Annotated in this window: 93 protein-coding genes, 2 tRNA genes and 16 pseudogenes; 21 read left to right on the forward strand and 90 right to left on the reverse strand. The window is 64.3% G+C overall.

Features of this window, described 5'->3' with window-relative positions; all coding sequences use genetic code 11:
• Positions 1–171: 171 nt before the first annotated feature.
• From OMK73_RS25425 to OMK73_RS25515, 18 genes and pseudogenes are all read right to left on the reverse strand, one after another.
• Positions 172–1155, reverse strand: coding sequence for a TniB family NTP-binding protein (locus OMK73_RS25425; RefSeq protein ID WP_267604476.1), 984 nt, complete (start codon positions 1153–1155; stop codon positions 172–174).
• A 12-nt stretch (positions 1156–1167) separates the two neighbouring features.
• Entirely contained in the window at positions 1168–3165 is a 1998-nt protein-coding gene (locus OMK73_RS25430; RefSeq protein WP_267604477.1) for a Mu transposase C-terminal domain-containing protein, read from the reverse strand.
• A complete protein-coding gene (locus tag OMK73_RS25435; protein ID WP_267604478.1) occupies positions 3162–3674 on the reverse strand; it encodes a hypothetical protein in 513 nt (170 codons plus the stop codon). The genes OMK73_RS25430 and OMK73_RS25435 overlap by 4 nt, the downstream gene beginning before the upstream one ends.
• A 981-nt stretch (positions 3675–4655) precedes the next feature.
• Positions 4656–4997 carry a hypothetical protein gene (locus OMK73_RS25440; protein ID WP_267604479.1) on the reverse strand — a complete coding sequence of 114 codons (342 nt, stop codon included), beginning with the start codon at positions 4995–4997 and terminating at the stop codon, positions 4656–4658.
• Positions 4998–5906: 909 nt separating this feature from the next.
• Positions 5907–6131, reverse strand: coding sequence for a hypothetical protein (locus tag OMK73_RS25445; RefSeq protein ID WP_267604480.1), 225 nt, complete (start codon positions 6129–6131; stop codon positions 5907–5909).
• Positions 6125–7744 (reverse strand): patatin-like phospholipase family protein, encoded by a 1620-nt coding sequence (locus OMK73_RS25450; protein WP_267604481.1) that lies wholly within the window; start codon positions 7742–7744, stop codon positions 6125–6127. The genes OMK73_RS25445 and OMK73_RS25450 overlap by 7 nt, the downstream gene beginning before the upstream one ends.
• Positions 7745–7990: 246 nt before the next feature.
• Positions 7991–8833, reverse strand: a complete 843-nt coding sequence (locus OMK73_RS25455) for a S1 family peptidase (protein WP_267604482.1) — start codon at positions 8831–8833, stop codon at positions 7991–7993.
• Positions 8834–8835: 2 nt separating this feature from the next.
• Positions 8836–9972, reverse strand: a complete 1137-nt coding sequence (locus OMK73_RS25460) for a hypothetical protein (RefSeq protein ID WP_267604483.1) — start codon at positions 9970–9972, stop codon at positions 8836–8838.
• Between the two features lie 2 nt (positions 9973–9974).
• Entirely contained in the window at positions 9975–10595 is a 621-nt protein-coding gene (locus OMK73_RS25465) for a hypothetical protein (protein ID WP_267604484.1), read from the reverse strand.
• A gap of 117 nt (positions 10596–10712) precedes the next feature.
• Complete coding sequence (locus OMK73_RS25470) at positions 10713–11039, reverse strand: DUF6471 domain-containing protein (protein WP_267604485.1); 327 nt, start codon at positions 11037–11039, stop codon at positions 10713–10715.
• The gene (locus OMK73_RS25475; RefSeq protein ID WP_267604486.1) at positions 11036–11224 is read right to left on the reverse strand and encodes a DUF6471 domain-containing protein; all 189 of its coding nucleotides are present in this window, start codon (positions 11222–11224) and stop codon (positions 11036–11038) included. The genes OMK73_RS25470 and OMK73_RS25475 overlap by 4 nt, the downstream gene beginning before the upstream one ends.
• A gap of 467 nt (positions 11225–11691) precedes the next feature.
• Complete coding sequence (locus tag OMK73_RS25480; RefSeq protein WP_150986839.1) at positions 11692–12894, reverse strand: ribonucleotide-diphosphate reductase subunit beta; 1203 nt, start codon at positions 12892–12894, stop codon at positions 11692–11694.
• A gap of 99 nt (positions 12895–12993) precedes the next feature.
• Entirely contained in the window at positions 12994–15936 is a 2943-nt protein-coding gene (locus OMK73_RS25485) for a ribonucleoside-diphosphate reductase subunit alpha (protein ID WP_267604487.1), read from the reverse strand.
• A 500-nt stretch (positions 15937–16436) separates the two neighbouring features.
• Positions 16437–17065, reverse strand: a pseudogene (gene ampD, locus OMK73_RS25490) (1,6-anhydro-N-acetylmuramyl-L-alanine amidase AmpD).
• Positions 17058–18738 (reverse strand): annotated as a pseudogene (locus tag OMK73_RS25500) (sigma-54-dependent transcriptional regulator). The pseudogenes ampD and OMK73_RS25500 overlap by 8 nt, the downstream one beginning before the upstream one ends.
• 84 nt (positions 18739–18822) lie before the next feature.
• Positions 18823–20889 carry a sensor histidine kinase gene (locus OMK73_RS25505; protein WP_267604488.1) on the reverse strand — a complete coding sequence of 689 codons (2067 nt, stop codon included), beginning with the start codon at positions 20887–20889 and terminating at the stop codon, positions 18823–18825.
• On the reverse strand, positions 20886–21167 hold the full coding sequence (locus tag OMK73_RS25510; protein ID WP_267604489.1) for a PP0621 family protein: 282 nt from the start codon (positions 21165–21167) through the stop codon (positions 20886–20888). Before OMK73_RS25510 ends, OMK73_RS25505 begins: the two co-directional genes overlap by 4 nt.
• Positions 21168–21174: 7 nt before the next feature.
• Positions 21175–22106, reverse strand: a pseudogene (locus tag OMK73_RS25515) (cytochrome C assembly family protein).
• Between the two features lie 103 nt (positions 22107–22209).
• Between OMK73_RS25515 and ffh the strand changes: the two are divergent.
• Positions 22210–23604: a signal recognition particle protein gene (gene ffh, locus OMK73_RS25520; RefSeq protein WP_267604490.1), complete on the forward strand. Its 1395-nt coding sequence runs from the start codon at positions 22210–22212 to the stop codon at positions 23602–23604.
• Positions 23605–23681: 77 nt separating this feature from the next.
• Positions 23682–24224, forward strand: coding sequence for a hypoxanthine-guanine phosphoribosyltransferase (locus tag OMK73_RS25525; RefSeq protein ID WP_267604491.1), 543 nt, complete (start codon positions 23682–23684; stop codon positions 24222–24224).
• 35 nt (positions 24225–24259) lie between these two features.
• Here OMK73_RS25525 and OMK73_RS25530 read toward each other — a convergent pair whose 3' ends face one another.
• The 6 genes and pseudogenes from OMK73_RS25530 to OMK73_RS25555 form a co-directional block, all read right to left on the reverse strand.
• Positions 24260–24880, reverse strand: a complete 621-nt coding sequence (locus tag OMK73_RS25530) for a LysE family translocator (protein ID WP_267604492.1) — start codon at positions 24878–24880, stop codon at positions 24260–24262.
• Between the two features lie 115 nt (positions 24881–24995).
• Positions 24996–25724, reverse strand: a complete 729-nt coding sequence (locus OMK73_RS25535; protein WP_267604493.1) for a LysE family translocator — start codon at positions 25722–25724, stop codon at positions 24996–24998.
• A gap of 100 nt (positions 25725–25824) precedes the next feature.
• Complete coding sequence (locus tag OMK73_RS25540) at positions 25825–26694, reverse strand: helix-turn-helix domain-containing protein (protein WP_267604494.1); 870 nt, start codon at positions 26692–26694, stop codon at positions 25825–25827.
• The gene (locus OMK73_RS25545) at positions 26694–27665 is read right to left on the reverse strand and encodes a 2OG-Fe(II) oxygenase (protein ID WP_267604495.1); all 972 of its coding nucleotides are present in this window, start codon (positions 27663–27665) and stop codon (positions 26694–26696) included. Before OMK73_RS25545 ends, OMK73_RS25540 begins: the two co-directional genes overlap by 1 nt.
• Entirely contained in the window at positions 27662–28351 is a 690-nt protein-coding gene (locus tag OMK73_RS25550) for a lytic transglycosylase domain-containing protein (protein WP_267606510.1), read from the reverse strand. The genes OMK73_RS25545 and OMK73_RS25550 overlap by 4 nt, the downstream gene beginning before the upstream one ends.
• Positions 28352–28431: 80 nt before the next feature.
• Positions 28432–30152, reverse strand: a pseudogene (locus OMK73_RS25555) (proline--tRNA ligase).
• Positions 30153–30338: 186 nt separating this feature from the next.
• On the opposite strand from OMK73_RS25555, the gene OMK73_RS25560 reads away from it, so the two are divergent.
• Positions 30339–31001 carry an RNA pyrophosphohydrolase gene (locus OMK73_RS25560; protein ID WP_043349734.1) on the forward strand — a complete coding sequence of 221 codons (663 nt, stop codon included), beginning with the start codon at positions 30339–30341 and terminating at the stop codon, positions 30999–31001.
• Positions 30994–31623 carry a CNP1-like family protein gene (locus tag OMK73_RS25565; protein WP_267604496.1) on the forward strand — a complete coding sequence of 210 codons (630 nt, stop codon included), beginning with the start codon at positions 30994–30996 and terminating at the stop codon, positions 31621–31623. Before OMK73_RS25560 ends, OMK73_RS25565 begins: the two co-directional genes overlap by 8 nt.
• A 98-nt stretch (positions 31624–31721) precedes the next feature.
• Here the strand turns inward: OMK73_RS25565 and proB are convergent, their stop codons facing one another.
• Complete coding sequence (proB, locus tag OMK73_RS25570; protein WP_267604497.1) at positions 31722–32840, reverse strand: glutamate 5-kinase; 1119 nt, start codon at positions 32838–32840, stop codon at positions 31722–31724.
• A gap of 44 nt (positions 32841–32884) precedes the next feature.
• Complete coding sequence (gene obgE, locus OMK73_RS25575; RefSeq protein WP_267604498.1) at positions 32885–33985, reverse strand: GTPase ObgE; 1101 nt, start codon at positions 33983–33985, stop codon at positions 32885–32887.
• Between obgE and OMK73_RS25580 the strand changes: the two genes are divergently transcribed.
• Positions 33975–34133 (forward strand): hypothetical protein, encoded by a 159-nt coding sequence (locus OMK73_RS25580; protein WP_267604499.1) that lies wholly within the window; start codon positions 33975–33977, stop codon positions 34131–34133. The two genes, obgE and OMK73_RS25580, sit on opposite strands and share 11 nt — an antisense overlap.
• On the opposite strand, the gene rpmA is transcribed toward OMK73_RS25580, so the two are convergent.
• Both rpmA and rplU read right to left on the reverse strand, forming a co-directional pair.
• The gene (gene rpmA / locus OMK73_RS25585) at positions 34134–34394 is read right to left on the reverse strand and encodes a 50S ribosomal protein L27 (RefSeq protein ID WP_006162509.1); all 261 of its coding nucleotides are present in this window, start codon (positions 34392–34394) and stop codon (positions 34134–34136) included.
• 70 nt (positions 34395–34464) lie between these two features.
• On the reverse strand, positions 34465–34776 hold the full coding sequence (rplU, locus tag OMK73_RS25590; protein WP_006162510.1) for a 50S ribosomal protein L21: 312 nt from the start codon (positions 34774–34776) through the stop codon (positions 34465–34467).
• A gap of 572 nt (positions 34777–35348) precedes the next feature.
• Between rplU and ispB the strand changes: the two genes are divergently transcribed.
• From ispB to OMK73_RS25630, 8 genes and pseudogenes are all read left to right on the forward strand, one after another.
• Positions 35349–36278 (forward strand): octaprenyl diphosphate synthase, encoded by a 930-nt coding sequence (ispB, locus tag OMK73_RS25595; RefSeq protein ID WP_267606511.1) that lies wholly within the window; start codon positions 35349–35351, stop codon positions 36276–36278.
• A gap of 126 nt (positions 36279–36404) precedes the next feature.
• Positions 36405–36481 (forward strand) — tRNA-Pro (locus OMK73_RS25600).
• 243 nt (positions 36482–36724) lie between these two features.
• Positions 36725–38478 (forward strand): annotated as a pseudogene (pilB, locus tag OMK73_RS25605) (type IV-A pilus assembly ATPase PilB).
• 30 nt (positions 38479–38508) lie between these two features.
• Entirely contained in the window at positions 38509–39774 is a 1266-nt protein-coding gene (locus tag OMK73_RS25610; RefSeq protein WP_267604500.1) for a type II secretion system F family protein, read from the forward strand.
• Positions 39775–39879: 105 nt separating this feature from the next.
• Positions 39880–40698, forward strand: a complete 819-nt coding sequence (locus OMK73_RS25615) for a prepilin peptidase (RefSeq protein ID WP_267606512.1) — start codon at positions 39880–39882, stop codon at positions 40696–40698.
• A 59-nt stretch (positions 40699–40757) separates the two neighbouring features.
• Positions 40758–41369, forward strand: a complete 612-nt coding sequence (gene coaE, locus OMK73_RS25620; protein ID WP_267604501.1) for a dephospho-CoA kinase — start codon at positions 40758–40760, stop codon at positions 41367–41369.
• 284 nt (positions 41370–41653) lie between these two features.
• The gene (gene zapD, locus OMK73_RS25625) at positions 41654–42412 is read left to right on the forward strand and encodes a cell division protein ZapD (protein WP_267604502.1); all 759 of its coding nucleotides are present in this window, start codon (positions 41654–41656) and stop codon (positions 42410–42412) included.
• 4 nt (positions 42413–42416) lie between these two features.
• On the forward strand, positions 42417–42602 hold the full coding sequence (locus OMK73_RS25630) for a DNA gyrase inhibitor YacG (RefSeq protein ID WP_267604503.1): 186 nt from the start codon (positions 42417–42419) through the stop codon (positions 42600–42602).
• 30 nt (positions 42603–42632) lie between these two features.
• Here the strand turns inward: OMK73_RS25630 and OMK73_RS25635 are convergent, their stop codons facing one another.
• The 5 genes and pseudogenes from OMK73_RS25635 to OMK73_RS25655 all read right to left on the reverse strand — a co-directional run bounded on the left by OMK73_RS25635 (position 42633) and on the right by OMK73_RS25655 (position 49432).
• The gene (locus tag OMK73_RS25635; protein WP_267604504.1) at positions 42633–43073 is read right to left on the reverse strand and encodes an NUDIX domain-containing protein; all 441 of its coding nucleotides are present in this window, start codon (positions 43071–43073) and stop codon (positions 42633–42635) included.
• Entirely contained in the window at positions 43070–43972 is a 903-nt protein-coding gene (locus tag OMK73_RS25640) for an ATP-binding protein (RefSeq protein WP_267604505.1), read from the reverse strand. The genes OMK73_RS25635 and OMK73_RS25640 overlap by 4 nt, the downstream gene beginning before the upstream one ends.
• A 92-nt stretch (positions 43973–44064) precedes the next feature.
• Positions 44065–45293, reverse strand: a pseudogene (gene argJ, locus OMK73_RS25645) (bifunctional glutamate N-acetyltransferase/amino-acid acetyltransferase ArgJ).
• 149 nt (positions 45294–45442) lie between these two features.
• Entirely contained in the window at positions 45443–48226 is a 2784-nt protein-coding gene (gene secA / locus OMK73_RS25650; RefSeq protein ID WP_267604506.1) for a preprotein translocase subunit SecA, read from the reverse strand.
• Between the two features lie 270 nt (positions 48227–48496).
• Positions 48497–49432: a M23 family metallopeptidase gene (locus OMK73_RS25655; protein ID WP_267604507.1), complete on the reverse strand. Its 936-nt coding sequence runs from the start codon at positions 49430–49432 to the stop codon at positions 48497–48499.
• A 96-nt stretch (positions 49433–49528) separates the two neighbouring features.
• Here OMK73_RS25655 and OMK73_RS25660 point away from each other — a divergent pair, with 96 nt between their 5' ends.
• Positions 49529–50041, forward strand: a complete 513-nt coding sequence (locus tag OMK73_RS25660; RefSeq protein WP_267604508.1) for a DciA family protein — start codon at positions 49529–49531, stop codon at positions 50039–50041.
• A 100-nt stretch (positions 50042–50141) separates the two neighbouring features.
• Here OMK73_RS25660 and lpxC read toward each other — a convergent pair whose 3' ends face one another.
• From lpxC to coq7, 18 genes and pseudogenes are all read right to left on the reverse strand, one after another.
• Positions 50142–51059 (reverse strand): UDP-3-O-acyl-N-acetylglucosamine deacetylase, encoded by a 918-nt coding sequence (gene lpxC, locus OMK73_RS25665; RefSeq protein WP_267604509.1) that lies wholly within the window; start codon positions 51057–51059, stop codon positions 50142–50144.
• 174 nt (positions 51060–51233) lie between these two features.
• The gene (locus OMK73_RS25670; protein WP_006162526.1) at positions 51234–51740 is read right to left on the reverse strand and encodes a peroxiredoxin; all 507 of its coding nucleotides are present in this window, start codon (positions 51738–51740) and stop codon (positions 51234–51236) included.
• 501 nt (positions 51741–52241) lie between these two features.
• Positions 52242–53441: a cell division protein FtsZ gene (ftsZ, locus tag OMK73_RS25675; RefSeq protein WP_267604510.1), complete on the reverse strand. Its 1200-nt coding sequence runs from the start codon at positions 53439–53441 to the stop codon at positions 52242–52244.
• A 164-nt stretch (positions 53442–53605) separates the two neighbouring features.
• Positions 53606–54837, reverse strand: a pseudogene (gene ftsA, locus OMK73_RS25680) (cell division protein FtsA).
• A pseudogene (locus OMK73_RS25685) lies at positions 54834–55753 on the reverse strand (cell division protein FtsQ/DivIB). The pseudogenes ftsA and OMK73_RS25685 overlap by 4 nt, the downstream one beginning before the upstream one ends.
• Before the next feature lie 57 nt (positions 55754–55810).
• On the reverse strand, positions 55811–56794 hold the full coding sequence (locus OMK73_RS25690) for a D-alanine--D-alanine ligase (protein ID WP_267604511.1): 984 nt from the start codon (positions 56792–56794) through the stop codon (positions 55811–55813).
• Entirely contained in the window at positions 56791–58230 is a 1440-nt protein-coding gene (murC, locus tag OMK73_RS25695) for a UDP-N-acetylmuramate--L-alanine ligase (RefSeq protein WP_267604512.1), read from the reverse strand. Before murC ends, OMK73_RS25690 begins: the two co-directional genes overlap by 4 nt.
• 12 nt (positions 58231–58242) lie before the next feature.
• On the reverse strand, positions 58243–59313 hold the full coding sequence (murG, locus tag OMK73_RS25700) for an undecaprenyldiphospho-muramoylpentapeptide beta-N-acetylglucosaminyltransferase (RefSeq protein ID WP_267604513.1): 1071 nt from the start codon (positions 59311–59313) through the stop codon (positions 58243–58245).
• On the reverse strand, positions 59310–60551 hold the full coding sequence (gene ftsW, locus OMK73_RS25705) for a putative lipid II flippase FtsW (RefSeq protein WP_267604514.1): 1242 nt from the start codon (positions 60549–60551) through the stop codon (positions 59310–59312). Before ftsW ends, murG begins: the two co-directional genes overlap by 4 nt.
• Positions 60548–62074, reverse strand: coding sequence for a UDP-N-acetylmuramoyl-L-alanine--D-glutamate ligase (gene murD, locus OMK73_RS25710; protein ID WP_267604515.1), 1527 nt, complete (start codon positions 62072–62074; stop codon positions 60548–60550). Before murD ends, ftsW begins: the two co-directional genes overlap by 4 nt.
• 47 nt (positions 62075–62121) lie before the next feature.
• Positions 62122–63291 (reverse strand): phospho-N-acetylmuramoyl-pentapeptide-transferase, encoded by a 1170-nt coding sequence (gene mraY / locus OMK73_RS25715; RefSeq protein WP_017227540.1) that lies wholly within the window; start codon positions 63289–63291, stop codon positions 62122–62124.
• Between the two features lie 76 nt (positions 63292–63367).
• Positions 63368–64783 carry a UDP-N-acetylmuramoyl-tripeptide--D-alanyl-D-alanine ligase gene (locus OMK73_RS25720; RefSeq protein WP_267604516.1) on the reverse strand — a complete coding sequence of 472 codons (1416 nt, stop codon included), beginning with the start codon at positions 64781–64783 and terminating at the stop codon, positions 63368–63370.
• Positions 64780–66327 (reverse strand): UDP-N-acetylmuramoyl-L-alanyl-D-glutamate--2,6-diaminopimelate ligase, encoded by a 1548-nt coding sequence (locus OMK73_RS25725; protein WP_267604517.1) that lies wholly within the window; start codon positions 66325–66327, stop codon positions 64780–64782. The genes OMK73_RS25720 and OMK73_RS25725 overlap by 4 nt, the downstream gene beginning before the upstream one ends.
• On the reverse strand, positions 66324–68123 hold the full coding sequence (locus tag OMK73_RS25730; protein WP_267604518.1) for a peptidoglycan D,D-transpeptidase FtsI family protein: 1800 nt from the start codon (positions 68121–68123) through the stop codon (positions 66324–66326). The genes OMK73_RS25725 and OMK73_RS25730 overlap by 4 nt, the downstream gene beginning before the upstream one ends.
• Positions 68120–68443 (reverse strand): cell division protein FtsL, encoded by a 324-nt coding sequence (gene ftsL / locus OMK73_RS25735; protein WP_267604519.1) that lies wholly within the window; start codon positions 68441–68443, stop codon positions 68120–68122. Before ftsL ends, OMK73_RS25730 begins: the two co-directional genes overlap by 4 nt.
• Positions 68440–69452, reverse strand: a pseudogene (gene rsmH / locus OMK73_RS25740) (16S rRNA (cytosine(1402)-N(4))-methyltransferase RsmH). The gene ftsL and the pseudogene rsmH overlap by 4 nt, the downstream one beginning before the upstream one ends.
• Positions 69453–69459: 7 nt before the next feature.
• The gene (gene mraZ / locus OMK73_RS25745; RefSeq protein ID WP_267604520.1) at positions 69460–69888 is read right to left on the reverse strand and encodes a division/cell wall cluster transcriptional repressor MraZ; all 429 of its coding nucleotides are present in this window, start codon (positions 69886–69888) and stop codon (positions 69460–69462) included.
• A 467-nt stretch (positions 69889–70355) separates the two neighbouring features.
• On the reverse strand, positions 70356–70979 hold the full coding sequence (coq7, locus tag OMK73_RS25750) for a 2-polyprenyl-3-methyl-6-methoxy-1,4-benzoquinone monooxygenase (RefSeq protein WP_267604521.1): 624 nt from the start codon (positions 70977–70979) through the stop codon (positions 70356–70358).
• Between the two features lie 330 nt (positions 70980–71309).
• On the opposite strand from coq7, the gene OMK73_RS25755 reads away from it, so the two are divergent.
• From OMK73_RS25755 to OMK73_RS25770, 4 genes are all read left to right on the forward strand, one after another.
• Complete coding sequence (locus tag OMK73_RS25755) at positions 71310–72425, forward strand: porin (protein ID WP_267604522.1); 1116 nt, start codon at positions 71310–71312, stop codon at positions 72423–72425.
• Positions 72426–72617: 192 nt separating this feature from the next.
• Positions 72618–73634, forward strand: coding sequence for a Bug family tripartite tricarboxylate transporter substrate binding protein (locus OMK73_RS25760; RefSeq protein ID WP_267604523.1), 1017 nt, complete (start codon positions 72618–72620; stop codon positions 73632–73634).
• A 68-nt stretch (positions 73635–73702) separates the two neighbouring features.
• Positions 73703–74221, forward strand: a complete 519-nt coding sequence (locus OMK73_RS25765) for a MarR family winged helix-turn-helix transcriptional regulator (protein ID WP_267604524.1) — start codon at positions 73703–73705, stop codon at positions 74219–74221.
• A 35-nt stretch (positions 74222–74256) separates the two neighbouring features.
• On the forward strand, positions 74257–74685 hold the full coding sequence (locus tag OMK73_RS25770) for a hypothetical protein (RefSeq protein WP_267604525.1): 429 nt from the start codon (positions 74257–74259) through the stop codon (positions 74683–74685).
• A 98-nt stretch (positions 74686–74783) separates the two neighbouring features.
• Here the strand turns inward: OMK73_RS25770 and OMK73_RS25775 are convergent.
• The 9 genes and pseudogenes from OMK73_RS25775 to petA all read right to left on the reverse strand — a co-directional run.
• Positions 74784–75442 (reverse strand): annotated as a pseudogene (locus OMK73_RS25775) (group II intron maturase-specific domain-containing protein); the annotation flags it as partial.
• Positions 75417–77114: a recombinase family protein gene (locus OMK73_RS25780; RefSeq protein ID WP_267604526.1), complete on the reverse strand. Its 1698-nt coding sequence runs from the start codon at positions 77112–77114 to the stop codon at positions 75417–75419. The gene OMK73_RS25780 and the pseudogene OMK73_RS25775, both read right to left, overlap by 26 nt.
• A gap of 321 nt (positions 77115–77435) precedes the next feature.
• A pseudogene (locus OMK73_RS25785) lies at positions 77436–78160 on the reverse strand (reverse transcriptase domain-containing protein); the annotation flags it as partial.
• 442 nt (positions 78161–78602) lie between these two features.
• Positions 78603–78678 (reverse strand) — tRNA-Thr (locus tag OMK73_RS25790).
• 61 nt (positions 78679–78739) lie between these two features.
• Positions 78740–79237, reverse strand: coding sequence for a ClpXP protease specificity-enhancing factor (locus OMK73_RS25795; RefSeq protein WP_150985693.1), 498 nt, complete (start codon positions 79235–79237; stop codon positions 78740–78742).
• Between the two features lie 63 nt (positions 79238–79300).
• Positions 79301–79912, reverse strand: a complete 612-nt coding sequence (locus OMK73_RS25800) for a glutathione S-transferase N-terminal domain-containing protein (RefSeq protein ID WP_006159674.1) — start codon at positions 79910–79912, stop codon at positions 79301–79303.
• 258 nt (positions 79913–80170) lie between these two features.
• Positions 80171–80912: pseudogene (locus tag OMK73_RS25805) on the reverse strand (cytochrome c1).
• A 37-nt stretch (positions 80913–80949) separates the two neighbouring features.
• Positions 80950–82353, reverse strand: coding sequence for a cytochrome b (locus OMK73_RS25810; protein ID WP_267604527.1), 1404 nt, complete (start codon positions 82351–82353; stop codon positions 80950–80952).
• A gap of 2 nt (positions 82354–82355) precedes the next feature.
• The gene (petA, locus tag OMK73_RS25815; protein WP_267604528.1) at positions 82356–82973 is read right to left on the reverse strand and encodes a ubiquinol-cytochrome c reductase iron-sulfur subunit; all 618 of its coding nucleotides are present in this window, start codon (positions 82971–82973) and stop codon (positions 82356–82358) included.
• 212 nt (positions 82974–83185) lie between these two features.
• On the opposite strand from petA, the gene mscL reads away from it, so the two are divergent.
• Positions 83186–83617 (forward strand): large conductance mechanosensitive channel protein MscL, encoded by a 432-nt coding sequence (mscL, locus tag OMK73_RS25820; RefSeq protein WP_267606513.1) that lies wholly within the window; start codon positions 83186–83188, stop codon positions 83615–83617.
• 57 nt (positions 83618–83674) lie between these two features.
• Here the strand turns inward: mscL and OMK73_RS25825 are convergent, their stop codons facing one another.
• Positions 83675–84421, reverse strand: coding sequence for a Nif3-like dinuclear metal center hexameric protein (locus OMK73_RS25825; RefSeq protein WP_267604529.1), 747 nt, complete (start codon positions 84419–84421; stop codon positions 83675–83677).
• Positions 84422–84440: 19 nt separating this feature from the next.
• Here OMK73_RS25825 and OMK73_RS25830 point away from each other — a divergent pair, with 19 nt between their 5' ends.
• Positions 84441–85634, forward strand: coding sequence for a Do family serine endopeptidase (locus tag OMK73_RS25830; protein WP_267604530.1), 1194 nt, complete (start codon positions 84441–84443; stop codon positions 85632–85634).
• Between the two features lie 528 nt (positions 85635–86162).
• Here OMK73_RS25830 and OMK73_RS25835 read toward each other — a convergent pair.
• From OMK73_RS25835 to OMK73_RS25965, 27 genes and pseudogenes are all read right to left on the reverse strand, one after another.
• The gene (locus OMK73_RS25835; RefSeq protein WP_267604531.1) at positions 86163–87254 is read right to left on the reverse strand and encodes a porin; all 1092 of its coding nucleotides are present in this window, start codon (positions 87252–87254) and stop codon (positions 86163–86165) included.
• Positions 87255–87499: 245 nt separating this feature from the next.
• Positions 87500–88297 (reverse strand): twin-arginine translocase subunit TatC, encoded by a 798-nt coding sequence (tatC, locus tag OMK73_RS25840; protein ID WP_267604532.1) that lies wholly within the window; start codon positions 88295–88297, stop codon positions 87500–87502.
• A gap of 130 nt (positions 88298–88427) precedes the next feature.
• A pseudogene (gene tatB, locus OMK73_RS25845) lies at positions 88428–88936 on the reverse strand (Sec-independent protein translocase protein TatB).
• A 151-nt stretch (positions 88937–89087) separates the two neighbouring features.
• The gene (gene tatA / locus OMK73_RS25850; RefSeq protein ID WP_267604533.1) at positions 89088–89324 is read right to left on the reverse strand and encodes a Sec-independent protein translocase subunit TatA; all 237 of its coding nucleotides are present in this window, start codon (positions 89322–89324) and stop codon (positions 89088–89090) included.
• Positions 89325–89488: 164 nt separating this feature from the next.
• Positions 89489–89845, reverse strand: a complete 357-nt coding sequence (locus tag OMK73_RS25855) for a histidine triad nucleotide-binding protein (RefSeq protein WP_267604534.1) — start codon at positions 89843–89845, stop codon at positions 89489–89491.
• A gap of 82 nt (positions 89846–89927) precedes the next feature.
• Positions 89928–90301 (reverse strand): annotated as a pseudogene (locus tag OMK73_RS25860) (DUF4870 family protein).
• 70 nt (positions 90302–90371) lie between these two features.
• A complete protein-coding gene (locus OMK73_RS25865) occupies positions 90372–90752 on the reverse strand; it encodes a phosphoribosyl-ATP diphosphatase (RefSeq protein ID WP_253931149.1) in 381 nt (126 codons plus the stop codon).
• A complete protein-coding gene (hisI, locus tag OMK73_RS25870) occupies positions 90749–91156 on the reverse strand; it encodes a phosphoribosyl-AMP cyclohydrolase (protein ID WP_006159660.1) in 408 nt (135 codons plus the stop codon). Before hisI ends, OMK73_RS25865 begins: the two co-directional genes overlap by 4 nt.
• 15 nt (positions 91157–91171) lie before the next feature.
• Positions 91172–91942, reverse strand: coding sequence for an imidazole glycerol phosphate synthase subunit HisF (hisF, locus tag OMK73_RS25875; protein WP_267604535.1), 771 nt, complete (start codon positions 91940–91942; stop codon positions 91172–91174).
• A gap of 78 nt (positions 91943–92020) precedes the next feature.
• Positions 92021–92767 carry a 1-(5-phosphoribosyl)-5-[(5-phosphoribosylamino)methylideneamino]imidazole-4-carboxamide isomerase gene (gene hisA, locus OMK73_RS25880; RefSeq protein WP_267604536.1) on the reverse strand — a complete coding sequence of 249 codons (747 nt, stop codon included), beginning with the start codon at positions 92765–92767 and terminating at the stop codon, positions 92021–92023.
• An 89-nt stretch (positions 92768–92856) separates the two neighbouring features.
• A complete protein-coding gene (gene hisH, locus OMK73_RS25885) occupies positions 92857–93510 on the reverse strand; it encodes an imidazole glycerol phosphate synthase subunit HisH (protein ID WP_267604537.1) in 654 nt (217 codons plus the stop codon).
• Entirely contained in the window at positions 93507–94130 is a 624-nt protein-coding gene (locus OMK73_RS25890) for a YchE family NAAT transporter (RefSeq protein WP_267604538.1), read from the reverse strand. Before OMK73_RS25890 ends, hisH begins: the two co-directional genes overlap by 4 nt.
• 122 nt (positions 94131–94252) lie before the next feature.
• Positions 94253–94846, reverse strand: a complete 594-nt coding sequence (hisB, locus tag OMK73_RS25895; protein WP_006159655.1) for an imidazoleglycerol-phosphate dehydratase HisB — start codon at positions 94844–94846, stop codon at positions 94253–94255.
• A gap of 4 nt (positions 94847–94850) precedes the next feature.
• A complete protein-coding gene (hisC, locus tag OMK73_RS25900) occupies positions 94851–95951 on the reverse strand; it encodes a histidinol-phosphate transaminase (protein ID WP_267604539.1) in 1101 nt (366 codons plus the stop codon).
• 96 nt (positions 95952–96047) lie between these two features.
• Positions 96048–97385 carry a histidinol dehydrogenase gene (gene hisD / locus OMK73_RS25905; protein ID WP_267604540.1) on the reverse strand — a complete coding sequence of 446 codons (1338 nt, stop codon included), beginning with the start codon at positions 97383–97385 and terminating at the stop codon, positions 96048–96050.
• Positions 97386–97418: 33 nt separating this feature from the next.
• Positions 97419–98081, reverse strand: a complete 663-nt coding sequence (hisG, locus tag OMK73_RS25910; RefSeq protein ID WP_150985708.1) for an ATP phosphoribosyltransferase — start codon at positions 98079–98081, stop codon at positions 97419–97421.
• Positions 98082–98107: 26 nt separating this feature from the next.
• Positions 98108–99358: a UDP-N-acetylglucosamine 1-carboxyvinyltransferase gene (gene murA, locus OMK73_RS25915; protein WP_267604541.1), complete on the reverse strand. Its 1251-nt coding sequence runs from the start codon at positions 99356–99358 to the stop codon at positions 98108–98110.
• Between the two features lie 203 nt (positions 99359–99561).
• A complete protein-coding gene (locus OMK73_RS25920; RefSeq protein ID WP_267604542.1) occupies positions 99562–99819 on the reverse strand; it encodes a BolA family protein in 258 nt (85 codons plus the stop codon).
• An 89-nt stretch (positions 99820–99908) separates the two neighbouring features.
• Positions 99909–100678 (reverse strand): annotated as a pseudogene (locus OMK73_RS25925) (ABC transporter permease).
• A 56-nt stretch (positions 100679–100734) separates the two neighbouring features.
• Positions 100735–101688, reverse strand: coding sequence for an ABC transporter ATP-binding protein (locus OMK73_RS25930; RefSeq protein WP_267604544.1), 954 nt, complete (start codon positions 101686–101688; stop codon positions 100735–100737).
• Between the two features lie 247 nt (positions 101689–101935).
• Positions 101936–102253, reverse strand: a complete 318-nt coding sequence (locus OMK73_RS25935; protein ID WP_267604545.1) for an STAS domain-containing protein — start codon at positions 102251–102253, stop codon at positions 101936–101938.
• A gap of 123 nt (positions 102254–102376) precedes the next feature.
• Complete coding sequence (locus OMK73_RS25940; RefSeq protein ID WP_267604546.1) at positions 102377–103000, reverse strand: MlaC/ttg2D family ABC transporter substrate-binding protein; 624 nt, start codon at positions 102998–103000, stop codon at positions 102377–102379.
• Positions 103001–103203: 203 nt separating this feature from the next.
• Positions 103204–104117: pseudogene (locus OMK73_RS25945) on the reverse strand (VacJ family lipoprotein).
• On the reverse strand, positions 104035–104568 hold the full coding sequence (gene mlaD / locus OMK73_RS25950) for an outer membrane lipid asymmetry maintenance protein MlaD (RefSeq protein ID WP_267604547.1): 534 nt from the start codon (positions 104566–104568) through the stop codon (positions 104035–104037). Before mlaD ends, OMK73_RS25945 begins: the two are co-directional and overlap by 83 nt.
• A gap of 49 nt (positions 104569–104617) precedes the next feature.
• On the reverse strand, positions 104618–105394 hold the full coding sequence (gene mlaE, locus OMK73_RS25955; RefSeq protein WP_267604548.1) for a lipid asymmetry maintenance ABC transporter permease subunit MlaE: 777 nt from the start codon (positions 105392–105394) through the stop codon (positions 104618–104620).
• A complete protein-coding gene (locus OMK73_RS25960) occupies positions 105391–106212 on the reverse strand; it encodes an ABC transporter ATP-binding protein (RefSeq protein ID WP_267604549.1) in 822 nt (273 codons plus the stop codon). The genes mlaE and OMK73_RS25960 overlap by 4 nt, the downstream gene beginning before the upstream one ends.
• Before the next feature lie 152 nt (positions 106213–106364).
• The gene (locus OMK73_RS25965; RefSeq protein ID WP_420715573.1) at positions 106365–107405 is read right to left on the reverse strand and encodes a Bug family tripartite tricarboxylate transporter substrate binding protein; all 1041 of its coding nucleotides are present in this window, start codon (positions 107403–107405) and stop codon (positions 106365–106367) included.
• A gap of 287 nt (positions 107406–107692) precedes the next feature.
• Between OMK73_RS25965 and OMK73_RS25970 the strand changes: the two genes are divergently transcribed.
• Positions 107693–108229, forward strand: a complete 537-nt coding sequence (locus OMK73_RS25970; protein ID WP_267604551.1) for a GNAT family N-acetyltransferase — start codon at positions 107693–107695, stop codon at positions 108227–108229.
• Positions 108230–108317: 88 nt separating this feature from the next.
• Here OMK73_RS25970 and OMK73_RS25975 read toward each other — a convergent pair whose 3' ends face one another.
• Positions 108318–109781 carry a glutamate synthase subunit beta gene (locus OMK73_RS25975; protein WP_183034187.1) on the reverse strand — a complete coding sequence of 488 codons (1464 nt, stop codon included), beginning with the start codon at positions 109779–109781 and terminating at the stop codon, positions 108318–108320.
• A gap of 133 nt (positions 109782–109914) precedes the next feature.
• Positions 109915–114696 (reverse strand): glutamate synthase-related protein, encoded by a 4782-nt coding sequence (locus OMK73_RS25980; protein WP_420715574.1) that lies wholly within the window; start codon positions 114694–114696, stop codon positions 109915–109917.
• Between the last annotated feature and the right edge of the window lie 120 nt (positions 114697–114816).

A 114816-nucleotide genomic window follows, 5' to 3' on the forward strand; every position in this document is an offset into this window, starting at 1 on the left:
GGCCGCGTGTACGCCGCTGCAATCCAACCCTCGCCATACGGGCCCTCACATTGACCGTCGACCAGCGCTGTTACACTTGGGAACCCGTTTGCCTCGGCAACTCGAATCAAGTACCCCGCCGGGGACTCGTCGGGGAAGGGAATCGGTCGAACAGGAAGCTTGCGTGCCATGTCAGCCCCTGATCGATTGAGCCAGGGTTCGCCCGTTCATACGGAATGGGTTTTGTCTTGTCACAGACTGGGCGCTGAACATGCCGGTATCCCAGGCACTGGCGAGATCTTGTTCCGTCACCACATCTCGACCTGCCAGAAGGCAATTACGGGAAGCCACCTTCAATAGGGTCGAAGTGAAGTCAATATTCCCGCGAGTCGTCGCAAAGACCTGCAACGCTAGCCCATAGTTCCCGAAGTTCGGCATAGCTTTGAGGCTGGTCCGGGCGACGATTTGTGTGGCGAGCATCTTGAGAAAACTCTGGAGATCTCCCGTTTCTTCGGCCGTTCCTGGATCCAGTGCAGGCAACAGGAATTTGCTCTTGTATCTCCGCGACATCTGCGGGTCGTGATCGAAGAGTGTGCGGCACTCCGGCGTTCCTACCAGGCAAATGACGGGCCCTTCAGCATTGAAGAGCTCTTTAAGCCAATTACTAATCTTCTGCCCAGCCAGTGCATCCTTGCGCTGAATCAGCGAGAGGTTGTGAAGCTCATCGATGAAGACGATGATTGTTTTGCAACGCTTCAGTAGCGTGTTGATGCGCTTGGACTTGGATCTCGGGGTACCTGCGGAAGGATTCAGGTCGTTGAGCATCGTGAGCATCTCTTCGGTCAACCCACCTAGCTTTCCCTCCGGCGGTAAGCTCATGTAAAACGCTGGAGTTGTGTCGATCTCGCAGTCGTTTTCGACAACGGTCTGGGCTGGCAAGCTCTTCATGAGCGTTTTTGCGATCGTGGTCTTACCCATTCCACCCGCTCCTAGCAACATGCAACACTCAGGCGACCTCGCCGCAATGGATGCCTTAATGCAGGCTTTAATGCCCGTGACGGCGCCCGCGAGGGCCGGATGATGGACAACAATACGGTCCAGTTCCGCTGTTTCCTTGTAAGCTCTGCGCTCTTCTTCGGATTCGAACAGGGCTGTGGCGTGGTCAAACGGAAGCATTTCTGCAGCTCCTTAGTCGAGAATGGTTACATTCAGATCGTTAGCGACATTGCGCTTACTTGCGTCGCCGTCTGTCGATTGGGGCGATTGGTCCGTCAGAATCTCTCCCGTTTCGGGGTCGATCCACTCCGACGTCGATGGCTTTCCAGCCAGATCGTTGATGCGCGAGGACAGCACGATGGAAGAAGCGGCCATGGCAGCCTCGGCCTCTTCGGCACGCTTATCTAGTTGTTTCTTCCCTTCACGAAGACGCTTCATCTGCTTCATCGCGAATTCAGAGTCCTTCTGGATTCGCTTCATCAGCGCATGCAAAGCATAGAGAGGGGCACTTTCTCCCAATTCACGTCGATCTCGTTCGGAGAGTCCACTCAAAATCTTCTTCGCTTCTTGATGCGCCCATTTCGTCAGGCCTTCGGTGTATTCCGGCGTTGTTGATTCGGCCACAATGTGGGATCCCTTCTGGGTCGGATGCTCGACATACACTCGGCTGAGGTCGAGTTCGTCAATCAACACCACTACCTTCCCTTTGTACGTGTGCTCGATCGTCCGGAGCGCATGACTGAAGTAGATGAGTCCGTCATACCGAATCCGTCCCCTGTTGATCGTGCACCGGATCGGCGTTCGCGCAATGACGGCGACTTCGTCTTCAGTCATTGCTAGGACCTTGCATTTCCCTTCGCCGGTTTCCTCCCTCCACATCATGATCGGCGCTCTTCCGGTGCTCGAATGAACCGTCATGTGATAAACCTCTTCGATCCATGTCTCGACGTATGAGCGGACCTGGTCGATGGTGAGGCATGCCCGCTTTTCCGATGGGTACCGCCCACGCTCTGTTGGATTCGAGAACGTCGTGCCTGGCATCGAATGGATGAGCTTTGTCGTGAACGTACGAAAAAACGATTCCACATGAGGCTTGTGGTTGGGCTCGCGAATGGCCGCAGGCTCGATGATCACGCCTGCCTTAAGCAGGAGCCGGATCACGGGCGTGTTCTTGAACTCCACACCGTTGTCGGGTATGAGATGCACAGGAATGCCACCAGGTAGCCCCCTCATCGGGCGCGAGAACATGTCCTTAACCGCAGCCAAGGTTGTCGTAGCGGAAGGAGGGTTCATGCTCAGATGCCATCCCACAATGCAGCGGGTACGTACATCGATTCCGAGGACGAGCGTCGGCCTACCCATCACTTCTCCGGTGTCCTGATCGACGACCAACAGATCTAGCTTGTGAGAATCGATCTGGACGCAGAACATCGGAAGATGGCTGGTGTTAGCGCGTCCCCCAGCCCGGGCTGCTCGCTCCGCTTCAATGGGACCCTGTTTGATGCGAGTGAGCAGATACGGATCAATCTTGTTTACGCGGCGTCGAAGCGTTCGAGTGCATGGCGTCCTCTTGGCATAGATGTTGTGTTCCAGGAGGTAGCCGTGGACATGTGCCAGAACGCTCTGTGTCGACCGCTTCTCTGTCCTCATGAAGTCGCTCAGGCCGTCTTGAATCGCGGACTCGACCCCTGCGCCGAATCGCAGCGTCCAATTGCCCTGGCGAGGCGGACGGTTGAGAAAGTACTCCTCCCCAAAGTCGCGGAGAGCCTTTATCCAGCGAGCAACGGAGCTGATCCCTGGTACCGTCTCATCGCCCAATTTTTTGGCATATGAGACAACCCACTCCCGCAGGCCAGCCTTGGCCGTTGGCTTGGATAACTCTGCAACCGCACCTTGCGCATATCGCAGTTGACGGAGTCGCTGCTTCAGGCCATCTGTGGATAGCGTAAGATAAGGAGATTGCGCGATCGCTTGCGACTCACTCGTAATGACAATGCGTCCCTCCTTGATCTGCTCGAGAAGCTGTACTACGGGCATGCGAAAGCTGCGACCGCCGGCGACTGCGTTGTATCGCAGGTCGTTGTATGCCACGTGCGCGATTTCGAACTCACTTCCGTTGTAAGTGAATCGCATCCCTGCGACAGGATTGAATACCGGCTCGCTTTCAGAGCCATTGGTAAGATTGGTCATTTCCACACCTCGCTGTTCATGTTGAAGGGCTTCTGCCAATCGATACGCAATTGGCCAGTAAAGAGGAGATGCTTGCCAACGTCACCTAGCGCTTCGATCAGTGCTTGGTAGGTGCACGGAAGCAGTGCCGGTAGAGCCGCTGTCGCGTGGTCAATCTCGAACTTTCCAGGGAGCCGCGTATAGCTCTGGTGAAGTACCTTGAGGTTCTGGAGTTCGCGATCAGTTGGCAGGTCGGCACGGCCCACGATGGCGTAGTCGATGCCGATGCGGTACAAGAAGCCGCGGACCCAATCGGTTTTTTCGCGGTAGTCTTTATCGAGGAACGCTGTGTCCTGCTTCGTCTCTCGCACCAGAAGCCGCCCTTGATCATCCAGGATCAGGAAATCCGGCCAATGGCTTCGCTTACCAGGCACGGCAATCTCGATTGCCTGTGTTCGATAGGCGATGACGTTGGGCTGCCGCTCAAGACAAAGCGCATAGGCCTGCTCAAGGCGGCTCTCCACTGGCATGAAGACGGCCAGGTCTGCGACGTCCGCATTTTTTTGCTGGGGAATAGCGATGGACGAGAGTCGCCACGTCTTCCCAACAGGACCTTGCGTTTGCCATGTAGTCGAGACGCAAGATCCGGCTTGCGGGAGAATGCTGCCTTCACACTCGTCAGGAACGTGTCTCTCAGCTTCCACTCATCAGTACCGCGGACATGAAACATCGAATCGGCGGCGGTGCCTTGAGCAGGAACGGCGAAGTTGAACTCGAAGGGTTTCATCAACTGAACTACAATTGAGGCTCTTAACGGGCGAGTCACTACTAGGAGGCTCGCCTGCCGGAATATTTTTTTCCCCTAATCCCTAATTCCTATGGACGAGCGGGCCCATCAGCGCCGCTAGAAGCGCTGGTTTCTTCAAATGCCGGATCTCGGCACGCTGTGCGAGGTCTTTGCGTAGTTCTCCGGGACAAAACGACTCCCCCTGCCGATCCCATCAATAGGCTGGACGTTGCGAACTATGCTGTACTCTTCGGCTAAGCCCTCGCGGCCACTCTTTCAATTAACTCATTGCTTCTCCTATCAACCGTATTTCCCCCGCCTCGTCCCTCAATTGGCACGTAATGCTTAACCGGCGAGGAACGACGCTCTGCCCTGGGTTGGCATCGACTCAAGGAATTGGGACTTCGGTCCGCGGGTGTCCACGCGCCCGAATACCCAACTCGTTCCCTGAAATGCGGCTCGCGGATATCCATCTATCCAGCAGCGCCAACATCAGTTCAGCAGGCATCACATTACGCTAGGTCGGCCTCGCGTCAAGAAATTGTATTGCGAGTACACACTTTCAATTCATAGCCTATCAACACTAGCTTTTACTTCGCGAGCGCGAATGCATCCTTTCCGCAATGTGGAAAAAATGTAAAAATTCTGTAACCAGACCGCCCTGCGGCGCGTATTGGCTGGAAAACAAGGTCTCTAGTAGTGAGCCGTTGCCGACATTGCTTCGCTAGTGCACGTCCTGGGAACAGCCGTTGGAACTGCAAACAAAGTCTGCAGTGACATCAACGGCCCCTGTTCGCCAGTTGAATAGCAACCAAAGGCGCCAAGTTTCTTCCGCGTCGGCATCCTGCCCGGGTTCGCCGATCAGGCGGTATCGCCGACCGGAGGCCGTTTCGGCGGAGGCAGCTTGGCAATCGAAGACCGTAATCGCGCTGCTGACGCGGCCCTCGCGATTCTCGAGGCAGTAGCCGACGAAATGTCGGTCGCCTTCGGGGAACTCGAAGACACGCCAATCCACAAGGGAGATTTCAGGTTGAACACTAGGAGGGAGAACGGACCATATCGCCATATTGTCTCCTTTTGCTGACTGGGGGAGGGGCTCCCCGGAGGAGCTGTCAGCAGCCCGTACGGAGAGGTACGTGGCGCCGATATGGATGGCGTCGAGATGACTTACGAGATGGCACTGCCCTGCATATGGTATGTATTTTTACGCACCATTCGTAGTGAAACTATAGATCTATCTTCGAAAAATTCAATGTAATCAGACTAATGTTGAACATAGCCTAGCAACACTTGGTGCGATAAACTACCCACCTATCTCAATGTGAGTGATCAGACACTAGTCTCCCTTGATATAGGCACGCAGTGACTCCCAGGGGACGAGTTGCGACTTGAGGCACGCCAAGTTTGGCTGGATTTTTGCAGCCGACAGGTGAGCGGTGCGCCAGCACCGCCTTGACCTTGGTGCCGAGGCTTACGGCCGTGCAGGTAGCAGGTCAGCAACTGTGGTCGAGCGTTAGCTGCCGAAACCACAATGCGGCGCCCGGCGAACGGATCTGTTCGTGCGGTCGAGGGTCTTGAGCCGGTTGTGCAGTATCTGCCTCTCCGCCAATCCTCAGATGGTGTCGGACCAAGATCACCCGCGCAGGGAATGTAGACCACGCGAGCTGCTGGGCGGCGCCGTTCAGCCAAGTTACCTCGGCTTGAATTGCTGCCGCAAGGCTCTCGCGATGCTGCGCTTGGCTGGCTTGGATAGCGTCAAGCAGGATGTCCGGTCGGTTTACCGACAAACACGACCGGACAAAATGATTGTCGCCGCCCACTGGCTGCCTTCTTGTCCTTCGGGTCACCCCACTCATGCATCGGCTGGACCTGCGCTACCTGCAAGGAACAGAGTCGAGTCGTGACGAGGGACGCATCAAAAAAAGCGAGCCTAAGCTCGCTTTTCCAATAGTTGGGTGTACCGCAACATCGTGGATTAGCCCACTGTCACCGTAACCTTGCCAGGTTTGCGAACGATCGCCTTAGATTTCTCCGACTCTTTGAGAGTCCTTTCAATACTCTCTTTCAGCCGTTGACCGCTGCCGTCGCGATCCAGCGACTTCCGGAAATCACGATCCAACGTTGCCGGCAGCCCCTTGACGCTGGTCGTGCGCACGGTTGATACTTGTGCCTTTCGAATCACAGTTTTCTTGATCACCATACATTCCCCGTCGTTGCCTGAAGCGCATCATAGATACGATAGTCATCACAGAAACCTATCACCAGCTCGTTCATACTAGCAATCACGTATTCGCTCTCTTTTTTGCCGTTTTCGGACCGAAAGAGGAATCGGGCATCCGTCTCAATGATAACGATCATTGGCGCTTCCCGCCTTCCGTTTAGTCGTTCCTCTCGGTTTGCCTCGTCCTCGCGAAAGCTGACCGGAATTACAAAGCTCCAGTACTCGTCCGGCCACTCCCCACCCTCTTGTCGATCACATTCGAGGGCTACGGCCTCTCCTGCTCGCCATGACTCCATCATGATTTCCGGGTCAAACGTGGGCACCTCGGTGGAGTAGCCAGTCGAATACAACGTCTTTAGTTCGCCGGCTGGCCCCCGCGGTACGCCTACGATAGCCGTCTTGATCTCTGCCTTCTGTTCTCCCGGATACCAAATTCCCACCCCGCGTTCAAGAAACGCCAGCATGTCATTCTGAATCTGCATGCATGCCGCCTTCAACAAGTCCGGGTAGTCCGAGGACAACTGCTCCTGCAACCGCACGCGCACCGCCGCCAGCGATTTGGCTACCGCTTCGCGCAATGTAGGAGCCGACGCATCAAAGGCAAACAAATCCAGACTACATTTGATGGGGACATGGACCATCCTGTCGATTGCGCGAGTATGAAGCTCCAATGCGCCGGAGATTATTGATGGTGCAACCGCGAGCAACCAATGCTTGGATCTATTCTGCTCTAACTTTTCCGGAAGAATCGAAAAGGCAATCGATACGCAGTCTGGCCGGCGGGCGCGCTCTCGATCCAAAGTCCATGCCGGGAGGTTCGAGATCATGCCTCCATCTAGGAAGCGACGCTTTGCCGACTCAACGTCAACACCGTCAAAGCGGGGACACTCGAAGACCCATGGTCTAAATACGATCGGCAAGCAAATCGATGCGGCCACAGCGTCTGCGACTGCAACATCTGGTGTGCGCTCAAACGAAAACACTTCGGCACACGAGTCCGACACATTGGTCGCAACAATCTTCAGAGGCGCGCATCCCGCTTCCTGCAGGTCGCGGAAGGTTACTGCTCCATTGGCAGACGGAACTTTTGTCCTCAAGCAAACATCGATAAAGCCTCGGACCCTTTCGACGCCAGTTAGTCCTACTAGTAACAGCGCAACTACGGCTACCGCGATCACCAACAGCATGCCAATGCCAATTAGTCCGGATATCGGGTACCACACGTGCAGATAGCTAAGCCCTGCCAAGAAGAAAAGCCATGTGCCAAGAACAAACCGAACGTTTCCAGCGACGAAGCGAAGCCCACGAATTAGTGTCCATCCTAGTGGATGAAAGAAGTCGGTCGGCTTTATGAATCCGTGAGCAGCACCCAGGCTTTGCAGGAGATGAGTGCCCGTATCAGGGTCCAGTAGCTCTTTAGCCTTGTAGCCGGCCGCAACCAGCGCCGCAACCATCGCTCCGGCGGATGTCCCTGACACCCCGCAAATTTCGAGATCCAGTTCGTCGACCGCTGCGAGAGCACCGACATGGACAATCCCTTTTGCACCTCCGCCCTGAAACGTAAGCAGGGCGGGCATCTTCTTATTGCTCATTCTCACTCACTAGGAACATCAATTGTGTTTTCGTACGGGAGTGCTCTTCCACATCAGCTCATGGGCGGCCCAGATTCCAATGCGCAAAAAGGCCCGCTGTGCAATGGCGGGCCTTGATTACGAATCGTGGAAGTAAGCGACGAGCCACGATGGGACAAAGCGCAACCGCCGCATTGTCATATAGAACTGGCGGCAAGTCGCCCCCCGTATCGGAGGGAGGGCGCGACAGGGGCACGGACAACGCCCCTACGCAGGCGGAAAAATGAGGGCATCGATCTCTTTGATCGCAGACGCATGAAGCGCGACTCCAAGGTTCAGCGATGTTTTGAACTCGGCAACCTGCCGAGTAGACGTTGGAATCTCCTCGACTTTAACTTCCCCCTCGTCGGTACGCTCAAGAGCCCCCCATACCACCCCAAGCAACCGTACCCTCGTTCCAGGCGTCAGACTTCCATCGGGGGATGCATAGAAAGGCGATTCATAAAGGAATACCGGCGAGCCGCTTGAGCCATGAAAAATCGCCACGTCCAAAAGAAAGTTCCGACCATTCTGATATGACGCCAGGGGATGAGTGGCGGTTGTCCCCATTCTGGAGACCGGCATGTTGTTGTGTGAATCCCATATACCGTTTGGATAGCCGATCACAGCAACAGGCTCTATGTCACCAAGGTGATCCTGACCACTTGCGATCCAACTTGAATCAAGAAGGAGGCTCCTGTGCTTCAACCCTGCCAAAAATACCGTTCCAAACGGAACGGTGACATCTATACCGCAGAGGTCGATGTCCGAGTCAGGGTGCAGATGGACATTTTCCGATAGGGGTACTTCAAAAGTTTGATCGAGACGACCACGCGGTTGTTGTACCTCATCAAGGTCATCGATCGACCGAGCGGTAGACGCGACAAAGCGAATGGTATCTGCACCCTCCACTACATGCTTGTTCGTCAAGATCAAGACTTTGACTAGTCCTGCACGCTCCACCTTATAGAAGAATCCAGTTCCGGTAGCGAACTCAATGCCGCGCTCACACGCCATGAGCCGCACGGTCGAGCGCACGATTCGATATGTTATAGACGCATTCAGTGTCATGCTTACTGCGGAATCCGTGTTCCTTTGAGGGTTCGCTGAACATCCTCATTCTGGGGTGCAAAAATGCCAACCATCTGATTGTGTTCACGAGCAACCTGCAACGCTAGGTCATCCAGTTCCAGCGAGAACTGGATCAACCCGTTCAACTTCTGCGTGCTATCAAATATCTTTCGTGTCCCATCTGGCACCCAAAGCTTCTGGGCCTCGCTGAGGTTTCTGGCAAGATAGTCCAAGAAACGAGTAGTCTCCGCTAGAATGCTTAATTCGTCGATCACACCAGCACATAGTCCCATGCGGTCAGCGTGCCAGAGGGTGGATGCAATATCAAAGCTCGAAATCGATATATTGGTCCCCTCTTCGACGGCATCCGCTTTTACGTGCTTACAAAGGCGGATCGCTTTCTTAAGCCCTTCGAAACATTCTGTGTCACGTTGAGAAATCCTCTGAATATGCCGGAACGGCATGTTCAAGATCGACGTTGGGACGGACTTATCAAGGATCATCACACCACGATCCGTCTCGTCCAGACTCGCCTGATAGTCAAGCGTGTTATACCAATGGGACGGTACAACGTCGACAGGGCGACGAAGGGAGCCACCGGAGATGTTGATCGCCTTGGAGCCTCTCGCGTCAACGTCCGCTGCCGGATAGGCGTCCCTCAGAATGCGCTCCGAAACCGACCTCAGTTGAACCAGCGCGCTTAACGGTGTGTACGGGACCGGATTCCGATAGTAGCCGGCTCCGGCGAGACGGCCCGTCGTATCATAGGTGAAGAAGCGATCATCGAGGACCAGCAGATCAACATCGCTAACGCCCCTGATATGTATATTGCAGGGAACCGATCCCTGAAGACGCAATGCAACAGAGATGTTGTATGTGGAGAGCCTCCTCTCAAGCTGCCCCCCAACCCGCTCGGCCTCCTCGAGACTTATGCGGGTGTACTCTGGATCGACAGCTTGCATCGCCCCCAAAGCATAGCGTGTGAAGCTCTGTGAAGGAGCACGCTTTACATACGACTCCGGCGTGAAACTCTTAGCAAGTATCTCAAGGGCCGAGTCTTGGCCCAACTTCGCCAGCCTGTCTGTACCTTGTCGCCGCGCCTGGAGTGATTTCAGGCGTTGATTGATATCTCGTGCCATTCCTATCCTCTTCGCGTCAGCGTCATTCTTCCGAACGTATAGCGTCCGTGACCATTGAAGTACTCACCCTCCGCCGATTGCAGGTCCTTCGCGAAAGCCAGCTCAGCGGCCCCGCGATGGGAAACCAACTCCTTTTCGCCCAGCTTGGGGTCATTTCGATAGTTATATAGAAGCCGATATCCTTCTGTGCAATCGTAAATCAACGACGCAGCAATGCTGCTTGAGCTGGACTGAGTAGTTTTGAGCCTTACACGGATCTTGTCCCAGCTTTGCGCTATAGTCACTACACCATTCCACTCGACTTCGAGACAATCGGCCTTCATTGAACGACCGACACAGGTCCAGTCTCCAGTCAGGTCTGGTACCTTGAGAAACGGCGCAACCCATTTCCAGCCACGAGTTTCGAAGAACCAGTAGAGCGCTGCGTAAATAACCCCAGCAGTTAGAGGCCACAGTATAAGGACTGGAATATTCTGAACGATGCCCAAGCTTCGAGCAAAATCAATTGCCCACGTCATTCCCGCAGCCAGTGCAGCCGCGATTGCGGACGCGGCCATGCTTAAGTAACGACCGATCGCTGCTCTATTAAGGCCGCCGAGTACTGCGTATTCGTGGTCCATCATAAGTCTCGCTGCCAGTAAGACCGTGGAAGTCAACATGTCGCGACGTGCATCGACACACGTCGCGCAGTCGCGCTGCACACAACAAATGGATTGATACGTTTGGGGATACGCTTATGCTTAACCTGACGCGCCTAACGCATTTAGACGCGCATTGAATACGTCTGAATCATCAACAAAGCGCTCCAGACCAACGACGTGATCAATGGCCGCTAATTGGAGTATCAATACAAATTGAAAGCTCCCCGCCCGGATTTGCTCGTCGAGTGCACCACTGGCTATCGAAACACCAACTGATTCAAGCTTCCTGGCGAATGCAGCCGAATCCAAATCTCTCGCGGTCAGTTCACGAAGAAGAATATACCTAGCGCTTTCTTCATCGCCTATTCCGGCACTTAGAACGGGACGCCACTGCTCTGGATATTCAGCCCCAAGCGCTAAAATCAATCGAAGAAAAAACTTGCCCTATATGTTCCGCGATTGATCTTGCCCTCAACAGCACGCACCGATTCAGCAAAACCCTGTGCCTCAAGTAGCTTAGCCAAATCTTGGTAGCTGGCTCCCTTCCGAGCCATCAATCCGCGCGCAGTCCGCGCAGCAAGTTGAGTCCAAGGTGTTTCGACGTAGCTCACAGCGGACCGGCCCTGTTGTTCGAAAGGTCGCGCAAATGCTCATAGATGGACTGCTAGCGAGGGAGCCTGCCAATTCTTCTCGGCATGGCAGCCATATGTCTCTTGATGATGCACGCCCCCAAGCACAAATCTCAGTCTAACTGTCACGCGACCAATAGTGACAGCGATCTCACGCAACGTGTCAGAGAGGCTGAGGTGACAAAAATCTCGCGACTTCGGTCACCTCAACGAACACCCCCAATTCGGAGAAGCATTCAAGCATACCAAATGCTACTAAGACTATCCGTTCACTTCTTAACCCCACAGCATGCGCTGTGTTCGGCAACGCCACGTGCGAGAAATGCTTCTGTGGCTCTTACAAAATTGCACCGCCCAAGAACCCTTAGAAATCTCACACTAAGTGTCCGTCAATCTCACTTTAAGTGTCCGAAATCTCAACTTAACTGTCCGTGAGCGACAAAACAAACTCAATCCCAGGACAACGCCCCACCCGTCTGGTACTCGATCACACGCGTCTCGAAGAAGTTACGTTCCTTCTTCAGGTCGATCATCTCGCTCATCCACGGGAACGGGTTTTCCTCGTTCGGGAACAACTGCTCCAGGCCGATCTGCTGGCAGCGGCGGTTGCAGATGAAGCGCAGGTAGCCCTTGAACATCGGTGCGTTCAGGCCCAGCACGCCGCGCGGCATGGTGTCCTCGGCGTAGCGGTATTCGAGGTCCACGGCCTTCTTGAACAGCGCCGTGATCTCTTCCTTGAACTCGGCGGTCCACAGGTGCGGGTTCTCGAGCTTGATCTGGTTGATCAGGTCGATGCCGAAATTGCAGTGCAGGGACTCGTCGCGCAGGATGTACTGGTACTGCTCGGCGGCGCCGGTCATCTTGTTCTGGCGGCCCATGGCCAGGATCTGCGTGAAGCCGACGTAGAAGAACAGGCCTTCCATGATGCAGGCGAACACGATCAGCGACTTGAGCAGCTTCTGGTCATTCTCCGGCGTGCCGGTCTTGAAGGCCGGGTCGGTCAGCGTGTCGATGAACGGGATCAGGAACTCGTCCTTGTCACGGATCGACTGCACTTCGTGGTACGCGTTGAAGATCTCGGCTTCATTGAGGCCGAGCGACTCCACGATGTACTGGTAGGCGTGCGTGTGGATCGCTTCTTCGAAGGCCTGGCGCAGCAGGTACTGGCGGCATTCCGGCGCGGTGATCTGGCGGTAGGTGCCCAGCACGATGTTGTTGGCGGCCAGCGAGTCGGCGGTGACGAAGAAGCCGAGGTTGCGCTTGATCACGCGGCGCTCGTCTTCGGTCAGGCCGTTCGGGTCCTTCCACAGCGCGATGTCGCGCGACATGTTGATTTCCTGCGGCATCCAGTGGTTGGCGCAGCCGGCCAGGTATTTTTCCCAGGCCCATTTGTACTTGAACGGCACCAGCTGGTTGACGTCGGTCGAGCCATTGATGACGCGCTTGTCGGCGGCGTTCACGCGGCGGTCCGTCGGCGCGTCGGACGCCGGCAGGTTGCCGAGGATACCCGTGCCGGCCGGTTGCGTGGCGGCCGGCGGCAGCACGCCGTGCTGGTCGACAGAGCGTGCGGCAGCAGGCGTGGCGGTGGGATTCGGCGCGGGCTGCGGGGCAGCCTGCGGGGTGGCTTGAACGTCGTCGTCCCAGCTCAGCATGGTGTGGTTCTCCGTGGAATGCTTTGGTTTGCCGCGGTCCTCGCCGCGCGCAGGCGGCGCGGCGAGGATGGCGGCAGGTAATGGCTTACTGGCAGCGAGTTACTGGCAGGCTTCGCACTCGTCGAAACCGGCGTCGCCGGGGCGCATCGTGCAGACCGCGCCTTCGGCTTCCGGCATGGCCGGTGCGGAGGCGGCGGCCTGGTCGATGCCGGCGGCGCTGATGCCGCCGTCGCTACCCGACGACACGGCGTTGAGCGAGCCGCGCGACACGGTGGACTTCTCCACGTGGGTGGCTGCCATCGTGCGCAGGTAGTACGTGGTCTTCAGGCCGCGCAGCCAGGCCAGCTTGTAGGTGTCGTCCAGCTTCTTGCCCGAGGCGCCGGCCATGTAGATGTTCAGCGACTGAGCCTGGTCGATCCACTTCTGGCGGCGGCTGGCAGCTTCCACCAGCCAGCTCGGCTCGACTTCGAAGGCCGTTGCGTAGATGTCGCGCAGGTCTTGCGGGATGCGGTCGATGCGGGCCAGCTTGCCGTCGAAATACTTCAGGTCGGCGACCATCACTTCGTCCCACAGGCCGCGTGCCTTCAGGTCGCGCACCAGGTAGTCGTTGACCACCGTGAACTCGCCCGACAGGTTGGACTTGACGTACAGGTTCTGGAAGGTCGGTTCGATGCAGGCCGACACGCCGATGATGTTCGAGATCGTTGCCGTGGGTGCGATCGCGATGCAGTTCGAGTTGCGCATGCCGTGCTGCTTGATGCGCGCGCGCAGGCTGTCCCAGTCCATGGTCGAGGAGTGATCCACTTCCAGGTAGCCGCCGCGTTCTTCGGCCAGCAGCTTGAGCGAGTCCTGCGGCAGGATGCCACGATCCCACAGTGAGCCTTCATAGGTGCTGTAGCGGCCGCGTTCTTCCGCCAGCTCGCTGGAGGCGCGGTAGGCGTAGTAGCACACCGCTTCCATCGAGGTGTCGGCGAACTGCACGGCGGCGTCGCTGGCGTACGGCAGGCGCAGCATGTGCAGGCAGTCCTGGAAGCCCATGATGCCCATGCCGACCGGACGATGGCGCAGGTTGGAGTTGCGTGCCTTCTCAACCGCGTAGTAGTTGATGTCGATCACGTTGTCGAGCATGCGCATCGCGGTGCGGATGGTCTTCTCGAGCTTGGCGTGGTCGAGCACCTGGGTGCCGTCGGCCAGTTGCTTCAGGTGGGCCACCAGGTTCACCGAACCCAGGTTGCAAACGGCGATCTCGCTCTCGTTGGTGTTGAGCGTGATTTCCGTGCACAGGTTGGAGCTGTGCACCACGCCCACGTGCTGCTGCGGGCTGCGGATGTTGCACGGATCCTTGAAGGTGATCCAGGGATGGCCGGTCTCGAACAGCATGCCCAGCATCTTGCGCCACAGCTGCATGGCGGGGATCTTCTTGAACAGCTTCAGTTCGCCGCGGGCGGCCTTGGCTTCGTAGCCCAGGTAGGCCTCTTCGAAAGCCTTGCCGACCAGGTCGTGCAGGTCCGGGCAGGTGGCGGGCGAGAACAGGGTCCACTCGCCGGCTTCCATCACGCGCTTCATGAACAGGTCGGGAATCCAGTTCGCCGTGTTCATGTCGTGGGTGCGGCGGCGGTCGTCGCCAGTGTTCTTGCGCAGCTCGAGGAATTCCTCGATGTCCAGGTGCCAGGTTTCCAGGTAGGCGCAGACCGCGCCCTTGCGCTTGCCGCCCTGGTTGACCGCCACGGCGGTGTCGTTCACCACCTTCAGGAACGGCACCACGCCTTGCGACTTGCCATTGGTGCCCTTGATGTGCGAGCCGAGGGCGCGCACGTTGGTCCAGTCGTTGCCCAGGCCGCCGGCGAACTTCGACAGCAGCGCGTTTTCCTTGAGCGCTTCGTAGATGCCTTCCAGGTCGTCCGAGACGGTGGTCAGGTAGCACGACGACAGCTGCGAGCGGCGGGTGCCCGAGTTGAACAGGGTCGGCGTGGACGACATGAAGTCGAACGACGACAGCAGCTGGTAGAACTCGATGGCACGGGCTTCGCGGTCCTTCTCGCCCAGCGCCAGGCCCATGGCCACGCGCATGAAGAAGGCCTGCGGCATTTCGATGCGGACTTCGTCGATATGCAGGAAGTAGCGATCGTACAGGGTCTGCAGGCCCAGGTAGTTGAACTGGAAGTCGCGCTGGGCGTCCAGTGCCGCGCCCAGGCGGGCTAGATCATAGGTGGCCAGCTTCTCGTCCAGCAGCTCGGCTTCGATGCCGCGCGCGATGAACTTGGGGAAGTAGTCGGCGTAGCGCGACACCATCTGGGTCTGGGTCACTTCGGCGCCCAGGATTTCCTTGCGGATGGTGTGCAGCAGGATACGCGCGGTGACCTGGCTGTAGGCCGGGTCCTTCTCGATCAGGGTACGCGCGGCCAGGATGGCGGAGTCGTAGACCTGGGTCATCGGCACGCCGTCGTACAGGTTCTTCAGCGTTTCCTTGAGGATCGGCTCGGCGCTGACGGCGTCGCCCAGGCCCGAGCAGGCGTTGTCGATCAGGCCATGCAGCGCGCCCAGGTCCAGCACGCGGGCAACGCCGGCGTCCGTCACGTTGAACGTGGCGCCGCCTTCCTGCACGCGGGCCACCGCCTGGGCGTTGGCCTGGGCGCGTTCCTGGGTGCGCTTCTCGCGGTACAGCACGTAGGCGCGGGCCACTTCATGCTCGCTCGAACGCATCAGCGCCAGCTCGACGTGATCCTGCACGTCTTCGATATGGAAGGTGCCGCCGTTGGGGCGGCTGCGCAGCAGCGCGCGGACCACGTTCTGGGTCACTTGCTCGACCACTTCGCGCACACGCGCCGAAGCGGCGCCCTGCCCGCCGTTGACGGCGAGGAAGGCCTTGGTCACCGCTACCGAGATCTTGCTCGGCTCGAACGCCACGACGGCGCCGTTACGGCGGATGATCTTGTAGTCCTGGTAGCTGCCAGCGGCGGCAGTAGCGGGGTTCGACTGCGCGTTCGCTGCTGCACCGGCGGCGGTTGCGCCGGTGGAAAGTTCGTTCTGGGCTGTCTGCATGAGGAACTCCTGTTCTGACCCGTGTTTTATGAGTGACAAAGAGTCCCGGGCAAAATGCGCAAAAAGGCTCAGACACGCCGGCCGGTCTTACCCGGAAGGGCGCGCTGCTATTGCTGGATTCTGCTGGGACTCTTGTGATGCGCCGGCCCTTCGGCGGACCGCAGCCAATGCTGCGGCGGTAACTGCACACCTAGGCCGGCTCCCGAAAGCACCACTAGATCTAGTGGTCGATGCGAAAAACTGGACTAAGTATAGTGAAACCCGGCGGATTCACCAGTCTTGACAAGTGCTTTTTGGCGCGAATTCCAGTGCCGGCGCGGCATGCGGCGCTGCGCCATACCCGCCAGCCCAAGAGACGCAAGGGAATCCGCCCGACGGTTCGTTACCGCACCGTGACGCGAAATTTTTTTGATTGACCTGCCTGGTTCGATAGGCGCGGACTTTATCAGGGTTTTCCCCAAATCGCGGCTATCCCCTAGGCCCCGCTTGTTGCCCTTGCCTCAGGGCTGGTCTTTGCGGTAAGGCAGTTGCGCGGGAGCCACGCCGGCGGCAGCGGCGAAGGCCGCCCAGTCGAAATATGGCCCCGGATCGGTCTTGCGCCCGGGCGCGATATCGCTGTGCCCCGCCACGGCCCGCACCGGATAGGTGCCGAGCAGGGCACGCACCAGCGCGGAGGTGGTGTGGTACTGGGCCAACGTGAACGGCTGGTCGTCGCTGCCTTCGACCTCGATGCCGATGGAGAAGTCGTTGCAGCGAGGCCGGCCGAAGAACTCGGACTGGCCCGCGTGCCAGGCCCGGTCCAGGCAGGACACGAACTGGACCAGCTCCCCTCCCGCGTCACCAGGAAATGCGCCGACACCTGCACCTGATAAATCGTGGCGAAGAAAGGGTGGCGGGACGGGTCGAGACGATTCAGGAAGAAGGCTTCGATATCGCCGCTGCCAAACTGCCCGGGCGGCAGGCTGATGTTGTGGATCACCACCAGGTCCACCGGCATGTGCGCGGGCCGGGCGTCGCAGTTAGGCGACGGCACCTGGCGCGCCGCGGGCACCCAGCCGGCCGCGTCGGGAGTCAACCCTTGCCCGGGCACGGGTGCCGGCGCGAGCTTGCCGTTGTCGCGATCAGGCATCGCGTTCTCCATCCGCCGCCAGCAGCCCGTCGCGCAGCGCTTCGCTGGTTTCGGCCGCGCCATCGGCCGGGTCGTCGCGGCCCTCGCGGATGCCAAGCTGCTGGATGCGGTAGCGCAGCTGGCGAAAGCTCAGGCCCAGCAGCGGCGCGGCTGCGGTACGGTTGAAGCCGGTCTGCTGCAGGGCCTGCAAGATCAGGTCGCGCTCGAGCGCTTCGAGCCGGCCGGGCAGGTCGATCGGGAAGGTGGCACGGCAAGCGTCTGCAGGCCACCTCCGCGGCACGTAGCGCCGTGGGTTGCGCAAATGGATCGAGCTGCGCGCCGCCCCGGGATTCGGCCCGCGCATCGTATGCAAGCGCCTGCATGGAATCGGGCCGCAAGCCGGACGACGCCGGCGCGGCGGCCACGGCCGTCGAAGCCAGGTAGGCGTGCGGCGCGGGCGGGCGTGGCATGGCCGAATGGCCCATGCCCGCGTCCATCTGGCCCAGGTCGCCCACCTCGATGGTATTGCCCTCCGCGAAGGCATAGGCGCGCTCGAGCAGGTTTTCCAGCTCGCGCACATTGCCCGGGAACGGGTAATCCGACAGCCGCTGCAGCGCAGCCGTCGCCAGCCGCTTGGGATGGGGATCGCCATAGCGCACCGCCAGGTGCTCCAGGATGGCGCTGGCCAGCACCGGGATATCCTCGCGCCGCTCGCGCAGCGTGGGCATGCGCAGCGCCAGCACGTTGAGGCGGTAGAACAGATCCTGGCGGAACTGGCCGGAGGCGACCATCGCGGCAAGATCCTTGTGGCTGGCGCACAGCACCCGCACGTCCACGCTCTCCTCGCGGCTCGCGCCGATCTTGCGCACGCGCCGCTCCTGCAGCACGCGCAGCAGCTTGACCTGCATCGCTAGCGGCAGGTCGGCCACCTCGTCGAGCAACAGCGTGCCGCCGTTGGCTGCCAGGAAGAAGCCACCGCGCTCGGCGTCGGCCCCGGTGAAGGCGCCCTTCACATGGCCGAAGAACTCCGACTCCATCAGGGTCTCGGGGATGGCGCCGCAATTGACCGCGATAAAAGGATGCGCGGCGCGCGCGCTGACCGCGTGGATGGCACGCGCCGCGCGCTCCTTGCCGCTGCCGGACTCGCCGCTGATGACGATCGGCGCCATGCTGCGCGCCAGCCGCGAGAGCGAGCGGCGCACCTCGTGCATGGCGGGCGAATGGCCGGGAAGCAGGTTGACGGCGCGGTCCACGGTTTCCTGCGCCCCGCTGCCACCCTCGCCGCCCTCTCCACTCTCGGCGCCGTCACGCTGCTGGCGCCCCAGCGCATTCAGGATCAGGCTGCGCAGCTGGTCCAGCGAGACCGGCTTGGCGATGTAGTCGAAGGCGCCAGCCTTGAGCGCCTCCACGGCGTTGTCGGCGCTGCCGTAGGCGGTGATCACGGCCACCGGCACCCGCTCCGGCGCGCTCGAAAGCTGGCGCACGATGTCGATGCCAAGCCCGTCGCCCAGCCGCATGTCGGTCAGCACCAAGCTATAGCGGCGCGCGGCGAGCTGCTGGCGCGCCTCGGCCAGCGAGCCGGCCAGCACCACATCGTGGCCCATGCGGCGGATCGAGATATCGAGCAGTTCTCGCAGGTCGGCCTCGTCGTCGATAACGAGAATCGGGTCGGGGCCTGGCGTCTTGAGGGGCATGGGTCTGCGTCTGGCGATCTGGCGAAGTGGAATCGGGGCGGCTCAACGAGAGACGGATCGGGTGGCCGGACATGCCGGTGCGGTTCAGCCACCCGCGCTGTCCGGCGCTTCGATGCGCATGGTCAGGACAAAAGCCTTGGCCGGCAGTGTATCGCGTGCGGCGGGTGCCAGCATGCCGGTCTGCGCTAGCAGCGCGTCGATCGAAATCGTGCCGTAGCGCACCTGGGCGTCGTTGGCGCCGCATAGCTCGCGCGCCATGAACAACCCGAGGCCGGTGCCCTGGGCGTTGCTGGTAAAGAAGGGCTCGAACAAGGTGCGCTGGTGCTCGCGCGAGACCTCGACGCCATCGTTCCACACGATCAGCTCGGCATGGTGCTGGTCCAGCGCATGAGCCAGCAGGCGGATCGCCCCGGGCAGGCGGCTGCAATAGCGCCAGGCGTTGTCGAGCAGGTTGCCAAGCACTTGCTGCAACTGGGAGGCATCGAAGATGACCGGGCGCGCCACGTCCACCGTGAGCCGGATGGCATTAGCGTTGATCTCGGCCGGACGCGGCACGCGCCGCGCGCCAACCGGGTCGTGGTCCGCGGAGCGGGCGCGCATCTCCAGCCGCCAGCGGCCGACGATATCCGGCAGCGCCTGGTTCAGGTCCACCGTGGTGCGCTCGGTGCGCGGGCGGCGCGACATCTGCAGCACGTCCGACACCACCTGGTCGAGCCGGCGCACATTGTCGTGGATGATGCGCAGCAGCCGCGCATCCACGTCGCCCTCCGCGCGTCCCGCCTCGCCCGGGCGCGCGGCCCGTCGGCTGGTTTCGGCCAGCAGCTCGCTGGCCTGGCTGATGGCCGCCAGCGGATTGCGGATCTGGTGCGCCACGCTGGCCACCAGGCGCCCCATGGCGGCCAGCTTTTCCTGTTGCACCTGCTCGGCGATGCGCTCCCAGCTTTCGATATGGACCAGCACCGTGTCGCGCATCTCGCTGCGCAGCAAGGCCTCGTCCTCCGGGCGCCAGGCCATGGCCTCGCGCTGGGCGATGGCCAGGCGCAGCCGGGCCGCCGCCTCGGGCGACAGCTCGTTCCAGGTGCCGGTGTTCATGGCGTTCTGCGCACTGAGCGAGACCGACATCGAGGATGCGAAAGTGGATCGCAGGCTGGCCAGCCCGGGCAGCAGGAAGCGCAGCCGCAGCCGCGTATGCAGGATGGGGCCGCGCCCCGAGGATGGCCGCGACGGCAGCGGCAGCAATTGCAGGATGCGCGGCGCATCGTCCTTGCTGCGCACCCAGTCGCGCAGCATTTCCATCAGCGGCTGCAGGCGGGGAATCTGGCGCAGGTCGAACAGCGCGTCGCGCCCAAAGGCGGGGGCGTCCGTGTGCTTGCCCTGTTCGGCGGGCTGCACGCCGAGCAGCACCACCGCGGCCGGGTTGGCCGCCACCACCACGCCGTTGGCACGCAGCAGCATCACGCCGTCCTGCATGTCGTTGACCATCAGCCGGTTGACCAGCTGCTGCAGGCGCAGCTCCTGCTCGCGCGCCAGCGCCAGCCGCTCCTGCGCGAGCTGGCGGTTGGCCAGCAGGTACATCAGCGAGGCCGCGATCATGAAGACCAGCCCGTACAGCCCCGAGCCCAGCAAACCCGCGTCGGCCTGGCGCAACAGCAAGGTCTGCGCGAAGGGGGCGCTCATCACCACCAGCGCCGAAGCTGCCGCCGCGAACAGCGCGAACAGCAGGCTGGTGAGCGCACCGGCCTGCAGCGCGGGCAGCAGGAAGATCATGGCGAGCCCCTCGCCGCGTTGGCCCTGCGCGTGAAAGATCAGGCCCAGCAGGGCGAGATCCGCCAGCACCTGGAAGCGCACCCGCAGGTGAAAGCCGCGCCGCCACCAGAGTGTCGCGACCACCATGACCAGCGCCACCACGGCATAGGGCACGGCCAGCGGCAGCGCACCCGGCCCGATGCCGAACCCGCTACTCAGTGTCTGCGCGGCGCGCTGCGCCGGCAGCCAGGCATAGCCCAGCAGCAGCGCGGCCACCGCCAGCCGGGTCCAGCAGAAATAGCGCAGCAGGCGCCAGTGGAATTCAGGAGGCTCGGGCTGGCGCCACATCGCAGCGAGGGCACGCCAGGCATTCAGGCGGGACCAGAACGAGGCAGGCCCGTTCATGCGGCAGGGCTGTCCGGATCGCTATCGGCCGGCAGGTGGGCGCGCCGGCAGTAATGCAGGCCGCGGTAGGCGATGGCTTCGCCCTGCGGCAGGTGCACGCCGCAGCGCGCGCATTGGACCATGGCTTCCTGCGCGGGCGCAGGCTGGTCGCGGGCCGGCGAGCCGTGCGCGGGACCGTGCCGGGCGGCGCGCTCCTCCCGAAGGCGCGCTTGCGCGCGCTGGCGAATCCACCAGAAACAGCCCAGCAGGACAGCCAGGACAAGGAAGATGCGTGCCATGCCGGCCTCAGATTCGGTGCAGTATGACTTCGATGACGAAGCGGCTGCCAACATAAGCCAGCAGCAGGATGCCGAAGGACGCAATCACCCAGCGCAGCGCGGTGCGCCCGCGCCAGCCGTAGAAGGTACGCCCGGCCAGGATGCCCGCGAACATCGCCCACGACAGCAGCGCGAACACCGTCTTGTGGTCGAGCCGGAAGGCCCGGCCGAACAGTTGCTCGGAGAACAGCAGGCCTGACAGGATCGTCAGCGTCAGCAACACGAAGCCGGCGCCGATCAGGCGGAAAAGCAGCTTCTCCAGCGTCAGCAGCGGCGGCAGCAGGTCGAGCCAGCGACCCACCCACTGGGCCGGCTCGCTGGCGCTGCCGGCCTGGGGCGAGCGGTTGAAGCCATGCAGGCGGCGCTCCGCCAGCAACATCAGGAAGGCATGGAAGGCGGCCAGCGTGAACAGGCCATAGGCCACGTTGGCAATGATGAAGTGCAGCTTGAACAGCGGCCGCGCCGCGTAGCCCAGGATTTGCGCGCCGGGAAACGCCAGCGGCATCAGGCTGGCGAGCATGGCCACCGGGACCACGATCAGCCCGAGGCCGGCCAGCGAGAAGAAGAAGCTCTCGATCCAGTAAATGCCCACGCCCAGCCACAGCATGGCCGACAGCGCAAAGGCAAAGCCAAACACCATGCGGTCGGCCGGGAAGATGGTCTCGTGCAGCAGCAGGCCGTGGCTGGCCACCGCGGCCAGCATCAGCGCGTGCCACCAGGCCGGGCGGCCCTCGCCGCGCCCGCCAGTCCCCCGCCGCCGTGCAGCAGCACGGTGGTCGCCGCGCCCCCAATGGCACCGCCGGTGCCGGCAGCCGATAGCTGCGGGTTGCGCGTTGCCCAGCCGTGATAGGCCAGGCCGCAATAGAGAAGTGCCGTCAAGGCATACAGTACAATGGCCATTTGCACAGTTTACCTTAGCGCCCCGTCCCGGTGGCGCCCCGCTTGAGCCGGGCCGAGAGCCAGCCTCAAGCCTCGATCAAGCTCTATCCCCCGGACTTCTGCCATGCTGGACAATCTCACTCAACGCCTGGCGCGGGTCGTCAAGACCATGCGCGGCGAGGCTCGCCTGACCGAAGCCAATACCGCCGAAATGCTGCGCGAAGTGCGCCTGGCCATGCTGGAGGCCGACGTCGCCTTGCCGGTCGTGCGGGAATTCATCGCCCGCGTGAAGGAAAAGGCACTGGGCGAGGACGTGGTGTCCAGCCTGACGCCGGGCCAGGCGCTCGTGGGCGTGGTGCAGCGCGAGCTGACCGCCGTCATCGGCGGCGAGGAAAGCCTGTCCGCCGACAACAAGAGCGGCGAGCTGAACCTGGCGGTGCAGCCGCCCGCGATCATCCTGATGGCCGGCCTGCAAGGCGCCGGCAAGACCACCACCGTCGGCAAGCTGGCCAAGTGGCTGAAGGAAAACAAGAAGAAGAAGGTGCTGACGGTATCGTGCGACGTCTACCGCCCCGCCGCTATCGCCCAGCTCAAGACCGTGTCCGAGCAGGTTGGCGCCGATTTCTTCCCGTCCCAGCCCGACCAGAACCCGGTGGACATCGCGCGCGCCGCGGTGGATTGGGCGCGCAAGCACTACCACGACGTGCTGATCGTCGACACCGCGGGCCGCCTGGGCATCGACGAAGCGATGATGAAGGAAATCGCCGCGCTGCATGCCGAGATCAAGCCGGTCGAAACCCTGTTCGTGGTCGACGCCATGCTGGGCCAGGACGCGGTCAACACCGCGCGCGCCTTCAATGACGCCCTGCCCCTGACCGGCGTGGTGCTGACCAAGCTGGACGGCGATGCGCGCGGCGGTGCCGCGCTGTCGGTGCGCCACATCACCGGACGCCCGATCAAGTTCGTCGGCGTTGGCGAGAAACTGGACGGCCTCGAGCCTTTCTACCCGGACCGCATGGCCCAGCGCATCCTCGGCATGGGCGACATCCTCGCGCTGGTCGAGGAAGCCCAGCGCGGCGTGGACATGGAAGCGGCCGAGAAGCTGGCCAAGAAAATCAAGAAGACCGGCGACTTCGACCTGGAAGACTTCAAGGCACAGATTGGCCAGATGAAGAAGATGGGCGGCCTGGGCAGCCTGGTCGACAAGCTGCCGGCGCAGTTCGCCCAGCAGGCGCAGGGCGCCAATATGGACGTGGCCGAGAAGCAGGTGCGCCGCATGGAAGGCATCATCAACAGCATGACGGCCGCCGAGCGCGCCAAGCCCGACCTGATCAAGGCCAGCCGCAAGCGCCGCATCGCCACCGGCGCCGGCGTGCCGGTGCAGGAAGTCAACCGCCTGCTCAACCAGTTCGACCAGATGCAGAGCATGATGAAGAAGCTCAAGGGCGGCGGCATGATGAAGATGATGCGCCAGATGGGCGCGATGAAGGGCGGCATGAAGGGACTCTTCAACCGCTAAGCCATCCGGCACGGCGGCGCCCGCTCCCGGGCGCCGCGCCACCCGCAAAAGACAGAGACTGAGACAGGATCCACATCATGATGACCGCCGAACAGGCCCGCGAACTGTGGGCCAACTCCGAGGAAATCGTCAGCGCCGAGGCCGTCCAGGCATCGCTGGACCGCATGGCGGGCGAGATCACGGAAAAGATGGGCGATATCTTCCCGCTGGTGCTCTCGGTGATGGGCGGCGCGGTCGTCTTCACCGGCATGCTGCTGCCCAAGCTGGCGTTCCCGCTGGAGTTCGACTACATCCACCTCTCGCGCTACAACAACAAGACGGTCGGCGGCGAGATGCAGTGGCGCGTGGCGCCGCGCGAGTCGGTCAAGGGCCGCACGGTGCTGGTGCTGGACGACATCCTGGACGAAGGCGAAACCATGGCGGCCATCCGCCAGCGCATCATGGACATGGGCGCGACCAATGTCTACGCGGCCGTCCTGTGCGAAAAAGTGCTGCAGAAGGCCAAGCCGATGCACCCGGACTTCTGCGGCTTCACCGTGCCCGAGCGCTATGTCTTCGGCTGCGGCATGGACGCCCACGGCTACTGGCGCAACCTGCCCGCCATCCGGGCCTTGCGCTAAGCCCTCGCGCTAAGCCCTCGCGCTCAGGCCTCGCGTTACGGCCTGGCGCTGACAATAGGCCACAGCGAGGCCAGCAGCATCAGCGCCATCGCCACGTTGAACAGGCGCAGCACCCGCGGCTGCGCCAGCCAGCGCCGCATGGCCGAGCCGAACACTGCCCACATCGCCACGCTGGGCAGGTTGATCACGGCGAACAGGCCGGACAGCAGCAACACATTGAGCCAGACATTGCCGTGCAGCACGTAGGTGCTGCACGCGCCCACCGCCATCACCCAGGCCTTGGGATTGACCCACTGGAACGCGGCCGCCGCCAGGAAGCCCATGGGCTTGCCCACCTCCTGGTCCTGGATGCCGCCCGCGGTCGCCAGCTTCCACGCCAGCCAGGTGAGATAGATCACCGCCACCACGCGCAGCACCTGCCAGGTCCACGGCAACGCGGCGAACAGCGATCCCAGGCCGAGGCCGACCACCGCCACCATCAGGCCGAAGCCGATGCTGATGCCCAGTACATGGGGCACCGTGCGGGCAAAGCCGAAATTCACGCCCGAAGCCAGCACCATGGTGTTGTTGGGCCCCGGGGTGATCGACGACACAAGGGCAAACGCGCAGAACGCGGCAAACACGCCGGATCCGGCAACAAGCTGGGGAACTGCCATGACAGGCTCCATCACATGCAAAGAGGAATGGAGCTAGTCTAGCCACGCGTAACTGTACAGTACCGGTACAGTTAGCCATAAAACTGGCGATACGGCTTGCTGGGTGGCGCCCGCATCATGGCAACCACGGCTTCGCCGCGTTGACGACATCGAGCGCGTTGAGCGCATCAAGTGCATTCACCGCCACGATCAGCGCGATACCCCACAGCACCACGCCGGTCGCCCGCTCCACGCCGCGTACCGAGCGGGCAAAGCGCGCGCGCACCAGCGGATGGCGCACGCCCCAGGCCACCAGCATGTCCCAGCCGAAGACCATGGCGAACATCCAGCCGCCATAGCCCAGCTGGACCGCCAGCGGCGTGCGGGTGCCGGCCAGTACCGAGAACAGGCTGGCGTAGAACAACGCATTCTTGGGGTTGAGCACGGCGGACAGGAAGCCCGTCACGAGTTGCGCCGCATACGCGGCGCGGCCGGCGCCCTGCCCCTGCTGGCTATCTGTGCCATTTGCACCATTTGCGCCATTTGCGCCGGGCAGCGTCGTCTCGCCGCTGGCGCGCAGCAGCCGCCAGCCCAGCCAGGCCAAGTACAGGCAACCCGCCCACTGCAGCAGCATGAACACGCCCTGGCTGGCGCGGGTAGCCGCCAGCCCGGCGATGGCCAGCCCGATAAACACGCCGTTGCCCAGTGCAATGCCCAGGCAGACGGCGCTGGCGCGGCCCACGCCATGCACCAGCGCGCTGCGCACTACCAGGAAAAAGTCGGGCCCGGGGCTGAGCAGCGCGAGAAAATGCGCGCCCGCCACCATGGCAAATTGGCCGAGGCCGGAATCAACAGGGAAATCCACGCCAGTCCTTTCGTGTCTTCGGATGAGCACGAAGTCTGGGCCGCGAGGGGGCGGCAAGTATTGGAGAAAATTGCGCGCGGCCGCTCAGCCGCTCAGCCGCTCAGCCGCTTCGGCGCTGGTAGCTGCGCGGCGTCAGCGCCACGCGCTGCTTGAAAGCGCGCTGGAAGTGGCTCTGGTCAGAGAAGCCCAGCACCTGGGCGATCTCCGCCGGCGCCCCGCCCGCGCGCAGCAGCTGGCGCGCGTGGTTGATGCGCAGATCCAGCTGATAGGCATGCGGGGTCATGCCGACGTCAGCCCGGAAGGCGCGGATCAGCTGGTAGCGGCTCATGCCGGCGCCGCGCGCCAGCTCCGCCAGCGGCAGCGGCTCGGCATGGTGCGCATGCAGCAGCGCGACGAGGCGGGCCAGCCGGGCCTCGGGCGTGAGCGGCTGGCGCGGCGCGCGCACCGCCTGGCGCCGATCGGCAGCGCCGAACAGCGCAGCCACGAAGCCGCCCAGCGCCGCTTCCTTGGCAGCCAGCGTGGCCGCGGAGAACAGCACTTCGTTAAGCCGGCACAGGCTGGCATAGGTGTCCGCCGCGCTGGTGACCCGCACCCGCGCCAGCGCCGCGGGCAACATCGCCACGCCACGCGCCTCCAGCACCGCTGCCGTCCATGCCGGGTCCAGATGCAGCATCTGGTAGCTCCAGCGCGCGTCCGGCTCCGGATTGCAGGCGTGCACCTGGCCAGCCGGGATCACGACCACATCGCCGGGCGCCAGCCTTACCGACTCGGTCCCGGTGCTGAACAGGCTGTGGCCGCCGTCGACGGCGCCGATCGATAACGTGGGATGGGTATGCGGCAGGTAGGCGGCGCCGCTGTCGCTGGCGCAGCGGCTCTCGACATGCGGCATGGCGGGATCGAACCAATAGCGGGCCTGCCGCGTGCCGGTGACTTTGCTGGATTCGGTGGCTCCGGTGCTGCGCGGGCGCATCAGTCGGTCCGGTATGGACGCTCGCGCAGCCATTTGGTGGCGATCCATTTCTCGCCGGCTTCAACGGGCAGGCCGGCATGCAGGGTGCGCTCGTCCAGCGCGCCGTCGGACTTGCGATAGCTGAAATAGACCGCGTTGCCCTTGACTGGCGCCACCTCCAGGCCAAGCTTGGGAAAGGCGGTAGCGCCGCCCGCCGGCGGGCTGTTCAGGTAGATCACCAGGGTAGCGACGCGTTGCCCGCCGACCTTGAGCTGGCGCGCCTCGCCGGGGCGCTGCGGGTTAAAGAAATCGTAGTGCGGCTGGTACTCGCCGCCGGGCTTGTAGTTGAGGATCTGCAAGCCTTCGCCGCGGTCCGCGGCAATCCCGGTCACCGCGGCGATGCAGTCCTCGATGCGCTCGATCAGCGCATGCTCGCCGACCTGGAACATCGCGCCCAGGCTGGTGCGCGCCTCGATCAGGTTCTCGTCGCCGGTGTCGGGGTTGATCACGGGTGAGCGCGCCAGGCGGCCGCGCGCCAGCTCCACCAAGGCGTCGCACTCGGCATCCGTCAGCAGTTGCTGGAACAGGGTCACGCGCGGCGCCGCGAGCGTGAACAGGATGGGAATCTCGCGGCCGGCGAAATGCGCCGCGTTGCGCTCGCCTTGCACGCCGCGATGGTCACGGCCACCGGCGTGATCCGCTGCGCGCTCGGCCGGCTTGCCGATGCCCAGCTCCGCGGCCATCTCCGCGGCGTTGTCCGGCGGCGTCCCCCGCACCTCTGCCCGTGCCGCGGCGGACAACGCCGCGGCCACCGTGGCTTGCGCGAAGGCCTGCTCGTAGCCGGACTGGCACATCGACTGCACCAGTGCCTCGGCGCCAAAGCCCTGCCCGATATGGCGCCGCAGCCAGCGCTCCAGGTCCGCCGAGGAACTGGTGTAGCCCGCCTTGCCGGCGGTGTCGCCAGTGGCGCTGGTGCCGCGGGTGTTGCTCATGAGGGATTGGCCAGCCGCTGCGGCGAGAACGGGTTGCGCGCCGGCGCTTCGGGCGGCATCACGCGGCTGCGGGTGGCCGTGCCGGTTTCGGGGTCGCCGGCGACGGTGACCGTGGCTTCGGAATACTGCCAGCGCTTCCAGGCTGCCAGCACCGCATTGGGATACTCGGGACGGCCGCGGCTGCCGTTATACCGGCCCAGCGCCAGGAACAGGTCGCCCTGCTCGCGGTCCAGGTAGTAGCGCAGGATGGTGCAGCCGTAGCGCAGGTTGCTCTGCAGGTGGAACAGCTTGCGGCTGTCGCTGTCGCCGATGCTGCGCACCCAGAACGGCATCACTTGCATCAACCCGCGGGCGCCGGCCGAGCTGATCGCGTACTTGCGGAAATTGCTCTCGACCTGCACCAGGCCTAGCACCAGCGCGGGTTCCAGCCCGGCGCGCTTGGCTTCATAGTAGGCGGTCTCGATCAGCTCGATGCGCACCTGCGGCTCAGGGATGCGCCCCGCGAGCCGGTGCGACATTTCTTCGAGCCACTTGAGATAGGCCAGTTGCTCGCCGCCGGTGGCGAAAGCGGGGCGCAGCGGGCGGCTGTCGGCAATCGCCGCGGCCAGCGCGCCGCGCACCGAGTCGGCCAGGTCCTCTTCCTTCTGGGCCCCGGCGTGGGCGGCAGCGCTCAGCACCAGCAGCATGCCGGCACTGGCACGCGCCACGCGCAGGCGGCTCAGGCTCAGGTCAGGCAAGCGCAGCGGGTGCAGTAGGCGCATGGCGCTCAGGCGGACAACAGCCCGCGCACGTGGGCAACCACGTCGGCGACCGGCAGCTGGGTGGCTTCGGCGTCGCGCCGTCCCTGGTACTCCACGCGGCCTTCCTTCAGGCCACGGTCGCCCACCACCACGCGGTGCGGCACGCCGATCAGCTCCCAGTCGGCAAACATGGCGCCGGGGCGCTCGCCGCGGTTGTCCAGGATCACGTCGACGCCGGCTGCCAGCAGCTCGGCATGGATACGGTCGGCCTCGACCTTGACGGCCTCGGAGCGGTCGTAGCCAACCGGGCATACCACCACCGCGAACGGGGCGATCGATGCGGGCCAGATAATGCCGCGCTCGTCGAAGTTCTGCTCGATGGCGGCCCCCAGGATACGGGTCACGCCAATGCCGTAGCAACCCATCTGCATGGGCTGGGTCTTGCCGTTCTCGTCCAGGAAGGTGGCGCCCATCGATTCCGAATAGCGCGTGCCGAGCATGAACACATGGCCGACTTCGATGCCGCGGCAGATCGCGAGCGTGCCCTTGCCGTCCGGTGAAACGTCGCCTTCCACCACGTTGCGCAGGTCCGCCACCACGGGCTCGGGCAGGTCGCGGCCCCAGTTCACGCCGGTCAGGTGGTAGTCGCGCTCGTTGGCGCCGCAAACGAAGTCGCTCATGTTGGCGACCGTGCGGTCCGCCACCACGTTGACAGGCTTCTTGGCGCCGATGGGGCCCAGGTAGCCCGGGGCGTGCCGAAGGTCTCGGCGATCTCGGACTCGGTCGCGAAGCGGAACTCGGCCAGGCCGGCCACCTTGGACGCCTTGACCTCGTTGAGCTCATGGTCGCCGCGCAGCAGCAGCAGCCAGATCTGCGTGCCGGCCTCGCCTTCGGTGGCCAGCACGATCGACTTGACCGTGCGTGCCAGCGGGATCCCAAGCAGCTCGGCCACGTGCTCGCACTTGGCCTTGCCCGGCGTGGGCGTGTTGACCATGGCTTCAGCCGGCGCGGCGCGCTGGGCCAGCAGCGGCAGGGCCTCGGCCGCTTCCATGTTGGCGGCGTAGTCCGAGTCGGGGCAGTAGACGATGGCGTCTTCGCCAGTCTCGGCGATCACGTGGAACTCATGCGAGCCGGAGCCGCCGATGGCGCCGTTGTCGGCCGCCACGGCACGGAATTCCAGGCCGAAGCGCTGGAAGATGCGCACGTAGGCGTCGAACATCTTGTCGTAGGACACCTTCAGGCCAGCAGTGTCACGGTCGAAGGAGTAGGCATCCTTCATGGTGAACTCGCGTCCGCGCATGATGCCGAAGCGCGGCCGGCGCTCGTCGCGGAACTTGGTCTGGATCTGGTAGAAGTTGATCGGCAGCTGCTTGTAGCTGCGGATTTCGCTGCGGGCGATGTCCGTCACCACCTCTTCGGAGGTAGGCTGGACGGCAAAGTCGCGCTCGTGGCGGTCCTTCAGGCGCAGCAGCTCGGGGCCCATCTTGTCCCAGCGGCCGGTTTCCTGCCACAGCTCGGCAGGCTGGATCACCGGCATCGACAGCTCGACCGCGCCGGCGCGGTTCATTTCCTCGCGCACGATGGCTTCCACCTTGCGGATCACCCGCAGGCCGACCGGCATGTAGCTATAGATGCCAGCGCCGAGCTTCTTGATCATGCCGGCTCGCATCATCAACTTGTGCGACACGATCTCCGCGTCGGAAGGGGCTTCCTTTTGGGTGGAAATGAAGAATTGCGAGGCTTTCATCCGTTACTTTCTCGTGAGGCCATGCCCGCCCTGGCAGGTTCCGTGGGCGAGATGGCGCGAATCCGTGGTGCGCGCGTGCATTATGCAGCGCTTTTTGCTCGGGGAAAACCAGCACCCCGTTGCACAAAGCCCCATTACGCGCTTCCTTTATAATCAACCTAATTCTAAAGGATTCGAGGTGCAGTCATGCTCGATCGTGAAGGCTTTCGCCCGAACGTCGGCATCATCCTCATCAACGCACGGAACGAGGTGTTCTGGGGCAAGCGCATAGGCGAACATTCGTGGCAGTTTCCGCAAGGCGGCATCAAATACGGCGAAACGCCGGAGCAGGCGATGTACCGCGAGCTACATGAAGAAGTCGGTCTGCTGCCCGAGCATGTCAGGATTGTCGGTCGCACACGCGACTGGCTGCGTTATGAGGTGCCGGACAAGTTCATCCGCCGCGAAATCCGCGGCCATTACAGGGGACAGAAGCAGATTTGGTTCCTGTTGCGCATGGCGGGCCGCGATTGCGACATCCGCCTGCGCGCCACCGACCACCCGGAGTTCGATGCCTGGCGCTGGAGCCATTACTGGGTCCCGCTGGACGCCGTCATCGAGTTCAAGCGCGATGTCTATCAGCTTGCGCTGACCGAGCTGTCCCGCTTCCTGCAGCGCAATACCCGCGCGCCGCTGAGCCCCTACGGCACCCATGGCCGGCATGGTTCGGTGCGCGCAGGTTATGCTCGCGCGGGGCTGGACGAGCATCCCGACAGCGTTCCGGACCTGGTGCATCAGGACCTGGCCCACGATCCGGGCCCAATTTCGCCGGCCCAGCCGGCGTCCACAGAACGGAGTACCGATGATTGATCTTGCCGGCCGCGGCTTGCGCCCGAGCCTGCCCGCCGCCTGCTTGCTGGCGGCAACCCTTTGCCTTGGCCTGGCAGGCTGCAGCAGCACGTCCAAGCCGCAACACCTGCCGATGCCCGACGAGTCCGAGGATTACACGCCGAAAAAGGAGTTCAGCATCCTCGACCCGTTCGCCGCGAAGGAATTCAGGGAAGTGGAGACTCCGTTGCCAGCGCTGCCGCGGGACGCGGACCTGATCCCGTTCGAAGTCAGCCCCGCCGGCAACTTTACCTTCGCCGTCGACGGCAAGTCGGTGGCCGTGGGTGCGGACGGCGCGGTGCGTTATACGGTGGTCATCACCGGTGCCGGCGGCATGCGCAACGTGAGCTTTGAAGCCGTGCGCTGCGACACCTTCGAGCGCAAGATGTACGCCACCCTGCCCAGGGGCGCGACCGAGTGGGTACGCAACCGCACCGATGACCGCAGTGGCTGGGTCCAGCTGGCCGGTATCGCGCGCAATAACTATGGCGCGACGCTGGCCAAGGATTTCCTGTGCGAAGGCCGCTCCGCGGCCGGCAAGGCGCAGGACATCGTCAAGGATCTGCGTGGCGAAGCACCGCGCAAGAGCGCGATCGCACGTTGATGGCAGCAACGGCGCAGTAGTATGGCGCCGCTCCATGCAAAAAAGCCCGCGAGCGATCGCGGGCTTTTTTGCGTGGTACCTCGGAACACTCAGTCCGCTCAGACCAGTACCAGGTTGTCCCGGTGGATCAACTCGTGCTCGTTCTGGTGGCCAAGCACCCGCTCGATCTCGGACGAAGGCTTGCGCGCGATCAGCTTGGCTTCCGAACTGGAGTAGTTGGTGATGCCGCGCGCCACCTCATGGCCTGCCGCGTCGATGCAGGCAATGACCTCGCCACGCGCGAACTCGCCCTGCACTTCCACCACGCCGATCGGCAGCAGCGACTTGCCGCCGCTGGTCAGCTTGTCCACCGCGCCGGCATCGATCACCACCCGCCCGCGCAATTGCAGGTGGTCGGCCATCCATTGCTTGCGCGCGGTCAGCCGGCCTGTTGGGGCTAGCAGTTGCGTGCCGATGCCTTCGCCACCGGCGAGCCGCTCCAGCACATTGGCTTCGCGCCCGGAAGCGATCACGGTATGCGCGCCCGACTTGGCGGCGCGCTTGGCGGCCAGGATCTTGGTCAGCATGCCGCCGCGGCCAATCGACGTGCCGGCGCCGCCGGCCATGGCCTCGAGCTCTACCGCGCCGGCCAGCGCCTCGTCCACGAACTCGGCCTGCGGGTTGCTGCGAGGGTCGGCGGTATAGAGGCCGCGCTGGTCGGTCAGGATCACCAGCGCATCGCCTTCGATCAGGTTGGTGACGAGCGCGCCCAAGGTGTCGTTGTCGCCGAACTTGATTTCGTCGGTGACCACGGTGTCGTTCTCGTTGATGATGGGCACGACGCCCAGCGACAGCAGCGTCAGCAGGGTCGAGCGCGCATTGAGGTAGCGCTCGCGGTCGGCCAGGTCGGCGTGGGTCAGCAACACCTGGGCGGTGCGGATGCCATAGCGGCCAAACTGGCTTTCGTAGACCTGGGCGAGACCCATCTGGCCCACTGCCGCGGCGGCCTGCAGTTCATGGATTTCCTTGGGGCGCCTGACCCAGCCCAGCCGCTGCATGCCTTCGGCGATGGCGCCGGAGCTGACCAGCACGACTTCCTTGCCGGCCATGCGCAGCTTGGCGATCTGTGCCGCCCAACGGGCGATGGCCTCGTGATCGAGGCCCTTGCCGTCGTTGGTCACCAGGCTGGACCCAACCTTGACGACGATACGTTTTGCCTGGGCGATGACCGATTGCATGGTGGGAATCCTGTCTGCTGGGTACTGCTGTTTTGTTTTTGTAGTTAGTCCTGCTCGCCGCCGGACTGGTCGACGTTGTGCAGGCGGTCATCCAGGCGGATGTCCGGCTCGGCCAGTGCGGCGACTTCCTCGGCCTTGATCGCGGCCAGGTGGTCCTTGATCGCGTAGATCAGTTCGCGGCAGCCTTCGCCGGTCAGGGCGGAGATGCGGAACACCGGGCCCTTCCACTTGTAGCGCTTGACGAAGTCCTTGACGCGCGCATCGCGCTCTTCCTCGGGCACCACGTCCAGCTTGTTGAGCACCAGCCAGCGCGGCTTTTCGTACAGGCTTTCATCGTACTTCTTCAGCTCGTTGACGATGGCGCGGGCCTCGGCCACCGGATCCACGGCTTCGTCGAACGGCGCCAGGTCGACGATGTGCAGCAACAGCCCCGTGCGCTGCAAGTGGCGCAGGAACTGATGGCCCAGCCCGGCGCCTTCCGCCGCGCCCTCGATCAGGCCGGGGATGTCGGCCACCACGAAGGACTGCTCGTGATCGACCCGCACCACGCCCAGGTTGGGATGCAGCGTGGTGAAGGGATAGTCGGCCACCTTCGGGCGCGCATTGGAGATGTGCGAGATAAAGGTCGACTTGCCGGCGTTCGGCATGCCCAGCAGGCCCACGTCGGCCAGCACCTTCAGCTCCAGCTTGATCATGCGGCGCTCACCCGGCTTGCCGTCCACCTGCTGGCGGGGCGCGCGGTTGGTGCTGGACTTGAAGTGCAGGTTGCCCCAGCCGCCCAGGCCACCCTCGGCCAGGCAAACGGTCTGGCCATGCTCGGTCAGGTCGGCGATCAGTTCGCCGGAATCCATGTCCAGGATCTGCGTGCCGACCGGCATGCGCAGGTTCACATCTTCGCCGCCCGCGCCATAGCAATCGGCGCCCCGGCCATTCTCGCCGTTGCGCGCCACGTGCTTCTTGGCGTAGCGGAAGTCGATGAGCGTGTTGATGTTGCGGTCGGCCACCGCGAAGACGCTGCCACCGCTACCGCCGTCGCCACCGTCGGGGCCACCGAAGGGCACAAATTTCTCGCGCCGCATCGATGCGCTGCCATTGCCGCCGTTGCCGGCGATGACTTCAATTCTGGCTTCGTCGATGAACTTCATGATGACCTTCCGTGGTGTAGCGACCGCAAAGCGCGCGCCCGGCCGGGATGGCAGGGCCGCGGGCGCGGCGAATGGCGACAATGACATTGTCGCCAGAAAGAAAAAGCCCCGCAAGTACTGCGGGGCCTTCATGCTGCAAAGGCTGTGATCAGACTGCCGGAACGACGCTGACCTGCTGCTTCTTGGCAGCGCCCTTGACGGCGAACTGCACGTGGCCGTCGACGAGAGCAAAGAGGGTGTGATCCTTGCCAATGCCAACGTTATCGCCCGGGTGCACGCGGGTACCGCGCTGACGCACGATGATGCTGCCGGCGTTGATGGCTTGACCACCAAACACCTTGACGCCCAGACGCTTCGATTCGGAATCGCGGCCGTTCCGTGTGGAACCGCCGCCCTTTTTCTGTGCCATGACTAACTCCTGTCGCTTTACTTTACCTAGTTACGCTTGAATTCGATGTCGACGATGACTGAGCACTGGCTCAGCCAATGATCTCTTCGATGCGCAGCTCGGTGTAATTTTGACGATGGCCTTGACGCTTTTGATAGTGCTTGCGACGGCGCATCTTGAAGATCTTCACCTTATCGTGACGACCTTGGGAGATAACGGTAGCCTTGACGGAAGCCCCGCTAACCAGTGGCGTACCAAACTTGAGTTGGTCGCCTGCGCCCACTGCGAGCACCTGGTCGAGCGTGATTTCTGCGCCAATGTCTGCCGGTATCTGTTCTACTTTAAGTTTTTCGCCAGCAGCAACCTTATATTGCTTGCCGCCGGTTTTTACGACCGCGTACATTGTCGAACCTCTCGATGTGAAATAAAACGCCGAAAGCCAACGCCGGCGCGCCCTTGCGTCCGTTTCATCCCGCTGCTCCAATCAGCAAAAGGCAAGGAAAACAGACAAGCCGGACGGCCCAATTGGCCCGGTTATCTCCCACCAGCGCATCTGCAGACAACACAAAGCGGCCGGAGGAAACCCACGATTCTATACCAAAGCCGGGAAAAGTACAAAGAAAACAGACACATAGCCTGTCCGGCGTCGCGTGGCGCCGCCTGAAGCACTTCCCCGCCCGTTCTGGTCAGATCAGGTCCGCGAGCAGGAAACCGGCCAGGGCGGCGAAAGCTGCCCACAATGCGGTTCGCCGCAGCTTGCGGGGCGAGGAGGAATGTGGCTGGGTCATGGCGGCATTATAGGTCCCCGGGATCGCCGCCCCCGCTTTACGCGCAGCGCGACTGCGCGCCTTGTCGCACCCCCGTTCAGGGGACATACATACACCCGCATGGCTTATAATCGGCGGGTTTTGCGTAACGGTGAACATCTTGTCCCAGTCTTCCGCCACTGCCTTGCTTGCCCCGGTCGCTGCCGACATGCGCGCCGTTGATTCGGTTATCCGCCAGCGCCTCGCCTCGGAGGTGCCCCTGATCGAGCAGATCGGCGAGTACATCATCAGTGCGGGCGGCAAGCGCCTGCGCCCGGTGATCCTGCTGCTGTCCGCGCGGGCCTTCGGTTACGACGGCAACCGGCACCACGAACTGGCCGCCGTGGTCGAGTTCATCCACACCGCCACGCTGCTGCACGACGACGTCGTCGACGAGTCGGAGCTGCGCCGCGGCCGCCAGACCGCCAATGCGGTCTTCGGCAACGCCGCCAGCGTGCTGGTAGGCGATTTCCTCTATTCCCGTGCCTTCCAGATGATGGTGGACGCCGGCAGCATGCGCATCATGGAGATCCTCTCCAATGCCACCAATGTGATTGCCGAAGGCGAGGTGCTGCAGCTGCTGAACATGCACGACCCCGACGTCACGGTGGAGCGCTACCTGCAGGTGATCCGCTACAAGACCGCCAAGCTCTTCGAAGCCTCGGCCCAGCTCGGCGCCGTGCTGGCCGGCGCGGACGCGGCCACTGAAGAAGCCGCCGCGGAATACGGACGGCGCATCGGCACGGCGTTCCAGCTGATCGACGACATGCTGGACTACACCGCCAGCGCCGAGCAGATGGGCAAGAATGCCGGCGACGACCTGCGTGAAGGCAAGCCCACCCTGCCGCTGCTGCACCTGCTCGAGCACGGCACCGCGGAACAACGCACGCTGGCCCGCGAAGCCATCGTGCAAGGTGGCACCGAGCATTTCGATGCGGTGTTCACCGCAATCCACGCATGCGGCGCGCTCGAGGTCACCTTCCAGGCTGCCCAGCGCGAAGCCGAAGCCGCGGAAAAAGCCGCCCAGCAGTTCCCCGACTCCCCATTGAAGCAAACGCTGATCGACCTGTGCGCGTTCTCGCTGCAACGGCAGTCCTGATGCCAAAGCGCCTCGTGGGGGTGTCCTCTTCCATTCCGCAAAAAAGGCTGCTACACTTGTGTGCTTTCGCGCTGCAGCAGTAATTAAGCAGCTAGTAATTAGGCAGGCAGCGCAGAGAAAAACAAACGGGGTGTAGCTTAGCCTGGTAGAGCGCTACGTTCGGGACGTAGAGGCCGGAGGTTCGAATCCTCTCACCCCGACCAGTTTCACGGTCGACAAGACCGTACAAAAAAGGCCGCACAGCAATGTGCGGCCTTTTTTCATTGGCGCACCCGGCTCGCCGATCCTGATTCCCACCCCTTGCGCATCCCCCCGCGCAAGTAGGGTTGCGCCCGTGTCGCGCAAACGCCAACACCCTTTCCGTCTCGCCTTTACAAAAAGTGACCCCGGCGGCAAACTGCCCCGATTCGGGGTCCTCGGCCGCTTGCGGCCAATCGTTTTTTGCCATGACACTTGGTCTAGCTCTTGCACAGAGCCGGCGTATCGCGCCGGCCCTGCTCGCCCAGCTTGAACAGTCGGCACGAGAAAAAAGTCGCAGCTGATCGACGAGATCATTGCCAGCGGCACCATGACTGCACATGATGTGGCGATCTTCGCGGCTGATAAATATCAGCTGCCGCTGATCGATCTGAATCAGTACAACCTCAACAAGGTGCCGCCGGCGCTGGCGGGCAATCGCGAGTTCCACGCGCACCGCCTGCTGCCGCTGGGCCGGCGCGAGAACCGCCTGGTGCTGGCATTGTCCGACCCGGGCAACCAGGCCGGGCTCGATGCCATCAAGCAGAAATACAACCTGCCGGTGGAACCCGTCGTGGTCGAGCACGACAAGCTGATGCAATACGTGCGCTCGGCTTCCGACGACAGCGGCGGCACGATCAAGTCGATCGGCCCGGGGCACGTCGAGCACAAGCTGATCGACTACGACCCGGTGGCGTCCGCCGGCGCGCTGCGCAACAAGACCGCGGCCGACATCGACGACGCACCGGTGGTTCGCTTCCTGCACAAGCTGCTGACCGAAGCCTTCCATCGCGGCGCCTCCGATCTCCACTTCGAGCCGTTCGAGACCTTCTACCGCATCCGCTTCCGGGTCGATGGCGTGCTGCAGGAAGTGGCACGGCCGCCGGTGGATATCCGCGACAAGATCTCCACCCGGATCAAGGTGCTGTCGCGCCTGGACATCTCGGAAAAGCGCGTGCCGCAAGACGGCCGCATGAAGCTGCTGATTGCGCTGCCCAAGGAAAAAGGCGGCGACAAGGACGGCAAAGACAGCAAGGAGCCGAAGGAAACCGTGGAGAAGGCGATCGACTTCCGCGTCTCCACGCTGCCGACGCTGTTCGGCGAGAAGATCGTGATCCGGATCCTGGAGTCGTCGTCCGACAAGCTCGACATCGACCAGCTCGGCTACGAGCCGGCGCAAAAGGCGCTGCTGCTGGACGTGATCAAGCGCCCCTACGGCATGGTGCTGGTGACCGGCCCCACCGGCAGCGGCAAGACGGTGTCGCTGTACACCTTCCTGAACCGGCTGAACCAGGGCGACATCAATATCTCGACCGCCGAGGATCCGGCGGAAATCCAGTTGCCCGGCATCAACCAGGTCAACGTCAACGAAAAAGCCGGCCTGACTTTCTCCGCCGCGCTGCGCTCCTTCCTGCGCCAGGATCCCGACATCATCATGGTCGGCGAAATCCGCGACCTGGAGACCGCCGACATTTCCATCAAGGCGGCCCAGACGGGCCACCTGGTGTTCTCGACGCTGCATACCAACGACGCGCCGACCACGCTCACGCGCCTGATGAACATGGGTGTCGCGCCCTTCAATATCGCGTCCAGCGTGCTGATGATCACCGCGCAGCGGCTGGCGCGGCGGCTATGCACCTGCAAGCGGCCCGGAGAGCTGGCGCGCGAGGTGCTGGCCGACGCCGGCTTCCAGGACCAGGATCTCGACGGCAGCTGGCAGCCTTACCACCCGGTCGGGTGCGAGCGCTGCAACGGCAGCGGCTACAAGGGCCGCTGCGGCATCTACCAGGTGATGCCGATCACCGAGCCGATGCAACAGATCATCCTCGCGCATGGCACGGCGCTGGAAATCGCCGAACAAGCGCGTAAAGATGGCGTGCTATCGTTGCGCGAAGCTGGCTTGGCCAAGGTGAAGCAGGGTCTCACCTCGCTCGAAGAAGTGCTGGCTACAACAAATATGTAAAACAACAAGAGATGTCATTAGGGGTCAATCATGGCGACACGCGCACCAGCCGCCGCCGCTCGCAAGGCGGCTGCGCCCAAGGGGAAACCAGGGCGTAAAGCGCCCACGCAGTACCTCTTCGAGTGGGAAGGCAAGGACCGCAAGGGCAAGGCGTTCTCGGGCGAGCTGCGCGCCGAGAGCCAGGCCGAGGTCAATGCCACGCTGCGAAAGCAGGGGCTGACGGTCGTCAAGCTGAAAAAGCGGCGGGCCGCGCGCGGGAAAAAGATCACCCAGAAGGACATCGCGTACTTCACGCGCCAGCTCTCGACCATGCTCAAGGCGGGCATCCCGCTGCTGCAATCGATCGACATCATCGCGCGCGGGCATGCCAACCCCAACTTCACCCAGCTGCTGTCCGAGATCCGCTTCGACATCGAATCCGGCAGCAGCATGGCGCAGGCCTTCCGCCGCCATCCGCGCTACTTCGACACGCTCTACTGCAACCTGATCGACGCCGGCGAGCAGGGCGGTATCCTGGACGCCCTGCTGGAGCGCTTGTCGCTCTACATGGAAAAGACCATCGCGCTGAAGAGCCAGATCAAGTCGGCCATGATCTACCCGATCGCCGTGCTGACCGTGGCCTTCGCGGTGACGGTGATCCTGATGATCTTCGTGATCCCGGCGTTCAAGGGCGTGTTCTCCAGCTTCGGCGCCAACCTGCCGGCGCCGACCCTGGTCGTGATTGCCATGTCGGACTTCTTCGTCGATCACTGGTACCTGATCATCGGCGCGCCGGCCATCGCCATCACGATGTATATACGCGGGCTCAAACGCTCTGAGAAGGTCCAGCGCGCCAGCGACCGCCTGCTGCTCAGGCTGCCGATCTTCGGCTCGCTGTTCCGCAAGGCGGTGATCGCCCGCTGGACCCGCACGCTTGCCACCATGTTCGCCGCCGGCACGCCGCTGGTGGAGTCGATGGATTCGGTCGCCGGCGCCGCCGGCAACTGGGTGTACTACGACGCCACCAAGGAGATCGAGCAATCGGTGCGCATCGGTACCAGCCTGACCAACGCCATGCAGGCCACCCATGTGTTCGACAGCATGGTGCTGCAGATGACGCAGATCGGCGAGGAGTCCGGCGCGCTGGACAACATGCTGCTGAAGGTGGCGGAGTTCTACGAGCGCGAGGTCGATGACGCTGTTGCCGCCATCTCCAGCCTGATCGAGCCGCTGATCATCGTGGTGCTGGGCGTGCTGATTGGCGGCATGGTGGTGGCGATGTATCTTCCGATCTTCAAACTGGGACAGGTGGTGTAAGGCATGTGGCTGTTTTCCGCGGACGGCGCCAGTGGCGCGATTTCTTCACTGGCTGCCCCCGCGCAGACCATTGCCGAGCTGGCGGCGCTGCCGCCCTGGTTCCTGATGGCCGCCGCCGCGCTGATCGGCTTGCTGGTCGGCAGCTTCCTCAACGTGGTGGTGCACCGCCTGCCGCGCATGATGGAGCATGATGAAGCCAACTACATCGCGTCGCTGCGCGACGACCCGCTCCCCCACCCCGAGCCCTACAACCTGATGGTGCCGCGCTCGGCCTGCCCGCACTGCGGACACGCCATCGGCGCGCTGGAGAATATCCCGGTACTGAGCTACCTGTTCCTGCGCGGGCGCTGCTCGTCGTGCGCCGCGCCCATCGGTGCGCGCTATCCGCTGGTGGAAGCGGGCACCGCGCTGCTCACCGCGCTGGCCGCGGCGCACTTCGGCCCTACCTGGCAGGCTCTCGCGGCCATCGCCCTGATCTGGGCCCTGATCGCCCTCACCCTGATCGACGCGGACACGCAGCTGCTGCCAGACCAGATCACGCTGCCGCTGGTGTGGCTGGGCCTGCTGCTCAATCTCGGCGGGCTGTTCGCCCCGCTAGCCGATGCCGTGATCGGCGCTGCCGCCGGCTACCTGCTGCTGTGGACGGTGTACTGGATCTTCAAGCTGGTGCGGGGCAAGGAAGGCATGGGCTATGGCGACTTCAAGCTGATGGGCGCGCTGGGCGCCTGGTTCGGCTGGCAGGCCCTGCCCGCGCTGGTGCTGCTCTCCTCCGTGGTGGGGCTGGTATTCGCGCTTGCCAATATCGCGCTGCGCCGTCAGGATCGCGATACGCACTTCGCCTTCGGCCCCTATATCGCCGGAGCCGGGCTGCTTGTGCTGTTCTTTGGGCCCAATGTGCTGCCGCTGGGCATCATTGCTGGCTGAACGGGCGCCGGCTGCCTGAAGGCGGCCTTGTCAAACCCATCGCAAGCTTCGAGACCTACATGCTGCAAATCGGACTGACCGGAGGCATCGGCTCCGGCAAGACCCGCGTGGCGGACCTGTTCGCCGCGCGCGGCGCCGCCCTGATCGATACCGACCTGCTCGCGCACGAGATCACCGCGCCGGGCGGGCTGGCCATCCCTGCCCTGCTGGAAGCCTTTGGCCCCGCCTGCCTGCGCGCAGACGGCGCCATGGACCGCAATGCCATGCGCGAACTGGTGTTCTCGGACCCGGCGGCCAAGGCCCGGCTGGAGGGCATCACCCACCCCCTGATCCGCCAGCTGACCGAGGCGCGCGCGGCCGCGGTCCGTGCCTCCGGGCTGCACCGCTACCTGATCTACGTGGTTCCGCTGCTGGTCGAATCGGGATCATGGCGAGCGCGGGTGGACCGGGTGCTGGTGGTGGATTGCAGCGAGGCCACGCAGGTTTCCCGGGTCATGGCGCGCAACGGCTTTTCCCAGGGCCAGGTCGAGGCCATCATGGCCAGGCAGGCCAAGCGCAGCGAACGCCTGGCCGCCGCCGACGATGTGGTCGACAACGAAGGCCCGCCGGAAGCCCTGCCCGCGCAAGTGGATCGGCTCGACCAGCTGTACCGCAGCCTGGCCGGCGCCTAGGCAGCCATGGGGAGCCATAGGCAGAGTGGCTGGCAGCATCCGGCATCATCCTTGTGCGGTGCTGCATGCGGCACCTCAAGTCGGCTGCTTCATTGTCCTGATTGGCGGTCTCGCATAGAATGCGCTGGAATCACGCGGGAAATGGCCGCATACTGCCGATATCGAGGGCCCAGGCCGATTCACATCGCGCAGCCCCGGATGCACCGGAAGCCTCACCGCTCCGGCAATGCCGCCCGGGTCAGATTGCCCACCCGCCAACCCGCCCTGTTGCACGGATACACCCATTGATTCTGTACGAATATCCTTTTAACGAACGCATCAGGACTCTCCTGCGCCTGGAAGACCTGTTCGATCGGCTGGATTATTTTCTCGGCCAGGATCACGCCCTGCAGCATCACGTGGCGTTGACGACGCTGTTCGAGATCATCGACGTCGCCGGCCGCGCTGACCTGAAGACCGACCTGCTCAAGGAACTGGAACGCCAGCGCCAGGCGCTTGCCGCGCTGCGCGCCAATCCGCAGATCGACCAGGGCGCGCTGGATAGCGTCATCAGCGAGATCGAGCAAGCGATCGCCCAGCTCAACCAGTTGGTTGGCAAGGCCGGCCAGCTGCTGACCGACAATGAGTGGCTCACCAGTATCCGCAGCCGCGCCATTATCCCGGGCGGCACCTGCGAGTTCGACCTGCCGGCCTATTACGCGTGGCAGCACCGTCCCCCCGAAGAGCGACGCGCGGACATACTCAAGTGGGCGCGCCCGCTGGTGCCGCTGCGCTTTGGCACCAACACCGTGTTGCGCCTCTTGCGCGAGTCCGGCCAGAGCGGCAAGGTCATCGCCACCGGTGGCAGCTACCAGCAGATGCTGTCCGGGCGCAGCTACCAGCTGATGCAGGTGCTGCTGGACGAATCGCTGCTGGCCTTCATCCCCGAGATGAGCGCCAACAAGTACATGCTGTGGGTCCGTTTCACGCAGCAGGATGGCGACTTGCGTCCCCGTTCGGTCGACGCCGACATCCCCTTCCTGCTCAAGCTCTGCAATTTCTGAAGCAATGACAACCGTAGTCAAATGCCCCACCTGCGGCACGGACGTGGCCTGGGTACCCGAGAATAAATTCCGTCCCTTCTGCTCGAATCGCTGCAAGCAGATCGACCTGGGCGCGTGGGCGTCCGAGAAATACGTGATCGGCGGCAAACCCGGCGAGGAACCCTCGCCGGACGAGGAAGACGAGGATTAAGCACCGCGGGGCCGTTGCGGCCCCGACGGTTCAGGCGGCGCCGCTCTCGGCAGCCAGCCAGTCCACCACGGGGATCGTTGCGGGCAGCAAGGGGCCCACGTCCACCGGCGCCGATTGCCACGAGAAGGCCTGCCCCTCGCGGCCGACCAGCTCGCCCGTCCACGCCGTGACCTTGCAGAAATGCAGGCGCACGTAGGCATGCGGGTAGTCATGCTCCAGCACGTGCCAGCGCACGCTCGCGCCCACCTCGATGCCGAGCTCCTCGTGCAGCTCGCGCGCCAGCGCTTGTTCCACTGATTCACCCGGCTCCAGCTTGCCGCCCGGGAATTCCCAGTAGCCTTCGTAAGGCTTGCCCGCCGGCCGCTGGGCCAGCAGGAAGCGCCCGTCGGGCTGCACCAGCACGCCGACGGCAACCTCGGTCACCTTGCGCGCCGGCGCCGCTGCGTCGGCCACTTGCGATGCCTCGCTCATGCCTGGCCGTCCTGCGCCGAGGCAACGAACGGCTTGCCATGCTTGCCGCCCCAGTCACGGGCGAACTGCCACGCCACCCGGCCCGAGCGTGAGCCGCGCTCCAGCGCCCACACCAGCGCATCACCGCGCGCGGCGGCAATGTCTTCGGTGCTGCAGCCAAAGTGCCCGAGCCAGTGGCCGACGATGGTCAGGTACTCGTCCTGCTTGGGCGGATAGAACGACAGCCACAGCCCGAAGCGCTCGGACAGCGATATCTTTTCCTCCACCACTTCGCCGGGATGGATCTCGCCATCGTCGGTATGGCGGTAGGTCTCGTTGTCCTTCATGTACTCGGGCAGCAAATGGCGGCGGTTGGAGGTGGCGTAGATCAGCACATTGTCCGACTGCGCGGCCACCGAGCCGTCCAGCGCCGACTTCAGCGACTTGTAGCCCGACTCGCCCTCTTCGAACGACAGGTCGTCGCAGAAGATGGCAAAGCGCTCGGGACGCCCCGACAGCTGTTCGACGATATCGCCGAGGTCGCCCAGGTCATCCTTGTCCACTTCCACCAGCCGCAGGCCATCCTTGACGAAAGCATTGAGGCAGGCCTTGATCAGCGAGGACTTGCCGGTGCCGCGCGCGCCCGTCAGCAACACGTTGTTGGCCGGCAGGTGCTGCACGAACTGGCGCGTATTGGCGACGATGGCGTCCTTCTGCCGCTCGATGTTCTTCAGGTCGTCGAGATGGATCGGCGGCAACTGGCGGATCGCCTGCAGGTAGCCGATGTTGCCGAACAGGCTCTGCCGCTTGCGCCAGCGGAATGCGACGGCCTGCTCCCAGTCAGCATCGGTCAGCTGGGGAGGCAACCATTGTTCAAGGCGGGCGAGGAAACTATCGAGGCGGGCAGCAAGGTCTGACATGGCGGCTTGGGCGAAGGCGGATCGTTGGCAGGAATGCGGGCGGATGGCGTGCCGCGCCCGCGCTGGCGGGAGCGGCACAAACGCGATGGTGCTTACGAGCGATAGTCCGCGTTGATCGAAACGTAGTCGTGCGACAGGTCGCAGGTCCAGACCGTGGCGGTGGCGTCGCCACGGCCGAGCGCGATGCGCACGGTGATTTCCGCCTGCTTCATCACGCGCTGGCCGTCTTCCTCACGATACTCGGGGTTGCGGCCGCCGTCGCGCGCGACCAGGACATCGTCCAGCCACAGATTGACACTCTCCACTTCGAGATCGTCCACACCGGCATAGCCCACCGCGGCCAGGATGCGGCCCAGGTTGGGGTCCGAGGCGTAGAAGGCGGTCTTGACCAGCGGCGAATGCGCCACCGCATAGGCGATCAGGCGGCATTCGGCCACGTCCTTGCCGCCCTCGACCTGGATGGTCATCAGCTTGGTGGCGCCTTCGCCATCGCGCACGATCATCTGCGCGAGTTCCTGCGACAGGTCGGTCAGCGCGGCGCGCAGCGCCTCGAAATCCGCCCCTCGGCACGCTCGATGGCCGGCGCGCCGGCCTGGCCGCTCGCGATCAGCACAAAGGAGTCATTGGTGGAGGTATCGCCGTCGATGGTGATGCTGTTGAAGGACCGGTCCGCGGCAAACGACACCAGTGCTTGCAGCACATCCTGCGACACGGTGGCATCGGTGGCGACAAAGCCGAGCATGGTCGCCATATTGGGGCGGATCATGCCCGCGCCCTTGCTGATGCCGGACAGCGTCACGGTCTTGCCGCCGATCAGCACGGTGCGCGAGGCGGCCTTGGGCTGGGTGTCGGTGGTCATGATCGACTCCGCCGCGGCCAGCCAGTTGTCGGGCCTGGCATTGGCGATGGCGGCGGGCAGCGCGGCGGTGATGCGGTCCACCGGCAGCGGCTCGAGGATCACGCCGGTCGAGAACGGCAGGACTTGCTCAGGTGCAATGCCGAGCTGCGCGGCCAGCGCATCGCAGGTGGCGCGCGCATTGGCCAGGCCCGGCTCGCCGGTGCCGGCGTTGGCGTTGCCGGTGTTGACCACGATCGCGCGGATGCCCTTGCCCGCGGCCAGGTGCTCGCGGCAGACCTGCACCGGCGCGGCGCAGAAGCGGTTGCGGGTGAACACGCCCGCCACGGTGCTGCCTTGGGCAAGGCGCACCACCAGCACGTCCTTGCGGTTGGCCTTGCGGACACCCGCTTCGGCCCAGCCAAGCTCGACGCCGGCGACGGGTTTCAGGTTTTCTGCCAGCGGCAGGGGCAGGTTGACGGCCATGTGCGATCCTCTATGCGTTCGACGTTGCTGGTTTTGCTCGTTTTGCTCATGCCAGGGGCCGCGGGTTCCACTTGATGCAACGTAATGCACCGCCCCTGACGAACATGCCCGCTTGCGCGGGCATGTTTGCTGACTTCACGGTGCGCGGCTTAGCTGAGCTTGCCGTGGCACTGCTTGAACTTCTTGCCGGAGCCGCATGGGCAGGGATCGTTGCGCCCCACCTTGGCCATGCCCGCGGCCTCGGCCGCGGCGGCGTAGGCGATGCCGGCGCGCTCGGGCGCGGTGCTGCCCACGCTTTCCGCACCCTGGGTGGCCTCCTCGAACTCATCATGCTTGTACTGCACGTTGGCGAGGTGCGACAGGCCTTCCTCGATCTGCTCCGAAGCTTGCTCGAGTTCTTCCGGCGACTGGATCTGCACGTTGAAGATCACGCGCGTGACTTCCACCTTGATCACGTCCAGCAGGCGGGCGAACAGCTCGAACGACTCGCGCTTGTATTCCTGCTTGGGATCCTTCTGCGCATAGCCGCGCAGATGGATGCCCTGGCGCAGGTGATCCAGCGCTGCCAAGTGTTCACGCCAGTGCGTGTCGATGCTTTGCAGCATCACCGAGCGCTCGAAGCCGGCAAAGGATTCGCGGCCGACCTGGTTGACCTTGGCGTCGTAACGCTCGTCGGCCGCGCGCATGATCTTGTCCAACAGCACCTCGTCCTCGATGCTCTGGGCAGCCTCGATGGTCGCGGCCAGCGGCACTTCCAGGGACCATTCCTCGCGCAGCTTGGTCTCCAGGCCCTTGATGTCCCACTGCTCTTCCATGGTGTCGGCCGGCACGTGGTCGCGGAACATCTCGACCAACACGCTCTGGCGCAGGTTCTTCACCATCTCGCCAACGTCGTTCGACTCGAGCACTTCGTTGCGCAGCTTGTAGATTTCCTTGCGCTGGTCGTTGGCAACGTCGTCGTACTGCAGCAGTTGCTTGCGGATATCGAAGTTGCGGCCTTCCACCTTGCGCTGGGCGGATTCGATCGAGCGCGTGACGATGCCCGCTTCGATCGGCTCGCCTTCCGGCATCTTCAGGCGTTCCATGATGGCGCGCACGCGGTCGCCGGCAAAGATGCGCAGCAACTGGTCGTCCAGCGACAGGTAGAAGCGGGACGAGCCCGGGTCGCCCTGGCGGCCGGCGCGGCCGCGCAGCTGGTTGTCGATACGGCGCGACTCATGGCGCTCGGTGCCCACGATATGCAGGCCGCCGGCGGCCTTGACCTGCTCGTGCAGCGACTGCCACTCGCCTTCCAGATGGGCGATGCGCGCGGCCTTGTCGGCCTCGGAGAGGCTCTCGTCGGCTTCGATGAAGCCAGCCTGCTTCTCCACGTTGCCACCCAGCACGATGTCGGTGCCCCGGCCCGCCATGTTGGTAGCGATGGTGATCATCTTGGGGCGGCCGGCCTGCGCCACGATCTCGGCTTCGCGCGCGTGCTGCTTGGCGTTGAGCACCTGGTGCGGCAACTGGGCCTTGCCGAGCAGGCCGGACAGGTATTCCGAGGTCTCGATCGAGGTGGTGCCCACCAGCACGGGCTGGCTGCGCTCGTAGCAATCGCGGATATCGCGCACCACGGCATCGTAGCGTTCGTTCGAGGTCTTGTAGATCTGGTCCTGGAAGTCCTTGCGCTGGGCGCCACGGTTGGTGGGGATGACCACCACTTCCAGGCCGTAGATCTCCTGGAACTCGTAGGCTTCCGTATCGGCCGTGCCGGTCATGCCGGACAGCTTCTCGTACATGCGGAAGTAGTTCTGGAACGTGATCGTTGCCAGCGTCTGGTTTTCCTGCTGGACCGTCACGCCTTCCTTGGCTTCCACTGCCTGGTGCAGGCCGTCGGACCAGCGCCGTCCGGTCATCAGGCGGCCGGTGAACTCGTCGACGATGACGACTTCGTCGTTCTGCACCACATAGTGCTGGTCGCGATGGAACAGGCTCTGCGCGCGCAGCGCGGCGTAGAGGTGATGCATCAGCGTGATGTTCTGCGGCGCGTAGAGCGATTCGCCCTCGCCGATCAGGCCTTGCTGCGCCAGGATCTCTTCCGCCTTCTCGTGACCAGCCTCGGTCAGGTAGACCTGATGGCCCTTTTCGTCGACGAAGTAGTCGCCCGGCTTCTCGACGCCCGTGCCGTCGGCCTTTTCCTCGCCGATCTGGCGCACGAGCAGCTTGGGCACGCCGTTCATGCGCTGGTACAGGTCGGTCTGGTTCTCCGCCTGGCCCGAGATGATCAGCGGGGTGCGCGCTTCGTCGATCAGGATCGAGTCCACCTCGTCGACGATGGCGTAGTTCAGGGGACGCTGCACGCGCTGGCCAGGGTCGTAGACCATGTTGTCGCGCAGGTAGTCGAAGCCGAACTCGTTGTTGGTGCCGTACGTGATGTCGGACGCATAGGCCGCTGCCTTCTGGTCATGCGGCATCTGCGACAGGTTCACGCCGACCGACAGGCCGAGGAAGTTGTACAGGCGCCCCATCCACTCGGCGTCACGCTGGGCCAGGTAGTCGTTGACCGTGACAACGTGCACGCCGCGGCCGGTGATGGCATTGAGGTACACCGGCAGCGTCGCGGTAAGGGTCTTGCCCTCGCCGGTGCGCATTTCAGCGATCTTGTTGTCGTTGAGCACCATGCCGCCGATCAGCTGGACGTCGAAGTGGCGCATCTTCATGATCCGCTTGCTGGCCTCGCGGCACACCGCGAAGGCCTCGGGCAGCAACGCCTCGAGCGACTCCCCGGCGGCGTGGCGCTGCCGGAAAATCTCGGTCATGCCGCGCAGGTCGTCATCCGAAAGTGCCTCGAACTTCGGTTCCAGCGCATTGATCTGCGCGACGGTCCTGCCATATTGTTTGATCAGCCGTTCATTACGGCTGCCGAAGACTTTCTTGAGAAGGCCCGTGATCATCGATTGCTTTCACCTACGCGAGTGGTACGCCGCCGTGGTACGCACTAGGGCGGCCTAGCCGCCGGCTTGGCCGGCTGCCCAGGGCGGACCGCGCGAGGAAATAGGAAGATTGGCGCAAAACGCCGAGTTTATCACGCGCGCGGGTCACGACCGGAACCTAGCGGCAGGCGAAACGCTGTGCAAACCACACCGCGCGTCCCCCACCACTTGACGGCCCGGACACAACCCGCGCATCCAATGCTTCCGACATCGGGGCGGCGCCCTGGTTCTTCAACGGATGAGATTGCGTTCGGTGGGTACCGGCGCCTGCGCAACCTGGGCTGGCGCAGGCTTGGCGATGGCCAGGAAGCGATTCGGGTTTTGCGGCACGCCGTCCACATGCACCTCGAAATGCAGGTGCGCGCCGGTGGCGCGCCCGGTGGAGCCTACCAGGGCGATCTGCTGGCCAGGCTTGACCAGGTCGCCGGCCTTCACCTGCAGCTTGGAGGCGTGCGCATAGCGGGTCTTGAGGCCGTTGCCGTGATCGATGTCGATCAGGTTGCCGTACTCGGGATGCCATTGCGCCGCGACCACCACGCCGCCGGCCGCCGCCACGATCGGGGTACCTGCGGGTGCCGAAAAATCCACTCCGTCATGCGGGGTGCGGCGCCCGGTGAAGGGGTCGAAGCGCCAGCCAAAGCCGGATGCGTCGTAGCCGCTCGCCACCGGCAGCACGCGCGGGACACGGCGACTCTCGCTCTGGCGATCCAGCAACGTGCTCGCCACCACGTCGAAATAGTCCGCGTGCTGCTCGGCCTGGTCCGACAGGCGCGCCAGCGCAAGCTGCAGTTCTGGCAGGCTCGACGTGCGCGACTGCGCGGACGCGGCCAGGCCGCCCCGCCCGGGCGGCTGCTGGAAGTTGAATTCCTTGGGCGCGATGCCGGCCAGCCCCGAGACCCGCTCGCCCAGCGCATCCAGCCGCACCATCCGGGCCTGGATCTCGCCCACGCGCGCTGCAAGCACATTGAGGTTGGCCCGCAGGTAAGCGTCGTCGCCCGGCGCGCGGGCCGGCGCTGTGATGCCCGAGCGCGCCACGATCCAGGTCAGGGCCGACGACACCAGCGCAACGACCAGGCACAGCAGCACGACGGCGGCAAAGACCTTGCCCCGCGACAGGGTGAAATGGCGAACACGCGGCAGGCGGGGGTGAAGCACGATGATCTGCAAGGCGCAACTCCTTCTCATGCCTGGCCGCGGCGCCGGCCAGGCAGCCGCGGCGCATAAGCCGCCGCACTGACGCGAACGGCACGCTAGAATGCGCGCATGCGCATGTTTACCCATTACGCCCTCCAGACGCCCGCCGCCAAGCCGCTTAACGACTGGCTCGACAAGGCTGGCCCGGTCTCGGCCCTGATGCAGACGGCACGGGAACTGGCGGCACTGGAGGCTGAGGTGCTGTCGCTCCTGCCACGCGGACTGCAGGATGGCATCGCTGTTGCCGGCGTCAAGCAAGACGCCCGCGGCATCGGGCAAGGCCAGTCGGAGCGAACTTTACTGTTGCTTGCAGCCCATGGGGCCGCAGCGGCACGAGTTCGGCAGGTGGTTCCAACGCTACTTTCGAGACTGCAACAGCGGGGGTCGCAGATTACCGCAATCCGGGTGAGGGTACAACCGGAGGTCGGGCGGCAGAGCGATTGGGACACCGGGCCGGTGGTGAAGCCCAAGGTGGCGCGGATGTCCGCGACGGGGCTGTCCAGCCTGGACGAGTTGGCGAAGGGCTTGCCGGATTCGCCGCTGCGGGATGCGTTGAATACGCTGTTGTCGCACCATCGGTAAGGCTGCCAGGCAGCCGCCGGGCGTAAAAAGCCGGCCCTGAGGTCGGCTCTTCATGCAAGGCCGGAAGACTGGCCCCGACTCCTGCCAGGCGTTACAGGCGTTAGGCAAACGCCGGCACCAACTGCGGCAGGAAAGCCGGCGGCGCATCCTCGACGCGGTCGAACGTCACCATCTCGTAGGCTTCCTGATCGGCCAGCAACGCCCGCAACAGCTGGTTGTTGAGCCCGTGCCCTGATTTGTTGGCGATATACGCGCCAATCAGCGGATGCCCGACCACGTACAGGTCACCGATCGCATCCAGGATCTTGTGGCGCACGAACTCGTCGCCGTAGCGCAGTTCTTCGTTGTTCAGCATGCGGTGCTCGTCGAGCACGATCGCGTTGTCCAGGCTGCCGCCGCGGGCCAGGCCCATCTCGCGCAAGGCCTCCACTTCATGGGCAAAGCCGAAGGTGCGGGCGCGGGCGATTTCGCGCACATAGCTGGTGTCGGCGAAATCGATGGCGAAGGTCTGGCCGGTCTTGTCGACCGCGGGATGGCGGAAATCGATGGTGAAAGCCAGCTTGAAGCCAAAGAAGGGCTCCAGTCGCGCCAGCTTGTCGCCTTCACGCACTTCCACGGCTTTCTTCACGCGGATGAATCGCTTGGGTGCCGATTGCTGCTCGATCTCGGCCGATTGCAGCAGGAAGACGAAAGACGCGGCGCTACCATCCATGATGGGGATTTCTTCGGCGTCGACATCCACATACAGGTTGTCGATGCCAAGGCCCGCGCAGGCGGACATCAAATGCTCCACGGTCGAGACGCGCGCGCCATCCTTCTGCAGGACCGACGCCAGGCGCGTGTCGCCGATGGCTGACGCGCTCGCGGGGATCTCGACCGCTTCTGGCAGGTCGACGCGGGTGAATACGATGCCGGTATCCACCGGGGCCGGGCGCAGCGTCAGCGTCACTTTACGGCCCGAGTGCAAACCAATGCCAACGGTCTTGACCAGGGATTTGATGGTGCGCTGTTTGAGCATGACAGTCTCAGCTATTATTAAAATCTATCAAGTACACTTTCTAATATAGCGATTTTACCATTGCTTCGTTTGCTGCGCTGCGTCACTTTGTTTCGGTGTGTTAGCACAGAAGAAATAAATCACTATAAATGAATCAAAAGTCACTTATGTGGCGTGTGCTGACACATTCCCGTATTACGCGCGCAACGCAGCCAGCACGGCTTCGGCACTGCTGACCTTGAACTCGCCGGGCGCTTCAAGCCACAGGTGAGACACCACGCCATCATCGAGCACCATGGCGTAGCGCTTGGAGCGTACGCCCATGCCGCGCGCGGTAAGGTCTTGTTCCAGGCCCAGCCGGCGCGTCCATTCGGCGCTGCCGTCGGCCATCATGCGCACACGGCCGCCGGTGTTCTGCTCGCGGCCCCAGGCGCCCATGACAAAGGCGTCGTTGACCGATACGCACCAGATTTCGTCCACGCCGGCCGCGCGCAGCGCGTCTGCCTGCGCGACAAAACCCGGCACATGCTTGGCGGAGCAGGTCGGCGTAAAGGCGCCGGGCAGGCCGAACACCACGATCTTGCGGCCACGCGCGAGCTCCGCCGCCGAGAAGGAATTGGGCCCGAGGGCGCAGCCGCCGGTTTCGACCTCAAAGAACTCGTTCAGCGTGGCGTCCGGCACACGCGCTCCAATAGCGATCATGCTGTGTCTTCCTGTCTCGGTAAAAACCCTGTTTAGCATCATAGTGCGCCCGCCGCGGGTGCCCAAGGCGGTTCACCGCCCGTTACGTCGTCGGAATCCTCCGACAAGGCGGCGCCCGGGTTCCTGCGGGGAGCATCAGTCGACTCGCGCCATGTGCGCACGATGGATGCGCGATGCTTACATCACTTCAGGGCGGCCTTTCCTGCTGCGAGCCGCACTGTTCTTGAAATAAATCTGCGCGCCGATCTTGCGATCGACGCGCGGACGACGGCACATCCCGGCCGGGAGGGGCGGGAGACCAGTCCGGGGAGGCGGCCGGAGGCACGCCTGTCCTGGCGACGGGATGCAGCCTGAGCGCGTCAGCGAAAGTGCGGCGGGCTGGCTGCCGCTCAGTCCGAAACCACCGGGCGGAACACGAGCGTAGGGAGCGCTTGCGTGTTTCGCTGGTCCGGGGTCACGGCCTGATGGCAACCGGCCTTGCCGGCACCTTGCCAAGGCATCTCAGTCCGCCTGCTTGCGCAGGAAGGCCGGGATGTCGTACGTATCCACACCCTTTTCCTGCAGCGCGGCCACGTGGGCGGATGCAGACTCGCGCGAGCTGCGCCATACCGCCGGCGTGTCCAGGTTGCTGTAGTCCGGCGCGCTGCTGTGGCTTGCGCCCACGTTGTTGGTCATGTTGCCCATCATCTGCACCGGCATGTTGTCGGTACCGGTCTTGAGCAGGGTCATCGGCTGTTGCTTCTTGGCCGAACGGCCCAGGCCCGTCGCCACCACCGTCACGCGCAGTGCGTCGCCCATGGCGTCGTCATACACCGTACCGAAGATCACGGTGGCATCTTCCGCGGCGTAGCTGCGGATGGTGTTCATGACTTCCTTGGTTTCCGACAGCTTGAGCGAGCGGCTGGCGGTGATGTTGACCAGCACGCCGCGCGCGCCCGACAGGTCCACGCCTTCCAGCAGCGGGCTGGCGACAGCCTGCTCGGCAGCCAGGCGGGCGCGGTCAACGCCCGACACGGTGGCCGTGCCCATCATGGCCTTGCCCTGCTCGCCCATGACCGTCTTCACGTCTTCGAAGTCGACGTTCACCAGGCCATCGACATTGATGATCTCGGCGATGCCGGCAACCGCGTTGTGCAGCACGTCGTCGGCGCACTGGAAGCACTTGTCCATCTCGGCGTCGTCGCCCATCACTTCGAACAGCTTTTCGTTGAGCACGACGATCAGCGAATCGACGCAGGACTCCAGCTCGCCGGAACCGGCTTCCGCCACCTTGGCGCGGCGCGCGCCTTCGAACTCGAAGGGCTTGCTGACCACGCCCACGGTCAGGATGCCCATTTCCTTGGCAACCTGGGCCACGACCGGGGCAGCGCCGGTACCGGTGCCGCCGCCCATGCCGGCAGTGATGAAGACCATGTGCGCGCCACGCAGCGAGTCGGCGATCTGCTCGCGCGCCTGATCTGCGCAGTTGCGGCCGACCTCCGGCTTGGCGCCGGCCCCCAGGCCGGTGTTGCCGAGCTGCAGCACGCGCGAAGCGCTGGAGCGCTTGAGCGCCTGCGCATCGGTGTTCATGCAGATAAATTCGACGCCTTGCACGCCACGGCTGATCATGTGCTGCACAGCGTTGCCGCCCGCGCCGCCCACGCCAATCACCTTGATGATGGTGCCGTCCTGCAATTCCGTTTCGATCATGTCAAAGTCCATCACTGCCTCCAAGAAGAATCAGCCGCCAAACGCTGCAGCCTCCCCGCCGCAACCCTTGGTTACTGAACAAGAAACCATCAAAAAACTGCGTGTTCAACGGCCTGTCCGCCATTCGGTGGACAGGCCCGCCATTCAATCCAGTGCAATCCGATCGCCTGCAACGTTCAGAAGTTGCCGACGAACCATTCCTTCATGCGGGTCCACACCTGCTTGACCGAGCCGCTCTGCACCGCCACCTTGCGGCCACGCATGCGCTGCACGCGGCCTTCGAGCAGTAGTCCCATTACGGTCGAATAGCGCGGACTCTTAACGACTTCGTGCAAATTTCCGCGATATTCAGGCACGCCGACCCGAACCGGTTTGAGGAATATGTCCTCGCCCAGTTCCACCATGCCCGGCATCATCGCCGTGCCGCCGGTGATCACCACCCCCGACGACAGCAGTTCCTCATAGCCCGATTCGCGCACCACCTGGTGCACCAGCGAGTACAACTCCTCGATACGCGGCTCGATCACCGCCGCCAGCGCCTGGCGCGACAGCGAGCGCGTACCGCGGTCGCCAACGCCGGGGACCTCGATCATGTCTTCCGGATCGGCGATGGCCTGCTTGGCGATGCCATACTGGATCTTGACGTCCTCGGCATCGGGCGTGGGCGTGCGCAGCGCCATGGCGATGTCGTTGGTGATCTGGTCGCCGGCGATGGGGATCACGGCCGTATGCCGGATCGCGCCTTCGCTGAAGATGGCGATATCGGTAGTGCCGCCGCCAATGTCGACCAGCACCACGCCGAGTTCCTTCTCGTCCTCGGTCAGCACCGCCAGGCTGGAGGCCAGCGGCTGCAGGATCAGGTCGTGCACTTCCAGGCCGCAGCGGCGCACGCATTTGACGATGTTCTGCGCCGCGCTGACCGCGCCGGTGACGATATGCACCTTCACTTCCAGGCGGATGCCGCTCATGCCGATCGGCTCGCGCACGTCTTCCTGGCCGTCGATGATGAATTCCTGCGTCAGGATGTGCAGGATTTGCTGATCGGTCGGGATATTGACCGCCTTGGCGGTCTCGATCACCCGGGCCACGTCGGTCTGGGTGACCTCCTTGTCCTTGATCGCCACCATGCCGCTGGAATTGAAGCTGCGGATATGGCTGCCGGCAATGCCGGTGAACACCTCGGAGATCTTGCAGTCGGCCATCAGCTCAGCCTCCTCCAGCGCACGCTGGATGGACTGCACGGTGGCCTCGATATTGACCACGACCCCTTTTTCAGACCCTTGGACTCAGACTGGCCCATCCCGATCACTTCGTAGCTGCCGTCGGGGCGCAACTCCGCCACCACCGCGGCCACTTTGGAAGTGCCGATATCGAGACCGACCAGTAGGTCCTTGTATTCCTTGCTCATCGGTTTTTCTCCGCGTTCTTGCTCTTGAGTCGCGTCGGGTTGTTGTTCGGATTGGTGCGGGCGTTCGTACTCGCGTTGGTGCTCGTGCTTGTGCTCGTGCTTGTGCTGGAGCCAGCGGCTTTCGCCTTGGCTGCCGCCGTTGCCTGGGCATCGGTCAGGAATCGCACGTTAGCCGCGCGAATCGCGAACCCGTTGGGGTATCGCAGGTCCGCATACTCGATCTGCTTGCCCCACTGCTCCGTGACCTGGGGCCAGGCCACCACGAATCGCTTGACGCGCTGGTCCATGGCGTCGCGCTCCTCGTCATTCTGTTCACGGCCAAGCTCCACCACCATGCCGTTGGAAAGCTTGGCGCGCCAGGCATAGCGGGACGACAGCGTGACCGCCAGCGGCTCCACCCTCAGCGGCTTGAACCACTCGCGCATGACTTCGATCTTGACCACCACGTCGCTCTCGCTGTCCGGCGGGCCATCGAGCGCGAGCAACTGGGCATCTTCCTCGGCTTCGGCCGGATTGGCGACGAAAACTTCGCCATAAGTGTTGATCAGGCGCCCACTGTCGGCATTGCCCCACGTACCGAGGGCTTCGTGCTCCTCGACTTCGACCGCCAGCCCGTTGGGCCATTCGCGCCGCACGCTGGCACGGCGTACCCAAGGCACCGACTCGAAGATCTGGCGCGCCTCGTTCAGGTCGAGCGTGAAAAGCTCCCGGACAGCTTGCCCAACGCGTTGGCGCGCACGCTCGGCGCATTGACATGGCGCAGGGAGCCGCCTTCCATCGACGCCAGCTCGACGTGGGTAATGGCAAACACCGGCCGCTGCGCCAGCCATAGCAGGCCGGCCGCGAACGCCATCACCGCCACCAGCGCGTAGAGCGTGGAGGCGATCAGGTTAAGCAGGCGAGTGTTGTGCCACATGGCTTTGGGTTGTTCCGGTTCCGGTCAGTCAGGGTTCAGTGTTGGCTCGGTCTATGCTCAGTCGGGCTTCCAGGCCGCGCTGGGATGCAGGTCCAGCGTGGCCGCGGCAATCACCTGCATGACGAAGTCCTCGTAGCTGATGCCCACCGCGCGCGCCGCCATCGGCACCAGCGAATGGCCGGTCATGCCGGGCGAGGTATTCATCTCGAGCAGGTAAGGCTTGTTATCGGCGCCGAGCATCACATCGGCGCGCGCCCAGCCGCGGCAACCGAGCACGCGGAAGGATTGCACCGCCAGGCGCCGGACTTCGGCTTCGACGTCGTCCGGCAGGCCCGACGGGCACAGATACTGGGTATCGTCAGTAAAGTACTTATTTTGATAGTCGTAGTTCGCGCCGGGCGCGACGATGCGGATCACCGGCAGTGCTTCGGCGGTGGCGCCCTCCCCCACGATCGGGCAGGTCAGCTCCGCGCCGTCGATGAAGGTTTCGGCGATCACGTCGTTGTCCAGCGCCGCTGCCTTCTCGAAGGCAGCGCGCATCTGGCCGGCTTCGGTCACCTTGGTCAGGCCGATGGACGAGCCCTCGCGCGCCGGCTTGACGATCAGCGGCAGGCCCAGGTCGGCCACCACGGCGTCGAAATCGGTATCGGCGTGCAGCATGGCAAAGCGCGGCGTGGGCAGCCCGTGCGTGGTCCACAGGCGCTTGGTGGCCTGCTTGTCCATGGCCAGCGCCGAGGCCAGCACGCCGCTGCCGGTATAGGGCACGCCGAGTTGCTCGAGCAGGCCCTGGATAGTGCCGTCCTCGCCGTAGCGGCCATGCAGGGCAATAAAGACGCGATCGAAGCCAGCCGTGGCCAGCTCGGCCACCGACTGCAGGCCGGGATCGAAGGCATGGGCATCGACGCCGCGCGAGCGCAGCGCGGCCAGCACGCCGTTGCCCGAGAGCAGCGAGATCTCGCGTTCGGCCGAGCGGCCGCCGAGCAGCACGCCAACCTTGCCCAGCGCTTTGGGATCGATATTGGGATGGGCGACGAAGCTCATGCCTGCCCCCCAGCTTGCTGCGAAACCAGTTGTCCGGGCACGGTACCGATCGTGCCCGCGCCCATCGTCACCACCACATCGCCGGGACGCACGGCGTTCAGGATAGCCTGCGGCATTTCGTCGATCTGCTCCACAAAAACGGGTTCAACCTTGCCTGCCACGCGCAACGCGCGCGTCAGCGCGCGGCCATCGGCGGCCACAATCGGCGCTTCGCCGGCGGCATAGACCTCGGCCAGCAGCAGCGCATCCACGGTGCCCAGCACCTTGACGAAGTCCTCGAAGCAATCGCGCGTGCGGGTATAGCGGTGCGGCTGGAACGCCAGCACCAGCCGGCGCCCCGGGAACGCACCGCGCGCGGCGGCCAGCGTCGCGGCCATCTCGACCGGATGGTGGCCGTAGTCGTCCACCAGCGTGAACGTGCCTTCGCTCTTGGCCTCGCCCCGCGCGTCGGTGCCAACGCATGCCACTTCGCCATAGCGCTGGAAGCGGCGTCCCACCCCGTGGAACTCGCGCAGCGCCTTGACGATGGCGGCGTCCGGTACTTCCAGCTCGGTGGCGATGGCAATCGCCGCCAGCGCGTTCTGGATGTTGTGCATGCCCGGCAGGTTCAGCACCACGTCCAGCGGTGCCTCGGCATGGCCATTCAACTGGCGCAGCACGGTGAAATGCATCTGGCCGTCAACGGCGCGCGCATTGACCGCGCGAATCTGTGCATCCTCAGCAAAGCCGTAGCGCACGATCGGCTTGGACACGAACGGCATGATCTCGCGCACATTGGGGTCGTCCACGCACAGCACGGCGATGCCGTAGAACGGCAGGCGCTGGGTGAACTCCACGAACGCCTGCTTGAGCCGGGCAAAGTCATGCCCGTAGGTGTCCATGTGGTCGGCGTCGATGTTGGTAATGACCTCGATCACCGGGAACAGGTTCAGGAACGACGCATCCGATTCGTCGGCCTCGGCCACGATGAAATCGCCCGTGCCCAGGCGCGCATTGGCGCCCGCCGAGTTGAGCCGGCCGCCGATCACGAAGGTGGGATCGAGCCCGCCTTCGGCCAGCACCGACGCCACCAGGCTGGTGGTGGTGGTCTTGCCGTGCGTGCCGGCGATGGCCACGCCCTGCTTCAGGCGCATCAACTCGGCCAGCATCACCGCGCGCGGCACCACCGGGATGCGCTTGGCGCGCGCGGCCAGCACCTCGGGGTTGTCGTTGGTGACGGCAGTGGACACCACCACCGCATTGGCGCCGTTGACATTGGCAGCGTCATGCCCGTGCATCACGGTCGCGCCCAGCGACGCGAGGCGCCGCGTGGCGGCATTGCTGCCCACGTCGGAACCCGAGACCTTGTATCCCAGGTTCAACAGGACCTCCGCGATGCCGCTCATGCCGGCGCCGCCGATGCCTACGAAATGGATGTTCTTGACGATGTGCTTCATGAATCCGTTGGTTCAATCCCTGGCTATCTGGCTGCAGATCTCCGCCACGCGCCGGGTCGCATCCGGCTTGGCAAGACCGCGCGCCTGATGCGCCATCTCTCTGAGTCGGGGCCGCGACAGCGAGGCCAGCGTCTGCGCCAGCCCGCTCGCGGTCAGTTCGTTCTGTTGGACCAGCAAGGCGGCATCCTGGGTCGAGAGGAATTGCGCATTGGTGGTCTGGTGGTCATCGACCGCATGCGGGAACGGCACGAACAGTGCCGCCACGCCTGCCGCCGCCACCTCCGACACGGTCATTGCGCCCGCGCGGCAGATCACCAGATCCGCCTGCGCGCATGCCGCCGCCATGTCGTCGATAAAGGGCAATGTTTCCGCCGCCACGCCGGCGGCCTGGTAGTTGGCGCGCAGCGTGTCGATCTGCTTCGCGCCGGCCTGGTGCTTGACCAGCGGGCGCTCGTCTTGCGGCAGCAGCGCCAACGCCTTCGGTACGACTTCATTGAGCGCCGCCGCGCCCAGGCTGCCGCCCACCACCAGCAGCCGCAACGGGCCGGTGCGGCTGTCGTAGCGCGCCTCGGGTGCCGGCATGTGCGCCACTTCGTCGCGCACCGGGTTGCCGGTCCACTCACTGTCCGGCAGGGCATTGGGGAAGGCGCACAGCACCCGGTCCGCGACCTTGGCCAGCACCTTGTTGGCCAGCCCCGCAATCGAATTCTGCTCGTGCAGCACCAGCGGCCGCCCCAGCAGCGAGGCCATCATGCCGGCGGGGAACGTAATATAGCCGCCCATGCCCAGCACCACGTCAGGCCGCACCCGGCGCAGCGCCTGCAAGCTTTGCCAGAAGGCGCGCAACAGGTTCAGCGGCAGCATCAGCACGGTCAGCGGGCCTTTGCCACGCAGTCCGCCAAACTGGATGAACTCCATCGGGATGTCGTACTTGGGCACCAGCGTGGCTTCCATGCCGGTGCGGTTGCCCAGCCATACCACCCGCCAGCCCTGCTCACGCAGCGCACGCGCGACCGCCAGCCCGGGGAAGACATGCCCCCCGGTGCCGCCAGCCATCACGAGCAAGGTGCGCGGTGCCGTCATACCTTCCCTCCGCGCATCATCACCCGGTTCTCATAATCAATCCGCAGCAGGATCGCCAGCGCCACGCAGTTCATCAGGATGCCCGAGCCGCCGTAGCTCACCAGCGGCAAGGTCAGCCCCTTGGTGGGCAGCAGGCCCAGGTTCACGCCCATATTGATAAAGGTCTGCCAGCCTACCCAGATGCCGATGCCCTTGGCCACCAGGCCGGCAAAGGTACGGTCGAGCTGCAGCGCGGTGCGGCCGATGCCAAAGGCGCGGCGCACCATCCAGTAGAACAGGACGATCACCACCAGCACGCCCACAAAGCCGAATTCCTCGCCAATCACGGCGAGGATGAAGTCGGTATGCGCCTCGGGCAGGTAGTGCAGCTTCTCGATGCTGCCGCCCAGCCCCACCCCGGTCCATTCGCCGCGGCCGAAGGCGATCAGCGAGTGGGTGAGCTGGTAAGCCTTGCCGAGCGCGTTGGCTTCTTCCCACGGGTTGAGATACGCGAAGATCCGCTCGCGCCGCCAGGGCGACGCCGTGATCAGCAGCGCGAAGGCGCCCACCGCCACGCCGACCAGGCCGGCGAACAGCTTGCCGTTGATGCCGCCGAGGAAGAGGATGCCCATGGCGACGGTGGCCACCACCAGGAAGGCGCCCATGTCGGGCTCCAGCAGCAGCAGCATGCCCACCACCACCACCGCCACGCCCATCGGCAGGAAGCCCTTGCCCACGTTCTGCATCCACTCCTGCTTGCGCACGGTGTAGTTGGCGGTGTACAGCACCACCGCCAGCTTCATGAACTCGGACGGCTGGAAGTTCATGATGCCCAGCGGAATCCAGCGCCGCGCGCCATTCACGCCCTTGCCCACGAACGGCACCAGCACGATGATCAGCATCACCAGCGCGATCACGAACAGCTTGGGCGCGTACTTGTCCCAGAACTTGACCGGGATCTGGAAGGCCAGCAGGCCCATGGACAGCCCGATGAACAGCGCGAATGCGTGCCGCGCGAGGAAGTGGCTCTCGCGGTAGTTGGCGTAGCGCGGCGAGTCAGGCAGCGCGATCGAGGCCGAATAGACCATCACCAGGCCAAGCGCGAGCAGCACGATCGCCACCCACAGCAGCGGCTGGTCGTACTCCATCATGCGCGAGCGCGTTGGCTTGACGCCGGACACCGCATCGCGCAAGCCGCCCCAGGCGTTGCCGATGGTGGCCCCGATAAAGCCGCTACGCTTGACCTGTGCGTCGCTCATGGCACGATCCCCCTGGACATCGCCAGTTCTTCCACCGCGGCGCAAAAGACTTCGGCGCGGTGCACATAGTTACGGAACATGTCCAGGCTGGCGCAAGCCGGCGACAGCAGCACGGCGTCGCCGCCCTGCGCCGCACTGGCGGCCAGCGTCACGGCCTGCTCCAGCGTGGCGGCATCGGCCAGCGTGACGCCGGTGTCCTGCAGCGCGCGGCGCAGCTCGCCCGCATCCTTGCCGATCAGCACCACGGCGCGCGCGTACTGCGCCACCGGCGCGGCCAGCGGCGAGAAATCCTGGCCCTTGCCTTCCCCGCCGGCAATCAGCACGACACGCTTGTCCAGGCCCGACAAGGCAGCGACGGTGGCGCCCACATTGGTGCCCTTGCTGTCATCGAAGAACTCGACGTCATCCACCGTGGCGACCCACTCCACGCGGTGCGGCTCGCCGCGGTACTCGCGCAGGCCGTGCAGCAACGCGTTCAGCGGCAGGTCGATGGCACGGCACAGCGCCAGCGCGGCCATGGCGTTGGTAGCGTTGTGCATGCCGCGGATATGCAGCGCGTCGGCCGGCATCAGGCGCTTGTGGCGCACCGGCACGGCTTCCAGGCTGTCGGCGGCCGCGGCCTTGCGGCGGCGCGGCTTGTTCTCGCCCTCGGCTTCGCCATCGGGCTCGGCCACCACCAGCCAGGGCATGCCGCCCTCGCGCTGGATGCCGAAGCTGCCCGGGAACTCGGGCAGATCGGTGCCGAAGGTCACCGGCGCGCTGGCCGGCCGTGCCATGCCAAGGCTCGTGCGATCGTTGCGGTTCAGGATCTGTACGCAGCCGGCTTCGCCGGGCGCCGGCGCCGGGCCGAAGATCCGTGCCTTGGCGGCGGCATAGGCTTCCATGCTGCCGTGCCAGTCCAGATGGTCCTGGGTGATATTGAGCACCGTGGCGGCATGCGGCGCCAGCGTGTGCGTGGTCTCCAGCTGGAAGCTCGACAGCTCCAGCACCCAGACCTCGGGCAGCGTGGCCGAGGCGATGCAGGCGGACAGCTTGTCCAGCGCCGACGGGCTGATATTGCCCGCCACCGCCACGCTCTTGGCGGCGCGCTCGACAAGGCGGCCGGTCAGCGCGGTGGTGGTGGTCTTGCCGTTGGTGCCGGTGATGGCCAGCAGCTTCGGCGCGTAGCCCGACTCTGCCTGCATGTGCGCCAGCGCACGCGCGAACAGCTCGATCTCGCCCCATACTGGAATCCCACGCTCGCGCGCCGCAGCCAGCAACGCGGCGGTATCGCTCTCCAGCGGCGACAGGCCGGGGCTGATCGTCACCAGTTCGATGCCGTCCAGCAGTGCTTCAGTCAGGACACCGCCATGAAATTCTGCCGAAGGCAGCTCGGCTTGCAGGAAGACCAGGTTGGCAGGAGCCTCGCGCGTGTCGGCAACGCGCACGGGGGCACCATACAGGCCGCACCAGCGCGCCATCGCCAGCCCCGATTCACCGAGGCCCAGCACCAGCACATGAGGTTTTTGCAACTCGCCAAACACTTCGATTCCCGCCTTTCTCGTTTCTGCGTTGATGGATATGCGCCGGTTCAGCGCAACTTGAGCGACGACAGCCCGATCAGCACCAGCAGCATGGTGATGATCCAGAAGCGCACCGTCACCTGCGTTTCCTTCCAGCCCGACAATTCAAAGTGGTGATGCAGCGGCGCCATCTTGAACAACCGCCTGCCCTCGCCGTAGCGCCGCTTGGTGATCTTGAACCAGCCCACCTGCAGCATCACCGACAGCGTTTCCACCACGAAGATGCCGCCCATCACGAACAGCACGATCTCCTGGCGCACGATCACCGCCACCGTGCCCAGCGCGCCGCCCAGCGCCAGCGCACCGACGTCGCCCATGAACACCTGGGCCGGGTGGGCGTTGAACCAGAGGAAGGCCAGGCCCGCCCCCGCCAGCGCCGAACAGAAGATCAGCAACTCGCCGGCCCCTGGGATATGCGGGAACAGCAGGTACTTGCTGTAGACCGAACTCCCCATCACGTAGGCAAACACGCCCAGGCCGCTGCCGACCAGCACCACCGGCATAATCACCAGGCCGTCCAGGCCATCGGTCAGGTTCACCGCGTTGCTCGAGCCCACGATCACCAGGTAGGTCAGCACGATGAAGCCGGCCACGCCCAGCGGATAGCTCACTTCCTTGAAGAAGGGCACGATCAGGTTGGACTTGTAAGGCATATCGAGCGACAAACCGCCTTCGACCCAGCCCAGGAACAGGTCCCACACCCGCACATTGCTGCTTTCCGACACCGAAAACGCCAGGTAGACCGCGGCCACCAGGCCGATCAGGGTCTGCCAGAAAAACTTCTCGCGGCTCGACATGCCGCGCGGATCGCGATAGACCACCTTGCGGTAGTCATCCACCCAGCCGATCGCGCCGTAGCCCAGGGTCACCAGCATCACGACCCAGATAAAGCGGTTGCCCCAGTCGCACCAGAGCAACGTGGAGATGGCGATCGACACCAGCACCAGCACGCCGCCCATGGTGGGCGTGCCGGCCTTGACCAGGTGCGACTGCGGGCCGATGGTGCGCACCGCCTGGCCGATCTTCAGTTCGGTCAGCTTGCGGATCACCCACGGCCCAAGGCCGAGCCCGATCAAAAGCGCGGTGAGGTTGGCCATCACCGCGCGGAAGGTCAGGTAGTTGAAGACCCGCAGGAAGCTGTAGTCGTTTTGCAGCCACTGGGCCAGAGCCAATAACATCGTGTTTCCGTATTCCTTTCGACAACCGCCCGGCGGTGCCGGGCTATCTGATTGATTAACTAACCGTCGATGACAATTAATGCGCGGACGTGTCTGCGACCAGCGCATCCACCATCCGTTCCATCCGCATGAACCGCGATCCCTTAATCAGTACCGCGCTTGCGCCTGCCACGGTACCGTCCTTGTCTTCCACCAGGGCCTCGGCGAGGTCTTCGGCACGCTCGAAATGCCGGGCTCCCATGCCAAACGCCTGCACGGTGTGCACCATGGCCTCGCCGGTCGCCCACAGCGCCTCGATGCCGCGCGCGTGCGCATAGGCCCCGATTTCCGTATGGAAAGCCGGCCCCTGATCGCCCACTTCCCCCATGTCGCCCAGCACCAGCAGGCGTGGCGCGGCAAACCCGGCCAGCACGTCGATGGCCGCGCGGACCGAGTCAGGGTTGGCGTTGTAGCTGTCGTCGATCACCAGCGTGCCGCCGGTGGCGTGCTTGACCTGCAACCGGCCCTTGACCGCGGCAAACCCGGCCAGCCCCGCCTGGATCGCCTCGATGCCAACGCCCGCGCCCAGCGCGCAGGCGATCGCCGCCAGCGCGTTGCGCACGTTGTGGGTGCCGAGCACCGACAGCCGCACCTCGAACGCGGTGCCAGGCACGCGGACCTGCATCACTTGCACGCCGTCGTCGAGCGCCACGTCGGCGCGGACATCGGCACGGGCATCCAGGCCGAACGACAGCACGCGGCGCGCGCCGGCTGCCTGGCGCCAGATGCCGGCATGCTCGCCGCCGCCTTCGGCGTCGAGCGGGAACACCGCCACGCCGTCGGCGGGCAATGCCGCGATCGCCGCCGCGTGTTCATGCGCCACGGCCTCGACGTTCACCATGAACTCCTGGTGCTCGCGCTGCGCATTGGTCACCACCGCCACGGTGGGCTGGGCGATGCCGGCCAGGTAGACGGTCTCGCCCGGGTGGTTCATGCCAAGCTCGAGCACGGCGAGCCGGTGCGCCGCGGACAGCCGCAGCACGGTCAGCGGCATGCCGATATCGTTGTTCAGGTTGCCGCCCGTTGCCAGGCGAGCGCCCTCCCCTACCGCCGCCGCGAAGATCGCGGCGATCATTTCCTTGACGGTGGTCTTGCCGTTGCTGCCCGTCACCGCGACCGCGGGCAGGCGGAAACGGCGGCGCCAGCCGGCGGCCAGCTGGCCCAGCCCCAGGCGGGTATCCGGCACCACGATGGCGGGAATGCCGAGCGCGGCGTCAGGCTCGCGCTCCACCAGCACCGCGGCGGCGCCACGCGCCACCACGTCGGCCAGGAAATCGTGCGCGTCGAAGCGCTCGCCCTTGAGCGCGACGAACAGGTCGCCCGGCTGGACCGTGCGGCTGTCGGTCAGCACGCGCGAGAAACGCCGGCTGGCGGCGCCGTCGGGCCCGGAAATACGCGCGCCGGCGATCCAGCCGGCGGCTTGCTGCAAATCGGTCATGGTGTATTGCGTCATGCGGACACCCCACGCGTGCCCAGCGTCAGCCGGACATGCTCGCGGTCGGAGAACGGCCGCTTGCGGCCATGCACCTCCTGGGTGGCTTCGTGCCCCTTGCCGGCCACCAGCACCACGTCGGCTGCGGTGGCGTGCTTGATGGCATACAGGATGGCGGCGGCGCGGTCCTCGATCAGGTGCGCGCGGCTACGGTCGGCCATGCCGTCGGCAATGGCGTTCAGGATGTCTTGCGGGTCTTCGCTGCGCGGGTTGTCGCTGGTCAGCACGATCTCGTCGGCAAGCCGCTCGGCGACTTCGCCCATCAAGGGGCGCTTGATCGGGTCGCGGTCGCCGCCGCAGCCGAACACGCACCACAACCGGCCTTTGCGGGCCTGCGCCACGGGGCGCAGCGCTTCCAGGGTCTTTTCCAGCGCGTCCGGCGTGTGGGCGTAATCGACCACCGCCAGCGGGCCGTCCTGGCCGCCGTGGCTGCCGCCAAACAACTCCATGCGGCCGTCGACCGGCTTGAGCGTGCGCAGCGCGTCGATGGCGGCGTCCCAGGCAATGCCGTTGGCCAGCGTGGCGCCCAGCACGGCGAGCAGGTTGCTGACATTGAACGCGCCGATCATCGTCGTGCTGACATCGGCGCTGCCGAAGCTGCCATCCACATGGAAGGCGGTGCCGGCGGCGGTGGCGCGCACGTCGGTGGCGCGCAGCCACTGGCCTGCCTTGCGGGTCGGGCCGGCAGCGCCGTCAATGCCGTATTCAATCACTTGCGAGGCGAGCGCGGGATTGGCCAGCAGGCGCGCGCCCATGGCGTCGTCACGATTGATCACGGCGGCACGCAGGCCGGGCCATTGGAACAGCAGGGCCTTGGCCGCCTCGTACTCGGCCATGGTGCCGTGGTAATCGAGATGGTCCTGGGTCAGGTTGGTCAGCACCGCCACCGCGAAGTGCGTGCCGGCCACGCGGCCTTGCTCCAGGCCGTGCGAGGACACTTCCATCGCCACCGCGCGCGCGCCGGCGCCATGCAGCGCGGCCAGGCTGTCCTGCAGCTGGACGGCGTCGGGCGTGGTGAAGCCGGTCGCCGCGAGCGCATCGGGAAAACCGGTGCCAAGCGTGCCGATGGTGGCACAGCGCTTGCCCGTGGCCTGCAGCACGCGCGCCAGCCACTGGCTGCACGACGTCTTGCCATTGGTGCCGGTGATGCCGGTCACGGCGAGATCGCGCGCGCCGTTCTCGTACCAGCCGGCGGCGATCGGCCCGGCGAGCTGATGCAGGCCGGACACGCCAAGATGCGGCACGCCTTCGCCGTGCGGCCAGGCGAAGCCATCGGCCTCAAAGACCACGGCGCTGGCGCCGCGGGCAATGGCCTGGGCGATATGCGGGCGCGCATCGGTCGACAGGCGCGCATTGCCCAGCACATAGGCAACGAACACGTCGCCCTGGGCCAGCCGACGCGTGTCGCCGGTCAGCTTGGCGCCGGCGGGGGCGTGCTGGCGCAGCCAGGCCAGCGCGTCGGCGGCCTGCGCGGCCACTTCGAGTGGGAGCAGCGTCCGGCTCATTGCGTCGCGCTCCACGGTTCGCTTTCCTGCACCTTGTCGCTGACCACCAATTGGCGAATCGGCGAATCCGGTTGCACATTGAGCGCGCGCAGCGCGCCGCCGGTAATCGCGGAGAAGGCCGGGCCCGCCGCGGCGCCGCCGTAGTGGCTGCCGGAGGTAGGCTCATCCACGCTCACGGCCACGATCACGCGCGGGTTCGACATCGGCGCCAGGCCGATGAAGGAAGCCCGGTACTTGCTGCGGTCGTAGCCGCGGCCCACGTGCTTGTACGCCGTGCCCGTCTTGCCGCCAACCCGGTAGCCCATCACCTGGGCCTCGGGCGCGGTGCCGCCAGGCGCCGTCACGGTCTCCAGCATGGCCCGCACCTGGCGCGCCACCTCGGGAGACAGCACGCGCTCGCCGGTGACCGGGCCCTGGTTGCGGAACATGGTGACCGGAATCAGCTCGCCGTCATGGGCGAAGATGGTGTAGGCGTGGGCGATCTGGAACAGCGACACCGACAGGCCGTAGCCATAGGACATGGTGGCCTGCTCGATGGGCCGCCAGCTCTTGTACGGGCGCACCCGTCCGGCCACGGCGCCGGGGAAACCGATCTTGGGCGCCTGACCCAGGCCCACGCTCATATACATATCCCACATTTCCTGCGGCTTGAGCAGCATCGAGATCTTGGTCGTGCCGATGTTGCTGGACTTCTGGATGATGCCGGCCACGGTCAGCGCCCCGTAGTTGTGGGTGTCGCTGATGGTGGCGCCTTCGTAATTGAACTTGCCGGTCGTGGCAAATACCGTCGAGGGCGTGACGCGCTTGAGCTGCAGCGCCAGGCCGATCGTGATTGGCTTCATCATCGAGCCCGGCTCGAAGGTGTCGGTCAGGACCCGGTTGCGCAGTTGCTCGCCAGACAGCCGGGTGCGGTCATTCGGGTTGTAGGTCGGCCAGTTGGCCAGCGCCAGCACCTCGCCGGTCTGCGCGTCAAGCACCACGGCGCTGGCCGCCTTGGCCTTGCTGCGCTCGACGATGGCCTTGACCTCGTTGTAGGCCAGGTACTGGATCTTGGCGTCGATGGAGAGCTGCTGGTCTTCGCCATCGCGCGGGGTCTTGAGGATGCCCACATCCTCCACCACGCGGCCAAGGCGGTCCTTGATCACCTGGCGCGCGCCGGATTTGCCGGCCAGCACGGCCTCGCGCGCCAGCTCCACGCCTTCCTGGCCGCGGTCTTCCACATTGGTAAAGCCGACGATGTGCGCCATCGCCTCGCCTTCCGGGTAGAAGCGCTTGTATTCGCGGGTCTGGTGGATGCCTTCGATCTTGAGCGCGGCGATCTTGTCCGCGACATCCGGCAGCACCTGGCGCTTCAGGTAGACGAAGCTCTTGTCTTCCGTAAACTTGCGGCGCAGTTCCTTGTCGCTCATGTCGAGCAGCTTGCTCAACTGGCGGATCTTGTCCGCGTCGATCTCGTCGGGCACGTCCTCAGGGACCGCCCAGATGGCCTTGACGGGCAGGCTGGTCGCCAGCACCAGGCCATTGCGGTCGAGGATCTTGCCGCGCGTTGCCGGCAGCTCGAGCGTGCGCTGGAAGCGCTTCTTGCCTTCGGCCTCGTAGAACTGGTTGCCCGGGCCCTGGATCCAGAGCGCGCGCCCCGCCAGCGCGACGAAGGCGGCGAACATCATGAACACCACCAGCTTGGAGCGCCACATCGGCAAGCGCAGGCCAAGCACGGGGCTGGCGGCGAACTGGCCGGTGCGCGGGCGCGAAGGGTTGCCGCGCTGGGCGTTATGCGAGGGCCGTGCGATGGTCATGGCTTACTCCCCTCGGGCGCTGCAGCCGCGGGCGCGCTGGCGGGCGGCGCGTCCAGCACTACGCCGGCCAGGTATTGGGTCCTGCCGGGAAGCACCGGCGTCATCTTCAGCTGTGCCCGCGCCGCGTCCGCAATGCGCGCGCTCTTGCCAAGCGAGCTCTGCTGGTACTGCAAGCGGGACCAGTCGATGTCGAGCTGCTTTTCTTCCGCCTGCGCGCGCTCGTGGGCGACGAACAAGGTGCGGGCCTGGTGCTGCGCGCTCACCAGCGAGAGCGCGCACAGCATCAGGGCAGCCAGCAGGAAGAAAGTCAGGCGGTTCATGGGCGGCCCGCCTTCTGGGTGGAGGCGGACGAAAGGGACGCCGGGGACGGCAGCTTCTCGGCCACGCGCATCACCGCGGAGCGGGCACGCGGGTTGGCGGCAACCTCTTCGGCGCCCGGCTTGACCCGGCCGAGCAGCTTCAGCGTGGGCTGGGGCAGTTGGTCCGCGCGCAGGGGCGCGCGGCGCATGGCGGGATCGGCATTCTGCTGCGGACGGGCGTGCGCCTGCATGAACCGCTTGACGATGCGGTCCTCAAGCGAATGAAAGCTGATGACCACCAGCCGCCCGCCTTCCTGCAACAGGTCGTAAGCCGCGCTCAGGCCGCTTTCGAGGTCCGCAAGCTCTTGATTGACGTGAATCCGTAGAGCCTGAAAGGTGCGGGTCGCAGGGTCCTGACCCTTCTCGCGTGTTTTGACGGCTTTCGCCACGAGCGCGGCAAGCTCGGCAGTAGTGGTAAGCGGTCCGCCATGGCCGGGTTCGCTCCGGCGAGCAACAACCGCCTTTGCAATCTGTACAGCAAACCGTTCTTCCCCATAGTCCCGTATCACCCTTGCGATGTCTTGCTCATCCGCTTGCGCCAGCCACTGCGCGGCGGTAATGCCGCGCGTCGTGTCCATGCGCATGTCCAGCGGTCCCTCGAAGCGAAAGGAGAAACCCCGCTCCGCGTCGTCGATCTGGGGCGAGCTGATGCCCAGGTCGAGCAATATCCCGGCGACCTTCCCCCGGCCCGCCAGCGCCGCCGGCATCTCGGCGAAGCTGGTGTGCTCAATGGAGAAGCGGGCATCCATGATGGTGCCCGCCTCTGCGATTGCTGCCGGATCCTTGTCGAAGGCCACCAGTGCCCCGGCCGGGCCCAGCCGGGCCAGAATTGCCCGGCTGTGCCCCCTCTGCCGAAGGTGCCGTCCACGTAGACGCCATCGGGCCGCCAGACCAGGGCTTCGACAGCCTCGTCCAGCAACACGGTGCGATGGCGCAGGGCGGTGGTCCCCGGCGTTTGGGTTGAGCTCATGACCTCGTCAGAAAGAGAAATTCTTTAATGCTTCCGGCATGCCCTGCGCCATCGCCTGCTGTTCCTTGGCGGCGTAGGTCGCGGCATCCCAGACTTCGAAATGGCTGCCCATACCGAGCAGCATGACTTCCTTGTCGAGCAAGGCGGCGCCACGCAGCTCAGGTGCGATCAGCACCCGGCCCGCGCCATCCATGTCGACGTCTGCGGCATTGCCCAGGAAGATGCGCTTCCACCAGTGCGCGTCCATCGGCAAAGCCGCAATGCGGCCACGGAAGTTTTCCCATTCAGGGCGCGGAAACAGCAGCAGGCAGCCATCCGGGTGCTTGGTCAGCGTAACCCGGCCCTCGGCCTGCTGTTGTAGCGCCTCACGGTGCCGCGCCGGAATCGACATCCGGCCCTTGGCATCCAGTGACAGCGCCGATGCTCCCTGAAACAAGCTAGCTCCCGGTCCGCGCCGGCATGCTTACCGCCGGCTGGCGCGTGAATCCTTTGAATCCGACGTTGGGCGATGATCCCATGGCCAGACTACGTTTTCACACAAAATCACACTTCCTCACACTATTTCCCACTTTAGAGGAAGCGATTTGACGGGTCAAGGCTCGTTGTAGTGCAACAATCCGGATTTTTTAATTAGAACAATGACTTAGCGCGCACACCTTGCGCACCGAAAAAGTGAATTCCCAATGAAATGAAGGTCTTATGGAAGAAAGCAGAGAAACCACCTGAGAACAACTGAGGAAGGAACTGCCTGCAGCAGGAAAAACGGCCGAGCCGGACCGATGGAAGGATACAACGTTTTGGCGTCTACCCCGCGTGCGAAGGGTACCAGGCCTGCCGGCGCGCGGTGCCACGGGGCGAGGCTGCGCCGAAGCTGGCGAGGGCATCGCGCGCCGGCGCCGTCCCTCAGATCCGATAAGCGGCGGTGGTCATCACCTTGGAGGCCGCCCGCATCATCGCGCGCACCGGCGGCGGCAGCGGCATGCCGCCCGCCTCGCGCGCGGCAGCGCCGTGCCTCGCCTCGTCGTCGCGCATCTGCTCCAGGATCGCGCGCGACCGGTCGTCGGCTATGGGGATCTGTTCCAGATGGCCATTCAGGTGCTGCTCGACCTGGTACTCGGTCTCGGAGACGAAGCCCAGGCTGACCCGGTCGCCCGCGCGCCCCGCCGCCCAGCCGATGGCAAACGCGCCCGCGTACCAGAGCGGGTTGAGCAGGCTGGGACGCGAGCCGAGCTCGCGCAGCCGTTCGGCGCACCAGCCAAGGTGGTCTTCTTCCTCGCGCGCCGCCTCATCCATCTGGGCGCGAACCTGCGGCGTGCGCGCGGTCAGCTTCTGGGCCTGGTAAAGGGCCTGCGCGCAGACCTCGCCCACGTGGTTGATGCGCATGAGCCCAGCCACGTGGCGGCGTTGCGTCTCGTCGAGGCCCTGCGCATCGGGCGCAAGCGCCTCGGCAGGATTGGCGCGGCTGGCGCGGGTGACGCCTGCGATCGCGCGCAAGGCCACATCGAATTCGCGAATCAAGGTATCCATGGATGCATGCGCTGGTGGTTGCTCGGGGCGATTCCGCGTCCCACTCCCTGGCTGGAGGGGAGACGGCCCGGTGAATACGCCCTCGGGATTTCCCGCATTGTACCGTGGCCGAGTTGCCGGGTTTCTCCCGCCGCGCGCGCACTGGCAAGCGCCAGATACTCCAAAACCCTGAGTTGTGAAAAGCTGACAAGGGCAGTGAACCCGATTGTGAATCGAGGGCGGTTTGTTACAGTAGTTGGCAGCTTCTGACGAAGTTGGGTAAGCGGAAAATGGAGACTCAGGAGGTTTCTCCGCTAGCCACCAATAATTCTTATACGGAGATCATCGAGCATGAAAAAATCGCTTCTCGCGCTGGCTGCGTTGGGTGCATTCGCAGGTGCCGCTCAGGCCCAGTCCAGCGTGACGCTGTACGGCGTTGCGGATATGAACCTCGAATACGTCAATCACCTCGGCGTTGCGCCGTCAGCCGCCAACGGCCTCAGTACCGGCCGCGGCAACTCCGTCTATCGCATGTCCTCCGGCGGCCTGTCCGGCTCGCGTTGGGGCCTGCGCGGCGTGGAAGACCTGGGCGGCGGCTTGAAGGCGCTGTTCGTGCTCGAAAATGGCTTCGCCCTAGACACCGGCTCTCTGCAGCAAGGCGGCCGCCTGTTCGGTCGTCAGGCGTACGTGGGTATCGAAAGCGCCCAGGCTGGCCGCTTCACCTTCGGTCGCCAGTACACCACGCTGTTCGACCTGCTCGCCAACTTCTCGCCCAGCGGCTACGCCACCCAGTATGAGCCGGTGGTCGCCCAGCTCGGCCTGAACTTCCGCTCCGACAACACCGCCAAGTACACCGGCGTGTTCGGCCCGGTGACCGCGATTGCGCACTGGTCCTTCGGCAACGGCGTGGCAGGCAACGGCGAAGTTCCGGGCCAGTTCCGCCGCGACACCGGCTACGGCGCCGGCGTGGCGTACGCCGCCGGTCCGTTCGGCGCGACCGTCGCCTACGACCAGTACAACCCGACCCTGAGCGCGACCGGCGACACCGGCACGTTCAAGAAGGCGGCAGTGGCGGGCAGCTATGCCTTCGGCCCGGCCAAGATCATGGGCGGCTATCGCTGGGGCCAGGCCAAGGCACAGAACGGCGCACCCATTCTGCGCGACAACTACTACTGGATCGGCGCCAACTACCAGGTCACCGCACCGCTGGGCCTGACGCTGCAGTACAACTACGACGACGTCAAGAACTTCGGCGGCAACACCCACCTCGCCAATCCCTGGCAGGTTTCGTTCATCGCCGACTACAACCTGTCCAAGCGTACCGACGTCTACCTGACGGCTGCATACGCGAAGAACGCCGGCCTGAACTTCGACACGTCGGCCATCAGCTTCGCCAACGGCTACTTCCTCGGCTCCAACAACGACAACATGCTGGGCGTCGGCGTGGGTATCCGCCACAAGTTCTAAGCGCATCCGCGCGGCACTGCAAAGGCACCTTCGGGTGCCTTTTTCATGGCGGACTCGCTCCGGTCCTAGGGCATCACCTCATCGGCACATTGTTATCCCGACACTACAATGCAGCAGCCTTCCGGATGCATCGACGAACGCACCGCGTCGTCGCGCCCTCCGGCAAAACGCAGGCACCCATAAGGAGACCCCATGCACCGCACCCGCCGCCGCGCGACCCACAGGCTGCTTGCCACCATCGCCAGCGCTTGCCTTGGCACCCTCGCCTGGCAAGCGCCCGCGCAAGCCGCGGACACCTACCCCAACAAGCCGATCCGCCTGGTGGTGCCGTTCCCTGCGGGCGGCACGACGGATATCCTGGCGCGCGCGGTTGCCGCCGAGCTGTCGAAGCTGCAGGGCTGGAACGTAGTCGTCGACAACCGGCCGGGCGCGGGCGGCAACATCGGCGCCGACATGGTCGCCAAGGCCGCGCCGGATGGCTACACGCTGTTGATGGGCACGGTGGGCACGCATGGCATCAACCAGTCGCTGTACGGCAAGCTGCCGTTCGACCCGATCAAGGACTTCTCACCCATCACTGAGGTCGCGTCGGTGCCCAATGTGCTGGTGGTCAACCCCGCCTTTGCGCAGCAGAACCGGATCAACAGCGTGACGGACCTGATCGCCTATGCACGCGCCAATCCCGGCAAGCTCAATATGGCCTCGAGCGGCAATGGCACCTCGATCCACCTGGCAGGCGAGCTGTTCAAGACCCAGACCCGTACCTTCATGGTGCACTTCCCTTACAAGGGCAGCGGCCCGGCGCTGACCGACCTGGCGGGCGGCACCATGCAGCTCATGTTCGACAACCTGCCCTCGTCGATGGCGCTGATCAAGGGCGGCAAGCTCAAGGCGCTGGCGGTCACCAGCGCCAAGCCCTCGCCGGCGCTGCCGGGCGTGCCGACGGTGGCCGAAGCGGCCCGCCTGCCGGGCTTCGAGGCAAGCTCCTGGTTCGGCTTGCTGGCGCCCGCCGGCACGCCGCACGACATCGTCGCGCGCGTCCAGCAGGAAGTCGCGCGCTCGCTGGCCACGCCGGCCGTGCGGGAGAAGCTGCTGGCCCAGGGCGCCGATCCGGTCGGCAACACGCCGGAGCAGTTCGCCGCCTTTATCCGCGCCGAGCTCACCAAGTGGGCCAAGGTGGTCAAGGACTCGGGCGCCAAGGTGGATTGAGGCGTGCGCCCGCCCGTGGCGGCGTGCGAGCGCATATACTTGAGGCATCAAACAACCAGCGTGTCGCGATGCCCATCCCACCTGCCGCCGAGGCCGCCACCAAGGCCGGCGCCGAAGAAGCGCCGGTCGATCTCGAAACCAGCGCCGACGATAACGCCCACGATGCCCTGCGCCTGTGGCTGCGCCTCTTGACCTGCACCAACCTGGTCGAGGCCGACATCCGCTCGCGGCTGCGCCAGGATTTCGCCTGCACCCTGCCGCGCTTCGACCTGATGTCCCAGCTCGACCGCCATCCGGAAGGCCTGAAAATGGGCGAGCTGTCGCGCCGCATGATGGTCACCGGCGGCAACGTCACCGGCATCACGGACCAGCTCCAGCAGGAAGGCCTGGTCTCGCGCGAGGCCTTGCCCAGCGATCGCCGCGCTTACCTGATCCGGCTCACGCCGGCCGGGCGCACCGCATTTTCCAAGATGGCGCGCGCGCATGAAGACTGGATCGAGCAGTTGTTCGGCGGCCTGCCCCAGACCGACCGGCGCGCCCTGTTCCGCTTGCTGGGCCGGCTCAAGACCGGGCTGGTGAGCGCATGAGCGCGGCCCGCCCCGGACCAGGCACGCGCTGCGCATTGCTGCTGACGCTGCCGGTGCTGCTCCTCGCGGCCTGCCAGAGCGCACCACCGGGGCCGGAAATCTCGCCGCTGAACGTCACGATCAAGCTTGGGCACATCGGCGCGAAGACGCTGGTGGGCCAGGTCGACGTGCCGGACAACGGCGCGGCAAGCACCGCCGTGGGCGTTGGCGGCGGCGCATGGAACGGTGGTGGCTGGAGCGGTGGAGGCGTTGGTTTTTCCGTCGACCTGAACCAGTTGTTGCGCCCGCAGCCGCGGCCGCGCATGGACCTGTTCCAATACACGGTGACGCCACTGGATGGCAGCGGCGGCAACGTCATCGTCAACGGCCCCGCGGCGCCGGGCCTGGAACCCGGCGCCTGCGTGCGGATGGTCTATCCCGACGGCGCGCCCGAGCCGCTGCTCGTACCCTCCCGGGAATGCTGACGCGCCCCGCAGAATCGGCATAGGGGCAGCCCACTGGCTGCGCCCCTGCCACACCACCCGGCATGCGGGTCCGCACCGGGCGGTTCGAGAGGTTGAGGTTAAGTGAGACGGGGCATGCCCAACTGATCGAAGTAGGCGATGGTCAGGACCCGGTTCAGCGTGTCGCCGCTGTTGCGCCACCAGCACCGGCTACTCGCCGCTGCTTGCCTGGCGGCATCCGCTGTAGCACCCAGCGCACGCAACTCTCGGTAAATGACCCGACCACGGCGCCAGTGCTTGAGCTGGATGGCCCTCAGCCGGTGGCGCATCCACTTGTCCAGCTCGCGCCAGACCTGGGGCGTTTGCGCCAGCCGGAAGTAGGCCTTCCATCCCAGAACATATGGCCTCACCCGATCCACGACTGCCTGCAGACTCCGCCCGCCTGAGCGGCGAGTCAGTTCGCGGATGCGTTGCTTGAACGTCAGCAGCGGCTTAACTGCCACTTTGCGCTTGACCACTCCCCTGCGGCCACCCAGAAGCTGTAGCCGAGGAACTTGCGGCCAAACGCGCTCGCCACCGCGCTCTTTGCCTCGTTGACCTTCAGGCGCAGGCTGCCGTACAAGCGCCGCAATAGCGCCATCACTCGCTCGCCCGCCCGCCGACTGCGCACGTACACGTTCGCATCATCGGCATAGCGCACGAAGCAATGACCTCGACGCTCCAACGCCTTGTCCACCTCATCGAGCAGTACGTTAGCCAGCAGCGGTGACAGTACGCCGCTTACAACGTTGCATACTTTTCACTCCGTCGTCTGAATCATTCGAGTTTTCGCTGTCAAAAGCCCCAGGCTGTGGGTCAACCCTGAACACAACGACGATTTCATCCTTGTGGATTTCGACGCGCTTGACCAGACCCAATACGATCCTGCGCTTTGTCTCAAGATCAATCGTGTCCAGTTTTTCGGTGACGGCGCCTGCAAATTCCTCGATCCGATTGATGACCAGAAACAGCTCGCTTTGCACCGCGCCTTGCTGCCTGGATTCAAGGATCTGCTGGTCAATCTGCTCAAGCCGATTCCTCAACTGCTGCATCTTCGGTTCGAAGTCGGACTTATCGAGGATGCCGTCCGCATAGCTATCGATCAGCCGGGACTTTCCCTTCTCCAGCTGCAGCCGCTGCTTTTCAAGGTTGCTTGTGTCGAAGGCACTCTTCTCGTTGCGCTCCATCATATCCAGTCGACGCTCATATTCGCTCTTCAAGCGTTCTGGATGACTGAGCAATTCCACAACCTGCTGCCATACCAGCTCATCGAGCCTGTCTGTTCGTACCTGCAGATTGTCACAGATGCGGTGGCCACCGAAACGGTAGGCATCAGTCCCAACACAGCGGTAATAGGCGTAGTCCCGCTGATGCCCCTTAGCTGCAACCTTGCTCACCTTCTTGGCGTAATAGGCGTAATGGCACTCGCCGCATACCGTCAACCCTTGCAGCAGGCGTAGCGGTGCACTCTCGCGCCTCTGGCGCGCCAGCTTGCGGTTCTCGGCAAGCTGTTCCTGAGCCGCCTGGAACAGCCCCTCGCTCACGATGGCCGGCACCGGAATCTCGATCCAGTCCTGCGGTTCGGTTCGTGTTGTCGAGTACGGCTTTCTGGGCACGTCAGCACTGTGGCGCTGGGCGCGCACGCGTACCTGCAGGTGATCGCGCGACTGCGTCTTGCCGAACGCAGCTCGCCCCATGTACGCAGGATTGCGCAATATGCCCCACACCACACTACGGTCCCAGTATGGCTTGCCCGACGCTGTCACGGTACCCGACTCGGCAAGGCGGCGTACCACATCCCCTATGCTCAGGCGGTCCATCCCCACCCACTGGAAGATCGCCCGGACCGTTGCAGCCTGGGGCAGTTCGATAACGTACCGGGCCGGCGTTCCGTCGAGTTGCCGGCGAATGTAGCGGTAGCCGTAGGGCGCCCCGGACAGGACATTGACACTGCCGCGTTTTGCGCCGTGAAGCTTGCCACGACGGTGACGCTCGGCGATCTTCGCCCGTTCGTATTCTGCGATCATGCCCTGCATCTGCAATAGCAGCGACTCTTCCGGCGTCGTACCGATCGCGTGATTGAGGAAGACCACCTGGACACCGCAGGCGGAGAACTCTTCCATCAGCAGCGCCTGGTGCGCATATTTGCGCGCCAGCCGGTCCGGTGACAGGATGTACAGCTGATCGATCGTACCGAGCGCGGCACAGTCCCTGAGGCGCTCCAATTGAGGCCTGATCAGCGTCGCACCGCTCACGCCAGCGTCAACGAAACACATGTCGTCGACGATCTGCGCGCCGTCAGCTGAAATACGCTCCTTCAGTGCAGCGATCTGGCTTTCAATGGTGCCGCGTTTGTTTTGCTGTTCGGAGGATACCCGCGCGTAGAGTGCAACCATCGCAGCTTTGCTCATCGTCTACCTCGCTTGATGGTCGCTTGCTTGGACTCTGCAGACCACGTAGCGGACGGCTGTGCCGTCGCGCGTGCTTCGATCGGACTAATCTGCTCGTAAGCCTTTTGCAACTGCTCTTGGGCATAGCGGTTCGGCTCGAAAGCCAGACGCACGCTCCACTTTTTACGTCTTCGGGTCATCGCTGCACCTGCCTGTCAGCGGGAGCGACCGTCTCAAGGACAAGATCCACATTGACGTCAGCACAGCTTCTGGACCAGGGCGCCAGACACTCCCTCGAAATGCGCAGGCCCAATTTTATCCGGCAGTTTGCTCTATTGTTGGTGGCGTTATCGGCCCGCCTTGCGGCGTGCCCTCGTACCGCTGCAGCACTACCCCGCCATCCATCAGCCCGCTGTTCAGATACGCCCGGATCAGCCGGATGACCCCGGCGTCCCCGATGCGCTTCTGTAGACGGTCAATCAGGATGTCGTGGTTGACCCGGTCAAAGAACTTCTCCAGATCCACGTCCACCACCACTCGCCGCCCCGACTGCACGTACGACTGCGCGGCTAACACCGCATCGTGCGCACGCCGCCCAGGCCGGAAGCCGTAGCTGTGCTCGCTGAAGGTGGGGTCCAGCATCGGCTGCAGCACCTGCAACAGCGCCTGCTGGATCAGCCGGTCCGTCACCGTCGGAATACCGAGCTCGCGCTCGCCTCCTCCGTCCGGCTTCGGAATCGTTACCCGCCGTACCGGACTGGGCCGGTACGTCCCCTTGAGCAGTTGCTGGCGGATCTCCGGCCACGCCGACACCAGATAGCGGGCGGTCTGATCAATATCCAGACCATCCACGCCAGCGGCGCCTTTGTTGCGGCGGACCCGCCTGAACGCCTGCTTCAGGTTCTCTCGCGTCAGCGCCGCTGCCAGCAGCGCCGACCCCGTGTCCTCCGGTCCCCGCCGCGGACCGCCGGCTTCGTCGCAGGCGGGTTCACGGCCGGCTTCACCGCCCGCTACTCCTCCCGCCCCGCTCGCGCGGGCTTCTGACGCAATGCCTTCGGTATCGACATGGCTTCGAACACTCCCTCTCGTTCGGTCCTTCGTCGGCGGATTCGAGCCTTGCCGGCGCTACCCCCAACTACTTCGACCTCTGCTGACTTCTCGCTCCGGCTCGACGCCGTCGCCCTTTCAGGCATGAGGCGAGATCTCCCCAGGTAAGAACGCACTCCTTCGCTGCACAACCGCCGGATTTACGCCGCCTCCCTTGATCACGAGAACTTCGCGGTTTCATGCCCGCTCGTCCTGGTCGGCACCGCCTTCTATCCGGTTCGTGTTCCTCGGCTCGCAGCTTCGCTCCACGCTTCCTCCCCACGATCGGTCGCCCTTTCGCAGTTGCGCTTCGCTTCGATCGCTGTGATCAACTTACGGTGGGACTTGCACCCACAGGAGTGCGCCCATGCTGGGCGCACACAAAAACGGGCTACGCAATTCGCGTAGCCCGTTTTCAAATTCTGGTGCCGGCTGCAGGACTCGAACCCGCCACCTGATGATTACAAATCAACTGCTCTACCTGATGAGCTAAGCCGGCATGTTTGGTGCAGACCGCGATTCTACTGCATGCGGCGCAAATTGACGATGGCTTCCTGTGCCTACTTCACTACCTTCAGCGAAGGTTTCTTGGCGCCGATGCGGGACACGGGCGGCGGCGTGGGTTCGTCGTCGCCGTTGTGGTCTTCGTTGGCTTCCGCTGTGACCAGCGGCTCGCTTTCCACCGAGGACAGCTTGGGCGGCGGGTTGTTCTCGCGCTCGGTGGCGGCCTGGGTTTCGGGCACGCTGCGCTCGACGGGGAAGGCCATGCCCTGGCCGTTTTCGCGCGCGTAGATGGCGAGCACGTTTTCGATGGGCACGTCGATCTTGCGCGAGATGCCGCCAAAGCGGGCGCTGAAGCCGATCCACTCGTTGCCCATGTCCAGGCCGCTGGTGGCGTCGAAGCTGACGTTCAGCACGATTTCGTTGTTCTTGACGAACTCGCGCGGCACGCTGGTGTTAGCGTCGACGAAGACGGCGATGTACGGTGTGAAGCCGTTATCCGTGCACCACTCGTAGATGGCGCGGATCAGGTAGGGCTTGGTGGAGGTTTCAGGCATTGTGCTTCCAGTGGCGCAGTCCGGCGGCCCGAGGCGAGCTTGTCGCTTCGGGCCGGAGCCGGTTTAGCGGCGCATCACCTTTTCAGACGGGGTGAGCGCTTCGATGTAGGCCGGGCGGCTGAAGATGCGTTCGGCGTACTTGAGCAGCGGCGCGGCGTTCTTCGACAGTTCGATGCCGTAGTGGTCCAGGCGCCACAGCAGCGGGGCGATGGCGACGTCGAGCATCGAGAACTCTTCGCCAAGCATGTACTTGTTCTTGACGAAGATCGGCGCGAGCTGGGTCAGGCGGTCGCGAATGGCGGAGCGGGCGCGCTCGTGGTTCTTCTCGGCGGCCTTGCCCTTTTCGTTTTCGAGGGCGTAGACGTGCGTGAAGAGTTCCTTTTCGAAATTGAACAGGAACAGGCGGGCGCGGGCGCGCTGCACCGGGTCGGCCGGCATCAGCTGCGGATGCGGGAAGCGCTCGTCGATGTACTCGTTGATGATGTTCGACTCGTACAGGATCAGGTCGCGCTCGACCAGGATGGGCACCTGGCCGTAGGGGTTCATCACCGAGATGTCTTCCGGCTTGTTGAACAGGTCGACGTCACGGATCTCGAAATCCATGCCCTTTTCGAACAGGACGAGGCGGCAACGTTGGGAGAACGGGCAGGTGGTGCCCGAATACAACACCATCATGGTTGGATTCCTTTGATGCGGGGTCGATTGACTGGATCGGTATTCTGGCAGAACCGATATAGAGAAAGCAAATTAGAGATTCATGAGGCACATTTAAGTGCATTCGAGGCGCCGAAAAGACGGCTTAGGCGCACATTGATCGGGCATTGCGCCTGTAGTCTGTAAAGCAAAAGGGCTGGTGCGGGGTTGCTCTGCACAACACCCGCCGCAGCCCTTCTCCCCCATCGGACCAGCAGGTCTTCCGGGGCTTTAACGCATTTACTTGATGTCCTTCCAGTACGAAGCGTTCAGGCGCCAGGCGAAGACGGTGAACACGCCGAGGAACATCAGCACCCATACGCCCAGGCGCTTGCGCTGGTTCTGTGCGGGCTCTGCCATCCAGTCCAGGAAGCCAACCAGGTCGCTCGTGGCCTGGTCGTATTCGAGCGTGCTCATCTTGCCCGGGGTGAGCTGCTCGAAGCCGGCAAACTTGTGCACCTTCTCGCCGTGTTCTTCGGATTCGACGAACTTGGCGGCGCGCTGGCCTTGCAGCTCCCACAGCACGTGCGGCATGCCGACGCTCGGGAACACCAGGTTGTTCCAGCCCGTGGCGCGGTTGTCGTCACGGTAGAAGGTACGCAGGTAGGTGTACAGCCAGTCGTCGCCGCGGGCGCGGGCGATCACCGACAGGTCCGGCGGCGTGGCGCCAAAGAACGCCTTGGCATCCTTCGGCGGCATGGCGATGGTCATCATGTCGCCCACCTTCTCGCCGGAGAACAGCAGGTTCTGGCGGATCTGGTCGTCGGTCAGGCCGATGTCCTTGAGGCGGTTGTACCGCATCATGGACGCGCCGTGGCAGTTCAGGCAGTAGTTGACGAACAGCTTGGCGCCGCGCTGCAGCGAGGAAAGATCGCTGGTCTGCACGGGCGCCGGCTCGAGGGGTAACCCCTTCGCTGGCCATGGCGGGCGCGGCGGCAAAGCAGGCGCCGGCCAGCGCGAGAATCGAAAGCAGCTTTTTCATCTTTTGTCCTTGTGCTCTTGTCGGGGTTCGTCCGGGCTCAGTGCGGGTGGAACGTGACACGTTCCGGCACTTGCTTGAACTGGCCGACACGGCTCCACAGCGGCATGGTCAGGAAGAAGGCGAAGTACAGCAGGGTTCCCAGCTGCGACACCTTTTCACCCACCGGCGACGGGGGCATGACGCCCAGGTAGCCGAGCACGATGAACACCACCACGAACACGATCAGGATGCTCTTGTGGAAGGCCGGACGATAGCGGATCGATTTCACCGGCGAGTGGTCCAGCCACGGCAGGAAGAACAGGATCACGACCGAGCCGCCCATCACCAGCACGCCCCAGAACTTGGCGTCGATGAAGTAGAAGCCCACGGCCAGGATCACGGCGATGGCAAGCGCGCCCACCTTGATGCGGACGTCCTTGCTACGCAGGAACACCAGGCCGAGCAGCACCGCGAAGAACACCCACAGGATCGGCAGGAAGTTCGAGGTGGTGGCGCGCAGCATCGAGTAGAACGGCGTGAAGTACCAGACCGGCGCGATGTGCGGCGGGGTCTTGAGCGGATCGGCCGGGACGAAGTTGTTCGACTCCAGGAAGTAACCGCCCATCTCCGGGAAGAAGAAGATCACCGCGGAGAAGATCATCAGGAAGCCGCCCACGCCCATCAGGTCGTGCACCGAGTAGTACGGGTGGAAGGGGATGCCGTCCAGCGGCACGCCGTTCTCGTCCTTCTTGGCCTTGATCTCGACGCCGTCCGGGTTGTTCGAGCCCACTTCGTGCAGCGCGATGATGTGCGCGACCACCAGGCCCAGCAGCACCAGCGGCACGGCGATGACGTGGAAGGAGAAGAAGCGGTTCAGGGTCGCGTCGCTCACGACGTAGTCGCCGCGGATGAACAGCGACAGGTCGCCGCCGATCACGGGGATGGCCGAGAACAGGTTCACGATCACCTGGGCGCCCCAGTACGACATCTGGCCCCACGGCAGCAGGTAGCCCATGAAGGCTTCAGCCATCAGGCACAGGAAGATCAGGCAGCCGAAGACCCAGACCAGCTCACGCGGCTTGCGGTACGAACCGTACAGCAGGCCACGGAACATATGCAGGTACACCACCACGAAGAAGGCCGAGGCGCCGGTGGAGTGCATGTAGCGCACCAGCCAGCCCCAGGGCACCTCTCGCATGATGTATTCCACGCTGGCGTAAGCCACGGGAATGCCGGCGGCGTTGAGCGTGCCGTCCGGCTTGTAGTTCATCACCAGGAAGATGCCGGTGACGATCTGGATCACCAGGACCAGCAGGGCGAGCGAGCCGAAGAAGTACCAGAAGTTGAAGTTCTTCGGTGCGTAGTACTTGGAAAGGTGATCTTCCCAGAGTTGGGTTGCGGGGAAGCGCGCGTCGATCCAGCCAAGCAGGCCGGTCGTCTTTACTTGTTTTTCGGCCGCCATGGTCAAGCGTCTCCTTTTTCATCCTTGCCGATCACGATCTTGGTGTCGGACAGGAACTGGTACGGGGGTACGTCGAGGTTTTGCGGAGCCGGCTTGTTCTTGAACACGCGGCCAGCGAGGTCGAACGTCGAGCCGTGGCAGGGGCAGAGGAAACCGGGGTCGGAGCCGAGCTGGGGATTGGAGCCGGAACCGAAGGGGCCGGAGGGCGAGCAGCCCAGGTGGGAGCAGATGCCCACCACGACCAGCAAATCTTTGTGTTCTGCGCGGGAACGGGTTTCGTTCTTGCAATACTCGGGCGTCTTCATGGTGAAGGGGACGTCCGAGTTGGGGTCGGCGACTTCGGCATCGGTTTTCTTCAGCGACGCGAGCATTTCCTCGGTGCGCTTCAGGATCCAGACTGGTTTGCCGCGCCATTCAACGGTCATCATCTCGCCCGATTTCAGGGCGCTGATGTCGGCTTCTACCGGAGCTCCGGCGGCCTTTGCCTTCTCTGACGGCGCAAACGTACTGACGAACGGAACAGCTACCGCCACGCCTCCGATGCCGCCAGCGACTGACGTCGCAATCAACCAATTGCGGCGACCCTTATCCACGTTCTTCACGTTTTGCTGGTCACTCATTCCAAACCCCAGGGGATGTCAAATTAGATTTTGCGTCAACCGTAAATTGTACCTTAGGCACATGTGGCATTGAAAGGCACACGGTGATTGTGCGACGTACGATAATCGGCCACAAAAAGGGCGATGTGGCCTGTACGCTTGCGTTACAGGCGGTGATGGGGCAGGCTTTTATCCTGACGACCGTTCAACGAAAGCAACACTGGGAGAAAAGCATGGGGATGATGTCGGAGTTCAAGGCCTTCGCGATGCGGGGCAATGTAGTCGACCTGGCGGTGGGTGTGATTATCGGCGCCGCGTTCGGCAAGATTGTCGAATCCGTGGTGAATGACCTGATCATGCCGGTGGTGGGCCGCATTATCGGCAAACTCGACTTCTCTAACCTTTTCGTGATGCTGGCCGAGCCGCCGGCGGGCGTGCCGCATACGCTCGACGCCCTTAAGAAAGCAGGCGTTCCGGTATTTGCCTATGGGAATTTTCTGACTATTCTGGTCAATTTCATCATTCTGGCTTTCATCATCTTCGTGATGGTGCGCGCCATCATGAAGATGCGCGCCGCCGAACCGGCGCCGGCGCCGGCTGCTACGCCCGAGGATGTGGTGCTGCTGCGCGAGATCCGCGACAGCCTCAAGGTACGCCAGCCCTAAGATAAACCCAGGCATGCGGCCCGGCCACCACGCCGGGCTCGCGGCATCAGACCGGCATCAAACCGGGTTGGGAATATCGATAAAGGTATGGCGCAGGCCGAATTGCTGCGCCAGGTGCGCGCCGAGCGACTGGATGCCGTAGCGCTCGGTGGCGTGATGCCCCGCTGCCAGGTAGGCAACGCCGCTCTCGCGCGCCAAGTGGGTGGTCTGCTCCGAGATCTCGCCGCTCAGGTAGGCATCCACGCCGGCTGCTACCGCCGCGTCGAAGTAGCCCTGGGCTCCGCCGGTGCACCAGCCCACGGTGCGGATCATCTGCTCGGGGTCCCCGATGGCAAGCGGCTCGCGGTTGAGCACGCCGCCCACATGGGCGGCCAGCGCGGCTAACGGCATGGATTGCGGCAAGGTGCCGGTCCAGCCAAGCTGGCCCTCGCCGAAGCGCCCGGTTGGCGTGAAGCCGAGCTGCAAGCCCAGTTGGGCATTGTTGCCGAACTCGGGATGGTCGTCGAGCGGCAGGTGATAGGCGAGCAGGTTCACGTCGGCGCCCAGCAGGCGCTTCAAGCGGGCATGCTTTTGCCCGATCACGCGGGCGTCTTCGTTTTTCCAGAAGTAGCCGTGATGGACCAGGATGACGTCGGCGCCGGCCTCGATGGCGGCTTCGACCAGGGCCAGGCTGGCGGTCACGCCGGTTGCGATGTGCTCGACCTCAGGGCGGCCTTGCACTTGCCATCCGTTCGGGCAATAGTCTTTGTATCGAGGCACTTGAAGCAGGTCGTTCAAGTACAATTCAAGATCTTTTGTTTTCATATCCTGCCCAAAATCCAATATGTTGCGCCGCTTTTGGCTGTTCTTTGCTCAGGCTGTCACCGTTGTGCTGGCAGTGTGGTTCGTCGTGGCCACGCTCAAACCCGAATGGCTGCAGCGCGGCCGGGTGGCCGTGCAATCCGGTTCGCCCATCGTAGCGCTGAAGGAAGTCGTCCCCAATGTGGCCGGCTCCTCCGCGCCGGGCTCGTACAGCGAGGCGGCCCAGCAGGCGATGCCGGCGGTGGTCAACATCTTCACCAGCAAGAACGGCCATAGGCAAACGCCCAATCCGCAGGCAGAAGACCCCTGGTTCCGCTTCTTCTTTGGCGATCGCCTGCCGGAGCGCCAGGAGCCGGTATCCAGCCTTGGCTCGGGCGTCATCGTCAGCGCGGAAGGCTACATTCTAACCAACCACCACGTGGTGGACGGCGCCGATGAAATCGAGGTTGCGCTGACCGATGGCCGCAAGGCCAACGCCAAGGTCGTGGGCTCGGACCCGGAAACCGACCTGGCCGTGCTCAAGATCACGCTCAAGGACCTGCCGGCGATCACGCTGGGGCGCATCGAGAACGTCAAGGTAGGCGACGTGGTGCTGGCCATCGGCAACCCCTTCGGCGTCGGCCAGACCGTCACCATGGGCATTGTCTCGGCACTCGGCCGCAGCCACCTGGGCATCAACACCTTCGAGAACTTCATCCAGACCGACGCGGCGATCAATCCGGGCAACTCCGGCGGCGCGCTGGTCGACGCACAGGGCAACCTGCTGGGCGTCAACACGGCCATCTATTCGCGCTCCGGCGGCTCGCTGGGCATCGGCTTCGCCATTCCAGTGTCGACGGCCAAGCAAGTGATGGAATCCATCATCTCGACCGGCTCCGTGACCCGTGGCTGGATCGGCGTGGAGCCGCAGGACATGACCCCCGAGATCGCCGAGTCGTTCGGCCTCGAAGCCAAGGAAGGGGCGCTGATCGCGGCCGTGGTCCAGGGCGGCCCGGCGGACAAGGCCGGCGTGAAGCCGGGCGACGTGCTGGTCTCGGTGGATGGACAGAGCATTTCCGACACCACTGCCCTGCTCAACGCCATCGCCCAGCTCAAGCCGGGCGCGGAGGCCAAGATGAAGGTAGTGCGCCGTGGCAAGCCAGCGGAACTGACGGTGATGATCGGCAAGCGGCCACCGCCGCCACGCCGGGCCCTGCCGCTGGATGAGGAAGAGTAAGCTGGCCGAACAAGCATTCGGATCCAGCCTTACCCTCTCGGACAAGCCGCCCGACCTGACCCCGCCCTTCGTGGCGGGGTTTTTGTTTTTGGCTGGGTGCGCACCGATATCGAGCCGGGCGAGCGTACCCGCTGCTGCGCTGAAAGCCGAGAGGGGACAGCTGCCTGTCACCGCCACTGCAGGGAGGCCGGGGGCTGAAGCGTGCTCGTGAAAGGTCCAGCCGCCGCGAATCGGAAAGGCCGGCAGCCCAGGTAGTCCTGAATGCGCCGGGGTCTTCGGGCGTTGGGACGAGGGATGTTAAACAGGCCCGCTGCGGCCGCACTTGGCTTAGGCGAAATCGACGGCATTGCGCCATGACTCGCCGGTGCCGAAAGGCCGCTACACGGTCGGGCGGCAGCCCGGGAGCCCGGGAGCCCGCGTTGCGCACCATCGCCGATACCGCGCGCACAAGACAAAACGCCGGCATCCTTGCGGATGCCGGCGTTTTGACTTCAAGCCAATCTAGAGCGAGCTTACGCCCGCGCTAAATTAGAACTTGTGGCGAACACCAACCACGCCGCCAAGCTGGTTGCCACCAGTTTGGACGGTCGGACCAGACGTAATTTGGTCGTTGAAGTTGTTCACGCTCAGTGCCGAATTGCCACCCTTGTTGAGGATGTACGTAGCCGAGGCGTACAGGTCGGTACGCTTCGACAGGGCGTAGTCGGCGGTCGTGACGAACTGCCACGGGTTAGCCTTGGCGTTACGCAGGTTCTGGTAGTAAGCGGCGCCCGACAGCGACAGCGCCGGGGTCAGCTGATAGCCCAGACCAACCCAACCCAGGTTCGAGGAGGTGTTCTGCGCGCCGGAAGCACCCGGCAGGCTCGCGTTGTTGTAAGCGTGAGCGTAGCGGTAGCCAGCGTAGACCTTGGCCGGGCCGAAAGCGTAGGTACCAGCGATGGTAGCGCGACGGATCAGCTGATTGTCGGTGAGGACGCCTGCCGACGATTTGTTCGACTGGTCATAAGCAGCACCAACCGAGAACGGGCCTGCAGCGTAGCTCGCCAGGAAGCCGTATTCGCGGCCGTTGGTGAAGTTACCCGCAGCTTCTTGGTTGTTGTTGTTGAAGCTGTAGAAGGCCGAAGCGGTCAGACCACCGAAAGTGCCGGTGTACTTAACGGCATTGTCGGCGCGGCTAGCGAATTCCGGAGCCTGCGCGGTGATGCTGTAGCGGGTCGAAATGGCCATCGGATCATAGATCAGGCCGAAATCATAGAACGTGGTCTGCTGGCGGCCCAGGGTCAGCGTGCCGTACTGGTTCTGCAGGCCGACGTAAGCGTTACGACCGAACAGACGGCCGCCTTGAGCCGAAGTGCCATTGTCAACGTTGAAGCCGCTTTCCAGGACGAAAATGCCCTTCAGGCCGCCGCCCAGGTCTTCCACGCCACGCAGGCCCCAACGCGAACCGGACTGGTTGCCCGACTGCAAGGCAAACAGGTTGTGGTTGCCGGTGGTAGTTGCGTTCTTGTTGGTGTATTCAATACCAGCGTCAACAACGCCGTACAGGGTCACGCTCGATTGGGCATACGCACCACCAGCGGCCAGGGCAGCTACAGCGGCTGCAAACAGTTTCATCTTCATATCGACACTTTCCTTGTCAACTGATTGGGAAATCTTGGCTTGCCCAAGTGCTTGGGCGACGCATTTACCTTCACGTCTGCTGCGTATTATGGGTCAGCCCCCCGGCCGCTAGAAGGCTTTTTCGTCGTAAACCATCGTTACGGATGCATTTTGTTGTGATGTCGCAACAGCATAGACGGTCGTTTTCACCGTTTTGGTGCAAAAGTTGCGGTGCCAAGCCTTGTACTCGCCATTCGGCCCGGCCGTCAATCCGGCTGGGCTTCGCTGGCTGCAGCGTCCACGGCGGCCGGCTTTGCGGTGAATCGGGCCATGATCAGCCCCAGCTCATAAAGCGCCACCAAGGGCACTGCCAGCAACAGCTGGGACAGCACATCCGGCGGCGTCACCACGGCGGCAATCACGAAGGCGCCGACGATCACGTAGGGGCGAATCTGCTTGAGCTTGTCGAGTTCGACCACGCCGAAGCGCACCAGCACGATCACGACCACCGGCACCTCGAAGGTAATGCCGAAGGCCAGGAACATGGTCATGGCGAAGCTGAGGTATTTGTCGATGTCGGTCGACATCTCGGCCCCCAGCGGGGCGTTGTAGTGCGCCATGAAATGGAACACGGTGGGAAACACGAGGAAATAGGCAAACGCCACGCCGCAGATAAACAGGATATAGGTGCTGCTCACCAGCGGCACGATCAACCGCTTCTCATGCTGGTACAAGCCGGGCGCAACGAACTGCCATATCTGGTAGAGCACCCAGGGCAGCGCTATCAGGAAGGCCACCAGCAGCGTCACCTTCATCGGCACGAAGAAGGAACCGGTGACATCGGTGACGATCATCCTGCCGCCCTTGGGCAGCGACTCCATCAACGGCCTGGCAAACAGGTTGTAGATGTTTGGCGCCCAGTACACCAGGCTGACGAACACCAGGATCACGCCCGACGCAGCCTTGACGATACGCGAGCGCAACTCCACCAGGTGGGAGATGAAGGTTTCCTGCTGACCATCGTCTTGCGGGTCTTGGGGATCTTGGGAACGGGAGTCGCTCATGGCGTGGACCGCTCAGCCGGGGTGGCTGGCATCGAGGAATCAGTGGCGATACAACGGCACGGCGCGCAAGTCGGAACGCACGACAGCGATGGCCGGCCGGGTACCGGCGTGTGGACAAGCCCCTTCATGCTCACTCGAAGAAAGAGCGGGCGGGACCGGTGGCGGGACGGTGGCGCTTGACGCGCGCGGCGCCGGATTGCGCCCACACGCGTACATTGTGCTGGCGCTTGTACCACAGGGGCTGCGCGCCTTGCTTGACGCGCCAGCTCTTGCGGCCGTTGTGGGCCTTGTGCGCCGTGTCCCAGGATGGCACGTAGCCGCTGGCCGGGCTTGCCCCTCCTGCGTGCTGGAATCGGTGCCGGTCAGCGCATCGTTCAAGGCCTGGCCGTGCTCGTGCACTTCCTTGTGGATGGTGCGCTCGACATCACGCGCGGCATCCTCGAACTCCGTGCGCATCTTGCGCAGTTCGTCGAGTTCGACCTCGCGGCTGACTTCTGCCTTCACATCGTTGATATAGCGCTGCGCGCGGCCGACCAGTGCGCCGACCGTGCGCGCCACCTTCGGCAGCCGCTCGGGACCGATCACCACCAGCGCCACCGCGCCGATCAGTGCAAGCTTGGAAATGCCGAGATCGATCATGCGAGGTTCGAAAGGATGAGGCCGCAACAACGGCCGCCCCGGCCAGCGCGCAGATCGTCACGCTGGCGAGCGTGGCAAAGCGAACGTGGCCGGCAAGGCATTGCTGCCAGGAGGAAGGGCATCAGGCGTGCTGACAAGAGTGGGGTCGCGCTTACTGCTGGCGCGACTTTTCCTTGGCTTCGACGTCGATGGTGGTGCTGTCGCGCAGTTCCTTGGCGGGCGCGTCCGGGGCGTCAGCGGGATTGCCGTTGGCATCCTTCATGCCGTCCTTGAAGCCCTTCACGGCGCCACCAAGGTCCTGGCCGATGTTGCGCAGCTTCTTGGTGCCAAAGACCAGCATAACGATCACCAGCACGATGAGCCAGTGCCAAATGCTAAACGAACCCATTTTCTGCTCCTGATGAAGCCTGGGGCGGCGCCTTGCCATCCCGGCTTGTTGTTCCGTCACTGAAGGCCATGCCGGGCGACGGTTGCCGGCACGGCATCTGACCGAAGGCCACATGGCCCGCGGTCCTGCATGGGTTGGCTGCCAGGCTGGCTTGAGGCCAGTCTTTAAGGCAGCGGCACCTTCCACTGGTTGCGCGGGCCGCCGAGCACATGCAGATGGAGGTGGTACACCTCCTGTCCGCCATCCGGTCCGGTATTGATGACCGTCCGGAAACCATTGCCACAGCCTGCCGCGCGCGCCAACTCCGGCACTTTCAACATCATTTTAGCAAGCACAGCGCTTTCGCCGGGTCCGCAATCGGCCAGCGAATCGACATGCACCTTGGGAATGAGCAGGAAGTGTACCGGCGCTTTCGGGTGGATATCGTGGAAAGCCAGCATTTCGTCGTCTTCATACACCTTGCGCGACGGTAGCTGGCCGGCCACGATCCGGCAGAAGAGGCAATTGTGCGGTGAATTCATGAAAATTTCATTGCGCGCAGCAAATCAGGCTGCGATTTCGCCGTGGACCTGCCAGAAACCCGTCGGGATCCCGTCAGAAGCGTCAGAAACGCTGATCCGGGTACATCGGCTTGCTGTCGTTCAGGTAGAGCCAGCCCTTGACGATACGATACAACATCCACAGGGACAGCACGCCCCATACCGCGAAGGCCAACGGTATCAGGATCACCGTGGCAAACAGCACGCCCCCAGGATGGCCCACGCCACCGACCACCAGAAGGACCGGATCTGCCAGGCAAAGTGGGAACCGTAGAGGGTGCCCTGCGTGTCGTCGCGCTTGACGTACCCCACCACGATGGCGATCAGCGCGGTGATGCCGCCAGTCAGCCAGAAAATGGCGTACAGGGCATAAAGAATGTGCGTCAGCTTGCGCAGGCTGGCGAGCCGGTCATTGTCAGCGGTGATCACATCCCCCATCGTCGTTGCTCCTCAAAGCGGCTCGAATCTGCTGGTAGCTGCGGGTTGCCCGGCCGGCCGGCGCGGGCATTCAGCTGCCGTCGGCCTTGCGCTGGGCTTTTTCCTCGAGGCCGGACAGGCCTTCGCGGCGGGCCAGTTCGTTGACCACGTCGGCCGGCTTCAGGCCGAAGCGGGCGAGCAGCACCATGCTGTGGAACCAGAGATCGGCCACCTCGTACACCACCTTGCCAACCGCCTCAGGGCCCAGGCCGGCGGCGCGGGCGTCCTTGGCGGCCATCACGGTCTCGGTGGCTTCCTCGCCGATCTTCTTCAGGATAGCGTCGTCGCCCTTGTGGAACAGGCGTGCCACGTACGACTTGTCCGGATCGCCGCCGTTCTCCGGCTTGCGCGACTCCAGCACGGCGGCCAGGCGGGCCAGCACGTCCGCGCTGCTCAAGTGTTGCTCGCTCATGGCTTGGCCGCGTAAATGGTGGACGGATCCTTGAGCACGGGCTCGACGGTTTGCCAGTCGCCGTTGTCGGCGTCGCCTTCGAACTTCTGAAAGAAGCAGGAGTGGCGCCCGGTGTGGCAGGCGATGCCGTCGTTCTGGGTGACCTTGAGCAGGACTACGTCTTCGTCGCAATCCAGGCGCATTTCGTGCACCTTCTGCACGTGACCGGATTCCTCGCCCTTGTGCCACAGGCGCTTGCGCGAGCGCGACCAGAACACGGCCTCGCCGATCTCCGCGGTACGCTGGAGCGCTTCGCGGTTCATGAACGCAAACATCAGCACGTCGTTCGAGCCGACTTCCTGGACGATCACCGGCACCAGGCCGTTGTCGTCCCACTTAACCTTGTTGAGCCACTTCTTTGCCATGTCGGTTCGCCGTGTTCAGATTCGCACCGGAATGCCCTCTCGGGCCATGAATGCCTTTGCTTCGCCAACGGTGTGCTCGCCGTAGTGGAAGATGCTGGCGGCCAGCACCGCGTCGGCGTGCCCCAGCTTGATGCCGTCGGCCAGGTCCTTCAGGCCGCCCACGCCGCCCGAGGCGATCACCGGCACCGACACCGCGTCGCTCACAGCCCGCGTGAGCTCGAGGTCGAAGCCGCTCTTGGTGCCGTCGCGGTCCATGCTGGTGAGCAGCAGTTCGCCGGCGCCGCGCGCGGCCATCTCGCGTGCCCATTCCACGGCGTCCAGGCCCGTGGCCTTGCGCCCGCCGTGGGTGAAGACTTCCCAGCGCGCCGGCTCGCCGGGCGCGGAGCTGCGCTTGGCGTCGATCGCGACCACGATGCACTGCGAGCCGTAGCGCGCGGTGGCGTCCGACACCAGCTGCGGGTTGGCAATGGCCGAGGAATTGACGCTGATCTTGTCCGCGCCAGCATTGAGCAGGCGCCGCACGTCTTCCACGGCGCGCACGCCGCCGCCCACCGTCAGCGGGATGAAGACCTGGGAGGCAACCGCCTCGATGATGTGCAGGATCAGGTCGCGGCCGTCGCTGGTCGCGGTGATGTCAAGAAAAGTGATTTCATCAGCACCCTGCTCGTCGTAACGGCGGGCGATCTCGACCGGGTCGCCCGCGTCGCGCAATTCGACGAAGTTGACACCCTTGACCACCCGCCCGTTGGTCACGTCGAGGCAGGGGATGATACGTTTGGCTAGCATGGGATTCCTTGCCCGCCACGGCGCTGCGCGCATGCATAGCGCCGGTGGCTGCAATTGTCGCGCGCGAGGCGCGTTGTCTTACTGCTCGGCGCCGAGCTTGTCGGCAAGCGCCTGGGCTTCAGCGAAATTGAGGTCGCCCGAATAGATCGCGCGGCCGCAGATGACGCCTTCGACACCATCCTTTTGCACGCGGCACAGGCGTTCGATATCGGCCAGGTCGGACAGCCCGCCGCTGGCGATCACCGGAATCGTCGCCGACTGCGCCAGCTTGACGGTGGCATCGATATTGATGCCCTGCAGCATGCCGTCGCGGCCGATGTCGGTGTAGATGATGGCTTCCACGCCGTAGTCCTCGTACTTGCGCGCGAGGTCCGCGACTTCGTGGCCGGTCAGCTTGCTCCAGCCGTCGGTGGCGACCTTGCCTTCGCGGGCGTCCAGGCCAACGATGATATGGCCGCCGAACGCCGTGCAGGCATCCTTGAGGAACCCCGGATTCTTGACCGCGGCAGTGCCGATGATCACGTACGACAGGCCGCCGTCGAGCCAGCGCTCGATAGTATTCAGGTCGCGGATGCCGCCGCCGAGCTGGATCGGGATCTCATCGCCCACCTCGGCGATGATGGCCTTGATGACAGCTTCATTGCGGGGCTTGCCCACGAACGCACCATTGAGGTCGACCAGGTGCAGGCGCCGTGCGCCCTGCTCCACCCAGTGACGTGCCATGGCGGCGGGATCTTCGGAAAAGACGGTGGCCTGGTCCATGTCGCCTTGTTTAAGGCGTACACATTGACCGTCCTTCAGGTCGATGGCCGGAATGAGCAACATAAGTGTGACGAGCGTGATTGAGTGAAAGAGAAAATTGAGCTAGCCACCGTGGCCGGCCAACTCGGTCCCGAAAAAGCTGCTATCGAGGTTCAGGGATTCCAGTGCACAAAGTTCCGGTACAGCTGCAAGCCCATGGCGGCGCTCTTTTCCGGGTGGAACTGCGTGGCAAAAATATTATCGCGCGCCACCGCGCTCGTAAATACGACACCGTAGTCGGTTTCGCCGGCGATATGCGCCGGATCCTGCGCATGCACGTAGTAACTATGCACGAAATAGAACCAGCTTTCATCAGGAATGCCAGCCCACAGCGGATGGGAGCGCGCTTGCCGCACCCGGTTCCAGCCCATCTGCGGCACCTTGTAGCGCGAGCCGTCCGGCTGGGTCATGCCCTCCAGCTCGAAGCGGATCACCTCGCCGGGCAACAGCCCCAGGCAAGGCGTGCTGCCGTCCTGCGCCCTACTTTCCTTGCTGAAGTCGAACAGCATCTGTTCGCCAACGCACACTCCCAGCATCGGCTTGCTGGCAGCGGCCTCGATCACCGCCTGCTGCAAGCCCGACGCGCCCAGCGCGCCCATGCAGTCGGGCATTGCTCCCTGGCCGGGGAGCACCACGCGGTCCGCCGCGCGGATCGCCTCGGGCTGGTCCACCACCTGCACGTCGGCCTCAGGCGCCGCGGCACGCAGGGCCTGCGCCACCGAGCGCAGGTTGCCCATGCCGTAATCCACAATTGCTATGGTAGTCATGATTTCAAAACAGGCAACAATGTCTTAAGCCCGTCCACAATGAATTCCACGGCCAGCGCCGACAGGATCAGTCCCATCAGGCGCGTGCCGATATTGATGCCAGTGCGGCCGATCACGCGCGCGATCGGGTCCGCGGCGCGGAACACTATATATACCACTGCACCCAGCGCGATCCCAATTCCGACCAGAATCAGCAACTGGTACCAGTGCTGGGTCTTGCCGGCATAGACGATCACCGTGCTGATCGAGCCGGGCCCGGTCAGCAAGGGCAGCGCCAGCGGCACCACCGCGATGCTGGCCTTGGCTTCCGCCTCGTCCTCTTCCTCGGGCGTCGCCTTGGTGCGACCGGTCTGGGCATTCAGCATGTTCATCGCCATCATGATCATGATGAGGCCGCCGCCCACCTGCAGCGAGGCCACCGAGATGTTGAAGAACTCAATGATCTGCTGGCCCAGCAAGGCGGAGATGCCCACTACCGTCGCCACCGAGATCGCCGCGATCTTGATGGTATGCCGCTTTTCTTCCTCGGTCTGCTGGGTAGTCAGGCTGATGAAGAACGGGATGGCCCCGATCGGGTTGATCAGCGCCAGCAGCGAGATGAACGACTTAAGCGTATCCATCGGGTTGGGCTAATGTCGCGCTAATGCCGCGTCGGTGCCGCATCGGCACCACGTTGATCGGAAGTTTGCCGCCGGCGGCGCAGAACGCGCCGCCATGCGAGGCTGGTGGACGCCGTTCAGGCTCAGCCGACGAGGGTGCCCTTGGTCGACGGAATCGTGTTGCCTGCGCGCGGATCCATTTCCACCGCCATGCGCAGCGCACGGCCGAAGGCCTTGAACACGGTTTCGCATTGATGATGGGCATTGATGCCGCGCAGGTTGTCGATATGCAGCGTTACCGCGGCATGGTTGACGAAGCCGCGGAAGAACTCGATGGTCAGGTCCACGTCGAAGCTGCCCACCCGCGCGCGGGTGAACGGCACGTGGAACTCCAGGCCGGGACGGCCGGAGAAGTCGATCACCACGCGCGACAGGCATTCGTCCAGCGGCACATAGCTGTGGCCGTAGCGGGTGATGCCCTTCTTGTCGCCGATCGCCTTGGCAACGGCCTGACCAAGCGCGATGCCGACGTCTTCCACCGTGTGGTGGTCATCGATATGGGTGTCGCCGCTGGCTTCAACCTCGAGGTCGAACATGCCATGGCGGGCGATCTGGTCCAGCATGTGGTCGAGGAACGGCACGCCGGACGCCAGTTTCTGGCGGCCGGTGCCATCGAGATTCAGCGAAACGCGAATTTGCGTTTCCGAAGTATTGCGGGTGACCTCTGCAACACGCATGGTGTTAATCCTGCAACGCCGCCTGGAAGGCAGCGAGAAATTGCGCGTTCTCTTCGGGAGTGCTGACCGTGACGCGCAGACAGTTGGCCAGCAATGGGTGCATTTTACCCACGTTCTTGATCAAAACCTTGCGCGCGAGCACCCCGTCGAACACCCGGGCGGAATCGGCGACGCGCACCAGCAGGAAATTGGCGGCGCTCGGGTACACCGTCACGCCCGGCAAGGCAGCCAGGGCGCTGGCCACGGTGGCGCGCTCGGCGCGCAGTTGCGCGGCCTGCTGGTCCAGCACATCGACGTGCTCCAGCACGAACAGCGCGGTGGCCTCCGTCAGCACATTGACGTTGTACGGCGGGCGCACCTTGTCGAGCTGCGAGAGCCATTCCGGCGCGCCGGCCAGGTAACCCAGCCGGATGCCGGCCAGGCCCAGCTTGGACACCGTACGCATCACCAGCAGGTTGCCGAACTCGGCCAGGCGCGGCATCCAGGTGTCCTGGGCGAATGGCTGGTAGGCCTCGTCGACCACCACCAGGCTCTGGCAAACCTCGCCCTGGGCGGCACGCACGATGGCTTCCATGTCATCCGCATCGAACAGGTTGCCGGTGGGATTGTTGGGGTAGGCCAGGTAGATGATGGCCGGCTGGTGCTCGGCCATGGCCGCGAGCATGGCGGCCCGGTCGAGCGTGAAATCCGCCCTGAGCGGCACGCCGACGAATTCCAGCCCGGCAAACTGGGCGGACATGGCGTACATGACGAAGCCCGGCACCGGTGCCAGCACCTTGGCGCCCGGCTTGGCGGCGGCCAGCGACAACATGCTGATGATCTCGTCCGAGCCGTTGCCCAGCAGCACGTCCATGCCCGCGGGCACGTCCATGACCGTTTTCAGGCGCGCGCGCAGCACTTCGCTGCTAGGCACCGGGTAGCGGTTCAACGCCACCTCGGCCAGCCGCGCGGCCAGCTTTGCGCGCAGCGCGTCGGGCAGCTGGTAGGGGTTTTCCATCGCGTCCAGCTTCACCAGACCGTGCGAATCCGGCACATGGTAGGCGCCCATGGCGCGTACGTCGTCACGGATGATGCGTTCGATCAGGGAAGGCTGCACTACGGACATTGGATTACCTCTTGGGTCGGTGGTCGGTGCGGATTGCGGGTATCTGGCCGGCTCCTGGACAAGCCCGGGAGCCGGCCGCTTTGCCTAAAGTGCGCTTCAGTTGCGCCTCAGGCGGTATTCGGCACTCCGGGCGTGGGCCTGCAAGCCCTCGCCGTAGGCCAGCTCGGCGGCGATCTGGCCGAGCATCTGGGCGCCCTGCTCGCTCACTTCGATCAGGCTGGAGCGCTTCTGGAAGTCGTACACACCCAGCGGCGACGAGAAACGCGCGGTGCGCGAGGTCGGCAGCACATGGTTGGGCCCGGCACAGTAGTCGCCCAGCGACTCGCTGGTGTAGCGGCCCAGGAAGATGGCGCCGGCGTGGCGGATCTTCTCGGCCCAGTGGCGCGGGTTCTCGGCGGAAATCTCCAGGTGCTCCGGCGCGATCGCGTTGGCGATTTCGCAGGCCTCGTCCATGTCGCGTACCCGGATCAGCGCGCCGCGCCCGGACAGCGAGGCACGGATGACATCGCGGCGCGGCATGGAATCAAGCTGGCGGTGGATGCTTTCCTCCACCTGGGCCAGGTAGTTCGAGTCCGGGCACAGCAGGATGGATTGCGCGAGCTCATCGTGCTCGGCCTGCGAGAACAGGTCCATCGCCACCCAGTCCGGATCGGTAGTGCCGTCGCAGATCACCAGGATCTCGGACGGGCCGGCGATCATGTCGATGCCGACGGTGCCGAACACGCGGCGCTTGGCCGCCGCCACGTAGGCGTTGCCCGGGCCGACGATCTTGTCGACCTGGGGCAGCGAGCCCGTGCCGTAGGCCAGCGCGCCAATCGCCTGCGCGCCGCCGATGGTGAACACGCGGTCCACGCCGGCGATCTGCGCGGCGGCCAGCACCAGCTCGTTGCGCACGCCGCCCGGCGTGGGCACGACCATGATGACTTCCTTGACGCCGGCCACGCGCGCGGGGATGGCGTTCATCAGCACGGACGACGGGTACGCCGCCTTGCCGCCCGGCACATAGATGCCGACGCGGTCCAGCGGGGTCACCTTCTGTCCCAGCACGGTGCCGTCGGATTCGGTGTATTCCCAGCTGTGGCTGCCGCACTCGATCTTCTGCTTCTCGTGGTAGGCGCGCACGCGCGCCGCCGCAGTCTCCAGCGCCGCGCGGCGCTTGGGCTCGAGCTCGTCGAGCGCCGCTTCGAGCTTGGCCGGCGAGATCTCCAGCGCGGCCATCGAGGCGGCTTCGACGCGGTCAAAGCGTTGCGTGTATTCCAGCACCGCGGCGTCGCCGCGTGCCTTCACATCGGCAAGGATCTGCGCCACGGCGCGATCGATGGCGTCGTCTTCACCGGCTTCAAACGCCAGCACCTTGCGCAACTCGGCGGCAAAGCCCTGCTCGGTTGAATCCAGCCGGCGGATTTCGAGGTTTTCCATAGAATTTTCGTTCATGACTCCATTCCCCAGGCTCTCTCCTGCGCGGCGTCAAGCCAGCGCGGCGGAGGCCCGTTCAAACGCGTCGAGAATCGGGGCAAGCCGCTCACGCTTGAGTTTGAGGGCAGCCTGGTTGACCACCAGGCGCGACGATATCTGCACGATCTCTTCCACTTCGACCAGGTTGTTGGCGCGCAGGGTCCCACCGGTGCTGACCAGGTCGACAATGGCGTCGGCCAGTCCCACCAGCGGCCCGAGTTCCATCGAGCCATACAGCTTGATCAGGTCCACGTGCACGCCCTTCTTGGCGAAGTGCTCGCGCGCGGTCTGCACATACTTGGTGGCCACGGCCAGCCGCGCGCCCTGGCGCACCGCGCTGGCGTAGTCGAAACCGGCCGAGGTCGCCACCGACATGCGGCATTTGGCGATATTCAGATCGATCGGCGCGTACAGCCCGGCCATGCCGTGTTCCATCAGCACGTCCTTGCCCGCCACGCCGAAGTCGGCCGCGCCGTATTGCACGTAGGTCGGCACGTCGGAGGCCCGCACGATGATGACGCGCACGTCCGGATCGGAGGTGGGCAGGATCAGCTTGCGCGAGGTTTCCGGATCCTCGGTGACATGGATGCCGGCCGCCTCGAGCAGCGGCATGGTTTCGGTGAAGATCCGGCCCTTGGAGAGGGCCAGCGTCAACTGGGTCGGGGAGGGGCTCATCTGCGTCCTTTTATCTTTTCGTGCGCTCAGGCGATGCGGCGGATCTTGGCGCCCACGGCCGACAGCTTGTCTTCCATGCGGTCATAGCCACGGTCGAGGTGATAGATGCGGTCGATCACGGTCTCGCCCTCGGCCACCAGGCCGGCGATCACCAGGCTGGCAGAGGCGCGCAGGTCGGTCGCCATCACCTTGGCGCCCGACAGACGGGGCACGCCGGTGACCACCGCGGCATTGCCTTCCACCGCGATGTCGGCGCCCAGCCGGTTCAGCTCCTGCACGTGCATGAAGCGGTTTTCGAAAATGGTTTCGGTAATGCGGGCCACCCCGCCGGCCACGCTGTTCAGCGCCATGAACTGCGCCTGCATGTCGGTCGGGAAGGCCGGGTATTCTGAGGTGCGAAAGCTCACCGACTGCGGGCGCTGGGCCATCTTCAGGCGGATCCAGTCCTCGCCGGTCTCGATGGCGGCGCCGGTTTCGCGCAGCTTGTCGAGCACCGTGTCCAGGATGTGCGGCGACACGCCGCGCAGCACCACGTCGCCCAGTGTCGCGGCGGCCGCGCACAGGAAGGTGCCGGCCTCGATGCGGTCGGCGATCACGGCGTGGCTGGCGCCATGCAGGCGCTCCACGCCCTGCACCACCAGGCGGTCGGTGCCGATGCCCTCGATGCGGGCGCCCATCTTGACCAGCAGGTTGGCCAGGTCGGTCACCTCAGGCTCGCGCGCGGCGTTCTCGAGCACGGTCTCGCCGTCGGCCAGCGTGGCGGCCATCAGCAGGTTCTCGGTGCCGGTCACGGTGATCATGTCGGTCACCACGCGCGCGCCCTTCAAGCGCTTGGCGCGGGCATGGATAAAGCCGTGCTCGATGCTGATCTCGGCGCCCATGGCCTGCAGGCCCTTGATGTGCTGGTCGACCGGGCGCGCGCCAATGGCGCAGCCGCCGGGCAACGACACACGCGCCTCGCCGAAGCGCGCTACCAGCGGGCCCAGCACCAGGATCGAGGCGCGCATGGTCTTGACCAGTTCGTAGGGGGCCTCTGGCGAGTTGACGTCGGCGCCGTTGAGCGTCACGCGCGCGCCATCCTGCTCGGCCTTCATGCCCATCTGGCGCAGCAGCTTGAGCGTGGTGCCCACGTCCTGCAGCCTGGGAACGTTGTCGAGCGAGATGGTGTCCGCGCTAAGCAGCCCGGCGCACAGGATCGGCAGCGCGGCGTTCTTGGCGCCGGATACGCGGATCTCGCCTCGCAGCGGGCCATTGCCCTGGATCTCGAGTTTGTCCATGTTCTTTCAATTCCGGCCGGCCGCCCGCTGGCGTCCGGCATGGTTCATTACGGTCCGTGGCGGTGCGTCAAGGCGCGCCGCCGCAGCATCTGGTACCCGTGGGCCGCCGCGCGTGGTGCGGGCCCTGTTTGTCATGTCCGGCCTGTCGGGCGGCCAGCTTGTTGGTCCGTATTTTTCCGTGCGGGGCCGGCTGGATCGGGCGCTTACTGCTTGCCCTCGCCCGCCTGCGTCTGCCATTCGGCCGGCGTCAGCGTCTTCATCGACAGCGCATGGATCTCGGCGCGCATGCGGTCGCCCAGCGCGGCGTAGACCTGCTGGTGCCGCTGGATCAGGCGCTTGCCGTCAAACTGGGCGCTGACGATGGTGGCAAAGAAGTGCTGGCCGTCGCCCTCCACTTCCAGGTGTTCGCAGGGCAGCCCTTGGGCGATGTAGTCCCTGACTTGTTGGGGTGTAGGCAGCATGATGGTCTTTTCGCGTTGATTCGCTTGCGTTTCCGGATCTGGATAGACGGGCTCTTGGCTTTCTGCTCTTGCGCTCTTGCGGGCGGCGTTCAGTGGCGCAGCTTGTAGCCGCTCTTGAGCAGCTGCAGCGCGACCGTGGCAAGCACCACGAAAGCCGTACCCACGACTGCGAGGCTGAAGGTCGGCGCCACGTCGGAGACACCGAAGAAGCCATAGCGGAAGCCGTCGATCATGTAGAAGAACGGATTGGCATGCGACACCGCCTGCCAGAAGGGAGGCAGCGAGTGGATCGAATAAAACACGCCGGACAGGAAGGTGGCCGGCATGATCAGGAAGTTCTGGAAGGCCGCGAGCTGGTCGAACTTCTCGGCCCAGATCCCGGCAATCAGCCCCAGCGTGCCAAGGATCGCCGCACCCAGCAAGGCAAACACCAGGATCCACGCGATATTGGCGAAGTGCAGGTTGGCGAACCAGGCCGTCACCAGCAGCACACCCAGGCCCACGGCCAGGCCGCGCACGATGGACGCCACCACGTAGGCGCCGAACATCTCCCAGTGCGACAGCGGCGGCAGCATGATGAACACCAGGTTGCCGGTGATCTTGGATTGGATCAGCGACGACGAACTATTGGCGAAGGCGTTCTGCAGCACGCTCATCATCACCAGGCCCGGCACCAGGAAGGCGGTATAGCTGATCTGGTCGTACACCTTCACCCGGTTCTCCAGCACATGGCCGAAAATCAGCAGGTACAGGATCGCGGTGAGCACTGGCGCGGCCACGGTCTGGAAGCTGACCTTCCAGAAACGCAGCACTTCCTTGTAGAGCAGGGTGCGAAAGCCCACCAGCCCCCCACCGCCATCGGCGCGAGGTGCGTGTTGATGGCCTCTTGCGTGCCGTCGAATTCAGTTGGCATCTTCATGCTGCAGCCTCCACCGCCGTATCCGGCAGCGCACCCGGCATATGACCTTCGCGCCGCATGATCTGCACGAACACGTCCTCCAGGTCTGCCTTGTTGATTTCCATGTCTTCGATCTCGCAGCCGGCCTCGCGGCAAGCGGCCAGGATCGGCTCCACCGCCGGATAGCCCGACAGTCGCAGGCGCACGGCACGCTCGCCCGGATTGGAGGACGGCATGCGCAGCGGCTCGAGCGCGGCCGGCAACGTGCCTCGGGAGAACGTCAGCGCCAGCTGCAACCCGGCGAACTGGCTCAGCAGGTTGCTGGTGCGGTCCAGCGCCACCACCTCGCCGAACTTGAGCATGGCGATGCGGTCGCACAGCGCCTCGGCTTCTTCGAGGTAGTGGGTGGTGAGGATAATGGTGTGGCCTTCGCGATTCAGGCGCGAGATGAACTTCCACAGCGTCTGGCGCAACTCCACGTCGACCCCGGCGGTGGGCTCGTCGAGCACGATGACCGGCGGCCGGTGCACCAGCGCCTGGGCCACCAGCACCCGCCGCTTCATGCCGCCGGAGAGCTGGCGCATATTGGCGTCGGCCTTGTTGGTGAGATCCAGGTTGGCCATGATCTCGTCGATCCAGTCGTCATTGCGGGTCAGGCCAAAATAGCCGGACTGCAGGCGTAGCGTCTCGCGCACCGTGAAGAAGGGATCGAAGACCAGTTCCTGCGGCACCACGCCCAGCATGCGCCGCGCCAGCCGATAATCGGACACCACGTCGTGGCCGAGCACGCTGACGCTGCCGGAATCGGCACGGTTCAGGCCCGCCAGGATGGAGATCAGCGTGGTCTTGCCTGCACCGTTGGGGCCGAGCAGGCCGAAGAATTCGCCCCGCTCGACGGTGAAGCTGACGCCCTTGAGCGCTTGCAGGTTGCGGTAGCGCTTGCGAACGTTTTTGAGTTCGATGGCTTTCATGGCCGGATACTGTTTGGCAGGCGCGTCGGGCTTTTGTGGGCTCGCACGCCGGCCTCCTTGAAATGGCGGGGACCGCCTGGGTGCTTCGACCGTGTCTTCTCCGAGCCTTATATGCCGGAACGGTCGAACAACCCGGAATTATAGGGGATGCGGGAGCAGTCCCGCTTTGAGCGCGAGGCGTGGCGCGAGCCATCGCCCGGGCATCGCGGTAGCAAGCGCAAATCAGCAGCTTGCCACGGATGCCGGTTCAATGTCGGTGGGAAATGGTGTCTTGCGCGCCCCGCGCGCCCTTGGCGCTCGCCTGGGCGCCAAGTTGCAGCAGGGAATCGACGCCGTACAGGGTGGCCAGCTCAGCCAGCTGGGCCGGTACGCCAACGAACGCGAGCGACTGGCGGCGGCTGGCGGCATCGCGCTGCCAGGCCAGCAGCACGGCGACGGCGGCGGAATCGACCTGGGTCAGCTTGCTGCAGTCCACCTGGGCTTCGCCCTGGGCCAGGCGTGCCAGCCCGTCACGCAGCACGGTAGCAGCGTTGCGGTTGGTCAGCGAGGTGTCGAGCGAAAGCATCTGGCAGCGGTCCGGGGATGCGGGTCTGGAAAAAGCACTCCCGCGAGTACGGGAGCGCTCATTGTAGAACACTTCGGCCAGCCATGCTGCGCCGCGGCCTGCCTTGCAGGCAGGCAAGCAGGCTCAGTTCTTGGCGTTGGCGAGCTGGCGGTTGCGGTCCTGCAGTGTCTTGATCACGCCGTCCACGCCCTGCTGGCCCACGATGGTGTTGAAGCTGCCCTTGTAGGCTTCGGTCAACCAGGCGCCCAGCACGTTGATATCATAGACCTTCCAGCCTTGCGGGGTCTTCTCGAGGCGGTAGTCGAGCTGGATCGGCTCGCCCTTGTTGATGACCTGGGTGCGGATGGTGGCGTCGGTATCGTCCGGGCTGCCGCGGTACGGGCGGAACTGCACGGTCTGGTCGCGGATCTGCGCGATGGCGCCCGAATAGGTACGGATCAGCAGGGTCTTGAACTCGTCGGCAATCTGCTTTTGCTGCTCGGGCGTGGCCTTGGACCAGTTGCGGCCCATGGCGATCTGCGTGGTCTTCTGGAAATTCGCGTTGGGCAGGATCTTCTGCTCAACCAGCGCCGAGATCTTGCCGATGTTCCCGGCCTGCATGTCCTTGTCCGCCTTGACCGAAGTCATCACATCGCCGACCACGGCCTTGACCAGCCCGTCGGGCGTGCTGGCATCCTGCGATTGGGCGTGGGCGGCGCCGGCAAAGGCAACCACGGTTAGAAAAGGCAGCAACAGTCGCTTCAGCATATCTTGTCCTTATCAATTCGATAACGCAGGGGCACCGCAGTATGGCAGCCTTGCGCGTCCCGGCCCCAAGGCCGGTAATGGTCATGCGCCCTGTTGGAGTTCGGGCGAGGCCTGCGAGTTCGCGGCGCCGGCGCTTCCGGCGCCACATCTTCATACTTTGTTGCACCGCTCACAGCGGCGACACGAGCTGCAACAACGCCCGCTCAACGCAGGCGGAAATTGCCCATATTGCCAGGCATCTGCACGGGCGGCGTGGGCAGTGACTGGTTTTCCTGCGTGGCGTCCGGCGGCGGGCTGGTCGGCACGGTATCGTCATGCTCCGGCGGGTTGCCATCATAGATCTGGTACTCGCGGCGCTGCAGGTACGCGTCGCGCATGAAGGCGTACTTGTCGAGCGCCGCCATTTCGATCAGGCCCGTGGCGCCAAGCAGCGAGGCCCGGGCGTTGATGACACGCACCCCGAACAGCGAGTTGCGCAGCCACACGGGATCGATATACGCCGACGGATCGATCTGGCGGTCGACCAGCATGCCGGCGGTATCGCGCACCGTGCTCGGCCCGAACAGCGGCAGCACCAGGTACGGGCCTGCCGGCGCCCCCATACGCCCAGCGTCTGGCCGAAATCCTCCTTGTACTTCGGCAAGCCGGCCGGCGTGGCGATGTCGATCAGGCCGCCAATGCCCAGCACGCTGTTGATGACCACGCGCATGGAGTCTTCCGCGGCGCGGGTGGGCTTGCCCTGCAGCAGGTTGTTGACGGCCGAGTAGACATCGCTCACGTTGGAAAATGCGTTGTCGATCGCGGTGCGGATCGGCGACGGAACGTAATCGGCGTACACCTGGGCGACCGGGCGCAGCACGGCCCTGTCGACGGCGTCGTTGACCTTGAAGACTTCCCGGTTGAGGGGCTCGAGGGGATCCTTCGGGTTGGCCGTCGGGCCGGTTGCGCAACCTGCCGCCAGCCATGCGACCGACGCTGCCAGCAACCAGTTTCGTCCCGCGCGCCAGCGCGCAGCAGCACGCTTGCCGGTCATTTCAATCCCCCGCTGCACCGCTGGCGGCTCCGGCTCCGGCTCCAGCGGCAGCGCCGCCGGCGCTGTTGCCACCGGCCCCTGCATCGGCGGCCTTGTTGTACAGGAACTGCCCGATCAGGTTCTCCAGCACCACGGCCGATTGCGTCATGGTGATGCGCGAGCCTTCCGCCAGCATGGCGGTATCGCCGCCCGCCTCAAGGCCCAGGTACTGCTCCCCGAGCAAGCCGGAGGTCAGGATCTTGGCCGAGGTGTCCTTGGGAAACTGGTAGCGCTTTTCCAGGTTGATGGTCACGGTCGCCTGGTAGGTCTTGTCGTCGAAGCGGATATCGGCCACCCGGCCCACCACCACGCCGGCACTCTTTACCGGGGCGCGCGGCTTCAGGCCGCCGATATTATCGAAGCGCGCCTGCACCGAATAGGTCTCCTGGAACGACAGCGTACTCATGTTGCCGGCCTTTAGCGCCAGGAACAGCAGCGCCACGAAACCCGCCACAACAAACAGCCCAACCCAGAAATCGAGTGTATTTCTTTTCATCTGCGTCTCTTCTTCAAGTACTCCGGCTCCGGCGACCGCACCGGCCAAGTCAGCTGAACATCAGCGCAGTCAGCAGGAAATCCAGCGCCAGCACTGCCAGCGAGGCAATCACCACGGTGCGCGTAGTTGCGTGCGACACGCCTTCCGGCGTCGGCTTGGCCTGATAACCCTGGTACAACGCTATAAACGTCACCGCGATGCCAAAAATGAAGCTCTTTATGACGCCATTGAGCACGTCATTGCGAACATCCACCCCATTTTGCATCTGCGACCAGAACGCGCCCGCGTCCACGCCGATCATCTGCACCCCGACCACATAGCCGCCCAGGACGCCAACGGCGCTGAAAATCGCCGCCAGCACCGGCATGGCAACCACGCCAGCCCAGAAGCGCGGCGCGATCACGCGCTGCAGCGGGTTGACGGCCATCATTTCCATGGCGCTGAGCTGCTCCCCAGCCTTCATCAGGCCGATCTCGGCGGTGAGCGAGGTGCCGGCGCGGCCGGCGAACAGCAGCGCCGTCACCACCGGACCCAGCTCGCGCACCAGCGACAGCGCCACCAGCAGGCCTAGCGCCTGCTCCGAGCCGTAGCGATTCAGCGTGTAATAGCCCTGCAAACCCAGCACGAAGCCGACAAACAGGCCAGAAACCGCGATGATCACCAGCGACAGGTTGCCGACAAAGAAAATCTGGTCGCTCACCAGCCGGAAGCGGCGCAGCAGCGCCGGGGACATCGCCAGGACGGTGAAGAACATGCGCGTGGCATGGCCCAGGCCGCTGACCGACTGCCGCACCGCGGAGCCGATGCTCATGAAGAATCCCATCATCGTCCCGCCCCGCTCACGAAGTCCTCGGCCAGCGACGGCCCCGGATAGTGGAACGGAACCGGGCCGTCGGGCTCGGCATGGACGAACTGGTGCACGAAGGGATCCGTCGAGGCGCGCAGGGCCTCGGGCTCGCCTTCGGCGGCAATGCGGCCATTGGCGATGAAATAGACGTAGTCGGCAATGAGGAAGGTCTCGTTGACGTCGTGCGACACGATGATGGTGGTTGCCCCCAGCGCGTCGTTCAGGCTACGGATCAGGCGCGCGGTCAGGCCCAGCGAGATCGGGTCGAGCCCGGCGAAGGGCTCGTCGTACATCAGCAAGGCGGGATCGAGCGCGATGGCACGGGCCAGCGCCACCCGGCGCGCCATGCCGCCGGAGATCTCCGAAGGCATCAGCTCGCGCGCGCCGCGCAGGCCAACCGCATTGAGTTTCATCAGCACCAGGTCGCGGATCATCGACTCGGGCAAGTCGGTATGTTCGCGCAACGGGAAGGCAACGTTGTCGAACACCGAGAGATCGGTGAACAACGCGCCAAACTGGAACAGCATGCCCATCTGCCGCCGCACGGCATACAGGTCATTGCGGTCGAGGGTGGGAATATTGGCGCCGTTGAAGAGCACCTGGCCGCTCTGCGGCCTGACCTGGCCGCCGATCAGGCGCATCACGGTGGTCTTGCCGCAGCCGGAGCCGCCCATGACAGCCACCACCTTGCCGCGCGGGAAGCGCATGCTAAGGCCTGACAGGATTGGCTGGCCGCCCGCCGTATAGGCGAAATCGACAGCTTGGAGCTCGACGAGGTTTGAGGCGTAATCGGTCACGTTGGCACCGTGTTAGGCAGTCCGCCATTATAAGGGCTACTACCTAGCGCTGCCCGAAGCAGTGTGCCGCAATCCACATCCGTTAAACGCAAATAATTGTTTCATCACATTTGCGTTGCAAACTTCAATCGCCAAGCCCACGCAAGTTCCTCCTAAGGCTCAGTTGGCCCACCGGTTTGCCGCAAGATAACCTGCCACTGGATCGATTCCGAGCGGATCGCCGTCGCAAAGGCTTCCGGCGAATCGCGCAACGGCGTCAGCCCGGCCGCCAGCAAGCGGTCGCGCACCTCGCGCTCGCCCATGATGCTATCCAGTTCGCTGGCGATCCGCGCCACGATGGCATGCGGCGTCTTGGCCGGGGCAATGACGCCGTACCAGGCGCCCGCGCCGTAGCCATCCAGCCCCGACTCCTGCAGCGTGGGCACCGTGGGCGCCAGTTGCGAACGCGCCACGCCAGTCACGCCGAGCAGGCGCAAATTGCCACTCTTGACCTGGGCCTGCACGGAAGCAAATGTGCAGAAGCAGGCGCTGACGCGCCCGGCAAGCATCTCCTGCACCACCGCTGCTTCGCCCTTGGCCGTGACCAGCGGCACCCCGTTCGGCACACCGTGCACGGCATATTGGGCATAGAGGTGCGAGGGGCTGCCAGCCTGGCCGGAACCGTAGCTGTAGGATCCAGGGCTGGCGTTGACCGCGGCGAGCCATTGCTGTGGCGTGCGCATCGGCAGGCGCGCATCGATCACCAGGAACAGCGGCATGGTCGCGACCCGCGCCACCGGCGTGAAGTCGCGCACCACGTCATAAGGCACCGGCTCCAGGCCCGGCTGGATCAGCATGGTGGCCTGGTGGAACAGCAAGGTATGCCCGTCGGAACTGGCCTTGGCCACCACGTCTCCCGCGGTGGTGCCGCCCGCCCCAGGCCGGTTGTCGACGTCGACCGGCACGTCGAGGTGTACCGCCAGGCGCTCGGCCAGCAGGCGCGCGACGGCATCCGGCACGCCGCCGGCCGGAAAAGGCACGATCAGCCGGATAGGTCGGACGGGAAACGATATCGGGCGCGTAAACGCTGCCGGCGTCGCGGTAGCCGGCACGGAGGCTGGCCGGGCAAGGCCGGGTCCGCTCGCGGCAAGCAGCAGGGCAGCGAGGAACAGTGGATGCCAGACGTGCAAGAACAACTGCAGACAAGCCGGCATGGCAGCGGGGTGAAGCAACTTCGCCTTACCTCGCCAAAGCCGCGAAACAATGCGCACTTCGGACATCAATTCCTCCGGGCCACTGGCATTGCCGTGGCATCTTGATCGGCTGAAAAGGGATAAGCGAGGCAGTCTTTGTTTTTAATGTTCAGATCATTCTACGAAGAATGCCTAGAGCCGCACAGACCACGTTAACCATAGCCGGGACAACCCTGTGAGCACGGCTGGGCGCGGATCTCCGGGCATCCGCGGCCTCTCTCGTTCGGCGCCGCCTATAATCGCCCGTCATGCGTGAATACACTCTGCGGCCCATGCGGGCCACCGACCTGCCCGCCGTGCTGGAAATCCAGGCCAAGTGCTATCGCGGGATGCTGCTGGAATCCGCCGCGGCGCTGGGCAGCCGCCTGGCGCTGTCGCCCGCCACGTGCTGGGTGGCTGCCGAGCAGGAAGGCAAATTGGCAGCCTACCTGTTTACCCATATGTGGCCGCGGGACAGCCTGCCAGCACTCGACGACGTGCTGGAGCGGCATTGGGAGCGCGGTGGCGAGCCGGCCAGCACGCTGACCTGGTTCGTGCACGACATGGCGGTGGCGCCCGCCGGCCAGGGCAAGGGCCTGGCGCCAGCGCTCTACGCTGCTGCCCGTGCGCCCGCGCTCGATGCCGGATTGCGCTCGTCGCGGCTGGTCGCCGTGCAATCGGCGGCGGCTTGGTGGCGCAGACTCGGGTACGAGAATTTGACGCCCGCCAGCGCTGCCCTGTCCGCCAAACTGTCGGCTTACGGCGACGACGCCGTGCTGATGGGCAGCGCGCTGCAGCCAGGCTGAGCGCGCCGCAATAAAAAAACCCGCCCGGCTTGTGCGGGGCGGGTCTTGCGACGCGATCAACGCGTCACGGCATCAGCATTTCAGCAGATCAGCGCGGCAGTTCCGAATGCCCCATCAGGAAGGCATCGACCGAACGCGCGGCCTGGCGGCCTTCGCGGATCGCCCACACCACCAGCGACTGGCCGCGGCGCACGTCGCCGGCGGCGAACACCTTGGGCACGTTGGTGTGGTAAGCGCGATCGCCTTCGGTGCTGGCACGGGCGTTCTTGCGCGCGTCGGTGTCCACGCCGAAGGCGGAGAGCAGCGAGCCCACCGGGTTGGTGAAGCCCATGGCCAGCAGCACGAGGTCAGCCTTGAGGATGAACTCGCTGTCCGGCACTTCCTGCATCTTGCCGTCCTTCCACTCGACGCGGCAGGCCTTCAGCGCGGTGATCTTGCCGTTCTCGCCGATGAATTCCTTGGTGGCCACCGACCAGTCGCGGCTGCAGCCTTCGTCGTGCGAGGACGAGGTGCGCAGCTTGATCGGCCAGTACGGCCACACCAGCGCCTTGTTCTCTTCTTCCGGCGGCTGCGGCAGCAGCTCGAACTGGATGATCGATTCCGCGCCGTGGCGGTTCGAGGTGCCCACGCAGTCGGAGCCGGTGTCACCGCCGCCGATCACGATCACGTGCTTGCCATCGGCGCGCAGCGCGTTGGGCTCGTCGCCGGCCACTTCCTTGTTCTGCGGGATCAGGAATTCCAGCGCGTAGTGAATGCCGTCGAGGTCGCGCCCCGGCACCGGCAGGTCCCGCGGCACTTCCGAGCCACCCGCCAGCACCACGGCGTCGAACTGGTCTTGCAGGGCCTGGGCCGAGATGGTTTCACGCGCATAGTTCTTGATGCCGGCCGGCAGTTCGCCGTCGGTCACCATCACGCCGGCACGGAAGGTCACGCCTTCGGCCTGCATCTGCTCCATGCGGCGGTCGATCAGCCACTTCTCGAGCTTGAAGTCGGGGATGCCGTAGCGCAGCAGGCCACCGATGCGGTCGTTCTTCTCGAACACGGTCACGTCGTGGCCGGCGCGTGCCAGCTGCTGGGCGACGGCCATGCCTGCGGGGCCGGAGCCGACCACGGCAACGGTCTTGCCGGTCTTGTGCTTGGGCGGTTGCGGGGCAACCCAGCCTTCTTCCCAGGCCTTGTCGATGATGGCGTGCTCGATCGACTTGATGCCGACCGGTGCTTCATTGATGCCCAGCGTGCAGGCCGCCTCGCACGGTGCCGGGCAGATGCGGCCCGTGAACTCGGGGAAGTTGTTGGTCTGGTGCAGCACCTCGATCGCCGACTTCCAGTCCTGGCGGTAAACCAGGTCGTTGAAGTCAGGAATGATGTTGTTGACCGGGCAGCCGTTGTTGCAGAACGGAATGCCGCAGTCCATGCAGCGCGCGCCCTGGATCTTCGCTTCGCTGTCGGACAGCGCGAATACGAATTCCTTGTAGTGCTTCACGCGCTTGGTTACGGGCTCGTAACCTTCGTTCTGGCGCGGAAATTCGAGAAAGCCAGTCGCCTTACCCATGTTGCGTCCTTGGTCATGCTGAGCGGCGCCGGCGCATGCGCCGGCCCCGCTGTGAGGTCAGTATCTTGTGAGGCCGGCGCGGATCCGCGACAGCGCTCATGCTTGGTCGGGCTCGCTGCCCTGCCCTTGGGGCTCAGGCGGCGATGGCTTCCCGGTCGCTGTCCCTCGCTTCCTGCTCCTTGGCGTACATCTCGCCCAGCGCGCGCTTGTACTCGGTCGGGAAGACCTTGACGAACTTGCGGCGTGCCGTGGCCCAGTCGGCCAGCAATGCCTTGGCGCGCTCGGAACCCGTGAAGCGGAAATGCTGCTCGATCAAGCCCTTGAGGATGACTTCATCCAGCTGGCGCTGGCCGTTCACCTTGTGCCAGGAAGCGGCCGACTGGCCCTTTTCCTGGTCCGCCGCGGCCAGCACGGTTTCCAGTGCCACCATCGAGGTGTTGCAGCGCTTGTCGAACAAGCCGTCCTCGTCATAGACGTAGGCCATGCCGCCCGACATGCCGGCCGCGAAATTGCGCCCGGTGCCGCCCAGCACCACCACGGTGCCGCCGGTCATGTACTCGCAACCATGATCGCCCGTGCCTTCCACTACCGCGGCGGCGCCGGAGTTGCGAACCGCGAAGCGTTCGCCGGCCACGCCGTTGAAGAAGGCTTCGCCGGCAATCGCGCCGTACAGCACGGTGTTGCCCACGATGATGTTGCGGGTCGGGTCGCCGCGGAACTCGTGCGGAGCGCGCACGATCACGCGGCCGCCCGACAGGCCCTTGCCCACGTAGTCGTTGCCATCGCCAACCAGGTCCAGCGTGACGCCGTGCGCCAGGAAAGCGCCGAAGGACTGGCCTGCGGTGCCTTGCAGCTGGATGTGAATGGTGTCGTCAGGCAAGCCTTCATGGCCATACTGCTTGGCCACCACGCCCGAGAGCATCGCGCCGACGGTACGGTTGACGTTCTTCACCGGCTGGATGAACGACACGCGCTCACCCTTGTCGATGGCCGGACGCGCCTTGGCGATCAGCACGTGGTCCAGCGCCTTGCCGGCTTCCAGCGACAGGCCGTGATCCTGCACGTCGGTGTGGAAACGCGGCAACTCGGCGGGGAACGGTGCCTGGTAGAACACGCGGGTGAAATCGAGGCCGCGTGCCTTCCAGTGCTCGATGCCGGGCTTGGTGTCGAGCAGGTCGGCGCGGCCGATCAGCTCGTCGAACGTGCGGATGCCCAGTTGCGCCATGATCTCGCGGGCTTCTTCGGCAATGAAGAAGAAGAAGTTCACCACGTGTTCGGGCTTGCCCTGGAACTTCGCGCGCAGCGCCGGATCCTGCGTGGCCACGCCTACCGGGCAGGTATTCAGGTGGCACTTGCGCATCATGATGCAGCCTTCTGCCACCAGCGGCGCGGTAGCGAAGCCGAACTCGTCGGCACCCAGCAGCGCGCCGATGACGACGTCGCGGCCGGTCTTCATCTGGCCGTCGGCCTGCACGCGGATGCGGTTACGCAAGCCGTTGAGCATCAGCGTCTGCTGGGTCTCGGCGAGACCCAGCTCCCACGGCGTGCCGGCGTGCTTGATCGACGACAGCGGCGAAGCGCCGGTGCCGCCGTCATGGCCGGCAATCACCACGTGATCGGCCTTGGCCTTGGCCACGCCCGCGGCCACGGTGCCCACGCCCACTTCGGACACGAGCTTGACAGAGATATCGGACGCCGGGTTGACGTTCTTCAGGTCGTGGATCAGCTGTGCCAGATCTTCGATCGAGTAGATGTCATGGTGCGGCGGCGGCGAGATCAGGCCCACGCCCGGCACGGAGTAACGCAGCTTGCCGATGTAGTCCGAGACCTTGTGGCCGGGCAGCTGGCCGCCTTCGCCGGGCTTGGCGCCCTGCGCCATCTTGATCTGGATCTGGTCGGCGGACGCCAGGTATTCGGCGGTTACGCCGAAACGGCCCGATGCCACCTGCTTGATCTTCGAGCGCAGCGAATCGCCTGCCTGCAGTTCCTGGTCGCGCACGACGGCTTCGCTACCCAGGAGGCCCTGCATCGTATCGCCCTGCTTGATGGGGATGCCGCGCAGTTCGTTGCGGTAGCGCTTCTCGTCCTCGCCGCCTTCGCCGGTGTTCGACTTGCCGCCGATGCGGTTCATCGCGACGGCCAGCGTGGCGTGAGCCTCGGTAGAGATCGAACCCAGCGACATGGCGCCGGTGGCGAAACGCTTGACGATCTCCTTGGCCGGTTCCACTTCTTCCAGCGCAATGGCGCGGGTCGGATCGACCTTGAACTCGAACAGGCCGCGCAGCGTCGTGCGGCGACGGCTCTGGTCGTTGATGATGTTGGCGTATTCCTTGTACGTCTGGTACGCGCCCTTGCCGTCGTCGGCGCGCACGGCGTGCTGCAGCTTGGCCACCGAGTCAGGGGTCCACATGTGCGCTTCGCCGCGAACGCGGTAGGCGTACTCGCCGCCGGTCTCCAGCATGGTTTCCAGCACCGGGTTGTCGCCGAAGGCGTCCTGGTGCAGGCGCAGCGCTTCCTCGGCCACTTCGAAGATGCCGATGCCTTCGACATTCGATGCGGTGCCGTGGAAGTACTTCTGCACCAGTTCGCGCGACAGGCCGATGGCTTCGAAGATCTGCGCGCCGGTGTACGACATATAGGTGGAGATGCCCATCTTGGACATCACCTTCTGCAGGCCCTTGCCGATCGCCTTGACGAAGTTCTTGACCGCCTTCTCGGGCGACAGGTCGCCGGACAGGCCTTGCGCCATGTCGGCCAGCGTTTCCATCGCCAGGTACGGGTGCACGGCTTCGGCGCCGTAGCCACCCAGCAGGGCGAAGTGATGCACCTCGCGCGCCGTGCCGGTTTCCACCACCAGGCCGGCCGAGGTGCGCAGGCCCTTGTCCACCAGGTGATGGTGGATGGCCGACGTTGCCAGCAGCGCGGGAATGGCCACGTGCTCGGCATCGACGCGGCGGTCCGACACGATCAGGATGTTGTAGCCCGAGCGCACGGCATCCACGGCTTCCGCGCACAGCGAGGCCAGGCGGGCTTCGATGCCTTCCTTGCCCCATGCCTGCGGATAGCAGATGTTCAGTTCATACGAACGGAACTTGCCGCCGGTGTAGTGCTCGATGTTGCGGATCTTGGCGATGTCCTTGAAGTCCAGCACGGGCTGGGACACTTCGAGGCGCATCGGCGGGTTGATGTTGTTGAGCTCGAGCAGGTTGGGCTTGGGTCCGATGAAGGACACCAGCGACATCACCATGTTTTCGCGGATCGGGTCGATCGGCGGGTTGGTGACCTGGGCGAACAGCTGCTTGAAGTAGTGATACAGCGTCTTGTTCTTGGACGACAGCACGGCCAGCGGGCTGTCATTGCCCATCGAGCCGGTGGCTTCCTCGCCGGCCAGCGCCATCGGCGCCATCAGGAACTTGACGTCCTCCTGCGTATAGCCGAAGGCTTGCTGGCGATCCAGCAGGCGTGCGTCCGGCTTCTTCTCGGCAGCCACGTCCTCGGGCTTGGCATCCAGCTCATCGAGCTTGATGCGCACGGCGTCGATCCAGCTCTTGTACGGCTTGGCGTTGGCCAGGTTGTCCTTGAGCTCCTTGTCGTCGATGATGCGGCCTTGCTCCATGTCGATCAGGAACATCTTGCCCGGCTGCAGGCGCCATTTCTGCACGATGCGCGACTCGGGGAAGGGCAGCACGCCGGCTTCCGAAGCCAGCACCACGATGTCATCCTCGGTCACGTAGAAACGTGCCGGACGCAGGCCGTTACGGTCCAGCGTGGCGCCGATCTGGCGGCCATCGGTGAAGCAGATCGCGGCGGGGCCGTCCCACGGCTCCATCATGGCAGCGTGGTACTCGTAGAAGGCGCGGCGGTTGTCGTCCATCATGGTGTGCTGTTCCCAGGCTTCCGGGATCATCATCATCATGGCGTGGACGAGCGGGTAGCCGGCCATCGTCAACAGTTCGAGGCAATTGTCGAACGATGCGGTGTCCGACTGGCCGGGATAGATCAGCGGCCACAGCTTGGGCAGGTCGTCGCCCAGCACCGGCGACGAGATGGCGCCGGTCCGTGCGTTGACCCAGTTCACATTGCCCTTGACCGTGTTGATTTCGCCGTTGTGGGCGACCATGCGGTACGGGTGGGCCAGCTCCCAGGCCGGGAAGGTGTTGGTGGAGAAACGCTGGTGCACCAAGGCCAGGGCCGAGACGGCGCGCGGGTCCTGCAGGTCCAGGTAGTACTCGCCGACTTGCGTTGCCAGCAGCAGGCCCTTGTACACCACCGTGCGCGCCGACATCGACGGCACGAAGTACTCCTTGCCGTGCTTGAGCTTGAGCGCCTGGATGGCGTGGCTGGCGGTCTTGCGGATCACGTAGAGCTTACGTTCCAGCGCGTCCGTGGTCATGATGTCGCGGCCGCGCCCGATGAAGATCTGGCGGATCACCGGCTCGGTGGTGCGCACCGTCGGCGACATCGGCATGGCGGCGTCCACCGGCACATCGCGCCAGCCCAGCACGACCTGGCCTTCCAGGCGCACGGTGCGCTCGAGCTCTTGCTCGCAGGCCAGGCGGGAGGCGTGCTCCTTCGGCAGGAAGATCATGCCAACGCCGTACTCGCCGGACGGCGGCAGGGTCACGCCCTGCTTGGCCATGTCTTCGCGGTAGAACTGGTCAGGGATCTGGATCAGGATACCGGCACCGTCGCCCATCAGCGCATCGGCGCCGACCGCGCCGCGGTGATCCAGGTTCTCCAGGATCTTCAGGCCTTGCTGGACGATCTCATGGCTCTTCTTGCCCTTGATATGGGCAACCATGCCGACGCCGCAGGCGTCTTTTTCATTGGCGGGGTCGTACATGCCCTGGGCTTGCGGACGCGAGGCAGGCGCGTACGTGGCGGCAGCAGGCTCTGCGGCCTGCGCTTGGGCCATCGTTTGCTTTGATTGGGATTGCGATTGGTCCACGGGCTTGATTCCGGTGAGGGCTGCGAGCCAGCAAGGCAGACCGGAACGGGGACCGCACTCTTCCACCGGGGCCGGTTGAAAACCGGG

The sequence above is a fragment of the Cupriavidus sp. D39 genome (genome assembly GCF_026627925.1).
Classification (GTDB): Bacteria; Pseudomonadota; Gammaproteobacteria; order Burkholderiales; family Burkholderiaceae; genus Cupriavidus; species Cupriavidus ulmosensis.

What these genes read in the sequence shown, in the direction of transcription:
- OMK73_RS25425 (WP_267604476.1), bottom strand. Translation starts at nt 1,155, where the DNA reads ATGCTTCCGTTTGACCACGCCACAGCCCTGTTCGAATCCGAAGAAGAG.
- OMK73_RS25430 (WP_267604477.1), bottom strand. Translation starts at nt 3,165, where the DNA reads ATGACCAATCTTACCAATGGCTCTGAAAGCGAGCCGGTATTCAATCCT.
- OMK73_RS25435 (WP_267604478.1), bottom strand. Translation starts at nt 3,674, where the DNA reads ATGCCAGTGGAGAGCCGCCTTGAGCAGGCCTATGCGCTTTGTCTTGAG.
- OMK73_RS25440 (WP_267604479.1), bottom strand. Translation starts at nt 4,997, where the DNA reads ATGGCGATATGGTCCGTTCTCCCTCCTAGTGTTCAACCTGAAATCTCC.
- OMK73_RS25445 (WP_267604480.1), bottom strand. Translation starts at nt 6,131, where the DNA reads ATGGTGATCAAGAAAACTGTGATTCGAAAGGCACAAGTATCAACCGTG.
- OMK73_RS25450 (WP_267604481.1), bottom strand. Translation starts at nt 7,744, where the DNA reads ATGAGCAATAAGAAGATGCCCGCCCTGCTTACGTTTCAGGGCGGAGGT.
- OMK73_RS25455 (WP_267604482.1), bottom strand. Translation starts at nt 8,833, where the DNA reads ATGACACTGAATGCGTCTATAACATATCGAATCGTGCGCTCGACCGTG.
- OMK73_RS25460 (WP_267604483.1), bottom strand. Translation starts at nt 9,972, where the DNA reads ATGGCACGAGATATCAATCAACGCCTGAAATCACTCCAGGCGCGGCGA.
- OMK73_RS25465 (WP_267604484.1), bottom strand. Translation starts at nt 10,595, where the DNA reads ATGATGGACCACGAATACGCAGTACTCGGCGGCCTTAATAGAGCAGCG.
- OMK73_RS25480 (WP_150986839.1), bottom strand. Translation starts at nt 12,894, where the DNA reads ATGCTGAGCTGGGACGACGACGTTCAAGCCACCCCGCAGGCTGCCCCG.
- OMK73_RS25485 (WP_267604487.1), bottom strand. Translation starts at nt 15,936, where the DNA reads ATGCAGACAGCCCAGAACGAACTTTCCACCGGCGCAACCGCCGCCGGT.
- OMK73_RS25505 (WP_267604488.1), bottom strand. Translation starts at nt 20,889, where the DNA reads ATGAACGGGCCTGCCTCGTTCTGGTCCCGCCTGAATGCCTGGCGTGCC.
- OMK73_RS25510 (WP_267604489.1), bottom strand. Translation starts at nt 21,167, where the DNA reads ATGGCACGCATCTTCCTTGTCCTGGCTGTCCTGCTGGGCTGTTTCTGG.
- ffh (WP_267604490.1), top strand. Translation starts at nt 22,210, where the DNA reads ATGCTGGACAATCTCACTCAACGCCTGGCGCGGGTCGTCAAGACCATG.
- OMK73_RS25525 (WP_267604491.1), top strand. Translation starts at nt 23,682, where the DNA reads ATGATGACCGCCGAACAGGCCCGCGAACTGTGGGCCAACTCCGAGGAA.
- OMK73_RS25530 (WP_267604492.1), bottom strand. Translation starts at nt 24,880, where the DNA reads ATGGCAGTTCCCCAGCTTGTTGCCGGATCCGGCGTGTTTGCCGCGTTC.
- OMK73_RS25540 (WP_267604494.1), bottom strand. Translation starts at nt 26,694, where the DNA reads ATGCGCCCGCGCAGCACCGGAGCCACCGAATCCAGCAAAGTCACCGGC.
- OMK73_RS25545 (WP_267604495.1), bottom strand. Translation starts at nt 27,665, where the DNA reads ATGAGCAACACCCGCGGCACCAGCGCCACTGGCGACACCGCCGGCAAG.
- OMK73_RS25550 (WP_267606510.1), bottom strand. Translation starts at nt 28,351, where the DNA reads ATGCTGCTGGTGCTGAGCGCTGCCGCCCACGCCGGGGCCCAGAAGGAA.
- OMK73_RS25560 (WP_043349734.1), top strand. Translation starts at nt 30,339, where the DNA reads ATGCTCGATCGTGAAGGCTTTCGCCCGAACGTCGGCATCATCCTCATC.
- OMK73_RS25565 (WP_267604496.1), top strand. Translation starts at nt 30,994, where the DNA reads ATGATTGATCTTGCCGGCCGCGGCTTGCGCCCGAGCCTGCCCGCCGCC.
- proB (WP_267604497.1), bottom strand. Translation starts at nt 32,840, where the DNA reads ATGCAATCGGTCATCGCCCAGGCAAAACGTATCGTCGTCAAGGTTGGG.
- OMK73_RS25580 (WP_267604499.1), top strand. Translation starts at nt 33,975, where the DNA reads ATGAACTTCATGATGACCTTCCGTGGTGTAGCGACCGCAAAGCGCGCG.
- obgE (WP_267604498.1), bottom strand. Translation starts at nt 33,985, where the DNA reads ATGAAGTTCATCGACGAAGCCAGAATTGAAGTCATCGCCGGCAACGGC.
- rpmA (WP_006162509.1), bottom strand. Translation starts at nt 34,394, where the DNA reads ATGGCACAGAAAAAGGGCGGCGGTTCCACACGGAACGGCCGCGATTCC.
- rplU (WP_006162510.1), bottom strand. Translation starts at nt 34,776, where the DNA reads ATGTACGCGGTCGTAAAAACCGGCGGCAAGCAATATAAGGTTGCTGCT.
- ispB (WP_267606511.1), top strand. Translation starts at nt 35,349, where the DNA reads ATGCGCGCCGTTGATTCGGTTATCCGCCAGCGCCTCGCCTCGGAGGTG.
- OMK73_RS25610 (WP_267604500.1), top strand. Translation starts at nt 38,509, where the DNA reads ATGGCGACACGCGCACCAGCCGCCGCCGCTCGCAAGGCGGCTGCGCCC.
- OMK73_RS25615 (WP_267606512.1), top strand. Translation starts at nt 39,880, where the DNA reads ATGGCCGCCGCCGCGCTGATCGGCTTGCTGGTCGGCAGCTTCCTCAAC.
- coaE (WP_267604501.1), top strand. Translation starts at nt 40,758, where the DNA reads ATGCTGCAAATCGGACTGACCGGAGGCATCGGCTCCGGCAAGACCCGC.
- OMK73_RS25630 (WP_267604503.1), top strand. Translation starts at nt 42,417, where the DNA reads ATGACAACCGTAGTCAAATGCCCCACCTGCGGCACGGACGTGGCCTGG.
- OMK73_RS25635 (WP_267604504.1), bottom strand. Translation starts at nt 43,073, where the DNA reads ATGAGCGAGGCATCGCAAGTGGCCGACGCAGCGGCGCCGGCGCGCAAG.
- OMK73_RS25640 (WP_267604505.1), bottom strand. Translation starts at nt 43,972, where the DNA reads ATGTCAGACCTTGCTGCCCGCCTCGATAGTTTCCTCGCCCGCCTTGAA.
- secA (WP_267604506.1), bottom strand. Translation starts at nt 48,226, where the DNA reads ATGATCACGGGCCTTCTCAAGAAAGTCTTCGGCAGCCGTAATGAACGG.
- OMK73_RS25660 (WP_267604508.1), top strand. Translation starts at nt 49,529, where the DNA reads ATGCGCATGTTTACCCATTACGCCCTCCAGACGCCCGCCGCCAAGCCG.
- lpxC (WP_267604509.1), bottom strand. Translation starts at nt 51,059, where the DNA reads ATGCTCAAACAGCGCACCATCAAATCCCTGGTCAAGACCGTTGGCATT.
- OMK73_RS25670 (WP_006162526.1), bottom strand. Translation starts at nt 51,740, where the DNA reads ATGATCGCTATTGGAGCGCGTGTGCCGGACGCCACGCTGAACGAGTTC.
- ftsZ (WP_267604510.1), bottom strand. Translation starts at nt 53,441, where the DNA reads ATGGACTTTGACATGATCGAAACGGAATTGCAGGACGGCACCATCATC.
- OMK73_RS25690 (WP_267604511.1), bottom strand. Translation starts at nt 56,794, where the DNA reads ATGAGCTTCGTCGCCCATCCCAATATCGATCCCAAAGCGCTGGGCAAG.
- murC (WP_267604512.1), bottom strand. Translation starts at nt 58,230, where the DNA reads ATGAAGCACATCGTCAAGAACATCCATTTCGTAGGCATCGGCGGCGCC.
- murG (WP_267604513.1), bottom strand. Translation starts at nt 59,313, where the DNA reads ATGACGGCACCGCGCACCTTGCTCGTGATGGCTGGCGGCACCGGGGGG.
- ftsW (WP_267604514.1), bottom strand. Translation starts at nt 60,551, where the DNA reads ATGAGCGACGCACAGGTCAAGCGTAGCGGCTTTATCGGGGCCACCATC.
- mraY (WP_017227540.1), bottom strand. Translation starts at nt 63,291, where the DNA reads ATGTTATTGGCTCTGGCCCAGTGGCTGCAAAACGACTACAGCTTCCTG.
- OMK73_RS25720 (WP_267604516.1), bottom strand. Translation starts at nt 64,783, where the DNA reads ATGACGCAATACACCATGACCGATTTGCAGCAAGCCGCCGGCTGGATC.
- OMK73_RS25725 (WP_267604517.1), bottom strand. Translation starts at nt 66,327, where the DNA reads ATGAGCCGGACGCTGCTCCCACTCGAAGTGGCCGCGCAGGCCGCCGAC.
- OMK73_RS25730 (WP_267604518.1), bottom strand. Translation starts at nt 68,123, where the DNA reads ATGACCATCGCACGGCCCTCGCATAACGCCCAGCGCGGCAACCCTTCG.
- ftsL (WP_267604519.1), bottom strand. Translation starts at nt 68,443, where the DNA reads ATGAACCGCCTGACTTTCTTCCTGCTGGCTGCCCTGATGCTGTGCGCG.
- coq7 (WP_267604521.1), bottom strand. Translation starts at nt 70,979, where the DNA reads ATGGATACCTTGATTCGCGAATTCGATGTGGCCTTGCGCGCGATCGCA.
- OMK73_RS25755 (WP_267604522.1), top strand. Translation starts at nt 71,310, where the DNA reads ATGAAAAAATCGCTTCTCGCGCTGGCTGCGTTGGGTGCATTCGCAGGT.
- OMK73_RS25760 (WP_267604523.1), top strand. Translation starts at nt 72,618, where the DNA reads ATGCACCGCACCCGCCGCCGCGCGACCCACAGGCTGCTTGCCACCATC.
- OMK73_RS25765 (WP_267604524.1), top strand. Translation starts at nt 73,703, where the DNA reads ATGCCCATCCCACCTGCCGCCGAGGCCGCCACCAAGGCCGGCGCCGAA.
- OMK73_RS25780 (WP_267604526.1), bottom strand. Translation starts at nt 77,114, where the DNA reads ATGAGCAAAGCTGCGATGGTTGCACTCTACGCGCGGGTATCCTCCGAA.
- OMK73_RS25795 (WP_150985693.1), bottom strand. Translation starts at nt 79,237, where the DNA reads ATGCCTGAAACCTCCACCAAGCCCTACCTGATCCGCGCCATCTACGAG.
- OMK73_RS25800 (WP_006159674.1), bottom strand. Translation starts at nt 79,912, where the DNA reads ATGATGGTGTTGTATTCGGGCACCACCTGCCCGTTCTCCCAACGTTGC.
- OMK73_RS25810 (WP_267604527.1), bottom strand. Translation starts at nt 82,353, where the DNA reads ATGGCGGCCGAAAAACAAGTAAAGACGACCGGCCTGCTTGGCTGGATC.
- petA (WP_267604528.1), bottom strand. Translation starts at nt 82,973, where the DNA reads ATGAGTGACCAGCAAAACGTGAAGAACGTGGATAAGGGTCGCCGCAAT.
- mscL (WP_267606513.1), top strand. Translation starts at nt 83,186, where the DNA reads ATGGGGATGATGTCGGAGTTCAAGGCCTTCGCGATGCGGGGCAATGTA.
- OMK73_RS25825 (WP_267604529.1), bottom strand. Translation starts at nt 84,421, where the DNA reads ATGAAAACAAAAGATCTTGAATTGTACTTGAACGACCTGCTTCAAGTG.
- OMK73_RS25830 (WP_267604530.1), top strand. Translation starts at nt 84,441, where the DNA reads ATGTTGCGCCGCTTTTGGCTGTTCTTTGCTCAGGCTGTCACCGTTGTG.
- OMK73_RS25835 (WP_267604531.1), bottom strand. Translation starts at nt 87,254, where the DNA reads ATGAAGATGAAACTGTTTGCAGCCGCTGTAGCTGCCCTGGCCGCTGGT.
- tatC (WP_267604532.1), bottom strand. Translation starts at nt 88,297, where the DNA reads ATGAGCGACTCCCGTTCCCAAGATCCCCAAGACCCGCAAGACGATGGT.
- tatA (WP_267604533.1), bottom strand. Translation starts at nt 89,324, where the DNA reads ATGGGTTCGTTTAGCATTTGGCACTGGCTCATCGTGCTGGTGATCGTT.
- OMK73_RS25855 (WP_267604534.1), bottom strand. Translation starts at nt 89,845, where the DNA reads ATGAATTCACCGCACAATTGCCTCTTCTGCCGGATCGTGGCCGGCCAG.
- OMK73_RS25865 (WP_253931149.1), bottom strand. Translation starts at nt 90,752, where the DNA reads ATGAGCGAGCAACACTTGAGCAGCGCGGACGTGCTGGCCCGCCTGGCC.
- hisI (WP_006159660.1), bottom strand. Translation starts at nt 91,156, where the DNA reads ATGGCAAAGAAGTGGCTCAACAAGGTTAAGTGGGACGACAACGGCCTG.
- hisF (WP_267604535.1), bottom strand. Translation starts at nt 91,942, where the DNA reads ATGCTAGCCAAACGTATCATCCCCTGCCTCGACGTGACCAACGGGCGG.
- hisA (WP_267604536.1), bottom strand. Translation starts at nt 92,767, where the DNA reads ATGTTGCTCATTCCGGCCATCGACCTGAAGGACGGTCAATGTGTACGC.
- hisH (WP_267604537.1), bottom strand. Translation starts at nt 93,510, where the DNA reads ATGACTACCATAGCAATTGTGGATTACGGCATGGGCAACCTGCGCTCG.
- OMK73_RS25890 (WP_267604538.1), bottom strand. Translation starts at nt 94,130, where the DNA reads ATGGATACGCTTAAGTCGTTCATCTCGCTGCTGGCGCTGATCAACCCG.
- hisB (WP_006159655.1), bottom strand. Translation starts at nt 94,846, where the DNA reads ATGCGTGTTGCAGAGGTCACCCGCAATACTTCGGAAACGCAAATTCGC.
- hisC (WP_267604539.1), bottom strand. Translation starts at nt 95,951, where the DNA reads ATGTCCGTAGTGCAGCCTTCCCTGATCGAACGCATCATCCGTGACGAC.
- hisD (WP_267604540.1), bottom strand. Translation starts at nt 97,385, where the DNA reads ATGAACGAAAATTCTATGGAAAACCTCGAAATCCGCCGGCTGGATTCA.
- hisG (WP_150985708.1), bottom strand. Translation starts at nt 98,081, where the DNA reads ATGAGCCCCTCCCCGACCCAGTTGACGCTGGCCCTCTCCAAGGGCCGG.
- murA (WP_267604541.1), bottom strand. Translation starts at nt 99,358, where the DNA reads ATGGACAAACTCGAGATCCAGGGCAATGGCCCGCTGCGAGGCGAGATC.
- OMK73_RS25920 (WP_267604542.1), bottom strand. Translation starts at nt 99,819, where the DNA reads ATGCTGCCTACACCCCAACAAGTCAGGGACTACATCGCCCAAGGGCTG.
- OMK73_RS25930 (WP_267604544.1), bottom strand. Translation starts at nt 101,688, where the DNA reads ATGAAAGCCATCGAACTCAAAAACGTTCGCAAGCGCTACCGCAACCTG.
- OMK73_RS25935 (WP_267604545.1), bottom strand. Translation starts at nt 102,253, where the DNA reads ATGCTTTCGCTCGACACCTCGCTGACCAACCGCAACGCTGCTACCGTG.
- OMK73_RS25940 (WP_267604546.1), bottom strand. Translation starts at nt 103,000, where the DNA reads ATGCTGAAGCGACTGTTGCTGCCTTTTCTAACCGTGGTTGCCTTTGCC.
- mlaD (WP_267604547.1), bottom strand. Translation starts at nt 104,568, where the DNA reads ATGAAAAGAAATACACTCGATTTCTGGGTTGGGCTGTTTGTTGTGGCG.
- mlaE (WP_267604548.1), bottom strand. Translation starts at nt 105,394, where the DNA reads ATGATGGGATTCTTCATGAGCATCGGCTCCGCGGTGCGGCAGTCGGTC.
- OMK73_RS25965 (WP_420715573.1), bottom strand. Translation starts at nt 107,405, where the DNA reads ATGCCGGCTTGTCTGCAGTTGTTCTTGCACGTCTGGCATCCACTGTTC.
- OMK73_RS25970 (WP_267604551.1), top strand. Translation starts at nt 107,693, where the DNA reads ATGCGTGAATACACTCTGCGGCCCATGCGGGCCACCGACCTGCCCGCC.
- OMK73_RS25975 (WP_183034187.1), bottom strand. Translation starts at nt 109,781, where the DNA reads ATGGGTAAGGCGACTGGCTTTCTCGAATTTCCGCGCCAGAACGAAGGT.
- OMK73_RS25980 (WP_420715574.1), bottom strand. Translation starts at nt 114,696, where the DNA reads ATGGCCCAAGCGCAGGCCGCAGAGCCTGCTGCCGCCACGTACGCGCCT.